The organism is Streptomyces sp. NPDC085596, assembly GCF_044541565.1.
Lineage (GTDB): Bacteria > Actinomycetota > Actinomycetes > Streptomycetales > Streptomycetaceae > Streptomyces.
Window position 1 is genome coordinate 1 of the sequence record NZ_JBITTC010000004.1, and the last position, 110,627, is coordinate 110,627.

Below are 110,627 nucleotides of genomic sequence, written 5' to 3' on the forward strand. Positions count from 1 at the left end.
AAACGCCCGGTTACATATCGAACCCGGAAGCTAAGCCTCACAGCGCCGATGGTACTGCAGGGGGGACCCTGTGGGAGAGTAGGACGCCGCCGAACTCCTTTTACAGCTCCGGCTCTTGGGCATACAGCCCGAGAGCCGGAGCTTTTTTGCGTTGCGGTAAGGTCAGGGTGCATTGTCGGCACTTTTCGTACAGGAGGCTTCCGGGTGGAGGTCCAGGAGACCCGCGTCCAGACGGACCGGGTCCTCACCATCCCCAACATCCTCAGCATGGCTCGGCTTGCCGGTGTCCCTCTGTTCCTGTGGCTGATCCTCAGGCCGGAGTTCGGAGGCCCCAAGAGTGATGGTTGGGCTCTCCTGGTCCTGGCACTGAGCGGAGTCAGCGACTATCTGGACGGCAAGCTCGCCCGGCGCTGGAACCAGGTCAGCAGCCTCGGCCGGCTTCTCGACCCGGCCGCCGACCGACTCTATGTCCTTTCCACGCTTCTCGGCCTCACCTGGCGGGAGATCCTGCCGCTCTGGCTGACCGCCCTGCTGCTCTCCCGTGAACTGGTTCTCCTGGTGATGGTCGGCATCCTCCGCCGGCACGGCTATCCGCCGCCCCAGGTGAACTTCCTCGGCAAGGCGGCCACCTTCAACCTGATGTACGCCTTCCCGTTGCTGCTACTCAGCGACGGTAGCGGCTGGATCGCGTCACTCGGCGCCGTTTTCGGATGGGCGTTCGCCGGATGGGGTACAACCCTGTATTGGTGGGCAGGAGTGCTCTATATGGTCCAGGTCCGCCGTCTGGTGCGCGCGGACGCGTTGGCCGACGGAACTCCGCGATCGTCCACGACGTGACGCTTCGATGGCCCGCGACGTGAAAGTGCGGGACAATCTGGACGGGTGAAGTCGGCTAGACCGTCATCTCTTCGAGGAGGACGCTTCCGACATGAAGGCCGTCGTGATGGCCGGAGGCGAAGGCACACGCCTGCGCCCCATGACCTCTAGCATGCCCAAGCCGCTCCTGCCCGTGGTGAACCGCCCGATCATGGAGCACGTGCTCAGGTTGCTCAAAAAGCATGGGCTCAACGAGACCGTTGTCACCGTGCAGTTCCTGGCGTCGCTCGTCAAGAACTACTTCGGTGACGGCGAAGAGCTCGGCATGGAGCTCACCTATGCCAATGAGGAGAAGCCACTCGGTACCGCCGGAAGCGTCAAGAACGCCGAGGACGCGCTGAAGGACGATGCCTTCCTCGTCATTTCCGGTGATGCGCTGACCGACTTCGACCTCACCGAGCTGATCAACTTCCACAAGGAGAAGGGAGCCCTGGTCACGGTCTGCCTGACCAGGGTCCCCAATCCGCTGGAGTTCGGCATCACCATCGTCGACGAGGAGGGCAAGGTCGAGCGCTTCCTCGAGAAGCCGACCTGGGGCCAGGTCTTCTCCGACACGGTGAACACGGGCATCTACGTGATGGAGCCCGAGGTATTCGACTATGTCGATCCCGATGTCCCCGTCGACTGGTCCGGAGATGTCTTCCCCCAGCTGATGAAGGAAGGCAAGCCCGTCTACGGCTACATCGCCGAGGGCTACTGGGAGGACGTCGGCACCCTCGAGAGCTATGTGAAGGCGCAGGCCGACGTTCTCGAGGGCAAGGTCGACGTCGACATCGACGGATTCGAGATCTCGCCCGGCGTCTGGGTGGCCGAAGGCGCCGAGGTGCACCCCGACGCGGTGCTGCGCGGGCCGCTCTACATCGGTGACTACGCCAAGGTCGAAGCCGGCGCGGAAATACGCGAGCACTCCGTCATCGGCTCCAATGTGGTCGTCAAGAGCGGCGCCTTCCTGCACAAGGCCGTCGTCGCCGACAACGTGTACGTCGGGCAGCAGAGCAATCTCCGCGGGTGTGTGGTCGGCAAGAACACCGACATCATGCGGGCCGCGCGGATCGAGGACGGCGCGGTCATCGGTGACGAGTGCCTGATCGGCGAGGAGTCGATCATCCAGGGCAACGTCCGGGTGTACCCGTTCAAGACCATCGAGGCGGGCGCGTTCGTCAACACCTCCGTCATCTGGGAGTCCAGGGGGCAGGCGCATCTCTTCGGGGCGCGCGGGGTGACCGGCATCCTGAACGTGGAGATCACGCCGGAGCTGGCCGTACGGCTCGCGGGCGCGTACGCCACCACCCTGAAGAAGGGCACCACGGTCACCACGGCCCGTGACCACTCCCGAGGTGCCCGTGCGCTCAAGCGTGCGGTGATCTCGGCGCTCCAGGCCAGCGCGATCGACGTCCGCGACCTGGAGAACGTGCCGCTTCCCGTGGCCCGGCAGCAGACCGCGAGGGGCAGTTCCGGAGGCATCATGATCCGGACCTCGCCGGGTGTGCCGGACTCCGTGGACATCATGTTCTTCGACGCCAAGGGCGCGGACCTCTCCCAGGGCAGCCAGCGCAAGCTGGACCGGGTCTTCGCACGGCAGGAGTACCGGCGGGCGTTCCCCGGCGAGATCGGTGACCTGTACTTCCCCTCCAGCGTCTACGACTCCTACGCCGGTTCGCTGCTGCGCAACGTCGACACGACCGGGATCGCCGAGTCCGGGCTGAAGGTCGTCGTCGACGCCTCCAACGGCAGCGCCGGTCTGGTGCTGCCCAGCCTGCTGGGCAAGCTCGGCGTGGACTCGCTGACCATCAACCCCGGTCTGGACGAGTCCCGGCCCACCGAGACCGCGGAGATGCGGCGCAAGGGATTGGAGCGGCTCGGGGAGATCGTGGCGTCCTCCGGGGCCGCCTTCGGTGTGCGGTTCGACCCGGTCGGCGAGCGGCTGTCGCTCGTGGACGAGAAGGGCAGCATCATCGAGGACGACCGGGCGCTGCTGGTGATGCTCGACCTGGTCGCCGCCGAGCGGCGCAGCGGGCGGGTGGCGCTGCCGGTGACCACGACCCGGATCGCGGAGCAGGTGGCCGCGTACCACGGCACCCAGGTGGAGTGGACGACCACTTCGCCGGACGACCTCACGCGGGTCGGCGGCGAGGAGGAGACCATCTTCGGCGGTGACGGCAAGGGCGGCTTCATCGTCCCCGAGTTCAGCAGCGTCTACGACGGCACGGCGGCGTTCGTGCGGCTGATCGGGCTGGTGGCGCGGACCCAGCTCACGCTGAGCCAGATCGACGCCCGGATTCCCCGGGCCCATGTGCTCAAGCGGGACCTGGCGACGCCGTGGGCGGTCAAGGGCCTGGTCATGCGCAGCGTGGTCGAGGCGGCCGGCGACCGGTCCGTGGACACGACGGACGGTGTGCGGGTCGTGGAGAGCGACGGTCGCTGGGTGATGGTCCTGCCCGACCCGGCCGAGGCGGTCACGCACCTGTGGGCGGAAGGGCCCGACGACGCCTCGGCGCAGGCCCTGCTGGACGAGTGGTCGGCCGTCGTGGAGAGCGCCGGACGCTGACCCGAGGACGGTCCCGACGTGCCGGACAGCGACCCCGCCAGGGGCGCTGTCCGGCACGTGTACGGGGCTCGTTCGGAGGTACCGCGCGCGGCATGCGACGATGTGCGGCATGCCGCAGCAATCCCCCGTTCGGAGCAGCCCCGCGCGGCCCGGGCGTCCGGACGCCTCCATGTCGTTGATCACCAACGTCATGGACCACAGCCTCGACGACGGGTATGCCGAGGCCGCCGCCCGGAAGGAGTCCCTGGGCGAGGGCGGTCTGCCGAAGACCCTCCGCGCCAAACTGGGTCTGGCGGGCGGACTGGTGCTCGCGGCCCTGGTGGTGACGGTCGGCGCTGCTCAGGCGCATGTCGCTGCCCCGGTGGTTGCCAAGGAGCGCCAGGAGCTGATCGACCGCATCGACCGGAAGACCGCCGCCGCGGACAAGCTCGAGAGCGGTGTCGACTCGCTCCGTGAGGAGGTCGGCGCGCGGCAGCGGGCGGCGCTGCGGCAGACCGGGGGCAGCCAGGCGGACCTCATGGGTCTGCTGTCGGGTGCCACCGCGGTGCACGGTCCCGGCGTGAAACTGGTGGTGAACGACGCCAAGGAGTCGAGCACCGGGGGAGACGGCACCAACCCGCGCGAGTCCGCCGGGTTCTCCGACACCGGGCGGGTGCGCGACCGGGACATGCAGCGCGTGGTCAACGGGCTGTGGGCGTCCGGCGCCGAGGCGGTCTCCATCAACGGGCAGCGGCTGACCGCCCTGTCCGCGATCAGGGCCGCGGGTGACGCGATACTGGTCGACAACAGGCCGCTGGTACCGCCGTACACGGTGCTGGCGGTGGGGGACGGGCAAAAACTGAGCACCGAGTTCCAGAACAGCGCCGACGGGCTGTATCTGCACGCGCTCCAGGACAACTTCGGTATCCGCACCGCCATCTCCGCGGAGGGCGATGTCCGGTTGCCCGCCGCGCCGAGTGTGATCGTACGAACAGCACAGCCGAGCGCCGAGCAGGCCGAGAAGACTGAGAAGGGCACATCGTGATCGCCGTACTGGGCCTCATCGTGGGAGTGGTGGCCGGCCTGTTGGTCCGGCCCGAGGTTCCGGCGGTTGTCGAACCGTATCTGCCCATCGCCGTCGTGGCGGCGCTGGACGCCGTGTTCGGCGGTCTGCGGGCGATGCTCGACGGCATCTTCGACGACAAGGTCTTCGTGGTGTCGTTCCTGTCCAACGTGGTCGTGGCCGCGCTGATCGTGTTCCTGGGCGACGAGTTGGGCGTGGGCGCGCAGCTGTCCACGGGCGTCGTCGTGGTCCTGGGCATCCGGATCTTCTCCAACGCCGCGGCGATCCGCCGCCACGTCTTCCGGGCGTGAGCGCGATGAGCGACCAGGACGAGCGGCCGGAGAACGGGCTGCGCAAGGAACTGCCCGCAGAGGTGGCGGCCCCGGCCCCCGAGCCTGAGCCGGCACCCGCGCCCGCGCCCACCCCCGCGCCCGCGCCCGCGCCCGCGTCGGAGCAGACCACACAGCCGCAGCTGACCGGCCGCCAGCGGCTGGCCGACGGTCTGTGGCCGCCCCGGCTGACGCGTGCGCAACTCATCGTGGCGCTGCTGCTGTTCGGGCTCGGCTTCGGGCTGGCCGTGCAGGTGGCGTCCAACAGCGACGGCGACAGCGCGCTGCGCGGGGCACGCCAGGAGGATCTGGTCCGCATCCTCGATGAACTGGACGACCGTACTCAGCGTCTTGAGGACGAGAAGCAGGGACTGGAGAAGCAGCGTCAGGAGTTGCAGAGCAGCTCGGACCAGGCCGCGGAGGCGCGCAGGCAGACCGCCGAGAAGGAGCGCCAACTCGGCATACTCGCGGGCACCGTGGCGGCCACGGGCCCCGGCATCACCATGACCGTCGAGGACCCGAAGGGAGCCGTCGAGTCCGACATGCTGCTCGACGCGATCCAGGAACTGCGCGCGGCCGGTGCCGAGGCGATACAGGTCAATGGGGTGCGCGTGGTGGCGAACACGTACTTGTCGGACTCCGGCGGTAGCGTCGCCGTCGACGGCAACAAGATCAACGCCCCTTATCGTTTCAAGGTCATCGGCAAGCCGCAGGACCTGGAACCGGCGCTGAACATCCCTGGAGGCGTGGTGCAGAGCGTGGAGAAGGAGCAGGCCACGGTGAGTGTCGAGCGCTCGGACAAGATCGTTGTGGACGCCTTGCGGCAAGCGAAGCAGCCTGACTACGCTCGGTCGTCCTCCCGGTGAACCGGCGGTGCATGGTCGGCGTCGGGCGGGGGCATGAGGTTGCGGGGGGTCGCCGCACCGAAGGGGTGGTGCGTGGTGGAAACTGTCGAGTGGATACGGACGTTGTGAAGATGTCCGGATCGGTCGGTGTAGGCATTCAGGGTTCGTCCTGCCCCACGGGCGGGTCTGTTTCGGTCAAGGGGAATCGCCCGTGAAGTTGTTTGGGAAGTTGTTCGGCAAGAGCGCGCGAGAGGGCAACGACAACGCGACGGCCCGTCATCGCGCACAGCCCGACGAGGAAGGGCAGCGTCCGCTGTTCCGGGACCAGGTGGCTGGTCCGGGTGGTGGCACTTCCGGTGGACAGGGCGCGGCGTCCGTTGACCCTGGCCAGGGCGGCGGCATAGGTTTCGGGCAACCGTCGCGGCAGGAGGCTCCGTCCATGTCGGCCCTGGTCTGTACGAGGTGCGGGAACCGCAACGCGGACAACGCCCGCTTCTGCTCCCACTGCGGCGCGCCTCTGCGTGCCGGTGTGGCGCCGGAGCGTCCGTCGGAGACCACGTCCACGATCTCCATCTCGGGCATCGAGGCGTACGACGCGGAGGTCACCGGTCAGACGGCGATGCCGATGCTGTCGCCCGAGGCGCAGGCTGCGGTCGACGCGCTGCCCATCGGCTCGGCGCTGCTGGTGGTGCGCCGGGGTCCGAACTCGGGCAGCCGCTTCCTGCTGGACAGCGACCTGACCACGGCCGGGCGGCACCCGCAGAGCGACATCTTCCTGGACGACGTGACGGTCTCCCGCAGCCATGTGGAGTTCCGCCGCTCGCCCGACGGTTCCTTCACGGTGGCCGACGTGGGCAGCCTCAACGGCACCTACGTCAACCGCGAGCGGATCGACGAGGTGGCGCTGGCCAACGGTGACGAGGTGCAGATCGGCAAGTACCGGCTGGTCTTCTACGCGAGCCGGCAGGGAGTCTGACCCACCCCCGGACGCCCGTCCGGGGGAACCCCAGGGAAGGTCCATGCTTCAAACACCGAGCGGCGGTGCCGGAAGCGGTACCGCCGCCAGGGACAGTGGGCTGATGAGCATCGGCACGGTGCTGAACGTGCTGCGCGACGAGTTCCCCGAAGTCACCATCTCCAAGATCCGCTTCCTGGAGTCGGAGGGGCTCATCGAGCCGCAGCGGACCCCGTCGGGGTACCGCAAGTTCAGCCCCCGTGACATGGAGCGCCTCGGCCATGTCCTGAGGATGCAGCGGGACCACTATCTGCCGCTCAAGGTGATCCGTGAGCATCTGGACGCCATGGAGCGCGGCGACGCGGTCCAGCTGCCCGTGGTCGGCCGCCAGCGCGGCGGTGCCGAGGAGCCGGAGGAGGCCGAGCGGCCCACGGTCGCCCGGATCGGCCGGGACGAGCTGCTGGCGGCGGCCGGCATCGACGAGGGCGACCTGCGCGAGTGGGAGTCGTACGGGCTCCTCACCCCCCTGGCGGACGGGGTCTATGACGCCGAGGCCGTCACCGTGGCCGCGCTGGTGGGCGAACTGGGCGGCTTCGGCATCGAGCCCCGCCATCTGCGGGTGATGAAGGCCGCCGCCGAGCGCGAGGCCGGGCTGGTCGACCAGGTCGTCGCCCCTCTGAAGCGGCACCGCAACCCGCAGACCAGGGTGCTCGCCGAGGCCCGGACCAAGGAGCTGGCGGCGCTCACCATGAAGCTGCACTCGGCACTGGTCAAGGCCGCGCTCGGGGTGCGGGTGCCCTGAGGGGCGGTGTGTCCCGACCGGGCGGACTTGCGCCGGATCGCCCACCTGTTCCCGGCCCGACTACCCAAACGTCCCGGGCACGGCCTAGGGTTGCTGTGTGAACGAGCTCGATGTCGTAGGTGTCCGGGTCGAAATGCCCTCCAACCAACCGATCGTGCTCCTGCGCGAAGTGGGAGGCGACCGCTACCTCCCCATCTGGATCGGGCCGGGGGAGGCGACGGCGATCGCCTTCGCCCAGCAGGGCATGGCTCCCGCGCGCCCGCTGACGCACGACCTGTTCAAGGACGTGCTGGAGGCGGTGGGCCAGGAGCTGACCGAAGTCCGCATCACCGATCTGCGAGAGGGCGTCTTCTACGCGGAGCTGGTGTTCGCCAGCGGAGTCGAGGTGAGCGCGCGGCCGTCCGACGCCATAGCGCTCGCCCTGCGCACCGGCACGCCCATCTACGGCAGTGACGGGGTGCTGGACGACGCGGGCATCGCCATCCCCGACGAGCAGGAGGACGAGGTGGAGAAGTTCCGCGAGTTCCTCGACCAGATCTCGCCCGAGGACTTCGGCACCAGCAGCCAGTGACGCCGGGGGCCGGCCGGGTGGACCGACGGGTCCGCGTCCGGCCGGTTCATGGCACGCCGTGACGTCGTCGCGGGGGCAATTGCCAACGGCCCGTGAGAGCGTCCTACGCCTTTCCGCGAGCGCATTCGGCTAGCCTTTCCCCGCGGTGGGACACGGGAAACCACTCTCAGGGTGATTATCACTCGGCGTGCCGAGTGTGGCGATCGTTGACGCACCCCTGGTGACTGCCTACCGTCGATAAGGCAGGTCAAGGACGGAGGTCGGCGTGAGAATGAGCGGCGACGGTACGGCTGGGGGTGCCCCCGGACACGGTTTCGGGGAGAGCGGTCCGTACCCTCCCCCGAGCGCTCGGTTTCGACCGGGCGGGGGACACCCACAGCTCGGCGGCGTGGCCGATAACGCTCCGCAGCGGCCGACGGTGGTGCCTGACGGTGAAGGGGCGGCGGCCATGATGTCCGAGGAGATCGGCTACCGCGGCCCCACGGCCTGCGCGGCCGCGGGGATCACCTACCGGCAGCTCGACTACTGGGCCCGTACGGGGCTGGTCGAGCCGAGTGTGCGGCCGGCCCACGGCTCGGGCACCCAGCGGTTGTACAGCTTCCGGGACGTGGTCGTCCTGAAGATCGTCAAGCGGTTCCTGGACACGGGTGTCTCGCTCCAGAACATCCGCTCGGCCGTGCAGCACCTCAGGGAGCGCGGGTTCCGCGACCTGGAGCGCATGACCCTGATGAGCGACGGCGCCATGGTCTACGAATGCACCTCTCCGGACGAGGTCCACGCGCTGCTCCAGGGCGGCCAGGGCATCTTCGGGATCGCCGTGGGCGTGGTGTGGCGGGACGTGGAGAGCGCCCTGTCCCAGCTTCACGGCGAGCGCATCGACACCGGTGAGACGCTCATCGGGCACAACCCGGCCGATGAACTGGCGCGGCGGCGCAACCGCGCCGTCTGAGACCGGGCCGCACAGCTTCGCGTCGAGCGCCCCCGCGCGGGGCCGTTGTCAGTGGTGTGGTGCAGCATCGGACATGTGAGAAACGTGCCCACCATCCTCCATCTCGACATGGACGCCTTCTTCGCCTCGGTGGAGCAGGCGTCCAAGCCGAGCCTGCGGGGGAAGGCCGTGGTCGTGGGCGGGATCGGGCCGCGCGGGGTGGTGGCCACCGCGTCGTACGAGGCGCGGGTGTTCGGGGTGCACTCGGCGATGCCCACGGCGCAGGCGCGGCGGCTGGCGCCGAACGCCGCGTATCTCATGCCCCGCTTCGCGCTGTACCGCTCGATCAGTGACCAGGTGATGGCGCTGCTGCGGGAGTTGTCCCCGCTGGTGGAGCCGCTGAGTCTGGACGAGGCGTTCGTGGATCTGGAGGCCGGGGGCACGGCCTCGGACGAGGCGTCGGCGCGGGAGGCCGGGGCGCGGCTGCGCGCCGACATCCTAGCGGTGACGGGGCTGACCGGGTCGGTGGGGCTCGCCGCCTCCAAGATGCTGGCCAAGATCGCCTCGGAGCGGGCCAAACCCGACGGCCTGGAGCTCATCGAACCGGGCACCGAACGGGCCCTGCTGGCACCCATGTCCGTGCGGACCCTGCCCGGCGTGGGACCCGCCACCGGCGACCATCTGCGGCGCGCCGGGATCACCACTGTGCTGGAGCTGTCGGAGGCGGGCGAGGACGAACTGGTCCGGCTGCTCGGCAAGGCCCACGGACACGCGCTGTACGCGATGGCGCTGGCCCGTGACGACCGGCCGGTGGTGGCCGAGCGGGAGGCCAAGTCGGTGTCGGTGGAGGACACCTACGCCGTGGACATCCACGACCGGCTGCGCATCGGCCTGGAGGTCCGCCGGCTGGCCGACCGGTGCGTGCGCCGGCTGCGCGGGGCCGGGCTGTCCGGGCGCACCATCGTGCTCAAGGTCCGGCGGTACGACTTCTCCACCCTGACCCGCTCCGAGACGCTGAGGGGGCCCACGGACGATCCGGCGGTGATCCGGGAGGCGGCCGCGCGGCTGCTGGACTCCGTGGACACCACGGGCGGGGTACGGCTGCTCGGCGTGGGGGTGTCCGGGCTCGCCGACTACACCCAGGAGGACCTGTTCGCCCAGGCGGCGGGGGAGCCGGCCGAGGAGACGCCGGAGGAGAGCGCCCCCGACTTCGGCCCGGAGAGACCCGAGCCCGCCGCGCCGGAGTGGCGGGCGGGCCAGGACGTGCGGCACCCCGAGTACGGGCACGGCTGGGTGCAGGGCAGCGGCCTGGGTCGGGTCACCGTGCGCTTCGAGACCCCGCTCTCCGCGCCGGGGCGGGTACGGACGCTGCGCGCCGACGATCCCGACCTGGCGCCGGCCGACCCGCTGCCGCTGGTGGCGGAGGTGTGCGGGCAGCGGGAGGGGGTGCCCGGCGGCAACGGGGAAACGGGCGGCGGATGAGGGAGGCTCAGGTCTCCTCGGTGCCCGCGACCTTGCCGAAGTCGCGGTCCGGGGTCCGGGAGGAGGGGCCCACGTCGAGACCGTAGTGGTGGTAGAGCTGGAGTTCCTGTTCGGGGGAGAGGTGGCGGCCCACGCCGAAGTCGGGGGCGTCCTTGATGAGGGCGCGTTCGAAGGGGACACGGAGCGCGCCCTCGACCAGTTCGCTGGGCTCCAGCGGGACGAAGGCGTCGCGGGAGAAGAGGCCGGTGCGCACCGCGGCCCACTCCGGGACGCCGGTCGCGTCGTCGAGGTACACCTCGTCTATGGTGCCGATCTTGGTGCCGGCGCGGTCGAACGCCTTGCGGCCGATCAGGCTGCGCGGATCGATGTCGGTCTGCACGATCCCTCTCCCTCCACATGGTCGCAACTCATCCGTAAGCACTACAAAAGAGCAGAATCAGTCGGGCGGCCACTCGAACGCCGCGCTCATGACCCCGCTGGTAGGCTGAACTCGGCTGCTGACCCCGTGCGGGAGAGTCCTCCGAGCAATTCGGAGGCGCCGAAGGAGCAACTCCTCCCCGGAATCTCTCAGGCCCCCGTACCGCACGGACGAGGTCACTCTGGAAAGCAGGGCGGGCGTCCACGGCTCCCGCTCTCACCGACGGTGAAAGCCGGGCTCCGCAGGTCCCCGGTGAAGCTCTCAGGTAAGAGATGACAGAGGGGGAGGCCGGTGGGCACCCGCGCCGTGGTGCCCCTCGCAGGTCGCGTCAGACCAGGAGGCCTCCGCATATGACCGCCCCTCGCATTCCGCTCGCCGAGCTCGAAGCGGGCATCCCCTTCGAGCAGCGCCACATCGGGCCCGACCAGGAGGCGCGGGCCAAGATGCTCGCGCAGGTCGGCTACGGCTCGCTCGACGAGCTGACCGCCGCCGCGGTCCCGGATGTGATCAAGAACGCCGACGCGCTCGACCTGCCGGGCGCCCGCACCGAGGCCGAGGTGATCGCCGAGCTGCGCGGCCTCGCGGACCGCAACCAGGTCCTCGGCTCCATGATCGGCCTGGGCTACCACGGCACCTTCACCCCGCCGGTGATCCTGCGCAACGTCATGGAGAACCCCGCCTGGTACACGGCCTACACGCCCTACCAGCCGGAGATCTCCCAGGGCCGTCTGGAGGCCCTGCTGAACTTCCAGACGATGGTCGCCGACCTCACCGGGCTGCCCACCTCCGGTGCCTCCCTGCTGGACGAGGGCACCGCCGCCGCCGAGGCGATGGCGCTCTCCCGGCGCATGGGCAAGAACAAGAAGGGCCTCTTCCTGGTCGACGCGGACACCCTGCCGCAGACCATCGCCGTCATCGAGACCCGCGCCGAGCCGGCCGGTGTCGAGGTCGTCGTCGCCGACCTGAGCGACGGCATCCCGGCCGACATCGCCGCCCGTGACATCACCGGCGTCCTGCTCCAGTACCCCGGCGCCTCCGGTGCCGTACGCGACCTGAAGCCGGTCATCGGGCAGGCGCACGAGCTGGGCGCCCTCGTCACCGTCGCCGCCGACCTGCTCGCGCTCACCCTGCTCACCTCGCCCGGCGAGCTGGGCGCGGACATCGCCATCGGCACCACCCAGCGCTTCGGCGTGCCCATGGGCTTCGGCGGGCCGCACGCGGGCTACATGGCCGTGCACGAGAAGTTCGCCCGCAGCCTGCCCGGCCGGCTGGTCGGCGTGTCCGTCGACGCCGACGGGCACCGGGCCTACCGTCTCGCGCTCCAGACCCGTGAGCAGCACATCCGCCGCGAGAAGGCCACCAGCAACATCTGCACCGCGCAGGTGCTGCTCGCCGTGATGGCCGGCATGTACGCCGTCTACCACGGCCCCGACGGCCTGCGGACCATCGCCCGCCGCACCCACCGCTACGCCACGATCCTCGCCGAGGGCCTGCGCGCCGGCGGGGTCGAGATCGTGCACGGCGCCTACTTCGACACCCTCACCGCGCGCGTGCCCGGCAAGGCCGCCGAGGTCGTCGCCGCCGCCCGCGAGGGTGGGGTCAACCTGCGCCCGGTCGACGCCGACCACGTCTCCCTGGCCTGCGACGAGACCACCAACCGGGCCCAGCTGGAGGCCGTCTTCGCCGCCTTCGGCGTCGAGGGAGACATCGAGGCGCTCGACCAGGCGGCCGAGGACACGCTGCCCGAGGCGCTGCTGCGCACCGACGACTACCTCACCCACCCGGTCTTCCACGACCACCGGTCCGAGACGGCCATGCTGCGCTACCTGCGCAAGCTGTCCGACCGTGACTACGCGCTCGACCGGGGCATGATCCCGCTCGGCTCCTGCACCATGAAGCTGAACGCGACCACCGAGATGGAGCCGGTCACCTGGCCCGAGTTCGGCGCGCTGCACCCCTTCGCCCCCGCCGAGCAGGCCGAGGGCTATCTGACCCTCATCCGTGAGCTGGAGGACCGGCTCGCCGAGGTCACGGGGTACGACAAGGTCTCCCTCCAGCCCAACGCCGGTTCCCAGGGCGAGCTGGCCGGACTGCTCGCCGTACGCGCCTACCACCGGGCAGGCGGCGACGCGCAGCGCACCGTCTGCCTCATCCCGTCCTCCGCGCACGGCACCAACGCCGCGAGCGCGGTGATGGCCGGGATGAAGGTCGTCGTCGTGAAGACCGCCGGGGACGGCGAGATCGACGTCGATGACCTGCGCGCGAAGATCGAGCAGTACCGCGACGAGCTGTCCGTGCTGATGATCACCTACCCGTCGACGCACGGCGTCTTCGAGGAGCACGTCGCGGACATCTGCGCCCAGGTGCACGACGCGGGCGGCCAGGTCTACGTGGACGGCGCCAACCTCAACGCGCTGGTCGGGCTCGCCAAGCCGGGTCACTTCGGCGGCGACGTCTCCCACCTGAACCTGCACAAGACGTTCTGCATCCCGCACGGTGGCGGCGGCCCCGGTGTCGGCCCGGTCGCGGTCCGCGCCCACCTGGCGCCGTACCTGCCCAACCACCCGATGCAGCCCGAGGCCGGTCCTGAGACGGGCGTCGGCCCGATCTCGGCGGCGCCCTGGGGCAGCGCGGGCATTCTGCCGATCTCCTGGGCGTACGTCCGCCTGATGGGCGGCGAGGGCCTCAAGCGCGCCACCCAGGTGGCCGTGCTCTCCGCCAACTACATCGCCAAGCGCCTGGAGCCGCACTTCCCGGTGCTCTACACCGGCCCCGGCAACCTCGTCGCGCACGAGTGCATCATCGACCTGCGCCCGCTGACCAAGGCGACCGGCGTGAGCGTGGACGACGTGGCCAAGCGCCTGATCGACTACGGCTTCCACGCGCCGACCATGTCCTTCCCGGTGGCCGGCACGCTGATGATCGAGCCGACCGAGTCCGAGGACCTGGGCGAGCTGGACCGGTTCTGCGACGCGATGATCGCCATCCGCGCGGAGATCGAGAAGGTCGCCTCCGGCGCCTGGCCCGCCGAGGACAACCCGCTGCGCGGCGCCCCGCACACCGCGGCAGCCCTCGGCGGCGACTGGACGCACGCGTACAGCCGCGAGGAGGCCGTCTTCCCCGCCGGTGTCTCCGCGGCCGACAAGTACTGGCCGCCGGTGCGCCGTATCGATCAGGCGTTCGGCGACCGCAACCTGGTGTGCTCCTGCCCGCCGCTGGACGCTTACGAGGACTGAGCACGCGAATGAGAGAAGGCCCCCTGTCCGGATCTGGGCGGGGGGCCTTCTCCTGTCCGCTCAGGCCGTGGCCAGCGAGACCTCGGTCGACTTGATCAGCGCCACCACCGAATCGCCCGCCGACAGCTTCAGCTCGGCGGCGGACTCGTGGGTGATGGCCGACGTCACCTCGGCGCCCGGCACCGCGACCTTCACCGTGGCCATGGCGGTGCCCATGGTGATCTCGCTGATGGTGCCGGCGAGCTGGTTGCGGATCGAGATGTGGTCGACGGGCTCGGTGGCGAGGGAGACCTCCGTCGCCTTCACCAGGGCGTGCACGGGGGTGCCCTCGGCCAGCCGGAGTTCCTTGGTGGCCTCCTCGGTGATCGCCGCGGTCAGGTGCTGACCGCCGTCCAGCCGGATCTTGACGGTCGCCATGACCTCGCCGGGGTGGACCGCCGTGACGGTGCCGGGAAGCTGGTTGCGGATGCTCATGCTCATGGGGCCACACCGTAGTGGCTGAGCGGGCTCATGCCGGGTATGCATGGGTCTGCGTCGCCTTGACGGTCGCCCAGACCGGTGCGCCCGTGTGCAGGTCCAGCTCGGCGGCCGCCGCCGTGGTGAGGTCGGCGGCGAGCCGGATCTCCCCGGTCAGGTCCGCGCGGATCTGGTCGCCGTGGGTCTCCAGACCGGCCACCTCGCAGCGCCACAGATTGCGCGCGCTGGCCCCGGTCGGGCGGTCCCGGAACAGGGTGACGGCCACCGGTGGGAACGCGACGAACACCGGCCCCGACAGGTCCTCGGTGGTGGTGATCGACGGCCCGCCGTCCAGCCGTACCGCGTGCCCGTCGGCCTCGCCGCGGTAGAGGTTGAGGCCGACCAGCTGTGCGATGTAGTCGGTGCGCGGGTGGCGGGCGATCTCCGTGGGCGTGCCCTCCTGCACCACCTGGCCGTGCTCGACCACCACCAGCCGGTCCGCGAGCACCATGGCGTCCAGCGGGTCGTGCGTCACCAGCACGGCGACCGCCTCGAACTCGGCCAGATGCCGCCGCAGTTGCGAACGGACCTCCAGGCGGGTACGGGCGTCCAGCGCGGCGAGTGGCTCGTCCAGGAGGAGCAGACGGGGGTGGGTGGCCAGCGCCCTGGCCAGCGCGACCCGCTGGGCCTGACCGCCGGACAGACGGCGGGGCTTGGCGCCGGCGTGGTCGGCCAGGCCCATGCGCTCCAGCCAGGTGGCGGCCTGCGCGCGCGCCTCGGCCTTGCCGACGCCGTGGCAGCGCGGGCCGAAGGCCACGTTGTCCAGCGCGGACAGGTGCGGGAAGAGCAGATAGTCCTGGAAGACCACGCCGACCGGGCGGTTCTCCGGCGGGGTGCGCTCCAGCGCGGTGCCGTCCAGCCGCAGATGCCCGTCCGAGAGCGGGACGAGGCCCGCGAGGGCGCGCAGCGCGGTGGTCTTGCCCGCGCCGTTCGGGCCGAGCAGCGCGACGACGTCACCGGGGGCCGCGCGCAGGCCCACGTCCAGCCGGAAATTGCCCCGGTCGACCACCAGGCGGGCGTCAAGACCCTGTTCGTCCGCCGCCTTCAGCAGGGCGGGGGGCGCGTCGATGTCGGTCATGGGGCGGTCGTCCTCCGTGGGCGCCGGCGTGGTCGGTGTCTTCCATCCTCGCGGCACCGTCACGCCCCCGTCATCCACCGGTCCCGCAGACCCGCCAGCACCGCGATCGACACGGCCAGCAGGATCAGGCTGAGGGCGATGGCGGCTTCCGGGTCGTTCTGCAGGGCGAGGTAGACCGCGAGCGGCATGGTCTGGGTGCGGCCGGGGAAGTTGCCCGCGAAGGTGATCGTGGCCCCGAACTCGCCGAGCGCGCGGGCCCAGGCCAGTACGGCGCCCGCCGCGATGCCGGGGGCGATCAGCGGCAGGGTGACCCGGCGGAACGCGGTGAACCGGGAGGCGCCGAGTGTGGTGGCCGCCTCCTCGTAGCGCGGGTCGGCGGCCCGCAGGGTGCCCTCGACGCTGATGACGAGGAACGGCATCGCGACGAACGCCTCGGCGATGACCACCCCGGCGGTGGTGAACGGCAGGGTGATCCCGAACCAGGCGTCCAGCGACTTGCCGATGATGCCGTTGCGGCCGAGGGCGAGCAGCAGCGCGACACCGCCGACGACCGGCGGCAGCACCAACGGCAGGGTCACCAGGGCCCGCACCAGGCCCCGGCCGGGGAACTCCGTACGGGCCAGCAGCCAGGCCAGCGGCACGCCGAGCACCAGGGCGACGGCGGTGGCGGCGGTGGCGCTGATCAGGGAGAGCTGGAGCGCCTGCCACACCTCGGTGCTGGCCAGCTGGGACGGCAGGCTGCGCCAGGGGGCGCGGACCAGCAGGGCGAGCAGGGGCACCAGCAGGAAGGCCATGGCCAGCAGGCCCGGCACCAGCAGCGGGAGCGGCACGCCACGGCGGGCGGCGCGGACGCGCGGGCGCCGCGGCCCGCCCCCGCTGGGGCCGGCCGCGGCGTCGCGCTGCTTCAGCTCGGTCACGGCTTGAGGAAGCCGGCCTGGGTCAGCACCTTCTGGCCCTCGGCGGACTTGACCAGGGCGATGAACGCCTCGGCGGCGTCGGCGTTGCGCGCGTTCTTCAGCGGGGCGATCGGGTAGTCGTTGATCGCGTCCTTGGACTCGGGGAACTCCACGCCCTCCACCTTGCCACCGGCGGACTTCACATCGGTCTTGTAGACCAGGGACGCGTCGGCCTCCTTCAGCTCCACCTTGTTCAGGGCGGCCTTGACGTCCTGCTCGTAGGAGACCGGGGTGACCTTGACGCCGCTGGCGTCCAGCACCTTCTGCGCGGCCGCGCCGCACGGCACGGTCTTGTCGCACAGGACGACCTTGAGCTTCGGGTCGGTGAGGTCCTTCAGCGAGGACACCTTGTCGGGGTTGCCCGGCTCGGTGGCGATCTCCAGCTGGTTGCGGGCGAAGGTGACCGGAGCCGCCGTGCTGTCCTTCTTGTCGGTGACGATCTTCATCGTCTTGGGGCTGGCGGCGGCGAACACGTCCGCCGGGGCACCGCTGGTGATGCTCGCGGCGAGGGTGTCACTGCCGCCGAAGTTGAAGGCGACCTTGGTGCCGGGGTGCTGCTGCTCGAACTGCTTGCCCAGGGTCGTGAAGCTCTCCTTGAGCGAGGCGGCCGCGAACACGGTGACCGTGCCGGACAGCTTCGGGGAGGCGGAGTCGGAGCTGTCGGCCTTGGCGGGCGTGGACGCGTCGGAGTTGGAGCAGGCGCTGAGTGCCAGCAGGGCGGCGACTCCCACACCGGCCAGCGGCAGCATCCGGCGGGTCCGGCGTACGGAACGGGTCATCACGGGTTTCTACTCCTCGTCTCGGTGGAACAGCGGTCGCGCCCTTCCAAGGGGGCCGGAGATCGGCCACAGGGCCGATGATACTGCCGCATTTGCCAGACGTAAGTCATCTGTCACGTTGCATGAGCTGCGAAGTTGTTATCTGGGGCTGGCATATGCGTTTGTCCGGAGGTGCCCGAGGGGTAGCTATCCATGGGAGGTGGTCGCGGTGACGCTCGCTCAGTTGGCCATGACCGGCGATCTGGCCCGACCTGCTCGGCTTACCGTTCCTGACCTGCTGGAATGGCCCCAGTTCCGGGCGGACGTCAGCTTCGAGTGCGCCACCAGCGGCGTTCAGCGGCACCGGTTCTCCGGGCCGCGGCTGTATCACGTACTGACCGACGCGGGGCCCGGTTTCGACCCGGTGCGCCGCAAGGACCGGCTGAGATTCCTGATTTCCGTGACTGGTACCGACGGGCACCGGGCGGTGCTGAGCTGGGCCGAGATCGACCCCGACTTCGCGGACGCCCCCGTACTGCTGGCGGTCACGATGGACGGGACGCCGCTGGACGCGGCCGGGCCCCAGCTGGTGCTGCCGCAGGACCGCTGCGGGGCCCGGCACATCAGCGGGATCACCGGCATCCGGGTGGACGGGGGCTACCACTTCGGCGTCGCGGCGCCCCTTTCCGCGGACGGCGCGGCGCTCACGGCGAGCTGACGCGGGCGGAACTCCGGCCCGCGTCCTGTGCCGCTCAGAAGCGGTCGATGTGCACGTTCGTGGACTTCACACGAGCGGTGGCCTCCATGCCGACCTCCAGCCCGAGTTCGTCGACCGCCTCACGGGTGAGCAGTGAGACCAGCCGGTGCGGGCCCGCCTGGATCTCCACCTGGGCGGCCACGTCACCGAGCTTGATGGCGGTGACGATGCCGGGGAACGCGTTGCGCACGGAGGTGGAGGAGGTCTCCTCCTCGGCCGCGCCGCCCGTCTGGGCCAGTTCGACGGAGAACGCGGCGAGGTCCTGTCCGGCGATCAGACGCCGTCCGGATTCGTCGCGATGGGTGGCCATCCGCCCGGCGTCGGCCCAGCGGCGGGCGGTGTCGGGGCTCACGCCGAGGAGCCGGGCTGCCTGGCCGATCGTGTAGGACTGCATGCTGGTCACCATAAAACGAGAGGTCGGCGGGCGTGGACCGGGGCGGGCACGAGGTGGGACGCGGGAGCGCCCGGACGGGTCAACCGGTGTGCACCCGGGGGCGGCGGGCCCGGTCCGGCTCCGCCTCGCGCAGCACCTCGCGGGTGACCGGGGCGACCTCGCCCTGGCCGAAGAGGAAGAAGCGCAGGAAGTTGGCGAACGGGCTGCCCTCGGTCCACTCGAAGAAGATGTGCGGGGTACGCCCGGTCAGGTCCCGTACATGCAGCAGCAGTGCGGCGAGGGCGTTGGGGATGGAGGAGGACTCCACGGTCAGCACCCGGTAGCGGTTGTGCAGGACCTCGCCGCGCACGGTCAGACAGGTCTCGAACTCCGAGGGGTCGGCCACCGTGACCTCGACGAAGACGAAGTCCTCCTGCTCGGGCATGTCGTTGTCGGTACGGATCTGCTCGATCTTGTCGCGGTACTCGGCCCGGTCCCGGCTGTCGGGCTCGTTGGCGATGAACCGGATCTTCCGGCTGGCCATGTCCCTGACGAACCGTTCCGCCATCGGGTCCATCGCCACGCTGGTCACGCGCAGCTCGAAGGAGCGGGCCAGGCGGGACAGCAGGGAGACGAGCATGATGCCCGCGATGAAGCAGGCGCCGATCTTCACACCGTCCGGGCGCTCGATGACGTTGGCGACGGTCGTGTACAGGAACACCGCGGAGATGACGCCGAAGCCGATGGTCCAGCCGCGCTGCCCGGCCTTGCGCGCGGCGATGGTCACCGCGATGGCGGCCGAGCTGATCAGCACCAGCACACCGGTGGCGTAGGCGCCGCCCTGCTTGTCCACGTTGGCGTCGAAGAGCCAGGTGACGAGGAAGGCGATCAGGATGAAGACGATGACCATCGGGCGCACCGCGCGTGCCCAGTGCGGGGCCATGCCGTACCGGGGGAGGTAGCGGGGCATCAGATTGAGCAGGCCGGCCATGGCGGAGGCGCCGGCGAACCACAGGATGGCGATGGTCGAGACGTCGTAGACCGTGCCGAAGATGTTGCCCAGGTACTCGTGCGCGAGGAAGGCGAGGGCGCGGCCGTTGGCCGGGCCGCCGGGCTTGAACTCGCTCGCCGGGATGAGCAGCGTGGTGATGAAGCTGGTGGTGATCAGGAAGCAGCTCATGATGACGGCGGCGGTGGTGAGCAGCTTTTTGGTGTCCCGGATGCGGCCCGCCGGGCGCTCCTCGGTGTCGCCCTCGTCGCCCTGGACATGGGGCATCACGGCGACGCCGGTCTCGAAGCCGGACAGGCCGAGGGCGAGCTTCGGGAAGACGATCAGGGCCACGCCGATCATCACGAAGACATTGCCGTGCTCCGTGGTCAGGGCGCTGGTCCAGTCGGTCACCACGTGCTCGGCGGTCAGCACGTGCCACAGGCCGCTGATCACCACGACGACGTTGAGCGCGAGGTAGATGCCGACCAGGGCGACCGCGACGCCCATGGCCTCCAGGAAGCCCTTGAGGAACACCGCGCCGAGCAGTGCCACCAGGATCAGGGTGATCAGCATCTGATGGCCGCCCAGCGTGCTGGTCAGATGCGGGTTCTCCACCAGGTGGGTGGAGGCGTCGGCGGCGGAGAGCGTGATGGTGATCAGGAAGTCGGTGGCCGCGAAGCCCAGCAGGGTCAGGACGAACAGCTTGCCCTTCCAGAAGGACAGCAGCCGCTCCAGCATGGCGATGGAGCCCTGCCCGTGCGGGCTCTCCTGCGCGACCCGCCGGTACACCGGGAGGGCGCCCGCCAGGGTGACGACGACCAGCACGATGGTCGCCAGCGGGGAGAGCAGGCCCGCGGCCAGGGCAGCGATGCCCGGCTGGTAGCCGAGGGTGGAGAAGTAGTCGACGCCCGTCAGGCACATCACCCGCCACCAGCGCTGGCCCCGGTGCGGGGGTTCCGGCTCGGCGTGCGGCCCGGTCAGGCCACCCCGTTTGCCCATGTCGGAGAGCCCCTGAAGCATCCAGGCGCGCAGGCGACTGGGAGGGTGCTCGGTCGTGGCCATCGGCGTGCTCCAGGTGGTGCGGCTCGGCTGCCTGCGGTCATCACGCGGACAGCCGGACCAGCGTATGCGGAGAGTGACGCTTCACCCATGGATTCCGGACCGGGAGGGCGTCAATCCTGCGTTAAGAATGGGCCGACGGGGGCTGCTGACGCACCGAAAAGTGAAGGCCCGGAGCCTGCGTGGACAGGAAGCGCGGTGTGCGGGCGGCGCCGGGGGGAGAGGTGTTCTGGGCTCCGGGAGCGGACACCGAGCGTCATCTCGGACAAGATCCTTCGGGCGTCGTGTGCACCCTGTCCATGCTGCCTCGGGCGGGGGCGCTCCGCAGCCCAGCGCGTGGCGGGTCAGAGGCCGCGGATGTCCATGCGCCAGTGCCAGGCGTTGCGGCGGCGCACGGCCGAGAGGTCGGACTCCAGCGGCGAGGGCGGCACCGCGAGCACCGGGCAGCCGGCGTGGGCGAGGCAGTGCCGGGAGACCCGGCCGGAGAAGGCCCGGCGCAGGCCGCGGCGGCCCGTGCCGACCACCAGCAGGTCGTCCTCGCGGTCCGCGACCGCCAGCAGCGCCCGGCCCGGCGCGCCGCGCACGATCACGGCGTGCAGGGGGATGCCGGGGCCCTCCTCGCCGAAGAGGTCGTCCAGCAGGGAGGTCAGCCGGTGTTCCGCCATCCGCTGCCACTCCTCGGTCAGCGGGTCGGCGACGACGGAGCGCCGGCCGGTCGGATCACCGCCGGGCGGCGTCCAGGCCAGCACCGGCCACAGCTCGGCGGCCAGCCGTCGGGCCAGTGCCGTGGCCCGGCGCAGGACCGTGACGCTGCCCAGGGAACCGCTCACACCGACGACCACCCGCGCGGCCAAGGGGGCGTTGTATCCGGACATCACTTCACGCTCCTCGGGGGACGGACCGCTCGCGCGTCCTTCTTCCATCCCACTCCCGTCCGGCCGATTCGACCAGCCGACGGTTTACCGGCCCCCGCTTTCCGGCACCCCCGCTTTCCGGCACCCCCGCTTTCCGGCACCCCCGCTTTCCGGCACCCCCGCTTTCCGGCCCCGGATGCGAGTCGGGGCCGGTGCGCACCGTGTGTGCGTCCGGCCCCTCGGATCGTCGGGCGGTTTCGGCGGCCCCGCCCTGGGCGCTGCTCAGGCGGCGGTCATCACCTGGGTCGCGGCGAGCGGGCGGTGGGGGGCGATGACCCGGCCGTCGGGCAGCAGCTCACCGGTGTCCTCGAAGAGCAGAACGCCGTTGCACAGCAGACTCCACCCCTGTTCCGGGTGGTGCGCCACGAGTCGGGCCGACTCGCGGTCGGCGGACTCGGCTGGCGGGCAGGTCGGTTGATGCTGGCACATGGGCGGGATCTCTCGCTTTGTCGTGGTCATGTCCGTCCCCCGTGGTGAAACATCGGTCGGAATCCAGTGTTGCCCGCTGGGCGTCGTTCCGCAGGGATTTCGCAGCACCGCTCCTTACTCGTTCATGACGCGTCACCCGCGCGGACGGTTCAATCCAACCCCACTGTCCCTTTGGGTGGTTCGGCGTGACCGGAAAGGGCTAGTCCACTCGGCGGAGTGCCGCCTTATCGCTCGTAGGAGCGGGCAATTACTCGCACGAGCGAAATGTGTGGGGCTCACGGAAATACGCGTGCCCGGGGCAGGAATCAGGCGTACCCGGAAAAAAGGCCGTACCCCGCTTCCGGGCCGGGAAGCGGGGTACGCGGGCGACGGTCAGGCGGGTGAGCCGAGAAGGGGTACGGAAGTCGCACGATGGGTCAGCACGGGCAGCAACTCCGAGACCCGGTGCGGCCGGTGGGCCCGGATGCCGGGCGGTGCCGGGGCGAGCGGCACCAGCAGGTCGGTGGCCGCGGGATGCCCCTCGGCCGGATCGGCCGTGGGGTCGCCGTGCAGCCACAGGGTGAGCATGTACAGCCCCGGCACCGACAGCAGGCGCGGCTGATAGGGCTGGAGCAGGGCCTCGGCCTGCTGGAGCGCCCGCTCGGTGGACGGGATGTAGGGGCCCTCGAAGAAGTGCGAGAAGGCCCAGCCGTCCGGGGTGAGCACGGTGTCGGCCGCGGCGACCGGGCGGTCGCCGGAGCGGATGACGAACCGCCAGCCCGTCAGCCGCGTCGCGGACAGGCCCTCGGGGGTGATGTGGTCCAACACATGCAGGGCGAGCGGGAGTTCAGGGGTGACGGGACCCTGCGCGGCACGCAGGGTGGGGGTGCGCGCCTCGCGGACCGCGGTGGGGGAACCGAGGGCCGTGAGGACGGAGTGCAGTGCGGGCGCGGGCGCGGGGGGCACGTGCAGCGGCATGGTGGGTCGCCTCTCGTTCGACAGGCGCGGCGGCGCGATGAAGGTGGGGCGGACGGCACTGTCAGCTCACAGGTGGAAGGCCGGGGCGGCGGGGGTCCGGCGCGGACGCGACTGCGACTGGGGTCTGCCGGCCGTCACAGGACGGCTGGAACACGGTGAAACGCGTCGGAAACCGGTACCGAGGCACCATCCTTCGGCCCTGTCCGCGAAGTTTATACGACACGTGTTCACCAGTTGTTTCGGCTATCCGATTCCGATAGTCCGAGCAAGGCGATATCCGGTCGTGGATACGTGCTAATCATCCCGATTTCCCGGCCGTGCGGCGGTCCTGACCTCGTCGTACACCGTCAGCGCGGTCGGCCGATTGTCGTCGGCGTTTTTCACGAGGCGATCAGGGCACCCGAAGATGCGTGATGCGGCATGCCTCGTGAATGTGCCGCAGGACACTTCCGTCAGAATAATGGGCGGCGAGGCCGGATGCGGCGTTATCGATCGCTTCCGCTGGGCATCATCCCACCTGATCCGGGACCCCGGCGGCCGGACCCTCGGGCCGCCCATCCGAGGAGGGACACTTCCATGGGGGAGAAGGTCGTGGCAGGGCCGTTCGACCTGTCCGATCGCCAGCGCTACCGCGAAAAGCTCCAGAAGTGCCTGGCGGGACTGGAGCGACTGCTGGCCGAGAAACGGTTCGACCGTCCCAAGAACCTGATGGGGCTGGAGATCGAATTGAATCTCGCCGGCCCCGACGGTATGCCGAAAATGCTGAACGGCCAGGTACTGGAGCGGATCGCCAGCCGCGATTTCCAGACCGAACTGGCCATGTTCAATCTGGAGGTCAACATAGCCCCGCACCGGCTGGGCGACCGGGTATTCGACCGGCTCGCGGAGGAGCTGCGCACCTCCCTCGCCTACGCCGACCGCAAGGCGGGCGAGGTGGACGCCGGCATCGTGATGACCGGCATCCTGCCCACGCTGGGCCGGGACGACCTGGTCTCGTCCAACCTCTCCGAGGTGGACCGCTACGCCCTTCTCAACGACCAGATCGTCGCCGCGCGCGGTGAGGACTTCCGGCTCGACATCGAGGGCGTGGAGCATCTGCGCTGCACCTCCCGCTCCATCGTCCCCGAGGCTGCCTGCACCTCCGTGCAACTGCACCTCCAGGTGACGCCCGACCGGTTCGCCGACGTGTGGAACGCGGCGCAGGCGGCCTCGGCCGCGCAGATCGCGGTCGGCGCCAACTCGCCCTTCCTGTTCGGGCACGAGCTGTGGCGCGAGTCCCGGCCGCCGCTCTTCCTGCAGGCCACCGACACCCGCCCGCCCGAACTCCAGGCCCAGGGAGTCCGGCCGCGCACCTGGTTCGGTGAGCGCTGGATCACCTCCGCCCACGACCTGTTCGAGGAGAACCTGCGCTACTTCCCGCCCCTGCTGCCGATCTGCGACGACGAGGAGCCCCTGGAGGTCCTCGACGCCGGCGGCGTGCCCAAGCTGGCCGAACTCGTCCTGCACAACGGCACGGTGTACCGCTGGAACCGCCCGGTCTACGACATCGCCGACGGCGTGCCCCATCTGCGGGTGGAGAACCGGGTGCTGCCCGCCGGACCCACGATCACCGACGTGATCGCCAACGCCGCCTTCTACTACGGCCTGGTGCGCGCGTTCGCCGAGGAGCCCCGCCCGGTGTGGACCCGGCTGCCCTTCGAGGCCGCCGAGGCCAACTTCGACGCGGCCTGCCGGTACGGCATCGACGCCCGCTTCGTCTGGCCCCGGCGCGGCCGTTACGGCGGCACGGCCGAGGTCGACGCCGTCACCCTGGTCCGCGACGAGCTGCTGCCGCTCGCCGCGGCGGGGCTGGACGCGTGGGGGATCGAGGCCGCCGACCGGGACTTCTACCTCGGTGTCATCGAGGAGCGCTGCCGCAAGCGGGTCAACGGCGCGTCCTGGCAGGCGGCCACCTTCCACCGCGCCCTGGAGAAGGGCCACGGCCGGGAGGAGGCGCTGGCCGCGACGACGCGCCGGTACGCCGAGCTGATGCACGCCGGGGAACCGGTGCACACCTGGCCGGTGGGGCTGCCGGAGCCGGTGCCGCTGGGCTGAGGGGCACCCCTTGGGGGATACGGCCGTACGCGGGTGGACGATTCCGTCCGCGTACGGCCCTGTCGTGCGCGACCCGGTGCGTAGGCCGGCCGCGTCCTTCTGCGATCCTTTGCGGAACACAGGCGCGCGGGGGCAGGTCGAGCCGCCCGGCGCCCGGAACGCGGGTGGAGGCGGAACCGGTGGCCGAGTCCATGGCATGGCAGCAGCCTTCCCGGCGGACGCTGCGGGACGAGACGCTGATCGTGCTGGCGCTCTCGCTCGGGGCGAGCGGGGTGTCCGCGCTCATCAGCTTCATCGGCTCGGTCACCAAGCCCGGCGGGCTCAAGGACCAGGCGGCCACCCTCAACGCCTCCGCCGCGCCCGGCCGTCCCTGGCTCGATCTGGCCTGGCAGCTCTTCGGGATCGCGTCCGCGCTGGTGCCGGTGGCGCTGGTCGCGTATCTGCTGTGCCGGGAGGGCGAGAGCCTCAAGGTGATCGGCTTCGACCGGGGGCGGCCCTGGTCCGACCTGGCGCGGGGCGCGGCCGTCGCGGCCGTGATCGGCAGTACCGGTATCGCCTTCTACCTGGCCGCGCGCGGGCTCGGCTTCAACCTCACGGTGGTGCCCGAGGCACTGCCCGACGTGTGGTGGAAGTACCCGGTGCTGGTGCTGTCGGCGGTGCAGAACGCGGTGCTCGAAGAGGTCATCGTCGTCGGCTATCTGCTGCGCAGGCTGGGCCAGTTGGGCTGGAGTCCGGGGACCGCGCTGGTGGCCAGCGCGGTCCTGCGGGGCTCGTACCACCTCTACCAGGGCATCGGCGGCTTCATCGGCAACATGGTGATGGGCGTGGTGTTCGTCTGGCTGTACCGGCGGTGGGGCCGGGTCGGGCCGCTGGTCGTCGCCCACTCTCTGCTCGACATCGGCGCCTTCGTCGGCTACGCCCTGCTGGCGGGCAAGGTGGGGTGGCTGCCGACGCCGTGAGCGCCGATACGGCCGCTCAGGCGAGGAGTTCGCCGTCGATGACGGTGACCGCGCGGCCCCGGAGCAGGGTGCGCTCGCCGCGCAGGCCGGTGCGGATCACGCCGGTGCGGCGGGACGCCTGGAGGCCCGTGAGGTCGTCCCGGCCCAGGCGCGGGGACCAGTAGGGGGCGAGCGCCGTGTGGGCGCTGCCGGTGACCGGGTCCTCGTCGATGCCGACGTTCGGGAAGAAGCAGCGGGAGACGAAGTCGCAGCCCAGCGTGGGGTCCTCGGCGCGGGCGGTCACGATCACGCCCCGGCTGGAGCAGCCGGTGAGTTCCCGGTGGTCGGGGGTCAGCTCCAGCACGGTCTTCTCGTCGGCCAGTTCCACCAGCAGGTCCCCGACGTCGGGTCCGGTATCGAACGCGGCCACCGGCTCCGCCCCCAGCGCCTCGGCGAGCCCCTCCGGGATCTCGACCTCGGTGAGCGGTGCGGTGGGGAAGTCCAGGGTGATCTCCCCGTCCTCGCCCGGCGTGGCGATGACGACACCGCTGCGGGTGGCGAACCGTACCGGGCCCTCGTGGGCGCCGGTGGTGTAAAGGACGTGCGCGGTGGCGAGCGTGGCGTGCCCGCACATCGCCACCTCGGTGACGGGGGTGAACCAGCGCAGCGCCCAGTCGGCCTCCCCGCCCTCGGGCAGCCGGTGGGCGAAGGCCGTCTCGGAGTGGTTGACCTCGGAGGCCACCTGCTGGAGCCAGTCGTCGTCCGGGAACACGTCGTCCAGGAGCAGGACTCCGGCGGGGTTGCCGGTGAAGGGGAGGTCGGCGAAGGCGTCGACGATTCGGATGCGCATGCGCAGACCCTAGGGGTTCCGGCGACCGGGCGGCCAAGGCCAGTTGGAGACGGGTGGCCTTGGCCGGCGGGGGCTCAGGGAGCCAGCGGCAGTTGGCGCTTGTGTTCGGTGAGGCGGTAGCGGTCGATGATGGTGGTGAGGGCGGGGTCCGCGACCGGCTTGCCCTCGAGGAGGTCGTCGATGTCGTCGTAGGTGACGCCGAGCGCCGTCTCGTCGGCCTTGCCGGGAGCCAGGGTCTCCAGGTCGGCGGTGGGGGTCTTCCAGACCAGCTCGGCGGGGGCGCCCAGGGCCTCGGCCACGGCGCGGACGCGCCGCTTGGTGAGGCCGGTGAGCGGGACGACGTCGGCCGCGCCGTCGCCGAACTTGGTGAAGAAGCCGGAGACCGCCTCCGCCGCGTGGTCGGTGCCGACGACCAGGCCGTCATGGGCGCCGGCCACCGCGTACTGGGCGATCATGCGCTGGCGGGCCTTGATGTTGCCGTGCAGGAAGTCCTGGTGGTGCGCGTCGCGGAAGACGGTGCCGCCGGCCACGACCGCGTCCAGCGCGGCGTCGCTCGCGGGCCGCACGTCGACGGTCAGGGTCCGGTCGGGGCGGATGAACGCAAGCGCCCGCTGGGCGTCGGCCTCGTCGGCCTGGACGCCGTACGGCAGCCGCATCGCGTAGAACGTCGCCTCGTGGCCGGCCGCGCGGGCCCGCTCGACCGCGAGCTGGCACAGCCGGCCCGTCGTGGTCGAGTCCACCCCGCCGCTGATCCCGAGCACCAGCGAGCGCAGGCCGGTGGAGGTCAGCCGCTCGGCGAGGAAGGCGATCCGGCGCTCGATCTCCTGCTCCACGTCGAAGGACTCGGGCACCTGGAGATCCCGGGCGATCTCCTTCTGCTGCGACGTGGCGGCCAGGTCGGTCATGCTCGTTCCTCACACTTCGGCGGCGGCCCTCACCTGCGGGCCGGGTGCCATTCTGGCAAACGCCTGGCAGCCCGGTACGCGACGGGTCACGCGTCCCCTCCGGCCTCCTTCGCCGCGCGCTCCACCCGCGCCCGATGCCCCTCCCACCAGGCCGGGTCGTCCGACGGCATGCTGGTGTCGCCCCGGTCCATGCCGGTGGCGCCGTCCATGAGTTCCCGGACGATGTCGGCGTGCCCGGCGTGCCGGTGGGTGTCGGCCAGGACGCGTACGACGGCGTGGTGCAGGGTCACCTCGTCCCGGCCGCTCGGCCACCACGGCACCCGGCCCACGGTGTCCAGCGGCAGTGCCTCGATCGTCGCGTCCGCGTGGGCCCAGGCGCGGCGGTAGAGCCCCACGATGTCCGCGCGCGACTCCTCGGCGGTGGCCCACATGTCCGCGTTGGTCTCGGCGTCCTCCGCGAGCCAGGGCAAGGGCTCGCCCGACGGCCGCCCGAAGGTGTCCCCGAGGTACCCCAGCTCGACCCCGGCCGCGTGCTTGACCAGCCCGAGGAGGTTGGTGCCGGTCGGGGTGAGGGGCCGGCGGGCGTCGTACTCCGATAGCCCGTCGAGCTTCCACAGCAGGGCTTCACGGGCGGACCGAAGGTAGCGGAGCAGGTCGGCCTTGGGGCCGGGTGCGGTCATGGGGGCGGCCGCCGGAACGTCGGTCCCCATTACAGCGGCACCAGGACGCAGAACTCGTTGTCCTCGGGGTCCGTGAGAACTGTCCAGGAGACGTCGCCCTGGCCGAGGTCGAGGTCGGTGGCGCCGAGGGCGCGGAGCCGGTCCGCCTCGGCCGCCTGGTCGTCGCCGGGGTAGGGGCGGACGTCGAAGTGGACGCGGTTCAGGCCGGTCTTCGCGTCGGGGGTGCGGATGAACTCGAGGTAGGGGCCGACGGCCTTGGCGGAGCGGAGTCGCGCGTGGTCGTCGGTGACCTCGTGCACGGTCCAGTCCATGGCCTCGCCCCAGAAGCGGGCCATGGTGTGCGGGTCCGCGCAGTCGACGACCACCGCGGCGACAGGGCCGGTGTCCCGGTAGATCTCCCGGGGCTCCAGTACGCAGAACTCGTTGCCCTCGGGGTCGGCGAGGACGGTCCAGGGGACGTCGCCCTGGCCCACATCGACGGGCGTGCCGCCCAACTCCTGCAACCGGGCGACCAGTTCCGCCTGGTGGTCCTCGGAGGTGGTCGCGAGGTCGAGGTGTACGCGGTTCTTCACCGTCTTGGGGACCGGGACGGTGAGGACGTCGATGCAGACGGCCTCGGGGGAGGGGTAGGTGATGATCCCTCCGGGTTCGACGTTGGTCTCGTCGGGCCCGTCGCCGGTGACCTCCCAGCCGAGCGCCTCCGCCCAGAACCGGCCGAGCGCGGACTTGTCCCGAGCCTTGATCGAAATCTGTACCAGACGCGTCGTCATGCGGCAGATCGTATGCCCGCGCGGTGCGGGACGGGCAACCACTTTTTTCGCGGCAGGGGCTTGTCGGTGGTGCGTTACCGATATATCGTCGACGTGTCGCGTAAGGAACGCGATCGGATGGGATCGATCGACGACAGGATGGAGTGATCGTGATGCACGGTCATGGATTCGAGCGAGGGCACCGGGGTGCCGGGCCCGGTCCGTACGGCCGGGGTGGATTCGAGGGGGAGCGGGGTGCCTTCGGGCCCTTCGGGCCGGGTGGCCCCGGCTTCGGCGGGCCGGTTTTCGGCGGCCCCGGTTTCGGGGGCGGACCCTGGGGCGGCCGCGGGCGCGGAGGGCCGAGGGGGCGGGCGCGGCGTGGTGATGTGCGGGCCTCGATCCTCGCCCTGCTCAAGGACCGGCCCATGCACGGCTACGAGATGATCCAGGAGATCGCCGAGCGCAGCGGCGGCGCGTGGAAGCCGAGCCCCGGCTCGGTCTACCCGACCCTGCAGCTGCTGGAGGACGAGAGTCTGATCGCCAGCGAGAGCGAGGGTGGCAAGAAGCTGTTCGCCCTCACCGACAGTGGCCGCACCGCCGCCGAGGAGGGCCCGGACGCCCCCTGGGAGGAGGCTTCGCGCGGCGTCGACTGGGAGGCGCTCAGTGAGATCCGCCAGGCCGGGGCCGGTCTGATGGAAGCCTTCGGCCAGGTATGGAAGACCGGTACCAAGGAGCAGCGGGACAAGGCGCTGGCCGTCCTCAACGACGCCCGGAAGAAGCTGTACCTCATCCTCGCCGACGAGGACTGACGAGGACTGAGGATCAGGCGCGCGACGGCGGGACACAGGCCGAGGGCACGCGTCGAATCACCGCCGCGTCGAACAGGTCCCACGCCCGCGGGAAGGGGCCCTCGTCATGGCAGTGCCAGGCGTCCCAGAACAGGTCGGCGGGCAGTGCGTCCGACGGGGCGTACACCCGGTACACGTACTGTTTGCCGTCGACCGCCGGCAGGCCCACCAGCCAGCACAGGCATCCTTCCTCCACTTCGTGTGAGACGTGTGAGGGCGCTGTGTGGTTGCGCCGGGGCGTGCGACGGGCCGGGGTGCCCCCGAGGCGGACGGCCCCGGCCTCATCCGTGAGGAGGAGGCGCCGGGCGCGGGTCTCCACTCTGCGTGGGACGCGCGAATGGTTCCCCTCGCGGATGTGAAGGGGCCGCCGTGGCTGATGAGGTGGGACCGTGGAACCCCGTACAGCCGGCCGGCCCGTCCCTGACGAGGGTGGCGCCGACGCACAGGACGACACCGGTCTCGACGCGACGCTCGCGGCGGTCGTCGCCGGTGCCCGCCGCCGCGCCGTGCGGGACGGCGACCGTCAGATCGACACCGCCCATCTGCTGCACTCGCTCCTCGACGCGGACCCCGAGGCCCGCGCCGCCATCGGCCCCCAACTGGTCCGGCTGCTCGGCTACCTCGTCCAGCGCAGCATCGGTTATGGACTGGGCTGGCAGCGCGGAGCGGAGGGCGGCGGCTCGCCGGGCGCCGTACCGAGACCGGTACGCGGTGACGGCACCTTCGAGGGCCCCGAGCGCTGGTCGCCCCTCGCGGCCGAGGCCATGCGGGACGCCCGGCGTCGCGCCGCCCGCCGGGGCGAACCCCATGCCGCCGGCCTCGATCTGCTCGCCGCCCTGGTGGCCGACCCCCGCGCACGCGCCGTCGAGGTCCTCGAACACGCCGGAATCCCCGCCGGCGGCCTGACCTCCAGGAAGGCGCCCCGCGCCACGGACGGCACGGCTCACTGAAGTGCGCACGCGTCCATCCCCTGAGACAGGTGTCAACGGGGGTGACGCTCATGTCATCGCCTGTCATCATGTGCGCGTGCGTTCGTCCGGAAACAGTGAGAGCGGCCACGGCCGAGGCGCCGGGCTCGGCCTCGCGCTGGCATCGGCCCTGGCCTTCGGCGGGTCGGGAGTCGCGGCCAAGCCCCTGATCGAAGCGGGCCTGGACCCGCTGCACGTCGTCTGGCTACGGGTGACCGGCGCCGCCCTGGTGATGCTGCCCCTGGCCGTACGGCACCGCGCGCTGCTCCGGCAACGTCCCGCGCTGCTCGTCGGGTTCGGGCTGCTCGCGGTCGCCGGAGTGCAGGCGTGCTACTTCGCCGCGATCTCCCGCATCCCGGTCGGCGTGGCCCTGCTGGTGGAGTACCTGGCCCCGGCGCTGGTGCTCGGCTGGGTGCGGTTCGTGCAGCGGCGGCCGGTGACCAGGGCGGCCGCGCTCGGCGTGGTCCTCGCGGCCGGCGGACTCGCCTGCGTGGTCGAGGTGTGGTCCGGGCTGCGCTTCGACGCGCTCGGGCTGCTCCTCGCCCTCGGCGCCGCCTGCTGCCAGGTCGGCTACTTCGTCCTGTCCGACCAGGGCGGCGACGCGGGGGAGCGGGCGCCCGACCCGCTCGGCGTGATCGCGTACGGCCTGCTGGTCGGCGCCGCCGTGCTCACCGTCGTCGCCCGGCCCTGGACCATGGACCGGTCCGTACTGACCGGCACCGCGCACCTCGACGGCACCCCGGTGCCCGCACTCGCGCTGCTCGCCTGGATCGTGCTCGTCGCCACGGTCGTCGCCTACGTCACCGGCGTGCTGTCGGTGCGGCGGCTGTCGCCGCAGGTCGCGGGGGTCGTCGCGTGTCTGGAGGCGGTCATCGCCACCGTGCTGGCCTGGGTGCTGCTCGGCGAGCATCTGTCGCTGCCGCAGGTGGCCGGGGGCGCGGTCGTCCTCGTCGGCGCCTTCATCGCACAGTCCTCGGCGCCCGCCAAGGGGCTTGCGGAACCGGTCGCGGAGGGCGGCGCGGAAAGGGAGCTGTCCGCGCGGGGCACGGCTGCCTAGGCGTCTTGATCCCGCGGGCAGGCGGGATCGCCCTTCCGCCTCCTCCCGGCAGCCCGAGGCGGGTGCTTTCGGTGCCGGGAGGGACGGGGCTGCCCGCGGAGGCGCGGCGGGCCGTCAGGCGCCCGTGGCCGCCTGGGCCTCGGCTTCGGTCGTCAACTCCGCCAGGTAGTCGGGGAGTTCGGTGCCGGGCGCCAGATCGGCGTCGGCGAGCGGGGCCGCGTAGGTCGTGCGTACGGGGACCACTCCGGCCCAGTACGGCAGGGTGAGGTCCTCGGGCTCGTCGTTCACGCCGCCGGTGCGGACCTTGGCCGACACCTCCTCCAGGTCCAGCCGGATCACCGCGGTCGCCGCCAGCTCCTTGCGGTTGGCGGGGCGGGAGTCGGCCGAGCGGCCCGGCACCACCTGGTCCACCACGGCGTCCAGCGCGATCCGCCGCTCCTCGGGGTCGGTGACCTCGTACGCGACGCCGTGCACCACCACCGAGCGGTAGTTGATCGAGTGATGGAAGGCGGACCGGGCCAGCACCAGCCCGTCGACATGCGTGACCGTCAGGCACACCGGGAGCCCCGGATCGGCGGCGCCGGTCATCCGCAGCGGGCGCGAACCCGTGGACCCGTGCACGTACAGCCGCTCACCGACCCGGCCGTAGAGCGTGGGCAGCACCACCGGGGCGCCGTCGCGGACGAAGCCGAGGTGGCAGAGGTAGCCGTCGTCGAGGATCGCGTGCACCGCCTCCCGGTCGTACGACGCCCGCTGCGCGGCCCGTGTGGGCACGGTGCGGTCGGTCGGTGCGTAGTCGGCCTGCGGTGCTGCCTGTCCGGTCCCCTGCATGGCGGTCCCTCCCTGGACTACTGGATTGCACTAGTGCATAATCGAGTTTGTGCTAGGAGAGTATCGGATTCAGGGGCGCGGTGCGGCGGAGATCGCGGCCAGTGTCGAACACGCGGTCGGCTCCGGGGAGCTGCTGCCGGGCCAACCACTGCCGCCCATGCGAGAGTTGGCGGCCCGGCTCGATGTGAATCCCAATACGGTCGCGGCCGCCTACCGCACCCTGCGCGAGCGCGGGGTGATCGAGACCGCCGGCCGCCGGGGCAGCAGGGTCCGCCCCAAGCCCGCCACGACCGGCCGGGACGAGCTGCGCCTCGACGTGCCCGAGGGTGCGCGGGACCTGTCCACCGGCAACCCCGATCCCGCGCTGCTGCCCGCCCTCGCCCCGGCGTTCGCGCATGCGGCCGCCCGCGCCGGCCGCGACCCGGTGCTCTACGGCGACGATCCGGCCGACCCGGATCTCGTCCGCGCCGCCCGCGCCGCACTCGACGCGGACGGTGTCCCGGCCGGGCCGCTCACCCTCACCTCCGGCTCCCTCGACGCCATCGAGCGCGTCCTCGCCGCCCATCTCAGGCCGGGCGACGCGGTCGCGGTGGAGGACCCCGGCTGGGGAAGCGTGCTGGACCTGATCCCCGCGCTCGGGCTGCGCCCCGTCCCCGTCGGCGTGGACGAGGAGGGCCCGCTGCCCGCCGAACTGGACGCCGCCCTGCGCTCCGGAGCCCGCGCCCTGCTCGTCACCACCCGCGCCCAGAACCCCACCGGCGCCTCGGTGAGCGCCTCCCGCGCGCGCAGGCTGCGCGCCGTGCTGCGCGAGCATCCCGGCACCGTACTGATCGAGGACGACCACGGCCACGGCTTCGTCGACCTCCCGGCGCACCCCCTCGCGGGCGCCACCCGGCACTGGGCCTTCATCCGCTCCGTCTCCAAGACCTACGGCCCCGACCTGCGGCTCGCCGTCCTCGCCGGGGACGCCCGCACCGTCGACCTGGTGCGCGGACGGCAGCGGCTCGGCCCCGGCTGGGTGAGCCACCTGCTGCAACGCGCCGTCGCCCGGCTCTGGGCGGAGGAGGCGGTGGGCCCGGAGGTCGCGGCCGCGTACAGCGCGCGCCGGCAGCGGCTGCTCGACGCGCTCGCCGAACGCGGGGTCACCGCCTACGGCCGCAGCGGCATGAACGTCTGGGTGCCGGTGCCCGACGAGACCGGCGCGGTCGCCCGGCTCCTCCAGTCCGGCTGGGCCGTGGCCCCCGGCGCCCGCTTCCGGCTGGACTCACCGCCGGCCGTCCGCATCACCGTCTCCCCCCTGACCGAGGCGGACATCGAACCGCTGGCGGACGCGGTGGCGGCGGCGGTACGCCCGTCCCCGGCGCGGTCCTACGGGTGAGGACGGGTGGGACGGGGCTCAGTTTTGGCCCGTCCCGCGGAGTCCCCCTCGCCGCCCCTGGGTCACGCCCCGCCGTCCTGGCCACGGCGCTGCTCAGGGGGACGCGGCTCCGCACCTGGCCCTGGCCGGCGTCGTCCCGAGCTCTTCGCGCAGGGGGTGTCCCTCGCGCCGGGGCGGACGCGCGCCTCCAGGTGCGACGAGCCCCACCTTCGGCCGGCGGCGCTCCTCGGTGGACGCCGCTCCGTGCCTTGCCTGGGGCAGCGTCGTCCCGAGCTCTTCGCGCAGGGGGCGTCCCGCACGCCGGGTCGGGCGCAGGCTCCGGGCGCGGTGAGCCCTCCCGTCCTTCCCGGCGGCGCTACTCAGCGGACGCGGCTCGGCGCCTGACCTGCGTCAGCGCCGCCCCCACGATGACGATCACCGCGCCCACCGGGGTGGTCCAGCGCAGCGACTCACCGAGGATCGTCACCCCCGCCACGGTGGCGATCACCGGCACGAAGTAGGTGACCATCTGGGCCGTGGTCGGGCCGACCTCGGCGACCAGGCCGTACTGGATGAGCATCGCCACGCCGGTCCCGAGGGCGCCCAGCGCGGCGACCGCCAGCAGCGGGCCGACCGGGAAGCTCGCCGGGAGGGAGGTGAACAGCGGGGTGACGACAGCGAGTTGGACCGTGGCGAGGAGCAGCTGCGCGCCGGTCATCGACAGGTGCGAGTTGCCCGTACCCGCCAGCGTGCGCCGTACGTAGATCCAGCCGACCGGGTAGCTCAGCGAGGCCAGCAGGGCCAGCGCGGTGCCCCTGGCGTCCAGGCCGTTGAAGCCCTGCCAGGCGCCGAGGACCGTCAGCACCCCGAGGAAGCCGAGGCCGAGTCCGGCGACGCGGACCCTGGTCGGCCGGTCCTCGGAGAGGGCGATCACGGAGAACGCCATGCCCCACAGCGGCGAGGTGGCGTTGCAGATGCCGGCCAGGGTGGAGGGGATCGTCAGCTCGGCGAACGCGAAGAGGGAGAAGGGCAGGGCGTTCAGGAAGAACGCGGCGACCGCCAGATGGGCCCAGGTGCGGGCCCCGCGCGGCAGCCGCTCCCGCTTCACGGCCATGGCCGCCGCGAGGACGAGCGTGCCGAAGAACAGGCGGCCCAGGGTGACTTGGAAGGGGGCGTAGGCGCCCGTGCCGACCTTGATCAACAGAAAGCTGAAGCCCCAGATCAAGGACAGCAGGCCGAAGCGCAGCCGCCAGTCGAGAAGACGGGGCGGGCGCCCGGGAGCCGGCGTGGAGGTGGCGGCGGGGGACTGGGTCCGGGAAGGGATGACCGTGCTCATGCCGTCAAAGATGCTGGACGCAACTTCGTAGCACAATCGAGAATTATCGCGCGATACGTTTTAGGATCGCTTACATGTTGAACCTGGAGCGCCTGCGCACCCTGCATGCCTTCGCCCGGCACGGCTCGGTCAGCGCCGCCGCCGAGGCGCTGCACGTGACCACGTCCGCGGTCTCGCAGCAGCTCGGCAAGCTGGAGCGGGAAGCAGGGCAGCGGCTGCTCGCCAAGAACGGTCGCGGGGTGCGGCTCACGGACGCCGGACGGCTGCTGTCCGAGCACGCGGCCCGCATCCTCTCCCAGGTCGAGCTGGCCCAGTCCGATCTGGAGGCACACCGGGGGCAGGTCGCCGGGGACTTGAGGATGTCGGCGTTCCCCACCGCCGCCCGGGGCCTCTTCCCGGCCGCGCTCGCCGCGTTGCGCGCCCGGCACCCCGCCCTGCGGCTGCGCACCTGCGAGCTGGAGCCGGAACTCGGCGTCGCCGGAGTCGCGCGTGGAGACCTGGACCTCGCTGTCGTCCTCGACTGGTACAACAAGCCGATGCCCGTGCCCGACGGCCTGGTCAAGGAACCCCTCCTGGACGACCCGGCCGAGGTCGCCCTCCCCGCCGGGCACCCGCTCGCCGGCCGGGACGAGGTCGACCTCGCGGAGTTCGCCGGGGACGAGTGGATCACCTGGGGCGAGGGCGAGTTCTGCCACGAATGGCTGCTGTTCACCCTGCGCTCCAAGGGCGTCGAACCCATCGTCGGCCATCGCGCGGGCGAGACCCACACCCAGCTCGCGCTGGTCGCCGCCGGGCTCGGGGTGTGCATCGCGCCCCTGCTGGGCCGGGACCCGGTACCGCCCGGCGTCGTCCTGGTCCCGCTCAGGCAGCGGATACGGCGGCACGTCTATGTGCTGTGGCGCGCGGACGCCGACCGCCGCCCCTCCATCCGCGCCGCCGTCGACGCGCTGCGGACGGCGGCCGCGCAGCTCGGCTGAGCTCCCTCAACGGCCGCCGAGTTTGCGGAAGTCCCAGGACACGACCTTGTCCGGGGTCAGCCGGGCCCAGGCGTGCCGGCCGTCGTGCGGCATCTCGTCCATGCCGAAGTTCTTCCGCGCGAACAGCGTCTCCGCCGTGTCCAGTTCGGCGCACAGCTCCCCGGTGCGGGGCACCTCGCCCACGAACTCCACCCGGCCGGACAGCTCGGCCCCGCGCAACTGGTCGTACTCCTCACCCGAGTCGACGACCACCGCCACCCGCACGTCGTTCCGCAGCTGGGTCCAACGCCTGCTGCGCACCACGGAGTAGAGCCACAGCGAGGTGCCGTCCCACACGAACCACAGCGCGCTCACATGCGGGGTGCCGTCCGCCGAGACGGTCGCCACCCGGCAGGTGCGCTGACTGGTCAGGAACTCGTCCAGCTCACCGGGCGTCATCATGATCTTCCGGCCCCGGCGCTGCTGAGTGACGGTCATGCGGCCCCCCTCGCCGGTCAGGCCAGTTTGATCTCGTCGCCGGACACGGTGATCTTCTCCTCGGGCAGCGGGGCCGTCGCGGGCCCCTTCTTCACGCTGCCGTCCGTCACCGAGAAGTGGCTGTTGTGACACGGGCAGACGATCACCCCGTCGGCGACACTGCCCACCGCGCAGCCCTGGTGGGTGCACTTCGAGGAGAACGCCTTGTACGTGCCCGCGCTCGGCTGGGTGACCACCACACCCTTGTCCTTGAAGATCTTGCCGCCGCCCTCCGGGATGTCGGCGGTCTTGGCGAGGGCGTCCCCGGCGGAACCCGAGCCGACCGCGTCCGAACCGCCGTCCTGTGAACCGCAGGCCGCCAGCGCCACGGTGAGCCCGGCCGCTCCCGCCGCCGCGATCACGGTCCGCCGGTCCGGTCCGGCTGTGGGTCGGGGCGATGCGCTGGTCATGGGGGGTTTCCTTCCGCCGGAGTGAGCGTTCTTGATCCGTCCAGGGGTACGGCCCCGTGGCACCTGCCGTTCAGCGACGGCCCCGATCCTCGCCGCCGGGGCATGAGGAGGGCGTAAGAGCCGCCGACGCAACGGAGTTGACGGCGTCGTGGATCAACCTCCGGCGAGCGGCGCCCAGGAGCGCACCCAGGTCAGCAACTCGGGGGTGTGCAGCGCCGGGACCCACAGGTCGGCCCGGTGGGCGTCGTCGCCGTGCGGCCGGGGGCCGACGCCCAGCACCCGCAGCCGGGCGCGCCGGGCCGACTCGACGCCGGTCAGCGAGTCCTCGACCGCCAGCGCCTCCTCCGCGCGTACCCCGCACAGTCGGGCCGCCGTCTCGTAGACGTCCGGCCACGGCTTGGGGCGGACCGTACCGGTGTCGCCGGCCGGGGTCGCCGAGGGCACGACGATGTGGTCGAAGTGGGCGCGCAGCCCTGCCTGTTCGAGGCTCGCCTCCACCACTTCCGAGGGGCAGTTGCTCGCCACCGCCAGGGGGAGCCTGCCGGAGAGCAGTCGTACGAGTTCGACGGCGCCGGGCATCGTCACCGGGTCGTCCGCGACGAGCGCCAGGAAGTGGTGGAGGAGCGCCGCCGTCAGATCGGCGGTCAGTTCCGGCTTGTGCACCGACTCCGCCATGAGCCGCCCGCAGTCGGCGTAGTGCACCCCCTTGGCCTGCTCGGCGAACCCCGGTGGGGTCTGGAGGCCGAAGCCCCGGAAGGCCCGGGCGCGGGCGTCCTGCCAGTGGCGTTCGCTGTCCATCAGGGTGCCGTCGCAGTCGAAGACGACGGCCCTGGGGGACCAGTCGAGCAGATGATGACCCGTGGTGGACACAAGGACCTCCCTGGAACGGGCATTCCCGGCATAGCTCGGGAAACGGAAACATCGTCGCCGCTACGTTATTTGCGCGCACAGAGTGAGGAAATGGCTACATGGAGTTATCGACTGTGGGGGGTTTCGGGGTGTATGCACCCTCAGGGAAGCCGGGTGCCGGAGTGGATACCTGGATCGCCAACGGCTTTGTGTGAAAGCACAGTTGAGGCATATTTACTGGGCAACCGGCGCCACCGCGCCGCGACCGTCGTTCCCTCGGCGAAGTACCGAAACGGTGGCGGAGCGGGCCCTTTACCACTCGCCCGCGTTCATCCTCGAAAGAAAAGCGCAATTACCGCGCGAGTGTGGTTCCGGTAGCCCCCGGCGCACGCGGGCGCACTACATTCTTCGGCGTCAGGAACGTTGAGCGAGGGTGGACGGGACGTTGCAGGAACGGGCCAGGGCAACGCGCCGATCACTCCTGGAGGCGGCCGCCTCCCTCTTCGCCGAGCGGGGGTACGCGGGGACCAGCGTCAACGACATAAGCAGCAGGTCGGGACGGACGAGCGGCTCCGTGTACTTCCACTACGCGAGCAAGGAGGGCATCGCCCTCGCCGTCGTCCAGGATCGTTTCGCCACCTGGCCCGAACTCAACGCCCGGTATACGAACGAGACGGTCCCGCCGATGGACCGGCTCGTCGCGCTGAGCTACGACATCGCCAAAGCCCTGGCCGAGGACCCCGTGACGCGCGGGGGCGCCAGACTGTGGGCCGAGCGCGAGGTCATCAACGCCACGCTCCCCGATCCCTTCGCCCTCTGGACCGCCGCCACCACCCGCCTCCTGGCCCAGGCGCGGGCCACCGGCCAACTGGCCCCGCACATCCGGCCCGCGCCCACCGCCCGCGCCCTGGTGCGCGCCTTCTTCGGCCTCTGCTCCCTGACCGAGGCGCTGGAGGGCAGCGCGACCATCACCGCCCGCCTGGCCGAGTGGTGGCACCTCACCCTGCCGTCCCTCCAGCCGGCGCCCAAGCCCTGAAGCCGGTCAGAGGCGCACCGGAAGCTCCCGCACGCTGTTGCCCACGAAGCTGGCGTGGCGCGGCAAGTCTCCCTCCGGCAAGGCGAGTTCGAGGTCCGGGAAGCGGGTGAACAGCCGCTCCAGCGCGACCGTGGCCTCCAGTCGCGCGAGGGGAGCGCCCAGGCAGTAGTGGGCGCCGTGTCCGAGCGACAGGTTGCGTACGGCGTCGGCGCGGGCCGGGCGCGTGACGTCGAAGCGGCCGGCGTCCGGGCCGTGGGCCGCCTGGTCGCGTCCGGCGGCGGAGTAGCCGGCCAGGACCGGGGTGCCCGCCGGGATGGTGGTGCCGTCGACGGTGAGGTCCCGCACCGGGTAGCGGAACGGGAAGTAGCTCACCGGCGAGTCCCAGCGCAGGGTCTCCTCCACCACGTCGGCCCAGCTCGCGCCGCCCGCACGGACCAGGTCGAGCTGGTCGCGGTGGCCGCACAGGGCCCGCGCGGCGTTGGTGATCAGGTTCAGGGTGGTCTCGTGCCCGGCGATGATCAGCAGCACCAGGGTGCCGATCAGCTCCTCCTGCCCGAGCCGGTCGCCGCCCTCGTCGCGGGCGGCGATGAGGGCGCTGGTCAGGTCGTCGCGGGGGTGCGCGGCCTTGCTCGCCGCTATCTCGCCCAGTACGCCCACGAGTTCGCGGTTCGCGGCCAGTGCCGCTTCGGGGCCGATGTCCGTCGCCACCACCTGGTTGCTGAGCCGGTGCAGACGGTCGCGGAACTGCTCCTCCACGCCCAGGAGTTCACAGATGACGCCCATCGGCAGCGGCAGCGCGAAGTGTCGCCGGAGATCGACGACGCCCTCGGTCGCGGCCAGGCCGTCCAGCAGTGCGTCGGTCAACTCCTCGACGCGCGAACGCAGTCCCTCCACCCGGCGCGGGGTGAAGGCGCGGCTGACCAGGGACCGCAGCCGCCGGTGGTCGGCCCCGTCGGCCGTGGTCATGCCGCGCACGGTGGCGAATGTCAGCAGTGGCCAGCCCGGTTCGATCCGCCCCTCGTGCAGCGCCTTGAAGTGCCGTACGTCCTTGGCGACTTCGGGATGCTGGAGGAACTCCCGCAGCGCTTCGTGCCCCAGGACGGCCATCCCCTCGATCCCGCCCGGCAGTTCGACGGCCGCCACCGCGCCGAGGGCCAGCAGACGGGCGTTGTCGGCGTGCGGGCAGCCCCCGGCTGGGTTCAGACGGTGCGGGGCTCCGGCGGGTGAGGTCTCCACGGTTCTCCTGACGGTCGTACGGGCCGGTCCGGGCGTGCGGGGAGGTGCGTGGCCGATCGTAGGCGCGTGCCGGGCCGTGCGGAGCGGGGTCAGCCGAGGTGGTCGGCGCGGCTGTCGTCGTCCAGTTCGGCGGCGGCGGAATCAGGGGCCCGAGATGGGCTGCCGCAGGCGATATAGCCTGGGCGGATGCTGACCGAAGTCACCGCCACCCGGTTCGTCACGCCCCTGCGTGAGGGCGGCTCGATGCCGGGGCTCGTCGAGACCGACGATCTCGGGCTCCACGTCCTGAAGTTCGCCGGTGCCGGGCAGGGCCGCAAGACCCTCGTCGCGGAGGTCGTCTGCGGGGAGCTCGCCCGGCGTCTCGGCTTCCGGGTGCCCGGGCTGGTGACCGTCCAGCTGGACCCCGTCCTCGGTCTGGGTGAACCCGAACGGCAGGTGCAGGACCTGCTGCGCTCCAGCGGCGGGGCCAACCTCGGCATGGACTTCCTCTCCGGCGCCCTCGGCTACGACCCCCTCGCCTTCCCCGTCGACCCCGAGGAGGCGGGCCGGATCGTCTGGTTCGACGCGCTGGTCAACAACGTCGACCGCTCCTGGCGCAACCCCAACCTCCTGGTGCACCAGGGCGGACTGTGGCTCATCGACCACGGCGCCACCATGATCTGGCACCACAACTGGCCCTCCGTCGACGCCTCCGCCGCGCGGCCCTACGACGCCGCCGACCACACCCTCGCCCGCTTCGCGCCCGACGTCACCGCCGCCGCGGCCGACCTGGCCGACCGGGTCACCGAGGATCTGCTCGCCGAGGTCACCGCCCAGATCCCCGACGCCTGGCTGGCCGACGAGCCCGGCTTCGACACCCCCGACGACCTGCGCCGCGCCTACGCGCGCCCCCTGCTCGCCCGCGCGGGCACCGTCCACGAACGCATCGAGGGCCTCAAGGAGAGCAAGTGAGCGAGCACCACATTCACATGGCCGGAGATGTGGTCCAACGCCACATCATCCGCGCCGGTCAGGGCGGCGACCGCGATGTGTACGAGTACGCCCTGCTGCGGGTCGTACCCCGTGTCGAACGCGGCGAGCGGATCAACGCGGGCGTGATCGTGTACTGCCGCGCCCAGGGTTACGTCGGCGCCCGCACCCACCTGGACGAGGCCCGGCTGCTCGCGCTCGACCCGGAGGCGGACGTCGCCGGGGTGCGCGCCGCGCTCGGTGCCGTGGAGCGTGTCTGCGCGGGCGGGGAGGAGGCCGGGCAGGCGGCCGACGACGACGCCGGGCGGCGTTTCCGCTGGCTGATCGCGCCCCGCTCCACCGTCGTCCGGCCCGGCCCGGTGCACACCGGGCTGACCGCCGACCCGGTGGCCGAGACGGAGCGTCTGCTGGACCTCCTGGTGAGGTAATGGATCACACCGCCCGGTGTCCCGTTGACACCGGGTGCCAGGGCTTCTAGCGTCACGGGTGCTGAAGGTACTAAGCGGTCGCTCACCGCACGGCGGGTCCGGTGCCGGACCTGTCGGGTTCTCTCAAGGGCGAGGAGAAGCAGCAATGTCCACCACTGCACAGCGGGTCGCGGTAGTCACCGGAGGGGCGCGCGGAATCGGCGCCGCCACCGCCGTACGGCTCGCCGCCGAGGGTCACGCCGTCGCCGTGATCGACCTGGACGAGGCCGCCTGCAAGGACACCGTCGAGAAGATCACCTCGGCGGGCGGCAAGGCCGTCGCGGTCGGCGCCGACGTCTCCGACGAGGCGCAGGTCGAGGCCGCCGTCGCGCGGATCGTCGAGGAGCTGGGCGCGCCGACCATCCTGGTCAACAACGCCGGTGTGCTCCGCGACAACCTGCTGTTCAAGATGAGCGTGTCCGACTGGGACACCGTGCTCGGCGTGCACCTGCGCGGCTCGTTCCTGATGACGAAGGCCGTGCAGAAGCACATGGTGGACGCGGGCTTCGGCCGGGTCGTCAACCTGTCCTCGTCCTCCGCGCTCGGCAACCGCGGCCAGGCCAACTACTCGGCCGCCAAGGCGGGTCTCCAGGGCTTCACCAAGACCCTCGCCATCGAGCTGGGCAAGTTCGGCATCACCGCCAACGCCGTTGCCCCGGGCTTCATCGCCACCGAGATGACCAAGGCCACCGCCGACCGCGTGGGCATGGGTTTCGACGACTTCAAGAAGGCCGCCGCCACCCAGATCCCGGTCCAGCGCGTCGGTGAGCCCGAGGACATCGCCAACGCCATCGCCTTCTTCACCGGCGAGGCGGCCGGATTCGTCTCCGGCCAGGTGCTGTACGTCGCCGGCGGACCGCTCGACTAGTCACTCGGGAACCCTGGAGCACCTGGAGCACACGGACATGACTGAACTCCCCGAACTCTCCGGCAAGGCCGCGCTCGTCACGGGCGCCAGCCGGGGCATCGGCTACGGCGTCGCGGAGGCCCTGGTGGCACGCGGCGACCGCGTCGTCATCACCGGCCGCAACGAGGAGGCGCTGAAGGAGGCCGTCGAGCGGCTCGGCGCCGACCGCGTCATCGGCGTCGCCGGCAAGGCCCACGACCTCGCCCACCAGGCCGAGGCCGTCGAACGCGCCATGGAGGCGTTCGGCCGCGTCGACTTCCTGGTCAACAACGCGGGCACCAATCCGGTCTTCGGCCCCATCGCCGACGTCGACCTGGACGTGGCCCGCAAGGTGTTCGAGACCAATGTGATCTCGGCGCTCGGCTTCGCCCAGAAGACCTGGCACGCCTGGCAGCGGGAGAACGGCGGCGCGATCGTCAACATCGCCTCCGTCGCCGGTATCGCGCCCTCGCCGTTCATCGGCGCGTACGGCGTGAGCAAGGCCGCGATGATCAACCTGACCCAGCAGCTGGCGCACGAGTTCGCGCCCAAGGTGCGGGTCAACGCGATCGCCCCGGCGGTGGTGAAGACCAAGTTCGCCGAGGCCCTGTACGAGGGCCGGGAGGAGGAGGCGGCCGCCGCCTACCCGCTCGGCCGGCTCGGCGTCCCCTCCGACATCGGCGGGGCCGCGGCCTTCCTCACCTCCGCGCAGTCCGACTGGGTCACCGGTCAGACGCTCGTCGTGGACGGCGGCATCTTCCTCAACGCCGGGGTGGGCTGACCCCTCCCGGCCCGCGTCGCCACGGGCGCCGTTCCCTTCGGGGGACGGCGCCCGTACGCGTTTCCCGGCGGGGCGGCGCCATGACAACGTAGTCATTGAAATTCGATCAACAACCCATGTTTCAGGGGAGGTTCAGGAGGTCCAGTGCTGCGGTATGGTCTGCCGACCTTGGTACGGCGGATCGAGGAGCGAGCGCGTGTTCAAGCGGAACCGATTCCTGCACAGGGTCGCGGCGGGCGTGTCCCTGACCTCCCTCATCACCCTGTTGCCCGGCTGTGGCCTGCTCTCCGACGGCGGCCCCGACGACAGCAGCCCGATCGTGGTGGGGACGACGAGCGCACCGAGCACCCTGGACCCGGCGGGCGCCTGGGACGGCTCGTGGGAACTGTTCCGCAACGTCTACCAGACGCTCCTGGCCTACCCGAACGGCGCGACCACCCCTCAGCCGGACGCCGCCGAGAGCTGTTCCTTCACCGATTCCACCAGCCGCACCTACCGTTGCCGGCTGCGCGCGGACCTGAAGTTCGCCGACGGCGACGCGCTGGACGCCAAGGCCGTCCAGCACTCCATCGACCGCATCCGCACCATCAACGCCCCGAGCGGCCCGGCCGGACTGCTGGAGGGCCTCGACCGGGTGGAGACCGTCGGCACGCGGGAGATCGTCTTCCACCTCAAGAAGCCCGACGCCACCTTCCCGTTCGTGCTCGCCGCCCCCGCCATGTCCCTCGTCGACCCGCGCGAGTACCCCGCCAACTCGCTGCGCACGGACAAGAACGTGCACGGCTCCGGCCCGTACCGACTTGAGTCCTACGACGAGGGCAAGCAGGCGGTACTCGTCCGCAACGACAGCTACCAGGGCTTCGCCAGGCGCGAGAACCGTGCGGTCACCATCCGCTACTTCCAGGACTCCGGTGCGATGGTCAAGGCGCTCCGCGACAAGCAGATCGACGTCACCTACCGGGGACTGGCCGCCGACGACATCCTCGCCCTCCAGCAGCAGTCCCCGGCCGATCTGCAACTGGTCGACGGCACCGGCACCGACATCAGCTACCTGGTTTTCAACCCCAAGGACCGCTGGGCCGGGAACGCGGCCGTCCGCAGGGCCGTCGCGCAGGTCGTGGACCGGGGCGCGATCGCCCACAAGGTGTACCGGGACACCGTCGAGCCGCTCTACTCGATGGTCCCCAAGGGCCTGACCGGCCACGCCACCTCCTACTTCGACCACTTCGGCGACCCGAGCGCCGGCAAGGCGCGCGCGATACTCACCGGCGCGGGCATCGACCAGCGGGTCCCGCTCACCTTCTGGTACGCCTCCGACCGCTACGGCTCCGAGACCGCGGTGATGTTCCGGGAGCTGAAGCGGCAGCTGGAGGACTCCGGGCTGTTCACGATCACCCTGCGCGCCCGCCCGTGGAAGACCTATGTGACCGGCTATCAGAAGGGGGAGTACCCGGTGTTCGGCCGGGGCTGGTTCCCGGACTACCCCGACGCGGACAATTTCATCGCGCCCTTCGTCGGCACGCACAACGCCCTCGGCACCCCGTATGTGACCAAGAAGATCACCGGTGAGCTGCTGCCCCGCTCGCGGGCGCAGGGGAACCGGGCCGACGTGGTGAAGGACCTGACGGCCGCCCAGCGGATCATGGTGGACGACGCCCGGCTGATCCCGCTGTGGCAGGGCCGCCAGTACGTCGCCGCGAGCGAGGACATCGCCGGCGGCGAGCGGGCCCTCGACCCCTCGACGATCATGATGATGTGGGAGCTGCACCGCAAGACCAGCTGGTGAGCGGCCTGCCGCACGCGTTGTCAGTGGTCGCCTGTAGGTTCTGAAGCCTGGAAGTGACCGCGGATCGTGAGGACGTTGACGTGACCGACATCGCCATGCTGCCCGAGTCCTGGCAGGGCGTTCTGGGCGACGAGCTCCAGCAGCCCTACTTCAAGGAGCTGACCGAGTTCGTCGAGGAGGAGCGGGCGAAACGCCCCGTCTACCCCCCGCGCGAGGAGGTCTTCGCCGCGCTCGCCGCGACGCCGTACGACAAGGTCAAGGTGCTCGTCCTCGGTCAGGACCCGTACCACGGCGAGGGCCAGGGGCATGGCCTGTGCTTCTCGGTGCGGCCCGGGGTGAAGACCCCGCCGTCGCTGCGGAACATCTACAAGGAGATGCGCGAGGAGCTGGACCTGCCCGTCCCGGACAACGGCTATCTGATGCCGTGGGCCGAGCAGGGCGTCCTGCTGCTGAACGCGGTGCTCACCGTGCGCGCCGGCGAGGCCAACTCGCACAAGGGCAAGGGCTGGGAGAAGTTCACGGACGCGGTGATCCGCGCGGTGGCCTCCCGTCCCGACCCGGCGGTCTTCGTGCTGTGGGGCAACTACGCGCAGAAGAAGCTGCCGCTGATCGACGAGACCCGGCATGTGGTGGTCAAGGGCGCGCATCCCTCGCCGCTGTCCGCGAAGAAGTTCTTCGGCTCGCGGCCCTTCACCCAGATCAACGAGGCCGTCGCCGCGCAGGGCCACGAGCCGATCGACTGGCGCATCCCCGACCTGGGCTGACCGGCACCGGCCCGGACCCGCGGCGGCGCCGGTCCGGGCGTGTCACCGTGTCGTCCGGAGCCGCCTGCCCGGTATCGCCGCCGGCTGCGGTTAGCGTCATGGGCGGACGGCCGACGAGCGGCCGGATGACGGGTCCGGAGGGCGCGGTGGCGGAGCGACAGGAGCAGACGGCGCCCGATGCCCTGCTCACCCGGATCGGGCAGATCGTCATGCTGCACCGGGGCGGCGACCGCGAGGAGGCCCGGCGCCGGCTGCTGGAGCTGTGGGCCGAGACGGCGGAGTCCGACGACCCCCTGCACCGCTGCACTCTCGCCCACTACCTGGCCGACACCCAGGACGACCCGGCGGACGAACTCGCCTGGGACCTGAGGGCGTTGTCCGCGGCGGACGAACTGACCGACGGCCGCCCCGGCGCCGACCCCACCACCGTGCGCGGCTTCTACCCCTCCCTGCACCTCAACCTCGCGGCCGACTACCTCAAGCTGGACCGCGCGGACGCCGCCCGCACCCACCTCCGCCGCGCCCGCCGCGCGGCGGACACCCTCCCCGAGGACGGCTACGGCACCGGCGTCCGGGCCGCGATCACCCGCCTGGAACTCCGCCTCCCCGACACCGGCCCCGCGGAGGGGGACGGCTGGGGCCCACCGAGACAACGGCCCGTCAACTAGCCGTACCTCAGCGTCCGTACGCCCGCTCGCAGATCGTCGACTGAGGGCTGTTCTTGGGCCAGCCGCCGTACTTCTTGCCCAGGGCGCACACGTTCGGGACCCCCGGCACCGCGCGGGGCGCGTGCGGGGTGTCGGTGCGCGGCCGCTCCGGGTACGCCCTGCGGGGCGCGGGAACGGCGGGCGTCCGCCTCGGCTCGGGCACCGGCGCGGCCGCCGAGCGGCGCGGAGTCTTTGGACCGGGGGAGGGGCCGGTCCGCTCCAGCGCCTCCCGCCCCGGCCCCTGGTCCAGCCGGGGCAGCGCGCTCCCGTCCGGCCGTGCCTCCGCCGCCCGGGACGGCGAGGCATCCGGTCCCGCAGCGGGCGCCGCCGGCCCGTGCACGGTCATGCACCCGGTGAGAGCCGTGACGGCCACGGTGACCAGAAGCGCTGCGGCAGTCGTAGTTCGATCCACCCGCCCACTCTGCGCGCCCCGCCGTCGGTCCGGCTCCACCGACGGGCCCTCGATGCCCCACACGAGTGATCTCTCGCCCACCCGGAGGGCGTGGCGTGGACGAGGGCTGACGCGTCAGTCGCCGGTCCGGCCGTCGATCCGCTCCCGGACCAGGTCGGTGTGGCCGTTGTGGCGGACGTACTCCTCGATCATGTGGGTGTCGATCCAGCGGACGTCGAACGGTTCTCGCGCCGACTTCCGCAGGCCCTTGGAGAGTCCGTCCGGCCCGAAATCGGCGGCATTGCGCCGCGCCCTCAACAAGGCTGCTGCCGCGCGGCTTCGACGGCATCGCCGACTGGCGCCCGCCGTATGCTTCCGAGGAGGAAAACGCAGGACAGCGGTAGGGAGAGCACACGTGAAGGTCGGCTGCATCGGACTCGGCGACATCGCGCGGAAGGCGTATCTGCCGGTCCTCGGCACACAGCCCGGACTCGACCTCCACCTCCAGACCCGCACCCCCGCCACCCTGGCCCGGGTGGCCGACTCGCTGCACCTGCCCGCCGAGCGGCGGCACGAGACGCTGGACTCGCTGCTCGACGCGGGTCTCGACGCCGCCTTCGTACACGCGCCCACCGCCGTCCACCCGGAGATCGTCACCCGCCTCCTGGAAGCGGGCGTACCCACGTACGTCGACAAGCCCCTCGCCTACGAACTCGCCGACTCCCAGCGGCTGGTGGAGCTGGCCGAGCGCCGGGGCGTCCCCCTCTTCGTCGGCTTCAACCGCCGCTACGCCCCCGCCTACGCACAAGTCCTGGAGCACCCCCGCGAGCTGATCCTGCTCCAGAAGAACCGGGTCGGCCTCCCCGAGGAACCGCGCTCGATGGTCCTGGACGACTTCATCCACGTCGTCGACACCCTGCGCTTCCTGGTCCCCGGCCCGGTCGACGACGTCACGGTGCGGGTCCGTTCCGAGGCGGGGCTGCTCCACCACGTCGTGCTCCAGCTCTCCGGCGACGGCTTCACCGCGCTCGGTGTGATGAACCGGCTCAGCGGCTCCGCCGAGGAGATCCTCGAGGTCTCCGGGCAGGACACCAAGCGTCAGGTGATCAACCTCGCCGAGGTGATCGACCACAAGGGCCAGCCCACCGTGCGCCGCCGGGGCGACTGGGTCCCGGTGTCCCGCCAGCGCGGCATCGAGGGCGCCGTCCTCACCTTCCTCGACGCCGTACGCGCGGGCGAACCGCTCAGCGCACGGGACGCGCTGGCGACCCACGAGCTGTGCGAGCGCGTGGTACGAGCGGCTCAGGACCCGTCCGGCGCGGCCTGAGCGCCCGCACCCCCTCCGCCACACCCAGCACCGCCAGCACCAGCAGCGCGCCGTCCACCGGCCAGTCGCCGTGCCGGACGTACGGGGTGACACCGTGCGCCAGCGGTACGTCGTACACACGGGCGGCGCTCGCGCGCGTGCCGAGCCAGGGTCCTGCGCGCTCGCCGTCCGGGCCGTAGACCGCCGAGACGCCGGTCAGGGTGGCGTGCACCATCGGGCGGCCGGTCTCGGCGGCTCGCAGCGCGGCCAGCGAGGCGTGCTGCTCCGGGGCCCAGCTGCCCTGGAAGGTCGAGGTGGCGGACTGGCCGAGCAGCACGTCCGCGCCGTCCTCGGTGAGACGGCGGCCCATGTCGGGGAACGCGGTCTCGAAGCAGACCAGCGGGCCCATCTTCAGGCCACCGGCGTCCATCACGACCTGTTCCGTGCCCCGGTGCCGGTCCTCGCCCGCCGCCCTGCCGACCGAGGTGGCCCAGCCGAACAGCGCGCGGGCCGGGACGTACTCACCGAACGGGACCAGCCGCATCTTGTCGTACCGGTCGCCGGTGGGGCCGTCCGGGCCGACGAGTACGGAACTCTTGTATATGCCGAGGCGGTCGGCGCGGCGGGCGTCCACGTTCACCAGCACCTCGGCGCCGGTCTGCCGGGACAGCTCGGCGATCCGGCGGGCCAGGTCGGGACGATCGCCCAGGTCGTGGCCGACGCTGCTCTCGCCCCAGACCACCAGGTCCACGTCCCGCCCGGCCAGCTGCCGGGTCAGCGACTCCTCCCGCGCGAACCGCCGCTCGGGGCCGCGCGGACCGTCGTACACCCCCGGCTGCACCACCGCGATCCGCACCCGGCCGTCCATGTCCGCGCGCGGCGCCCAGGTGTACGCGGCGGTCGTCGCGGCGGCGGTGGCGACCAGTGAGACGACGGCGGGGACGCGGGAGGCGCGTACCGAAATCAGCACCGCCAGCGCCACGTTGACGGCCACCACCAGGAAGCTGAGCAGCCACACCCCGCCCACCGAGGCCAGCCGCAGCGCCGGGCCCACCTGCCACTGGGTGGAGCCGAGCATGCCCCAGGGGCCGCCGAGCCCCTGCCAGGAGCGGACCAGCTCCACGGCCAGCCACGCCGAGGGCAGCACCAGCAGGGCGGCCGAGGCACGGCCCGCGGAGGGGGCGCCGCCCAGGAAGCGGCGCGTCAGCCAGCCCCAGGGGGCCCAGAGCGCGCCCAGCAGGGCGGCGATCAGGAAGATGAACACATGCAGGCTCGGCAGCAGCCAGTGGTGCACGGCCAGCATGAACCCGACGCCCCCGCACCAGCCGTCCAGCGCGGCCCGGCGGGCGGTCGGTGCGTCACGGGCCAGGGCGATCCAGGGGATGAGGGCGATGTAGGCGAACCACCACAGCGCGGGCGCCGGGAACGCGAGCACGGGCAGCGCGCCCGCCAGGGCGGCGGCGCCGGAACGGGGCCAGGGGGAGCCCAGCAGCCGGCCGAACATCCTCGTGCTCCTCATCCGGAGTCTCCCTCCCCAGGGCCCACACCCCCAGTGTGCGCGCCCCGCACGATCCGGGACAGGGGCCGTCCGCGATATCGGGTGGCGTGCCGGGCGCGGGGTGGCCGAACCTGATCCCATGATCGACCAACCCACCGTCACCGAACCGAAGTTCCGCATCCGCGCGGCCCACACGCCCACCACGATCACGGTGTACCAGGCGTACCGGCCCGAGATCGGCGCCCCGGCGGCCCGCACCGGCCGCTTCCCCGCCGCCTGGAGCCGGTCCCGGATGACCTGGATCAAGCCGTCCTTCCTCTGGATGATGTACCGCTGTGGCTGGGGCACCAAGGAGGGCCAGGAGACCGTCCTCGCCGTCGACATCACTCGCACCGGCTTCGAATGGGCCATCGAGAACGCCTGCCTCTCGCACCATGTCCCCGAGCTGCACGGCACCCCGGCCGACTTCAAGCGCCGCCTCCGCGAGGCCCCGTCCCGCGTCCAGTGGGACCCCGAGCGGGATCTGCGCCTGAACCCGCTGTCCCATCGCTCCCTCCAGCTCGGCCTCGCGGGCGAGGCGGCCGCGCGGTACGCGGACGAGTGGATCGTGGACATCCGGGATGTGACACCGCTGGCGCGGGAGATCCACGGGGCGGTAGGGGCCGGGCGGCTGGAGGAGGCGGGCGGGCTGCTGCCGGAGGAGCGGCCGTATCCGGTGGGGCAGGGAATGCTGGCCCACCTGGGTGCGTAGATCACCGCGCCGGGGTGTCCGCACTACCCTGGCCGTCATGATTCGCGCTGCGGTCTTCGATGTCGGTGAGTGTCTGGTGGACGAGACGACGGAGTTCGGGGCCTGGGCCGACTGGCTGGGCGTGCCCCGGCACACCTTCTCGGCGGTGTTCGGCGCGGTGGTCGCCCAGGGGCGTGATCACCGCGAGGTCTTCGAGGAGTTCCGGCCCGGCTTCGACCTGGCGGAGGAGCGGGAGAAGCGGGCCGCCGCCGGGATGCCGGAGGGGTTCGGGGAGGCCGACGTGTACGCGGACGTCCGCGACACCCTGGCCACGCTCCGGGCGGACGGCCTCTGGCTCGGCATCGCGGGCAACCAGGACGCACACGCCGCCCGCCTCCTGCGCGAACTCTTCGCCACTGACGTCGACCTGATCGGCACCTCGGCCGACTGGGGCGTCTCCAAGCCCGACCCCGCCTTCTTCGCCCGCCTGACCTCCCTGATCCCGGCCGAACCGGACGAGATGCTCTATGTGGGCGACCGCCTGGACAACGACCTCCGCCCGGCTCGCCGGGCCGGTATGCACACGGCCATGATCCACCGGGGTCCGTGGGCAAGGTCGGCCTGGAACACCAAGGACGCCGAACGCCTCCCCCTGTTCCGCATCGAGAGCCTGCTGGAACTGTCGGGGCTGATCCGGGAGTTCAACAGCGGCAGACACTGACACCCGGCGCCCGGGGAACCGCGGCCGGCCCGCCGGCGTGATCATGGGAATGACGCGGAAACAGGAGGCGGGCCGGGCAATCGCTCAGCTGGTGGTCGTCTGGGTGGCCGGGTGCGCCCTGACAGCCGTGCAGACGCAGGCGGTGCTCGTCGCGCTCTTCGCCGACTGGGCCGCCCCGTTCGCGGCGGTCGCCGTCGGCGTGGTGCTGCTCGCGATCGCCGCGACGGCCGGGCTTGCGTTCAGCATGCGCACGACGGTGCCGCTCATGCGCCGCAAGCGCGGGCTGTGGGCATGGACCGCGGGCGTCTACGTCCTCGGTACGGCCGGCGCGTTCGGCGCCGCCGTGGTGACCTTCGAGATCGACCACTCGGAGAGCGCGCTTCAGTTCTACGCGGCCGGAGGCGCCTGCTACGCGATCGCGGCCGCGCTCTTCCTCCCGGGCGCCCGCGTGAAGCTGGGCGCTCTCGGGGCAGCGGCCGCCCTGGCCGCCGTCGGCGCGTACGCCGTGTGGGCGGCCGCACAGGCCCCCACGCTCGGGGAGTGGATCACCGCCAACGGCGTGGACCGGGCGATGCTAAGGGTCGGCGACCCGCCGCCGGGCTATGCGCTGCGCGTTCTCGGGGCGAGCGAGGACGGATTCGGCGTCGATTACGAACGACCCGCCTCCCCGCTCCTGCACCTCGGCGTGGAACGCGAGGGACACGACACCCGACGCGTGGACGCGCGCGGCTGTCCGGTGCCCTTCGGCGAACCGATCCGCTGCACGGACGACGGTGCGGGACGCCAGTTGGTGACCTATGAGGGCGGCTATGAGCACCAGGAGTTGCGCCTGCGTCGCGACGGTCTCGTCTGCACCGTGAGCATGGACGGCACACACGCCGACCTGCCCGCGGCGCGGCGGCTTCTGTCGACGCTCAGGCCGGCGACCGATACCGAACTCGCCGGCCTGGTGAAGCTGCCGATGCGGCGATGAGCGTCCGCCGGCCCGGTCAGCCCGCCGACTCCGCCGCGTGCGGGCTCAGTACGCCCGCGGTGACCAGGGCGATGATGACGATGCCCAGGGCCACTCGGTAGTAGACGAACGGCATGAAGCTCTTGTTGGAGATCCACTTCATGAACCACGCGATTACCGCGTATCCGGAGAAGAAGGCGATCACCGTGGCGAAAAGGGTGGGACCCCAGGCCACCTCGCTGTTCTCGCCCAGGGAGTGCTTCACCTCGAAGACGCCGGAGGCGAGGACGGCGGGGATGGCGAGGAGGAAGGAGTAACGGGCCGCGTCCTCGCGCTTGTAGCCCATGAACAGGCCGCCGCTGATGGTGGCGCCGGAGCGGGAGACGCCGGGGATGAGGGCACACGCCTGGCAGAGGCCGAAGATCAGGCCGTCCCGGACGCCGAGGTCCTTCAGGGACTTGCGCTGCTTGGCGCTGCGGTGCCGGCCGCCGGACTCGTCGCGGGCTGCCAGCCGGTCGGCGACGCCTATCACCACACCGACCACGATCAGCATGGTCGCCGTGATCCTGAGGTCGCGGAACGGCCCCTCGATCTGGTCCTTCAGTGTCACGCCCAGCACGCCGATCGGGATCGAGCCGACGATCACCAGCCAGCCCATCTGCGCGTCATGGTCGCGCCGCATGGACTTGTCGAACAGCGAGCGGAACCAGGACGAGATGATCCGCCCGATGTCCTTGCGGAAGTAGATGAGGACCGCCGCCTCCGTACCGATCTGCGTGATCGCGGTGAAGGCCGCGCCGGGGTCCTGCCAGCCGGAGAAGGCCGCGGTCAGCCGCAGATGCGCGCTGGAGGAGACGGGCAGGAACTCGGTGAGCCCCTGGACGAGTCCGAGAACGAGGGATTCAAACCAAGACATGGAGGAGAGGCGTCCAAGCGCTGGGGAGCGTAGGGGGATCATGCGACGCAGGGCAGCGTAGCGGGCGCCGTTGGCAAAGCCTTCACAGGGGGTTGGTCATCGAATGGTCATGAACACCGGGGGACCGGGGCCTGTACCAGGGGCGTCCGGGCGGTGTCGTCAACGCGCGCGCAGGTGATGGCGCTTGCGCCAGGCCAGCACCGTACCCGCCAGCGCGGGCAGCCCGATCGCGGCCAGCGCGATGAGGAACGCGGGCGAGGTCGGCGTGGAGGCGCGCGCGCCGGCGACCGCGTACGCGGCCGTGTTCGGGATCGAGCCGATCGCCGTGGCGACCAGGAAGGGCAGCGTGCGCATCCGGGAGACGGCCGCACAGTAGTTGGCCGCCCAGAACGGCACGCCCGGAAACAGCCGGGCCGCCAGCATCGACCGGAACCCGTGCCGGCTGAGCTGCCCGTCGGCCGCCTTCAGCCAGCGCCCGCGCAGCAGCGGACGCAGCGCGTCCTGCCCCAGCGCCCGCCCGAGCCCGAACGCCAGCCCGGCGCCCAGCACCGTGCCCGCCAGCGCCGAGGTCAGCCCCAGCGTGGAGCCGAACAGCGCGCCCGCCGCCAGGTTGAGCAGCGGGCGCGGTACGAACGCCACCGTGCACAGCCCGTACGCCAGCGCGAACACCCCCGCCGCCGCGAACCCGCCGAGCTGCGGCGGCCAGCCGTCGGTGAGCAGGCGCTGCGGGTCGAAGACCAGAACGGCCGTGGCCGCGCCCGCGAGCAGGGTGAGCAGCAGCGCGAGACGCGCGTACGGCGACGGCCACACACGCACGGTAGGACCGGCAGGGGTGACCGGGGTGACGGGGGTGAGGGGCACGGCTGGGGTCGGCCTCAGGGCGACGGCCGGGGGAACGGCCGTGGCGGTGCCCCCAGAGCGGGTGGTGGCATCGGGCATTCGGCGACAGTAGCCGACGCGGGGGTGTGATCGGCGTATGGTCCGCGGCCGTTGACCGGTGGACGGGCGCGGAAAACCGTTCGACGTGGGACGACGTGTCCGCCATGATCTGCGTCATGTTCCGGTACGCCTTCCTCGCAGCATCCGCAGTCGCGGACGCGCCGAAGGCTGCCGTCCTCGTCCTCGTGGCAGCCGTCGACGGCGCCCGAAGCTGACCCTCTCCGGAAAGTCCGGCGGACCCCGCGAGGGGAGGGTCGGCGAGTCCCAGGGGTCCCGTGCTCTCCACGCACCACCAAGACCACGAGGAACAGCCATGCCCAAGACGGCATACGTGCGCACCAAGCCGCACCTGAACATCGGCACCATGGGCCACGTCGACCACGGCAAGACCACCCTGACCGCCGCCATCACCAAGGTGCTCGCCGAGCGCGGCACCGGCACGTTCGTGCCGTTCGACCGCATCGACCGCGCCCCGGAGGAGGCCGCGCGCGGCATCACCATCAACATCGCGCACGTCGAGTACGAGACCGACACCCGGCACTACGCCCACGTCGACATGCCCGGCCACGCCGACTACGTCAAGAACATGATCACCGGCGCCGCCCAGCTCGACGGGGCGATCCTGGTCGTCTCCGCGCTCGACGGGATCATGCCGCAGACCGCCGAACACGTCCTGCTCGCCCGGCAGGTGGGTGTCGACCACATATTGGTCGCGCTGAACAAGGCGGACGCGGGTGACGAGGAGCTGGCCGACCTGGTCGAGCTGGAGGTGCGCGAACTGCTCACCTCCCAGGGGTATCCGGGGGAGGCCGTGCCCGTCGTACGGGTCTCCGGGCTGAAGGCGCTCGCGGGCGACCCGCGCTGGACGGCGTCCGTGGAGGCGCTGCTCGACGCGGTCGACACCTATGTGCCGATGCCCGAGCGGTATCTCGACGCGCCGTTCCTGCTGCCGGTGGAGAACGTCCTCACCATCACCGGTCGCGGCACCGTCGTCACCGGCGCCGTCGAGCGGGGCACGCTGCGCTTGGGCGACCGGGTGGAGGTGCTCGGCGCGGGGGGCGAGAGCGCGGCGAGCGTGGTCACCGGACTGGAGACCTTCGGCAAGCCGATGCCGGAGGCGCAGGCCGGGGACAACGTGGCGATCCTGCTGCGCGGGGTGCCGCGCGACGCGGTCCGGCGCGGGCATGTCGTCGCGGCGCCGGGGAGTGTGGCGCCGAGCCGCCGGTTCTCCGCGCGGGTGTACGTGCTCTCCGGGTCCGAGGGCGGCCGCACCAAGCCGCTGTCCACCGGGTACCGGCCGCAGTTCTACATCCGCACGGCGGACGTGGCCGGCGACATCGACCTGGGCGAGGTGGCGGTCGCCCGGCCCGGGGAGACGATGGAGATGACCGTGGAGCTGGACCGGGAGGTGCCGCTGGAGCCGGGGCTCGGGTTCGCCGTCCGTGAGGGCGGGCGGACCGTGGGCGCGGGTACGGTCACCTCGGTCGGCTGAGCGGTAGGGGGGCGCGGGGCTCGTCTCCGCGCACCCCGTCGGACCGGCGACAATGGCCGGGTGAGCGAACCCATACCCGTGAGCCGGACCGTCGACCACGGCACCGCCAAGCTGATGCCCGACGTCGACCGGGACCGGGCCTGGCTGCTCACCGTCGACGGGGCCCCGCAGTCCTACGTCGACCTGGACGAGCCGGAGCATCTGGAGTTCGAGTACGCCCGGCGGCTCGGCTACGCCCTCGACGCGGCCGCCGAGCCCGGCCGGGCGCTGGACGTGCTGCACCTGGGCGGGGGAGCGCTCACCCTGCCCCGGTACGTCGCCGCGACCCGGCCCGGTTCCCGGCAGGACGTGGTGGAGGCCGACAAGGGCCTCCTCGACCTGGTCACCGAGCACCTGCCGCTGCCGCCCGGCTCGGGCATCACCACCCACGCCGCCGACGCGCGAGCCTGGCTGGAGGCGGCCCCGGACGACAGCGCCGACGTACTGATCGCGGACGTCTTCGGCGGCTCCCGCGTCCCGGCGCACCTCACCTCGCTGGACTACGCCCGCGAGGCGGCACGGGTGCTCCGCCCGGACGGCGTCTACCTGGCCAACCTCGCCGACGGGGCGCCCTTCACCTTCCTCCGTTCCCAACTGGCCAACCTGGCGGCCCTGTTCGGGGAAGTGGCCCTGATCGCGGAGCCAGGAGTCCTGCGCGGCCGCCGCTTCGGCAACGCGGTATTGCTGGCCTCCCACGCTCCCCTGAACACGGCCCCGCTGACCCGCCGCACAGCCGCCGACGCCTTCCCGGCCCGCGTCGAACACGGCCCGGTTCTAGCCAAGTTCATCGGCTCGGCCCGCCCCCTCTCCGACTCCGACGCTGTCCCTTCCCCCGCGCCCCCGGACGGGGCTTTCGGCATCGGCTGAGGCGGCGCTCTTCGTATCCCCGCGCCGCAACCCGCGAATGTCCGGGATCAGCAGGACCAGCGCCGTGGCGACGACGATCAGCGCTGAGCTGCCCCACAGGGCCGGGGTGCGGCCGAAGGCCGACTGGGCCGGGCCCGCCAGGGCTGTGGCCAGGGGGATCAGGGCCACCGAGCCGAACCAGTCGTACGCCGAGACGCGCGAGAGTTTGTCCTCGGGGATCTCCTGGTGCAGGGCGGTCATCCAGGAGACGCCGAAGATCTCCACCGTCGCACCGGCCACGAACATGACCCCGTACAGGACCCCTACGGGTACCGGTACGGCCAGGGCGGCCGAGGGGAGGGCCAGGGGGAAGACGGCGAGGGTGCCGGCGAGCAGCAGCCGGCGGGGCCGGTAGCGGGTCATCAGCAGGGCGCCCGCCGCCGTGCCCGCGCCGAAGGCGCCCAGGGCCAGGCCCCAGGGGCCCGCGCCGCCCAGGCTGTCGCGGGCGACCAGGGGGCCGTAGACCGCGTTGGCCGCGCCGACCACCGCGTTGACCACGGAGAACTGGACGACGATGCCCCACAGCCAGGGCCGCCCGATGAACTCCCGCCAGCCTTCGCGGAGATCGGCCAGCATGCCGGTACCCGGTTCCCGGGGCGGGATGTGGCTGACGTCGAGGAACGCGCGGAGCGCGCCGGCGAGGGCGAAGCAGGCCGCGTCCACCGCGAGCACCCAGCCGGGGCCGATCGCCGCGACCAGGGCGCCGCCGAGCGCCGCCCCGCCGAGCGCCGCGCCCTGGGTGGCCATGCGGAACAGGGCGAAGGCCCGGCCCGCGTGTTCCCCCTGGACCGAGGAGAGCAGCATGCCCTCGGCCGCCGGGCTGAAGAACGCCTGCCCGGTGCCGCCGAGCGCGGTGAGCAGCATCATCTGCCACAGCTGGGGTTCACCCGTGAGGACCAGTACGGCGAACGCGCCCTGGGAGGCGAAGCTGAGGGCGTTGGCCGCGACCATCACCCGGTGCCGGGGCAGCCGGTCGGCGACCGCGCCGCCGATCAGCAGGAACACCACCAGCGGCAGGGTGCGGGCCGCGGCCACCAGGCCCACGTCGCCGCCGTCGCCGCCTGCCTCAAGCACCGCGAACGCGGCCGCTATCAGCGAGCCGTTGGCACCGAGGCTCGTGACGACGGCCGCGGTGGTCAGCAGCGAGTAGTTGCGGCCCGCCCAGGAGGGGCGGGGGGAGGAGTCCGGGATCACCGGCCGACTATGGCCGGGTGACCCCGTGACTGCCAACCCGATTACCGGCCGCTCGTCAGCTCTCCGTGGGGTCGCCGTGCAGCCGCACCGAGGAGAGGATCTTCATGATGGTCGCCGTGTCGACCTCCCCCTTCACGCCCTTGGCGCCGTAGAAGTCGAACGACACGATGTCCTGGGCGGAGTTGCGGAAGGCGAACGAGAGGGCCTTGCCGTCGCTCGCGCACTTGCCCTTCTGCGGGCTGCCCGACGAACGCGCCCACGTGTAGGCGCCCTTGACACCCGAGGAGGTGGTGTAGGATCTGGCCTTCTTGTCGAAGGTGAGGCTCTTCTTGTCCGGCTGGGTGTAGCCGCCGTAGACGTACCACGGCACCCGCATGACCGCGGCCTGCTCGGGGCTCTTCGCGCCGCTCTCGCCACGCGTGCCGGCCACCGCCAGCGACGTGTCCTCCGTGCGGCCGTCCTTGTCGCTGTCGTCCGTGCACCACTTGGACTTGTAGACGGCGGGCGCGGACACCGAGGTGATCAGCTTGTCGTCGTCCGCGTGGTCCTCCATGAAGTAGGAGGTGTCCGTGGACTCGAGCTGCCACTCCTGCGGTACGTCGAAGGCGGTGCCGAACTTCGGGTTGACGACGACCTTCCAGCCCGCGATGACCGGCTTCTCCCCGTCCCCGCCGCGCGGGTTGTCGTCCGGCGCGGACGAAGTGACCGACGGTTCGGGCGTGGGTGACTGGCTGGTCTTCTTCCCGCCCTTGGCCTCGTCGGTGCCGCCGTCCTTGGAGCCGAGGACCAGATACCCCGTCACCCCGGCGGTGACGACGACCGCGAGGGCCGACACGATGGCGACGACCTTGACCCGGTTGTTCCCGCCGCCCGGCTTGTGCGGCGGCTGCGTCGGCGGACCCCACTGGGGCTGCTGCCCGTAGGGGTTCGGCTGCGGGTACTGCTGGTAGCCGGGCTGCTGATATGGATTCGGCTGCTGGTAACCCGGCTGCTGATACGGGTTGTCCTGCGGGTTCTGCGCGCCCCCTGGCGGCTGCTCTCCTGGCCACATGGCCAGAACCCTAATGCGCCACCGGACACGTTTCGGTCACCGTCCCTCGTCAGGGGCGTACCGAAACGGGGGAAACAGAGGGAAGGGCGGGGCTGGTCAGGCTCGCTACCCGTCGGTAACATCACGGTCATGACAGTTGAGAGCGCCTCCATGGGCGACATGCTGGCCGCCGCGGTGCCGATGGTGCGGACCTTGAACCTGGAGTTCATCGAGGTCACTCCGGAGCGCGCGGTGCTCCGGCTGCCGGACCAGTCCGAGTACCACAACCACCTGGGCGGACCGCACGCCGGCGCGATGTTCACGCTGGCCGAGTCCGCGAGCGGGGCCATCGTGCTGACCGCCTTCGGTGACCAGCTCTCGCGGGCGGTGCCGCTCGCGGTGCGCGCCGAGATCGACTACAAGAAGCTCGCCCTCGGCCCGGTGACCGCCACCGCCACGCTGGGCCGCCCGGCCGCCGAGGTCGTCGCGGAACTGGACGCGGGCAGCCGTCCCGAGTTTCCGGTCGCCATCACCATCCAGCGCGAGGACGGCGCCGTCTCCGGCGAGATGACCGTGGTCTGGACCCTGCGGCCGAACGGCTGAGGCCCCAGGGGGACTCTCAGGGGCGCGTCGGCCACTGGCCCGCGCCCCTGGCCGCCGGTCGGGCTCGTCGGCGGGGTGCGCCGACCGGGTAGCCTTCCTGCGGGGTGCCCGCGCGTGGCGCCCCCGCAGGGTGCGACAGCTACTGGGAGGAACCGGCGGTGCACGTCCAGGAATGGCTCGACTCGGTGCCCGCGGTCGCCGTCTATGCCGTGGTGAGCCTGGTGATCGGGCTGGAGAGCCTCGGCATCCCGCTGCCCGGCGAGATCGTCCTCGTCTCGGCCGCGCTCATGTCCTCCCAGCACACCGGCGTCGACCCGTTCGTCCTCGGCGCCTGTGCCACGGCCGGCGCGGTGATCGGCGACTCCATCGGCTACGCGATCGGCCGCAAGGGCGGGCGCCCGCTGCTGAACTGGCTGGGGCGGAAATTCCCGCGCCACTTCAGCGAGGCGCACGTCGCCACCGCCGAGCGCTCCTTCGAGAAGTGGGGCATGTGGGCGGTCTTCTTCGGCCGCTTCATCGCCCTGCTCCGCATCTTCGCCGGTCCCCTCGCGGGCGTGCTCCGCATGCCCTACTGGAAGTTCCTGATCGCCAACGTCCTCGGCGGCATCGTCTGGGCGGGCGGCACCACCGCCGTCGTCTACTACGTCGGCATGGTCGCGGAGGACTGGCTCAAGCGGTTCTCCTGGCTGGGCCTGGTGGCCGCCGTCGTCATCGGCCTCACCTCCTTCCTGCTCATGAAGCGCCGCTCCAGGCGGAACGAGTCCGCGGAGCGGGCCCCCGAGGCCGAGCCGGTCGGCGCCGACCAGCCGTAGGGCCCTACTCGCGTCCCTCCTGCTCGTGCACCGCCCGGTGCGTCTTCGCCAGGTCCGCGTACAGGGTGCCGTTCAGCGTGACGCCCTGCCGCTCCTCCTCCGACAGCTCCCGGCGGACCTTGGCCGGGACACCCGCCACCAGGGAGCCGGGCGGTACGACCATCCCCTGCGGGACCAGGGCCTGGGCGGCCACCAGAGAACCCGCGCCGATCACCGCGCCGTTCAGGACCGTCGCGCCCATGCCGATCAGGCAGTCGTCCTCGACGGTGGCGCCGTGCACGACGGCGTTGTGGCCGACGGAGACGCGTTCGCCGATCGTGACCGGGAAGCCGGGGTCGGCGTGCAGCGTGACGTTGTCCTGGACGTTGGCGTCCGTGCCGACGGTGATCCGCTCGACGTCGCCGCGGACCACCGCGCCGTACCAGACGCTCGCCCCCGCCCGCAGCGTCACATCGCCGATCACCGAGGCGTTCGGGGCGACGAACGCCTCCGGGTCGATCGCCGGTTCCCTGCCGCCGATGCCCACGATCAGGGCCTTGTGTGTCATCCGTGTCCACCGTCTCTCTGCCGGGCGAAATCGAGCGGGACCGCGCCGGGCGGCCTCCCCGCGCACGGTAGGGCATCCAAGGGCCCGCGGGATGGGGTGAAGATCACAGCCGCCCGGCCCCTCCCGGTGAGCGACCGCTGAGTAACGTGGGCGGGTGCCGAAGCGCAAGAACACGTTCTCCTCCTGGCGGCAGGGGCTCGCCCAGCGTGCCGTCCATGCCGTGTGGGGCTGGGCGCAGCGCAGGGGCGCGGTGACCGCTGGGCATCCCGGCCGGTTCCGGTTCGGCGCGATCGGCGAGGGCACCAGGCTCGCCTTCCCGCTCGGCACGGTCTTCGGCGAGCCCTGGATCAGGCTCGGCGACTACTGCATCATCGGCGAGCAGGTCACCCTCACCGCGGGCCTCATGCCCGACCTCGACCTCGGCCCCGAGCCGATCCTGCGCATCGGCGACGGCGTCGTCCTCGGCCGGGGCAGCCATGTCATCGCCGACACCACGGTCACCATCGGCCGCGACTGCTACTTCGGCCCGTACGTCTACGTCACCTCCACCAACCACTCCTACGACGACCCGCACGAGCCCATCGGCCGCCAGTGGCCCCGGATGGAACCCGTGGAGATCGGCCCCGGCTGCTGGATCGGCACCGGCGCGGTGATCCTGCCCGGCGCCCGGATCGGCCGGAACGTGGTGGTCGCGGCCGGCGCGGTGGTACGCGGCACGGTCCCCGACCACGCCGTGGTCGCCGGGGCGCCCGCCCGCGTCGTACGGCGCTGGACGCCCGAGGAGGGCTGGCAGCCGCCGCTGCGCACGCCCGCCCCGGTGCCGCCCCCGACCGGGGTCACCTCCGCGCAGCTGGGCGCGCTGGCCGCCCTGGACGAGGAGCAGGTCGAGCAACTGGCGAAGCTGGACGCGGAGGGCTGAGCGCGCGTGCTGCGTACCGGACCGCGCAGTACAGTGCGGTGCACGGTCGGGTGCGGCACACCGTGGTCCCGTGCACTCGATCCGGTCATTCCTTTTCCGTGACCTCAGGGGCCCCTGAGACCTCTGGGACCCGTGTGGCCCCTGTGACCCCCCGATGGACGTGATGTGGCGGACCTCGACCTGCTGACCCAGTCCCTGGCGCGCAACGTCCGTCGCTGGCGCACCGAGCGCGGCTTCACGCTGGACACACTGGCAGCCCGCGCCGGGGTGAGCCGGGGCATGCTCATCCAGATCGAGCAGGCCCGCACCAACCCCAGCATCGGCACCGTCGTCAAGATCGGCGACGCGCTCGGCATCAGCGTCACCACCCTGCTCGACTACGAACAGGGCCCCAGGGTGCGTGTCGTCCCCGCCGACCAGGCGGTCCGCCTCTGGCACACCGAGGGCGGCAGCTACAGCCGGCTGCTGGCCGGCACCGAGGCGCCCGGCCCGCTGGAGCTGTGGGACTGGAAGCTGATGCCGGGCGAGCACAGCAGCGCCGACCCGCACCCCTCCGGCACGGTCGAACTGGTCCACGTCACCTCCGGCGAACTCACCCTCGAAGTCGACGGGGTACGCCACGCGGTCCCGGCCGGGGCGAGCGCCACCTTCGAGGCCGACACCCCGCACACCTACGGCAACGAGGGTGACGTACCTACGCGGATGGTGATGGCGGTCTCCGTGCCACCCGTGCGCTGAAGGCCCCGCGCGGACTGTTACGGTGCCGACATGCGCGCGCCCATCGGAGACTTCGACAACGCCATCCCCGCCCCCGAGTGCCTGGCCGAGCTGACCGCACCGGTCGCCGACGCGGTACGGAACTGGCAGGGTGCCGTTCCCGCCGAGCAGATCCTGTACGTCGACACCGACCCGGACCTCGCGGACACGGCCGTCTTCGTCGAGCACTACGGCGCGGACCTGCCCGAGCGCAGCGCCAACTGCGTGGTGGTCGCGGGCAAGCGCGGCGGTGAGACCACCCTCGCCGCCTGCCTGGTGCTCTCCCGGACCAAGGTCGACGTCAACGGCACGGTGCGCCGTCAACTCGGCGCCCGCAAGGCTTCGTTCGCCCCGATGGACCTGGCGACCGGTGAGACCGGCATGGAGTACGGCGGCATCACCCCGCTCGGACTCCCCGCCGCCTGGCCGGTGTTGATCGACTCGGCCGTGGTGGACCTCCCCTACGTCCTCGTCGGCAGCGGCCGCAGGCGCGGCAAACTCCTGCTGCCGGGCAAGGCGTTCGCGGAGATCCCCGGCGCGACCGTGATCGAGGGACTGGGCGTGGCGCTCTGACTCACGGCGTGGCCCTCTAACCCAGCCGGGGGATCTCGATCGCCGGGCAGGCGTCCATCACCATCGCAAGGCCCGCCGCCCGCGTCCGCTCGTACGCCGCCTCGTCCACCACGCCGAGCTGGAACCAGACCGCGCGGGCGCCCTTGGCCACCGCCTCGTCGGCGACCGCGCCCGCCAGCTCGCTGTTGACGAACACATCGACCACGTCCACGTCGAAGGGGATGTCGGCGAGGCGGGCGTACCCCGGCTCGCCGGCCACCGGCTCCGCCTTCGGATGCACCGGCACCACCCGCTTGCCGTACCGCCGCAGCACCTCCGCGACCCCGTAGGCCGCCCTGGACCGGTTGTTGGACAGGCCGACCACCGCCCAGGTGTCGCCCGGTCCGGTCAGGATGCTGCGGATCGTCGCCTCGTCGCCGTACACGGCGGCCTCCTCCAAGCGCGGGGAACTGTGCCACCGGGACAACAGCGGTTGCCGCGCGCCGATTCCCCCGCTTGCCCCGCCACGCTGACCGGAATCGGTACAAGGTGCTGCGTCCGGGCGTCCGCGCGCCTACGCTCGCTGCGTGCTGCGCATCCTCGACGCCCGGACCGGTGAGCCCGTCCCCGCCACCCCCGCCCGCCGCGGGCTGACCCGTGTGGAGGTCCACGCGGGCGGCCTCGACCTGACGGCGCTGCGTGTCCTGCTCACCGCCGACCTCCTCGTCCGCGCCCTGGAACTCGGCGGCACCCCCGTCTGGACCATGCTCACCGCACCCCGCGAACAGGCCGAACTCGGCACCGCGGCGGTCGCGTTGAGCATCCGCCCCTTCGAGGACAGCCGGGACGTGGCCTCCGGCCTGGGGGAGGCCCAGGTGGTGCATGTGCGGGCCGCGACGCAGGAGCCCCCCGAGGCCGGAGTGATGGTCGCCGTGGCCCCGGCCGGGTGGGACGGGCCCGAGGAGGACGTACAGCGGCTCCTGGAAGACCCCGGCGCCCTGCGCCTGGCGCTGCTCTCCGTCCCGCGCGGCGAGGCCGTCCGGCTGGACACGGGGGCGCTGGACGGGGCCGCACGGACCGCGGCCGACTGGCGGACCGGGGTCGCCCGGTGGGGCAACCGGCCCTCGCGCCCGGTGCCGGACGACGTCCGGGCCCGGCTACGGGCCGCCTGGGAGGACGACCTCGACCTGCCAGGTGTACTGGCGGTGCTGCGGGACGTGGCGGAGACGCCCGACCTGCCGGACGGCGCCCGCTTCGAGACCTTCCTCTACGCCGACCGGCTGCTCGCCCTCGACCTCGCCGGGGAGCTGGGCAACCCGGTCTGAGGGATCAGCCGACGTGCACCCACGGCCGCCGCTCCGGGTCCGGCTCGGCGCGCCGCAGCACCTCGCGGGTGACCGGCGCCGCCTCGCCGTTGCCGAAGACCAGGAACTGGAGCAGATGGCCGACCGGGTTGCCCTCGGTCCAGTTGAAGTAGACATGCGGCACCTGGCCGGTGCGGTCGCGCAGCGCCAGCAGTACGGCGGCGATGGTGTTGGGCACCGTCGGCCCGTCCGCGCGCAGCCGCCGCACCCCGTGCTTCTCGTCGCCGTGGACCGTGATCTCGCCGGTGAAGTCGGAGGAGTCCTGGACGAACACCTCCAGGAACACCACGGAGGCGCCCTTGGGTAGCCGGGTGTGCTGGCGCTGCTCCCGCTCCTTGGCCCGGTACTCCCGCTTGCTGTGCTCCTCGGGCTCGTTGGCGATCAGCTGGAGCGGGCCGTGCTCGGCCGCCTCGTCGATGATGTGCAGCGCGGCCTCGTCGAACACCACGTCGGTGGCGCGGAGTTCGAAGGCGCGGTGCACCCGCGAGCCGATCGAGGTCAGCAGGATCAGCACGATGAAGATGGACGCGATCTTGATGCCGTCGGGCCGTTCGATGACATTGGCGACCAGGGTGTAGGCGAAGACCGCGGTGATCGTGCCGAAGCCGATCGTGGCCGCCCGGTGCCGGCGCCGGTGCACGGCGACCGTGGAGGCGAAGGCCGCCGACAGCATCAGCACCAGCACGCCGGTCGCGTACGCCCCGCTCTGCGCGTCCACGCTGGCGTGGAACCACAGGGTGATCAGCACCGCCGCCACCAGGAACACCAGCACCAGGGGCCGTACCGCCCGCGCCCACTCCGGGGCCATGCCGTAGCGGGGCAGATAGCGCGGGACCAGGTTGAGCAGCCCGGCCATGGCGGAGGCGCCCGCGAACCACAGGATGGTGATGGTCGACAGGTCGTACACCGTGCCGAAGATCTCGCCCAGGTACTCGTGGGCCAGATAGGCGAGGGCGCGTCCGTTGGCCGGGCCGCCGGTCTTGAAGTCCTTCTCGGGGATCAGGATCGTCGTCGCCAGGCTGGACAGCAGCAGGAGGCAGCTCATGATCAGCGCGGCGGTGGTGAGCAGCTTGCGGGCACCCCGGATACGGCCCGCCGGATTCTCGTACGTGTCCTGCGCGCCGCCCTTGATCTGGGGCATCACCGCCACACCGGTCTCGAAGCCGGACATGCCGAGCGCGAGCTTGGGGAAGACCAGCAGGGCCACGCCGACCATGGCGAGCGGGGAGGAGTGCTCCGTCGTCAGCAGGGTCGTCCAGTCCTCGATCCGCACCGGGTGGGTGAGGACCTCGTAGGCGCAGACCGCGAGCACCACCACATTGAGCGTGAGATAGGTGGCGACCAGGACCACGGCGATCCCGATGGCCTCCTGGAAGCCCTTCAGGAAGACCGCGCCGAGCAGTCCGAGCAGGACCAGGGTGATCCAGACGTTGCCGCCCTCGGTCCAGTGCGGGGCGAACGGGTTCTCCAGCACGTGCGCGGCCGCGTCAGCCGAGGACAGCGTCATGGTGATCATGAAGTCGGTGGCGGCGAACCCCAGCAGCACCAGCACCAGGATCTTCCCCGACCACCAGGACAGCAGCCGCTCCAGCATGGCGATCGAGCCCTCGCCGTGCGGACTCTCGTGCGCGACCCTGCGGTACACCGGGAGCGCGCCGAACAGGGTCAGCGCGATCAGCACCAGGGTCGCCAGCGGGGAGAGGGTGCCGGCCGCGAGGGCGGCGATGCCGGGCTGGTAGCCGAGCGTGGAGAAGTAGTCGACGCCGGTCAGGCACATCACCCGCCACCAGCGGTGTTCCTTCTGGTCGGGGTGCGGGGTGCGGTGCGGTCCCGGATGGCGGGCGGTCCGCTCGCTCAGGCCCTCCAGCAGCCAGCCTCGGCAGCGGGCCCGCACGGAGTCCGAGGCGGGTCCGCCGGGGTCCGCGGGCTGCACGGGGACGCTGGTCATACGGTGCTGCCTCCTCACCCGCGGCCCACCGCGCGGGCCGCCTGATCGCTGAGCGCGTCTGCCCCGCATCCTCCCCCGCACACCGGCGGCGGCAGCGCGCGGCACTCCGCACAGGCATCTCAGGGTGCCGAGAAGTCAGGCGGGTCCGCGAGCCTTGATCACCGCTGAGCCTGCTGATTGGCTGGTCGGCATGACTGATCTCGGACCCGTTGCGTGGCCGCCCGCACCGATCCGGACCGAGAGGCTCGTGCTGCGTGAGCCCGAGGCCCGGGACCGTGCGACGTTCATCGAGCTGCTGGCGTCACCGGATGTGCACACCTACCTCGGTGGGCCCCGCCCGCGTGACGAGCTCGAGCGCGAGTTGCCCGAGGTGCCCGAGCGGTGGCCCGGGAGCTTCGTCGTCGATCTCGGCGGGGCGATGATCGGCCAGATCCTGCTCCGGAGAGCGCCCGCGCATCATCGCCCGGCCGCTGCGGGGAAGACCGATCTCGGCTACCTGTTCCTGCCACGGGCGTGGGGATTCGGGTATGCCGCGGAATCGTGCGCCGCGGCACTCGAGTGGGTCGGAAGCGTCCTTCCCGGTGAGCCGGTGGTGCTCGCCACCCAGACCGCCAACGCCGGCTCGATGCGCCTCGCGGCGAAGCTGGGGTTCACCGAGGTCGAGCGGTTCCGGGCCTGGGACGCCGATCAGTGGCTCGGCCTGCGGGCGCCTGTCGCCCCCTGACGATGTTCGTTCCCTTCGGTCGGCAGTGCGGACAAGGGGGCGGGACCGGTAGCCGAGGTGGCGCCACTGGCGAGATCGGGCAGGACGGTGGCCAGCCCGGCCAGCGCCAGGACGGCCCCGAGCCAGAGCGGAGCGCGCAGCCCCCAGGAGTCGATCACCACGGCGCCGATGGAGGAGCTGAGGATGATGCCGAGGGTGATGAAGGAGGAGTGCACGGTGTTGACCAGGGGGCCTGCGTTGCCGGTGCGCTGTACGCGGGTCACCATGGCCGGGTTCATGGTGACGCCGACCAGGCCGATGCCCATCATGCAGATGACGGCCGCGGCGGGTACGTCGGCGAGGAGGGCGAAGCCGGTCAGGAACAGCGTGTTGAGGACGAGGCCGACGGCGAGGACCGGGACGGTGTGCCCGTCGGCGAACCGGCCGACGACGTTGTTGCCCATGACGGTGGCGGCGCCGTAGGCGACGAGAAGCAGGGGGACGGTGCCGGTGGAGAAGCCGGTGACATCGGTGAGGATCGGGTTGAGGTAGCTGAAGGCGGAGAAGGTGGCGCCGATGATCAGTGTGCTGCTGGACAGCACCAGCCACATCCTGGGCTTCCTGAAGACGCCGACCTCCTGGCGTAAACCGCCGCCGCTCTCCGCGCGCTCGATGCGGGGCACGCCGAACAGGGTGGTCCCGGCCGCGACGACGGTGATCAGCGTGATGGCCCAGAACGCGGCGCGCCACCCGAAACGCTCGCCGACCAGCGTTGAGAAGGGCAGACCGAGCAGGGTGCCGAGCATGAGGCCGTTCAGCACGACGGCGATCGCGCGGCCCCGGATCTCGGGGCGGGTGAGCTGGGCGCACAGCGAGATGCCCACGCCGAAGAACGCCTGGGAGGCGATGCCGGTGGTGATCCGCGCGGCCATCATCGTGCCGTAGCCGGTCGCGGTGGCGGCCAGTACGTTGCCGACGAGGAAGATGACGAACAGCACCATCAGTGCCGTACGTGGGGGGAACCTCATCAGGGCCACGGTCAGGAACGGGCCGCCGACGGCCATGGCCGCCGCGAAGGCGGTGATGAGGTAGCCGATCTGAGGGACGGTCGCGTCCAGTCCTTCGGCCATCTGCGGCATCAGCCCGACGACCACGAACTCACTGGTCACCATGGCGAAGATGCCGAGTGCCAGGACGTATACGGCACGAGGCACGGGTGGGGTCTCCTTCGCGGTCAGTTATGTATTGAACGGTCCAAAACTTGGGCAGGCGTGGACGCGGCCCCCGGCGGCGTACGCCGTCAGCCGGTGAGTGCGTCCATGGCGATCTCGGCGATCGACTCCAGTGCGGCCCGGTCGGCACCGCCCTGACTGGCGACGCGCATGCCGCCGATCGCCGCGTTGACGAAGCGGGCGAGCGCTCCGGCGTCGCGGGGGGAGGTGATGCCGCCCTCCCGCTGTCCCTCCTCGAGCACCGCGCGCAGTGCCGTCAGTCGGTGCTGTGTGTCGCGGTCCAGAATTTCCGCGGCTCGCGGGTCCCGGGCGGCCAGCTCGACCGTGGTGTTCACGGTCAGGCAGCCGAGGCCGCGCCCGCCCATCCGGTGTCCCGTCTCCGTCTCGCCGTCGACGACCATGGCGAACAGGGTGCGCAGCCGGTCGGCGACGCTGTGTCGGGTGTCCTCCAGGACGGCCAGCTGGGCGGTCGTCATGGAGTCGACATAGCGGACGAGTGCGCGCTCGAAGAGGTCGTGCTTGCTCTGGAACGTGTTGTAGATGCTGCTGCGTCCCAGTCCTGTGGCGTCGCACAAGTCCTGTGTGGAGGTGGCCTCGTAGCCCTTCTCCCAGAACGTCCGCATCGCCGCGTCCAGGGCGCCTTCCTCGTCGAACGTCCTCGGTCGGGCCATGGCGCGACCTTAATTGTTTTGGACTGTCCGTTGCAATACTTCTTTCGATGCCTGCTCCTCGTTGCAGGTCGCTCGTTCGGCCCTTGCGGGGACCGGATCGAGCCGTCTGCGCCCTGGAATAGGCTGGCGGGATGCAGGACGAGTACCGCACAGTGGCCCGCGCGGGTGTGCACGAGACCGAGATCAACCGCTCCCGCTTCCTGTGCGCGCTCGCCCCGGCCGCCACCGAGCGGGAGGCCCAGGAGTTCATCGCCGGCATCCGCAAGGAGCACGCCGACGCCACGCACAACTGCTGGGCGTACGTCATCGGCGCCGACGCCTCCACCCAGAAGGCCAGCGACGACGGTGAGCCCGGCGGCACCGCCGGGGTGCCGATGCTCCAGATGCTGCTGCGCCGCGACATGCGGTACGTCGTCGCCGTCGTCACCCGGTACTACGGCGGCGTGAAGCTCGGCGCGGGCGGGCTGATCCGCGCCTACGGCGGCTCGGTCGGCGAGGCGCTGGACGCCGTCGGCACCCGCACCCGGCGCCGCTACCGGCTGGCCACGGTGACCGTCGACCACCAGCGCGCGGGCAAGGTGCAGAACGACCTGCGCGCCACCGGCCGAGAGGTGCGCGACGTTCGCTACGGCGAGGCGGTCGACATCGACATCGCCCTGCCGGACGCCGACGTCGCCACCTTCCGTGGCTGGCTCGCCGACGCCACGGCCGGCTCGGCGGGCTTCGAGCTGGGCGGGGAGGCGTACGGCGACGTCTGATAACCGGGGACGCTCACCGATTTGACGCTAATCGGGCATAACGCTCAAATCCGAAGTGACCGGGGCGCGTTGTCCGACCCTCCCGTTAGTCTCGGGGTCCATGAGACTCCTGCACACCTCCGACTGGCACCTCGGCCGGGCCTTCCACCGGGTGAACATGCTCGGTGCCCAGGCCGGGTTCATCGGCCACCTCGTCGCCACCGTGCGCGAGCGGGCCGTGGACGCCGTCGTGGTGTCGGGAGACGTGTACGACCGCGCGGTGCCCCCACTGGCCGCGGTCGAGCTGTTCGACGACGCCCTGCACCGGCTCGCCGAGCTGGGCGTGCCCACCGTGATGATCTCCGGCAACCACGACTCGGCCCGCCGCCTCGGCGTCGGCGCCGGACTCATCGACCGGGCGGGCATCCACCTGCGCACCGACCCGGCCGCCGTCGGCACCCCGGTCGTCCTCACCGACGCCCATGGCGACGTCGCCTTCTACGGGCTGCCCTACCTCGAACCCGCCCTGGTCAAGGACGAGTTCGCGGTGCCGAAGGCCGGACACGAGGCCGTGCTCGCCGCCGCCATGGACCGTGTCCGCGCCGACCTCGCCGGCCGCGCCCCCGGCACCCGCTCCGTCGTCCTCGCCCACGCCTTCGTCACCGGCGGCGAGGCCAGCGACAGCGAACGGGACATCACCGTCGGCGGAGTGGCCGCCGTACCCGCCGGGATCTTCGACGGCGTCGACTACGTCGCCCTCGGCCATCTGCACGGCTGCCAGAAACTCGGTGAGCGCGTCCGCTACTCCGGCTCCCCGCTCGCCTACTCCTTCTCCGAGGCCGACCACCGCAAGAGCATGTGGCTCGTCGACCTGGACGCCGAGGGCTCCGTCACCGCCGAACGCCTCGACTGCCCGGTCCCGCGTCCGCTGGCCCGCATCCGGGGCACCCTGGAGGAGCTGCTCGCCGACCCCGATCTGAGCCGCCACGAGGACGCCTGGGTCGAGGCCACCCTCACCGACGCGGTCCGCCCCGCCGACCCCATGGCGCGGATCGCCGCCCGCTTCCCGCACACCCTCAGCCTCGTCTTCGCCCCCGACCGCGCCCCGGACGACCCCGCCGTGTCCTACGCCCGGCGCCTCGCGGGGCGCAGCGACCAGCAGATCGCGGAGGACTTCGTCGCCCATGTGCGCGGCGCCGCCCCCGACGAGCGGGAGACCGGCGTGCTGCGCGACGCCTTCGACGCCGTGCGCGCCGACGACGCGGTACGGGAGGTCGCCCGATGAGGCTGCACCGGCTCGACATCACCGCCTTCGGACCCTTCGGCGGCGCTCAGAGCGTCGACTTCGACGCCCTCTCCACCGCCGGACTCTTCCTGCTGCACGGCCCGACCGGCGCCGGGAAGACCTCCGTACTCGACGCCGTCTGCTACGCCCTCTACGGCTCCGTCCCCGGCGCCCGGCAGGGCGGCCAGGGCACCCACCTGCGCAGCGACCACGCCGAACCGGGCACCCGCACCGAGGTCCGGCTCGAACTCACCGTCGCCGGACGCCGGCTGGAGATCACCCGGCAGCCGCCGTGGGAGCGCCCCAAGAAGCGCGGCACCGGCACCACCCTCGACAAGGCCCAGACCTGGCTGCGCGAGTACGACGCCGTGCGCGGCACCTGGAAGGACCTCAGCCGTTCGCACAACGAGATCGGCGAGGAGGTCACCCAGCTCCTCGGCATGAGCCGCGAACAGTTCTGCCAGGTCGTCCTGCTGCCCCAGGGCGACTTCGCCCGCTTCCTGCGCGCCGACGCCGAGGCACGCGGCAAGCTGCTCGGCCGCCTCTTCGACACCCAGCGCTTCGCCGACGTGGAGAAGCGGCTCGCGGAGCGCAGGCGCGCCACCGAGGCACGGGTGCGCGAGGGCGACACCGCCCTGCTCGCCGACGCCCACCGCATGCAGCAGGCGGCCGGTGACGCCATGGAGCTGCCCGGCCTCGCGCCCGGCGATCCGGGGCTCGCCGTCGCCGTCCTCGCGGCAGCGGCCGTCGCCCGCAGCACCGCCCGTGAACGCCTCACCGTGGCCCACTGCGGACACGCCGCCGCCGAGTCGGCCCACGACCGCGCCCAGGAGGAGCTGGCCGGCACCCGCGAAATCGCGCGGCTCCAGCACCGGTTCGCCGAGGCCCAGGGGCGCGCCGCGCGCCTCGCGGAGCGGGCCGGGGAGTACGAGGAGACGCGGGCCCGCATGGAGCGCGGCCGCAAGGCCGAGACCGTGGCACCCGCGCTGGAGCTGCGCGAGGACGCCGAGCGGGCGCACCGGCGGGCCGTCCGGGCCGAGGAGGACGCCCGGCGGGCCCTGCCCGACGATCACGCGGACTTCGGCGCCCCCGGTCTCGCGGCCGCCGCCCGGCGCGCTGCGGAGGAACTCGGCGGCCTCGCCTCCGCCCGCCGCGCCGAGCACCGGCTCACCGGACTGCTGGCCGAGCGCGACGTACTCGACCGGGAGGAGCGCGAGGACGAGCACGCCTTGCGCGAGGCGGATGCCTGGCTCGACGGCTGGGAGCCCGCCCGCGCGGCCCTCCAGACCCGGATCGAGTCCGCCCAGGAGGCCGCCTCCCGCGCGGAGTCCCTCGCCGTCCGGCGCGACCCCGCCCGGCGGCGGCTCGACGCGGCCCGCCGCCGCGACCAACTGACCTCGGACCTCGCGGCCGCCGAACGCCGGGCCCTCGACTCCGGGCAGCGCGCCCAGGACCTGCGCGGACGCTGGCTCGACCTCAAGGAACAGCGCCTGACCGGCATCGCCGCCGAGCTGGCCGCCCACCTCACCGACGGCGCCCCCTGCGCCGTCTGCGGGTCCACCGAGCACCCGGCTCCGGCCCGCAAGGACGCCGGACACGTGGACCGCGAGGCCGAGCAGCACGCCTTCGACGCCCACCAGGAAGCCCAGCGGGAGCACAGCGCGTACGAGCGCCGCACGACCGAGCTGCAAGCCGCCCTGGATGCCGTCACCGCCGAGGTCGGCGACACTCCCGCCGACCGGATCACCGCCGAAGTCGCCGACCTGGAGCGGGAGTTCGAGCAGGCCCGCCGGGATGCCTCCGCCCTGCACGCGGCGCGCGAGGAGCTGCGCCGGGCCGAGGCCGAGCGGGAGCGGCGGCTCCAGGCCCGTCAGCGGTCCGCCGTACGAGCCGCCGCCCGGCTCACCCGGCGCGACACCCTCGACCGCGAACAGGTCACCCTCGAAGCCGAGTTGACCCGAGCGCGCGGAGCCGCCGAGAGCGTCGCCGCCCGCGCCGCCCAGCTGGAGCGGCTGGCGGCCGTGCTCACCGAGGCCGCCGACGCCGCCCGCACGGCCGGGGAAGCGGCCGTACGTCTGAAGGACGCCGACGCCCGCCTTGCCGACGCCGCCTACCGCGCGGGCTTCGACACCCCGGGCGCGGCGGCCGGTGCCCTGCTGGACCCCGCCACCCACCGCGCACTCCAACACCGGTTGGACGAACGGCAGTCGGAGGAAGCCGCCGTACGCGCCGCGCTCGCCGAACCCGAGACGGTGGCGGCTTCCCGGCAGACCCCCGCCGACCTCGCCGCCGCCGGGGAGCGCGCCGCCGAGGCCGGGCGACGGCTGCGGGAAGCCGCCTCCGCCCGCGACGAGGCCGCCCGCCGCACGACCGAGCTGGACCGGCTCTCCGCCCGCGCCGAGGACGGCGCCCGGCGCCTCGCCCCGCTGCGCGAGGAGTACGACCGGGTGGCCCGGCTCGCCGCCCTCGCGGCGGGCACCAGCACGGACAACGAGCGCAGGATGCGCCTGGAGTCGTACGTCCTCGCCGCCCGCCTGGAACAGGTCGCCGCCGCCGCGACGGCACGCCTGCGGCTGATGTCCGCCGGGCGCTACACCCTCGTCCACTCCGACGACCGCAGCGGACGCGGCCGCAGCGGGCTCGGGCTGCATGTCGTGGACGCCTGGACCGGCCGGGAGCGGGACACCGCCACCCTGTCCGGGGGCGAGACCTTCTTCGCCTCGCTCGCCCTGGCCCTCGGCCTCGCCGATGTCGTCACCGACGAGGCGGGCGGGGTCCGGCTCGACACCCTCTTCATCGACGAGGGCTTCGGCAGCCTCGACGACCAGACGCTCGACGAGGTCCTCGACGTGCTGGACTCGCTGCGTGAACGGGACCGCAGCGTCGGCATCGTCAGCCACGTCGGCGACCTGCGCCGCCGCATCCACGCCCAGCTGGAGGTCGTCAAGGACCGGACCGGGTCGTCACTGCGCCGACGCGGTACCTGAGCGGTCAGGGGAGCAGCCCGTCGAAGGCGATGGGCAGATGGCGCGGGCCGCGCAGCACCGCGTTCGGCCGGTACGGCGGTGGGTCCGCCACCAGCCGCGGGTTCTCCAACCGCCGGGCCAGCTCGGCCAGCGCGATCTGCGTCTCCAGCCGGGCCAGCGGCGCGCCGAAGCAGCTGTGGATGCCGCTGCCGAAGCCCAGGTGCTGGAGGTCGTCCCGGTCGGGGTCGAAGCGGTCGGGGTTCTTGAAGCGCTCCGGGTCCCGGTTGCCCGCCGCCAGCATCAGCCAGATCCGGGAGCCCTTGGGGATCGTCACCCCGCGCACCTCGATGTCGGTGATGCAGGTGCGCTGCGGCACGAGCTGCACCGGAGGCTCGTAACGCAGCAGCTCCTCCACGATGTTGACCGCCAGCTCCGGGTCCTCCCGCAGCCGCTGGAGGTACTCGGGGTGGCGCAGCAGGGTCAGCATGCCGTTGGTGATCAGGTTGACGGTGGTCTCATGACCGGCGATCAGCAGCAGTACGGCCGTGCTGAGCACCTCCATCATGGTCATCGCACCGTCCGGCCCCTTCCCGGCGGCCAGGTCGGACAGCATGTCGTCGCGCGGGTCCTTGGTGCGCTCCTCCACCAGCCCGGCCAGATACATGCCGAGCTGGGTCCGCGCCTCCTGTGCCGTCCTCACGAACTCGGGGTCCGCGCCCTGCCGGGTCTCCGGGTCGAGGCTCGCCACCAGCGGGTCCACCCAGGACCGGAACCGGGGCTCGTCCTCGCGGGGCACCCCGAGCAGCCGGCAGATCACCGTCACCGGGAAGGGGTAGGCGAACTGGTCCACGAGGTCGACCTCGGTCTCGCCCGCGAACCCGTCGATCAGCGCGGCGACGATTCCGTGCAGCTCGCCCCGCATGTCGTCGATCCGGCGCGGCTCGTGCGGCGGCCCGAACGCGCTGTTGGCGATGCGCCGCAGCCGGTCGTGCTCCGGCGGGTCCAGCCTGATGAACGACGGCGGCAGCCCGGTGTTCTCCGTCTGCGCCAGCTCGTCCGCGCCCGCCGCGGCCAGATTCGCCGCGTCGGAGCTGATCCGGGGATCGTGCAGCAGGCTCTCGATGTCCCAGTACGAGCTGATGACGTACGGGCCGCCCTCCTCCTCGTGCAGCACCGGCGTGCGGCGCAGCTCGGTGTAGAGCGGGTAGGGGTCGGCGCGGTTGGCGAAGTCGGTGATCCGGGCCACCAGCGGGCGTTGCGTCATGACAGGTCCTTGGAGCATCGGGGGCGGCAGCGGTGCCGGACGGCGGTCAGTGGTGGCCGGGGGTGAAGACCAGACGGCGGTCGGCCGGTGAGTAGCCGCTGAGGGTCACGGTCGGGCCGTGGGTCGGCAGGGACGGGTCGGGGAAGTCCGCCGGGACCGGCTGCCGCCCCTCCGGACGCCGGTCCATCGTGGGGTACTCCACCGGGAACGGCGCGCCCTGCTCGATCTGCCGCTGGCAGTACTCCAGCCAGCGCGCGTTGTCGAAGGTCACGGCGGCCACGATCCGGCCCTTGTACCCGTACACGCCGACGAACCGGCGCTCGGCCGTCGACCCCTGGATGATCATCAGCTCGTCGCCCATGGGCGGCACACCCACCGACTTGATGTTCACCCCGAACTGCGAGGACCAGAAGGCGGGCATCCACATGTGCGGGCGCCGGTCGGAGGCGGGACAGATCATGTTGTGCGCGGCCGTCTCCGCCTGCGCGACGGCGTTGCCCCAGTGCTCGAGCGACAGGAACTGGTAGCCGAACAGCGCGTGCGGGGAGCGGGCCACGTCACCGGCGACGAACACGTCGTCGGTGACGATCCCCCGGAAGTCGAACGCCCGGCAGCCCGCGTCGCTGGCGATGCCGCGCGGCCCGGCCCCGAGCCCCGAGCCGCTGAGCCACTCGGTGTTGCGCAGCGACCCCAGCGAGACCACCACGACGTCCGCCTCGGCCACGCTCTCGTCCGACAGGTGCACCGCCCGCACCCTGCCCATCTGGTCGCCCTCCAGCGCGGTCACGGTGACACGGGTGCGCAGGTCGACGCCGTTCTCCAGCTGGAGTTCCGCGGCGACCGCCCCGATCACCCCGCCGAGCGCGCCCACCAGCGGGGCGCCCGCGCGTTCCGCGACGGTGACCTCCAAGCCCATCTCGCGGCAGGCGGAGGCGACCTCCGACCCGGCGAACCCGGCGCCGATCACCACGACCCGTTTCGCCCCGGCCCGCAGCCGGTCGGTGAGGGCAATCGCGTCGTCGCGGGTGCGCAGCACGAAGACGCCGTCCAGCTCGGCCTCCTCCGGCACCGGCCAGGGCCGGGCGCGCACGCCGGTGGCGATCAGCAGCCGGTCGTACTCCACCTCCTCCCCGTCGGCCAGCAGCACCCGCTTGCCCGTCAGGTCCAGCCCGGCCGCCGGGACGCCGAGCCGCCACTCGGCGTCCAGATGCCGGCGCCGGGGCAGCTCGGTGTGCTCCGGCGACGCCTTGCCCAGCAGCACCGACTTGGACAGCGGGGGCCGGTCGTACGGCTCGTACGGTTCGTCGCCGATCAGGGTGAGGGAACCGGTGAAGCCCTCCTCGCGCAGCGTCTCGGCGCCCCGCAGTCCGGCCAGCGAGGCGCCGACGATCACGATCCGGCCCTCGCGGCGGAGCCAGTCCACGTAGTCAGCGGCCATCGCGCGGCTCCCAGGGGGCACCGGAGAGGACCTGCTCACGCTCGACGGGCGCGCCCTCGTGCAGCCCCTCCACCGTGATCGCCTGCACCGGGCAGGCGGCGGCGGCCCGCGCGACGGCGTCGCGCTCCTCGTCGGCGGGGCGCGGGTCGTAGAGGAGCGCCTCCTCGCCGTGCATGGTGAAGACGTCGGGGGCGAGGAACGCGCACTGGGCGTATCCCTGGCACTTGTTGAGATCGACGACGATCCGCATCGACGCTCCGCCCTTTCCGGTGGCCTGGTCCGGTCGTCCCCCGACCGCAAGCATCCGCGCGCCGGGACGCGGGTCGCGCGCCGGGACACGCCGATCGGGTGAGCCGGTCAGGTCAGGGTCACGCGCCGCCGACGCCCGCTGACCAGCAGGATGTGCACGCTCAGCAGCAGCGACCAGGCGGGGAAGACCAGTTCCGCCCAGGGCACGGTGGAGGAGACGAAGAGCAGCAGCAGCGCGGCCACGGCGCCCACCACCGTCAGCCAGCGCGGCAGCACGCCCATCCGCTTGCCGATCACCGACATGGACGACACGAAGACCGCCGCCATCCGCATCGCGTAGTCCGTCATCAGCGTGTACGCGAAATGACGGCCGAAGTCCCAGGTGGCGAGCGACGGGGTGCTGCCGGCGGGGTGCGACACGGCCAGCACCGCCGACGCCGAGGCGGCCGCGCCGAACAGCATCGCGGTGAAGACCAGCCCGCTGCCCAGCAGCACGGTCGCCAGGAACCGGTCCTCCACGTCGCCCACATGCGCGCGCACCGCGCCCAGGAACCACAGGAAGAAGATGCCGGCGAACGGGATCAGCGCCAGCGCCGTCCGCACCGCGTCCCGCCGCGCGGAGTCCGTGAACCCCTCGGCGCCGACCGCGTCGGCCCCCTCCGGGACACCGAGCCGCATCAGCACGATCGTCGCCGCCAGCAGCAGCGCGAACACCACCCCGGCCAGCCCGGCCGCCCGAGGCGTCTCCAACGCCCGCCGACCCGGCCTGTTGCGCTGCATGAGCGGCCCACCTCCATCGAGCGACGGCCCCCGCACCAGCAAGCAGCCGGTACGGGGGCCACGCCACCCGGGCAGGGCCGTACGGCCGAGTCAGAGCCGGGACAGCTCGTCCAGCAGGTCGTCCAGGCCCAGCGAACCCTGGGACAGCGCCGCCATGTGCCACGCCTTCAGGTCGAAGGAGTCACCGTGCCGCTCCCGCGCCCGCTCCCGGCCCAGCAGCCAGGCCCGCTCGCCCAGCTTGTAGCCGATCGCCTGGCCCGGCATCGTCAGATACCGGGTCAGCTCGCTCACCACGAAGTCCGCCGGACGGCTGCTGTGCGCCCGGAAGAACTCCTCCGCCAGCTCCGGCGTCCACCGCTCACCGGGGTGGAACGGCGAGTCCGCCGGGATCTCCAGACCCAGGTGCATACCGATGTCGATGATCACCCGGACCGCGCGCATCATCTGCGCGTCCAGATAGCCGAGCCGCTCCTCCGCGTCGGTCAGACAGCCCAGCTCGTCCATCAGCCGCTCCGCGTACAGCGCCCAGCCCTCGGCGTTGGCGCTGACCATGCCCACCGTGGCCTGGTAGCGGGACAGGTCCTTGGCGACATGCGCCCACTGCGCCAGCTGGAGGTGATGACCGGGCACGCCCTCGTGGTACCAGGTGGAGACCAGGTCGTACACCGGGAACCGGGTCTCGCCCATCGTCGGCAGCCAGGTCCGGCCCGGCCGGGAGAAGTCCTCCGACGGAGAGGTGTAGTACGGGGCCGCCGCGCCGCCCGGCGGGGCGATACGGGACTCCACCCGCCGTACCCGCTCGGCGAGTTCGAAGTGCGTGCCGTCCAGGTCGGCGATGGCCCGGTCCATCAGGCCCTGGAGCCACTCCCGGACCTCGTCCACGCCCTCGATGTGCCGCCCGTGCCCGTCCAGGTGCGCCAGCGCCACCCAGGGCGTCTCCGCGCCCGGCAGCACCTTCTGTGCCTCCTTCTCCATCTCCGCGAGCAGCCGGTGGAACTCCGACCAGCCGTAGGCGTACGCCTCGTCCAGGTCCAGGTCGGTGCCGTTGAAGTAGCGGGCGCTGCGCGCGTACCGCTCGCGGCCCGCTGTCTCCGGGGAGCCCGCGACGGCCGGGGCGTACACGTCCCGCATCCAGTCGCGCAGCGCCGCCACCGACGCGGTCGCCGCACGCGCCGCCTCGTCCAGCTCGCCGCGCAGCGCCTCCGGGCCGGCGGCCGCGAAGTCCTCGAACCAGCCGCGCCCCTCACCGGTGTCCGCCCACTCGGTGAGCTGCTCGGTGAAGGTGGCCGTCGGCCGGGGCGCCGCGTGCAGGCCGCGCTCCAGACCGAGGGCGAGGGAGGCGCGGTAGCCCTCGTAGGCGGCCGGGACCGCGCGCAGCCGCTCGGCGATCGCCGCCCAGTCCTCCTCCGTGTCCGCCGGGGTCACACTGAAGATGTCCCGCACGGAGTGGCCCGGCGTGTGCATGTTGCCGACCGCGCGCAGATGTTCGTCCGCGTCGTGCATGGCCAGTTCGGCGGTCAGCCGCTCCCGCAGCAGGCGTCCGCAGCGGCGCTCGGCGTCACTGTCCGCGCCGGGCTGCCGCTCGGCCTCGTCCAGCCGGGCGAGCGTCGCCCGCGCCAGGTCGGCCAGCGCGTCCCGGCCGGCGGGGGAGTAGTCGGGCATCCGGCTGGAACTCTCCCGCACACCGAGGTAGGTGCCGGTGACCGGGTCGAGTGCGATGAGGTCGTCCACATAGGCGTCGGCGACCTGACGGGGCAGCAAGCTCTTCGTATCGGACATGGCGTCCATCCTGATACCGGGAGTGCGTCCACGTCACCCGTGCACCGGCCATTTCAGCTCTCGGCTTCAGCCCTCGCCGTGGCCCGGCGGCAGCAGCGGCCCGCACTCCCACTGCTGGAAGATCAACCGGGTCTCCACCCGCGCCACTTCGCGCCGGGAGGTGAACTCGTCCAGCACCAGCCGCTGGAGATCGGCCATGTCGGCGACCGCCACATGCACCAGATAGTCGTCCGGGCCGGTCAGATGGAACACCGTCCGCGCCTCCGGCAACGCCCGCACCCGCTCCACGAACGGCCCCACCAACTCCCGCCGGTGCGGCCTGACCTGCACCGACAGCAACGCCTGCAGACCTCGCCCCAGCTTCGCCGGGTCCAGCCGGAGCTGATGGCCGAGGATCACGCCCGACCGGCGCAGCCGGGCCACCCGGTCCAGACAGGTCGACGGCGCCACCCCCACCCGCGCGGCGAGATCGCGGTACGTGGTCCGGGCGTCGTTCTGCAGCAGTCGGAGCAGATGGAGATCCACCGGGTCCAGTACGACGGAGGCGTCCATCGGCCGAACGTAACACGGCATCCACCGCCGTTGACCCGTCCGGTGTTCACCCTTCGGTCATGGAATCAGCGAGCAACGGCGCCGCCGACACCGTACGCAGGGCACTGGCCACCGAGGCTGTGCACGCCGGACGGGAGGATCTGGCCGCGCAGGGCCTGCACACCCCGCCCATCGACCTGTCCACCACCTACCCCTCCCACGACAGCCGGGAAGAGGCCGCCCGCATCGACGCCTTCGCGGCCGAGGGCATCCTCCCCGAGGGACAGCCCGTCTACGCCCGGCTCGGCAACCCGACCGTGGCCCGCTTCGAGACCGGCCTCGCCCGCCTCGAAGGCACCGAGTCCGCCGTCGCGTTCGCCAGCGGCATGGCCGCACTCAGCGCGGTCCTGCTCGCCCGCTCGGCGGCCGGCCTGCGCCATGTCGTCGCGGTCCGGCCGCTGTACGGATGCAGCGACCACCTCCTGACCGCGGGGCTGCTCGGCACCGAGGTCACCTGGACCGACCCGGCCGGGATCGCGGACGCGCTGCGCCCCGACACCGGGCTTGTGCTGGTCGAGTCCCCGGCCAACCCCACCCTCACCGAGGTCGACATCAGGGCCGTCGCCCACTCCTGCGGGACCGTACCGCTGCTCGTGGACAACACCTTCGCCACGCCCGTGCTGCAGCGCCCCACCGAGCACGGCGCGCGGCTGGTGCTGCACAGCGCCACCAAGTACCTCGGCGGACACGGCGATGTGATGGCGGGCGTGGTGGCCTGTGACGAGGAGTTCGCGGGGCAGCTGCGGCAGGTACGGTTCGCCACCGGCGGGGTGCTGCATCCGCTGGCCGGCTATCTGCTGCTGCGCGGGCTGACCACGCTGCCCGTCCGGGTCCGCGCGGCCTCCGCGACCGCCGCCGAACTGGCCCGCAGGCTCACCGACGACCCGCGCGTGGCCCGTGTCCACTATCCACGGCTGGGCGGCGCCATGGTCGCGTTCGAGACGTACGGCGACCCGCACGAGGTGATCGCCCGCGTCCGGCTGATCACCCCGGCGGTCAGCCTGGGCAGCGTCGACACCCTCATCCAGCATCCGGCGTCCATCAGCCACCGCATCGTGGACAGCGCCGACCGGCACGGCTCCGGGGTGAGCGACCGGCTGCTGCGGCTCTCGGTCGGCCTGGAGGACACCGACGACCTGTGGGCGGACCTCTCCGGCGCTCTGGGGGAGCAGGTACGGGTGCCGGTGCCGCTGCACGAGGCCGTCAACTGAGCTGTTCCCGACGGGAGTTCCCATGACGACGGCCCGGCGGCTGGTCACCGCCGGGCCGTCCGCCTCACCGGTCGGTCAGAGCCGGAGCTGTTCGCCGTCGCTCCGCTTCGGGGCGCCGGAGCGGGCCGTTTCCAGACGGGCGGTGATGACGAGGGTGCCCTCCTCGACCTGGTAGTCCAGGGGCAGCCCGAGGCCGCGCATCGCCGCGACCATCCCGGTGTTGGCGGACCGGGTCACCGCGTACACGCTCGCGCAGCCCGCCTCCGTCGCCATCCGCACCAGCCGCTCCAGCAGTTCGGTGCCGACACCGCGCCGCTGCCAGTCGTCCTCGACCAGCAGGGCGACCTCGGTCTCCTCGCCGTCCCACAGCAGATGGCCGAGGCCCACCAGGCGGCCCGAGGCGGTCTGCGCGGCCAGGGTGCGGCCGAAGCGGGGGCTGAGCAGGTGGTTCAGATACCGGTCGGCGTCGCGCACCGGGCCGTGGTAGCGCAGGTCGAGGGTGCGGTCCGAGCAGCGTTCGTGCATCGCCCTGGCCGCGTCCAGGTCCCCGGTGTCGACCCGGCGCACGGTGATGGCGTTGCCCTCGGGCAGCGTCAGCACGTCACGCGAGCGCGGGATGCGCGGGCCGAGGCGGCTGTCCAGCTCCACCAGCGCCCGCGCCCGCGCGAACTCGGTCGGGGTGAACGGCAGATACGGCCGCTCCACGCTCAGCACGCCACCGCCCGGCGCCCGCAGCCGCAGCACGGTGTCCTCCAGCACCCCTTCGGCCGGCACCGGCTCGCCGCCCGTGCCGACGGGCAGCGAACGGATCGTGCATCGGCCCAGCAACTGACGGAGTGCCAGGGGAAGTTCGGCCGCGTCCAGCGCGGTGCGCGTGGCGAGGCCCAGGATGCGGGTGGGGGCGTCCACCAGGTCATGGGCGTCGGCCCGTTCGATCCAGGTCGAGCCGCCGCCCGACTCCGCGATCACGCGGGTCAGTTCGGCGGCCGCCACGGAGTCCGGCGCCCGCAACAGGAACTCGTCCACCGTGCCGTCGGCCAGCGGATGGGTCTGGAGGCTCAGGATGTCGACCCGGTGCGTGGCCAGCGCCGTGCACAGCGCGGCCAGCGAGCCGGGCTCGTCCCGCACGGTCGTCCGCATCCGCCACAGGGTGCCGGGCGAGGACTGCCCGGCCGAGGGCGCGACTGCGCTCGGCCGGGCGCCGGTATCGCCTGCCTCACCGGTGGGCGGGGCATGCACATGGCGCCGTGCCCACCAGGTGTGGAAGCCGGCCGTCGCGGCCAGCGCGAGCGCCGAGATCAGCAGCAGGGCGGGACCGTCGGGGCCGTGCCCGATCAGGTTCGCCACCGCGTCGGCCACCGCGACGGCCGTGAACAGCGCCGCGAGTTCGACGAGGTCGCGCCGCCAGTGGTGCATGGGCCGCCCGTGCCGGGTCCGGGTCGATGGTCGGTTCGTTCGAGAGATGTCCGCAGTCATGCGGCCACTGTGCAGGAATGGTGTTGCGTGATCACGAACGCTCTGTGACCGATGGGTAAAGCGTGGTTGTGCCCGAGTTCGTCGCGCTTTCCACCACCGTGATCGGCCCGGCGGACGGCCCGTCAAAAGCACAGCTCAACAGAGCAGTTGGCGTGCCGCGCTCCGGGGGATGACGCCGGCGCGCGACACGCCTTCGAGGGTACGGGACGTCAGACCCCGGCCGCCCGGCTGCTGCCGTCGAGGATGACGCGGGCGACGAGCGCCGGGTCGTCGTTCATCGGGACGTGCCCGCAGCCGGGCAGCCGGACCAGCCGGGCGTGCGGGATGATCCGCTTGGCCCGCACACCCTGGCGGCGCAGCAGAATCCGGTCGTGGTCGCCCCAGGCCACGGTGACCGGCACACCCGGCAGGGTGTCGGTGAAGTGCACGGTGTTGCCGGTGCGCAGCGTCGCCTCGAACCCGGTGGCCCCGGCCAGTGCCAGCGTCTCGGCGACCACCGCCTCCGGGGCCCGGCGCGCGGGGCGCCGGTAGATGGTGCTGGTCAGCGCGGTACGGCCGACCGCGCTGCGCGACATTCGCTCCACCACGGGCAGCGGCAGCCGCTGGGCGAGCCCCCGCATGGTGAGCAGCACCCCGAAGGCGTAGCGCCGCTCGGCCTCGGTCCAGAACCCGGCCGGGGCCAGCGCGGTGACGGACCGTACGGACTTCTCCCGGCCCAGCTCCAGTGCGAGCAGTCCGCCCAGTGAGTTGCCGGCCACGTGCGGGCGGTCCAGGTCCAGTGCCTCGAACAGCGCGCCCAGTACGGAGTTGGTCGTCGGCAGGTCGTAGGCGAGGCCGTTCGGCAGGCCCGGCGAGGCGCCGAAGCCGGGCAGGTCCACGGCGATCACCTCGCGCTCGGTCGCCAGGATGTCCACCACCGGGTCCCACGCCTGCCGGTGGTGCCCGATGCCGTGCAGCAGCACCAGCGGATCACCCCGCCCCACCCGCTGGTACGAGACGGTCACATCCTTCGTCCCGGCCGGGGCGGGAACCTTGAAGGAGACGGTGGCGGACATACGAAACTCCCCAATCGCACTGCCGGACTGCTGACGGACGCCGTAGACAGCTTGTCAGCAATTACTACCGGCGGGTAGCCCCTGGTGTGTGTCGCGGAACCCGTGTGCCGTCAGGCCGCGAGCGCCGCCGCGGTCAGGCCGGCGAAGGCTTCCGGCGCGTCCAGCATGATGTTGTGCCCGCAGTCCGCGACCGCCACCACCGACACCCCCGCCTGCCGCAGCCCGTCCTCGCCGGGCAGCGGCCCGTCCGCCTCGGGGTGAAGGAAGGTGCGCGGGACACGCGAGCGCACCAGCAGCTCGCGCATGGTGGGCACGGTGCCCCGGGTGAGCTGTACCGCGCTGCGGTACAGGGCCGTACGGTCGGTCAGGCGCATGGTGGTCCACCAGAACGCCCCGGCCCGGTCCCGGACCTCCTCCCACCCGCCGTCCGTGAACTCCGCCTCGGAGTAGGCCGCGATACCGCTACTGCCGAGGGCGCCCTTCGACGGCTCGATCGGGTCGAGGTTGGCGTCGATCAGCACCAGGCGGGAGACCAGCTCCGGGTGCCGGTCCGCCAGCACCACGGCGACGGAACCACCCATGCTGTGCGCGATCACCTCGGCCCCCGTCACCCCGGCCTCGGTCAGCGCGGCGGCCAGCGTGTCGGCGTGCGACTCGAGGCTGTAGTCGAAGTCCTGCGGCCGGTCGCTCAGACCGTGCCCCAGCAGGTCGACCATCAGCGTGCGGTGCCCGGCCAGCAGCGGATGGGCGGCGGCCTCGGCGAAGTAGGCGGCCGCCGTGGCACCGAGACCGTGCAGATAGACCCGGGGCGCGTCGCTGCCCGGCAGCTCCACCCAGCGGATGCGGTCACCCTCGGCGGTGACGGTGGCGTCGCGGATACTCACGGCAGTTCCCCCTGATCGACGGCGTACGAGCGGACGATCCTAAACCTTTTGCCGCCTCGCCCGGAGCCCGCCCCGCCGGGCTCCGGAACGCGCCAGGAAGGACCGAATTCGTCTGGACACCGGAGGGTGCGCCGGGATGGGATGGGAGCCGTGACGACCGAGACCGCGATCGATGTCTTCGAAGAGAACCGGCCGCTCCTGACGGGCGTCGCCTACCGCATGCTGGGCCGCGTCGCGGACGCCGAGGACGTGGTGCAGGACGCCTGGCTGCGCTGGTCCCGCGCCGACCGCACCGAGGTCCGCGAACCCCGCGCCTACCTGGTCCGCGTCACCACCCGGCTGGCCCTGGACCGGCTCCGCCAGGTCAAGTCGCGCGGCGAGGCGTACGTCGGTCCCTGGCTGCCCGAGCCGTACGCCACCGACTTCGGCGACACCGCCCCCGACACCGCCGACCGGGCCCTGCTCGCCGACTCCGTCTCCCTCGCCGTCCTCGTCGTGCTGGAGTCCCTGTCCCCGCTGGAGCGCGCCGTGTTCGTGCTGCGCGAGGCGTTCGGCTATCCGTACGCGGAGATCGCGGAGCTGCTGGACCGGGGCGAGCCGGCCGTACGGCAGCTCGCCGGGCGGGCCCGCGGACACGTCGAGGAGCGACGGCCGCGATACGACGTCGATCCCGCCCAGCGCCGGAAACTGACCGAGCGCTTCCTCGCCGCGGCCACGGACGGTGACCTCGACGGGCTGATGTCCCTGCTCGCGCCCGACGCCCGCCTGGTCGGCGACAGCGGCGGCAAGGCGAAGGCGCCGGTGCGCGTGCTGTTCACCGCCGACAAGGTGGGGCGCTTCCTGGCCGGTATCGCCCGCAAGAACGTCCTGCCCGAGATGTCGCACCGGTTCATCGAGGTCAACGGCGGTGTCGCGGTGCTCGTCCTGTCCGAGGGCAGGCCGGACACCCTCTTCCAGCTCGGCATCACCGACGGCGCGATCAGCGCCGTCTACATCATCCGCAACCCCGACAAGCTGCGCGTACTCGCCGGGAGCTGACCCTGTCGGCGTGCGAACTCCATGTGAACGCTTGGTCACCCGGCCGCCGGGCGAGTGGGCAGGGATGGGACAATTGGTCTTGACCAAGCATCAGGGCCGTCCTATGGTCGCAAAGAACTGCAACAACCTTTAATAAACAAGGGCGCCAAAACCGCCGGAGCACGGCACTTGCGGAGGACAGGGTGGGGACCACGCAACTGGAAACGGTGCCGGAACCGAAGTACTTGCATCTCAAGACCGTACTCAGCGAGGCACTGGACTCCGAGTTCTCGGTCGGGGAGATCCTGCCGAACGAGCGCGATCTCGCCGCCCGGTTCGGCGTCGCCCGCGCCACGCTCCGGCAGGCGCTGGAGCAACTCGAGCTGGAGGGACGGCTGCAGCGCCGCCGGGGCGTCGGTACGACCGTCGCGCCACCGCGCGTCGGCGTCGCCCTCGGCACCGGGCGGCACACCTGGCCCGGTACCGGTGACGACGCCTGGCAGCCCATGGACTGCGAGCGGGCCGTACCGCCCGCCTCGGTCGCGGCGGCCCTGGACACCGGTGCGGAAGAGGTGCACCTCGTACGCCGGTCCCGGATGTCGCAGGGCCGGCGGGTCGCCACCGAGCTGCTGTACATCCCGGCCGCCTCGGTGCCCGACCTCAGCGCGATCGACGCGCCCTCCGGGCCGGCCCGCGCGCGTGCGGTGCTGCGTGAACTCCAGCGCCTCGAACTCGACGGCCAGGAACGGGCGGTGGAGCTCGGCTCGGCCGGTGCCGAGGATGCGAAGGAACTCGACCGGCTGCCCGGCTCGCCCGTCCTCGTCGTCACCACCCGGTTCAAGGCGCGGGGCCGCACCGCCGCGCTCGGCGTGGCGACCTACCGCGCCGACACCTGCCGCCTCACCTTCGGTGACACCCCGGACGTCGAGATACACCACGACCCCGAACGGCGCGCCTCCTGACCGCACCGCACACACCGCCGCGCCCCGGAATCCCACCGGGGCGCGCGGCGTTGCGGCGTCACGCCCCGACGGCGCTTTCGACCGCGAACAGCTGCCGCTCCACATGGTCCAGCGCCAGCCGCAGCGCGCCCGTGGCCACCACCGCCTCGCCCAGCAGGGACAGCGTCACGGCGGGGGGCCGCAGGCAGTAGCGGGCCAGCTCGCGGCGGAGCGGATCGAGGACCCCGTCCAGGCCGGCCGCCCAGCCGCCGATCACCACCAGCTCCGGATCGAGCGCGAGGACCAGCGCGGCCACGTCGTGCACCAGCCGCTGGATGAACCGTTCCACCGCCGCCCGTGCCGAGCCGTCGCCCTCCCGGGCCAGCGCGAAGACGTGTGTGACCGCCTGCTCGTCCAGCGGCGGCAGCGGTTCGTCCGTGGTGGACAGCAGCGTCTCCGGGGTCGCCTCCCGGCCCAGCAGATGCAGCGCGCCGATCTCCCCGGCCGCCCCGCCGTACCCCCGGTGCAGCCGGCCGCCGATCAGCGAGCCCGCGCCCGGACTCAGCCCGGCCAGCACGAACACCACGTCGCCGGTGTCCTTCGCGGCGCCCTGCCAGTGCTCGGCCACGGCGGCCACGTTGGCGTCGTTCTCCACCAGCACCGGGCACCGGAAGGAGCGGCTGAGCCGTTCGCCCAGCCTCAGGCCGGTCCACTGGGGCAGCGCGGTGCCCAGGCGAACCGTTCCGTCGGCCTCCACGATGCCCGGCGTGCCCACGCCCACGGCGCGCAGCGAGTTCCGCGCGACCCCGGTCCGCCGCAGCAGCTCGGCGACCGTCGCGCGCAGCCGCTCCAGCCGCTCGTCGGCCGGCGCCTTCTCGTCGACCTCCCTGGTCTGCGTGCCCAGCACCCGGCCGTCCAGGTCGGAGACGACCGCGACCACCCGGTGCGCGCCGATCTCCAGCCCCAGCAGATGCCCCGCCTCGGCCCGGAACCGGAACCGGCGCGCGGGCCGCCCCTGACGGCGCGCGGTGCCCGCCTCGGCCGCCCGCTCCACCACAAGCCCCGCCTCGGCCAGACCCTCCACGACACCCTCGACGGTGGGCCGGGACAGCCCGGTGGCCCGGGTGATCTCCGTGAGCGTCGCGCAGTCGGTGTCGCGCAGCGCGCGCAGCACCACCGCGGAATTGATCCTCCGCAGCAGCGAGGGATCACCACCGGTCAACTGCCCCACGGTCCGTCCTCCCAGCTCGCGGGCGTGTGGGGCGGATGGTACTCGGCCCGGTCCGCCCCGGCGAGGGCCGGGCCGCCACGGGACACTCAGCCGGGCGCGACGAACCCCGACTCATAGGCGGCGATCACCGCCTGAGTACGGTCCCGCGCACCCAACTTCGCCAGTACGGCGCTCACATGGGACTTCACCGTCTCCGCCCCGACCACCAGCCGGGCGGCGATCTCCGCGTTGGTCAGCCCGCTCGCCATCAGCCGCAGCACCTCCGCCTCCCGCTCCGTCAGCCGGGCTCCCGCCAGCGGCTCGGCGGGGGCCCGGCCGGGGCCGTACCGAGCGGCCAACTGCCTTACCGACGCGGGGAACAGCAGCGAGTCGCCCGCCGCGACCAGCCGCACCGCGTGCACGATCTCCTCCGGGCGGGACCGCTTCAGCAGGAACCCGTCCGCGCCCGCGCGCAGCGCCTCGTACACGTACTCGTCGTCCTCGAAGGTGGTGATCACCAGGATCTTGGGCGGATCGGGCACCGTGCGCAGTACCGCGCGGGTCGCCTCGATGCCGTCCAGCAGCGGCATCCGGACGTCCATCGCGACCACGTCCGGGCGCAGGGCGCGCACCAACGGGATCACGGCGGCCCCGTCGGCCGCCTCGCCGACCACCTCGATGTCGCTCTGCGCGCCGAGCACGGCCCGCAGGCCGGTGCGGACCAGGGGTTCGTCGTCGACGAGGAGTACGGTGACCGGCATCCGGCCAGCGTAGGGCCTGTCTTCCGGATCTGGCCGGCTCGGGCCGAGGGCGCCCTTCTGGCCGACCCCGGCGAGATCCGGAAGGCAGGCCCTGGATCAGCCCAAGGGAAGCTCGGCACGCACGATCCAGTCGCCCGCCTCCGGTCCCGTACGGGCGCTGCCGCCGAGCAGCGCGGCCCGCTCCCGAATCCCGCGCAGCCCGCTGCCGCCCCGGGCGGCGGAGAGGCTTGCCGTGAGCGGATTGCTTATCTCTAGGGCGAGTTCCCGCCCGCCGACGGTCACTCGTACCCGCACCGGGACGGTGCCCGCGTGCCGCAGGACGTTCGTCAGCGCCTCCTGGAGGATGCGGTAGCCCTCGCGGGACACCGGCCCCGGCAGCGACTCCACCGCGCCCGTCACCTCGAAGTCCACCTTCGCACCCGAGGCCCGCGCCGACTCCAGCAGGCGGCCCGCGTCCGCCAGCGTCGGCCGGGCGCTCACCGGCCGTTCCGCCTCGCGCAGCACCCCGAGTACCCGCTCCAGATCCTCCAGCGCGGCCCGGCCCGTCTCCTCGATGGCGGCCAGCGCCCGCCCGGTGAACTCCGGGTCGCCGGCCGCCCGCGCGGCACCCGCCTGCACCACGGCCACGGTCAGCGCGTGCCCGATCGAGTCGTGCAACTCCCTCGCGATCCGCGTCCGTTCGAGCAACTGCTCGGTCCGCTCCTCCAGCGCGGCCAGCCGCTCGGCCGCCGACGGCCCGAGCAGCCACCGCGCACACCGGGTGATCAGCGCCCCGAACCCGAGCACGGCGCCGTACAGCGCGAGGAGCGGGAGCGGGGACAGCAGGGCGTACGCCCGGTGTGGCGCGAGGCCGTCCAGGAAGGGGACGCCGGAAGGCGGTAGCCCCCAGGCGCACTTCGCCAGCTCGAAGGTGAGGATCGGCAACCACACCGTGGCGAACATGGCCGCCGCGCCGAGCAGCATCCGCAGCTCCAGCCAGAGCAGCGTGCGCCCCCGGTCCCGCCAACTCGCCGCCGGAGCCTCGGAGATGCCGGGCTCCGCCTCGCCGGGCGTCAGCAGCAGCCGCGCCTGCACGCCCTCGCCCCGCCGCACGGCCGCGATCAGCCCGACCGGGACGAGGATCAGCGCGGGCGCCCACGGTGTCCTCGGGTCGATGAACATCCAGAACGCGACGCTCAGCATGGGCACCCACAGATGCAGCAGGCGCGTGTACGTCGTCCCGCGCAGCAGCGGGCGCAGGAAGCGGACCATGCCGTCATCGTCCCAGCCGGCCACCGCCCCCGGCCTCCCCCGCACGGGGGAGCGGGTCCCCGCCCACGGGGGAGGCGCGCGGCCGCCCGCCCGGCGAGGCTCGTGCCATGACCAACATCGAACTCCGCGACCTCACCAAGGAGTACGGCGGCAGACGAGCCGTCGACCGTCTGACCCTCACCGTCCGCCCCGGCCGGGTGACCGGCTTCCTCGGCCCCAACGGCGCGGGCAAGTCCACCACCATGCGCCTCGTCCTCGGCCTCGACCGCCCCACCTCCGGCACCGCCACCCTCGACGGCCACCCCTACGCCGGACTCCGTGACCCGCTGCGCCGGGTGGGCGCCCTGCTGGACGCTCACGCCGCGCACGGCTCCCGCACCGCCCACGACCATCTGCTGGGCCTCGCCGTGAGCAACCGCCTCCCCGCCGCCCGCGTCGGCGAGGTACTGGAGCGGACCGGCCTCGCCTCCGTGGCCCGGCGCCGGGTGCGCACCTTCTCCCTCGGCATGCGCCAGCGGCTCGGCATCGCCGCCGCGCTGCTCGGTGACCCCGAGGTGATCCTGCTCGACGAACCCGCCAACGGCCTCGACCCCGAGGGCATCGTCTGGGTCCGCACCCTGCTGCGCGGGCTCGCCGCAGAAGGCCGTACGGTCCTGGTGTCCAGCCATCTGATGGGCGAGACCGCCGCGTTCGCGGACCACCTCATCGTCCTCGGCCGGGGCCGCCTGCTGGCCGACACCCCGGTACGGGACTTCATCGACGCCCGCGTGCGCCCTCGGGTCCGGGTCCGCACCGCCGACGCCGACGCGCTCGGCGCGCTCCTCGCCCGGCACGGGCACGAGGGCGAGCGGGAGGCGGACGGCACATGGACCGTACGGGACGTGCGCCCGGACGACCTCGGGCGTCTGCTGGCCGAGGCGGGACTGCCCGTGCTCGAACTGGCCGTGCGGGAAGCGAGCCTGGAAGAGGCGTATCTCGATCTGACGGCCGGCGAGGCCGAGTTCACCGCACAGCCGCAGGAGGTCTGACCATGCCGTTCGTCCCCGTACTGCACGCCGAGTGGATCAAGATCCGTACGCTGCGGTCGCTGCTCGGCGCCCTGACCGCGATCCTCCTCGTCACCGTGGCTTTCTCGGCGGTCACCGCCGCCCAGCCGGACCGCTCCGACCCGCTGTACTCGGTGTTCTTCGGCGTCAGCCTCGGTCAGGTCGCGGCCGTGGCCTTCGGCGCGCTGGCGGTGTCCGGTGAGTACCGGGGCGGTGCGCTGCGGCTGACGCTCGCGGCGGTGCCGGACCGGACGCGCTGGTTCGCCGCGAAGGCGGCCGCCGTCGCGCTGCCGGTGCTCGCCGTGGGTCTGCTCACCGGACTGCTGACGCTCGCCGTGGGCAGGGCGGTGCTGGGGGAGTCGGGGCCCACCTGGGCCGAAGGGTTGCGCGGGGCCGTCGGCTGCGCGCTGTACCTGACGCTGATGGCCCTCTTCGCCGCCGGACTCGCGGCCGTGCTGCGCAGCGGTGCCGGCACGCTGGGGCTGCTGATCCCGTTCCTGCTGATCGTGTCCTTCGTCGTCGGAGACCTGGCCTCCGGCGCCGCCGACTTCCTGCCCGACCGGGCGGGCCAACTCGCCCTGCACAGCACCTCCGAGGGCCCGCTCGGCCCCTGGACCGGGCTCGCCGTGACCGCGCTGTGGACGGCGGCGGCACTGGGCGCGGGCGCGTGGGGCGTGCGGCGGCGGGACGCCTGACGCGCCGCCAATTGTCAGTGGCGGCGGCTTTACTGGAACACATGGACGTCGTCGCACGGCATCTGGCCGCCATCGACCGGCTCCGCGCGCGGGACCTCCCGGCGGGCGGGGCCGGGCACCACACCGTGGAACTGGAGACCGGTCACGGGCTGAGATCGGGCGACGCCCGGACGGTGGACGACCTCCACGCCCTCCGCCGGGCGATAGCCCAGCGGCTGGCCGCCCGCTGGGGCGAGACACCGCCCTGGGGTCAGCTCACCCTCCGGCTCAGGCTCGCACGCGGCGAGTCCATACCCGAGCCCTGGGCCACCCTCTGCCTGCGCACCGACGAACTCGACCTGTGGCAGACGGGGGACAGGTGGCTGGCCGTGGGAGTGGCCGACCGGGACGAGGGGGACGAGATGCAGCTCCTCGCCACGGTCACCCGTACAGCGCCGTCCTAGGGGCCGCCTCGCGCAACCGCCCGAACTCCTCCGCCATGCTCGCCACCGTCCAGTGGGCGTTCAGGCCGCTCGGGTTGGGCAGCACCCACACCCGCGTCTCCCCGAACGTCCGCTCCTGCGGGCCCACTTGGGCCTTCCGGTCACCGAAGGCCGCCCGGTACGCGGTCACCCCGACCACGGCCAGCCAACGGGGCGCGTACCGCTCCACCTTGGCGGCCAGCAGCCGCCCGCCCTCGACGTACTCCTCGGGCGACAGCTCGTCCGCGCGGGCCGACGCCCGTGCCACCACGTTGGTGATGCCGAGGCCGTAGGAGAGCAGCTCGCGCTCCTCGGCGGGCTTCAGTTGGCGCGGGGTGAAGCCGGAGCGGTGCAGCACCGGCCAGAAGCGGTTGCCGGGGCGGGCGAAGTGGTGGCCGGTGGCCGCCGACATCAGGCCCGGATTGATGCCGCAGAACAGAACATGGAGACCGTCCGCGAGCACGTCGGAGACGAGACGGTCGCGGGCGGCCTCCAGTTCCGCCTGGGTGAAGGAGGTCAGAGGATCGCTCCGGGGGTGTAACCGGCCGCCTCCGGGCGCTGCTTGGCGATCTCCTCGATACGGCCCACCACCACGCCGACCTGGTCGGCGGCGGCGCCCGTGAAGGACAGCTTGTCCGCCATCAGCGCGGCCAGCTGCTCACGGTCCAGCGGGAGCCGGTCGTCGGCGGCGAGCTTGTCCAGCAGGTCGTTGCGCTCGGCGCCCTGCTCCCGCATGGCGAGCGCGGTGGCCACCGCGTTCTCCTTGATCGCCTCGTGCGCGACCTCGCGGCCCACACCCGCGCGCACCGCGCCCATCAGCACCTTGGTGGTGGCGAGGAACGGCAGATAGCGGTCCAGCTCGCGGGCGACGACGGCCGGGAAGGCGCCGAACTCGTCGAGCACGGTCAGGAACGTCTCCAGCAGGCCGTCCAGCGCGAAGAACGCGTCCGGCAGCGCGACCCGGCGCACCACCGAGCAGGACACGTCGCCCTCGTTCCACTGGTCGCCCGCCAGCTCGCCGGTCATCGAGGCGTAGCCGCGCAGGATCACCATCAGGCCGTTGACGCGCTCGCAGGAGCGGGTGTTCATCTTGTGCGGCATCGCGGACGAGCCGACCTGGCCGGGCTTGAAGCCCTCGGTGACCAGCTCGTGCCCGGCCATCAGCCGGACCGTCTTGGCCAGCGAGGACGGCGCCGCCGCCAGCTGCACCAGCGCGGTGACGACCTCGTAGTCCAGCGAGCGCGGGTAGACCTGGCCGACCGAGGTGAACGCCTGGCCGAAGCCCAGGTGGTGCGCGATGCGCTGCTCCAGCTCGGCCAGCTTGGCGGCGTCCCCGCCCAGCAGGTCCAGCATGTCCTGCGCGGTGCCGACCGGGCCCTTGATGCCGCGCAGCGGGTAGCGGCCCAGCAGCTCGTCCACCCGGCCGTACGCCACCAGCAGCTCGTCGGCGGCGGTGGCGAAGCGCTTGCCCAGGGTGGTGGCCTGCGCGGCCACGTTGTGCGAGCGCCCGGCCATGACCAGCTCGGCGTACTCGCCGGCCAGCCTGCCGAGGCGGGTCAGAACGGCCACCGTGCGGTCGCGGACCAGCTCCAGGGAGAGCCGGATCTGGAGCTGCTCCACGTTCTCGGTCAGGTCGCGCGAGGTCATGCCCTTGTGGACGTGCTCGTGCCCGGCGAGGTCGTTGAACTCCTCGATCCGCGCCTTCACATCGTGCCGGGTGACCTTCTCGCGCTCGGCGATGGAGGCCAGGTCCACGGTGTCCAGGACACGCTCGTAGTCGGCGATCGCCTCGTCCGGCACCTCGATGCCCAGGTCCTTCTGGGCCCGCAGCACGGCGAGCCAGAGCTGCCGCTCCAGCCTCACCTTCTGCTCGGGCGACCAGAGCGTGGCGAGCTCGGTCGAGGCGTACCGTCCGGCGAGGACGTTGGGGATGCGGGGCTTGGCGGGCGCTGAAGTCACGTGTACGAAGCTTACCGTCCGTCCATACAGGCTCATAACCGCCTACGTGATGTAGGAACCTACGGGAACGTGCGGCTTCCATCGTCATGGCGGCCATTCACCATGATGGCGACGGGGCGGCGGGTGGTCGCTGTCGATGATCTCCGCGTCGGTGACCTGCACAGGGGGACCGAGGGGGACCGTCTTGGCACCTGACTGGGCGACATATGTGGCGATGCGCCAGGTTGCGGAACCCGCGGGCTGTCGGTTGCCTCGTGGGTAGAGCGCGAAAGATGCGCCGCGCCGGGTAGGCCGGACACCGTTCCGTTGGAGGATTCGCATGCGTTACAGACACATAGGTGCAGGTATCGGCCTGGCTCTCGGTGCCCTCGGACTACAGATCCCGGTCGCTGCCGCCGGCGAGGACTCGGATGTCCGTATCGACCCGTGGAACGCCGCCCCGGGCTCCACGGTCACGGTCAGTACGAGCGCCTGCGACCCCGACGCGGACTACGGCAAGGGCCGGTCGGAGATGGGCGGGGATTTCCACCTCTTCGAAGGTGACGAGGAGGGGGAGCTCACCGGTGAGTTCCAGATCCCGGAAGGAGCCAGGGCGGGCAGTGACACCGTCACCCTGAAGTGTCCGCCGCTGACCAAGGTCACGGAGACGTACCAGGTCACCGGTCACTCTCCGAAGGGCTCGGTCAACGCCGGATTCGGGCCGGCCGAGGACACCGGCGTGGGGCTCGCCCTGGGCGGCGGGCTGCTGGCCACGGCCGCCGCCGGAGGGCTGGTGCTGATGCGCCGCCGCCCGGACGACATCCGAGCCTGATCGTCGAGCCTGGCGATGGCACCCGGACTCGGGCTGGGACTCGGACGCCGTATCAGGGCTTCCCGTGATCCGTACCTCTGCGCACGGCTCGGTCTGGCCTGCGCCATGGCGGCGGGTGCGGTGCTGCTGATCTCCGGCGTGAGCGACGAGGGCCCGTCCCAGCGCCGGCCGCCGCAGGCGGGCTCGACCGCTGTGGACTCCGGCCGCCTCCCGGGGGCCTCTGCGGACCCCGCCCGCCTTGCGGTCTCCGCGCTGCCTCCCGCGGAGCCGGTCCGGCTGCGGATCGGTGCCATCGGCGTGAACGCGCCGATGGCACGAGTGGGCCTCGACGCGGCCGGGGCACTGCGGACCCCGGCCGCGTCAAGCCCCGGCGTCGCCGGCTGGTACGGCGACGGCACGGCTCCCGGCTCGGCGGGAACTGCCATCGCCACCGGGCATGTGGACACCCCCACCGGCGGTCCCGGCGTCTTCTACGACCTCGGCGACCTGACCGAGGGCGCGACCATCGAGATCAGCCGGGCGGACCGGCGGACAGCGGTGTTCACCGTCCGCGCCGTCGAGCTCCACGACCGGAAGAAGTTCCCCAGCGAGAAGGTCTACGGCAGTACCGGCCGGCCCGAACTCCGGTTGATCACCTGCGGCGGCCGCTACGTCAAGGGCACCGGCTATCAGAGCAACGTCGTGGTCTACGCGACGCTGACCGCGGTGACGTAGGCCGAGCGGCGCTACTCGTGTGTACGGGGCGCGTTCCGGATCTCGGCCGGGTTCCGCGGACCGCCGGGTGCCTCAGGCGGCCGGCCCCTCGTACGGCAGCAGCTCGGGACGCTTCGCCGGGAGGCCGTCGCCGGAGGAGCGGCCGGTGAGGCGGCGGGCTATCCACGGCAGCAGGTACTGGCGGGTGAAGCGGACGTCCTCGACCCGGCGGGCCCGCCAGCCCGGCGGCGGGGTCGCGGCCAGGGGAGTGCGCCACTCCGCGTCCTCGGCGTCGTGGCCGAGCGACTGCCAGACCGCCTCCGCCACCCGGCGGTGCCCCTCGTGCGTGAGGTGCAGCCGGTCCACGTCCCACAGGCGCGGGTCGGCCAGCGACGGCGCGCCGTACAGGTCGACCACCACCGCGTCGTGCTTGGCGGCCAGCTCGTCGACGCAGGTGAACAGCTCCTCCATGCGCGGCCGGAACCGGTCCAGCACCGGGCCCTGGCGGCCGGGGCTGCGCATCAGCACCAGCCGCTCGCAGTTCGGCGCCAGCCGCTCCACGGCCTCGGTCAGCAGGTCCCGTACCCGGACCATGTCGCACTTGGGCCGCAGGGTGTCGTTGAGCCCGCCGACCAGCGTGATCACGTCGGGCCGCATCGCGGCCGCCAGGCCGACCTGCTCGTCGACGATCTGCTGGATCAGCTTCCCGCGCACCGCCAGGTTGGCGTACCGGAAACCGGGGACGCGGGCGGCCATCCGGGCCGCGAGGAGGTCCGCCCAGCCTCGGTAGGAGCCGTCGGGCAGCAGGTCCGACATGCCCTCGGTGAAGGAGTCGCCCACGGCGACGAGGCTGGTGTACGCGGGAGGTGTGAAATTCGTCTGCATGGCGACAGAGATGGTATCCCGGCGCCATACCCACCGGTCGGTGCCCCCGTACCCAGCCTCGGTGCCGCCTCAGGCGGGCTGCCCGAACAGCTCCCGCAGCACGTCCTCCATGGTCACCAGACCGGCCAGCTTCCCGTCCGCGCCGGTCACCGCCGCCACATGCGTACGGCTGCCGCGCATCGCGGTCAGCACGTCGTCCAGCGGGGAGCTCTCCCGTACCCGCGCGATCGGCCGCATGTCGCGCAGCCGGAACGGCACATCGCGCGGCGAGGCGTCCAGCGCGTCCTTCACATGGAGATAGCCCACGATCCGGCGCCCCACGTCGACCACCGGGAACCGGGAGAACCCCGACTCGGCCGACAGCCGCTCCAGCTGCTCCGGGGTGACGCCGACGCCGGCGTAGACCACCCGCTCCAGCGGTACCACCACGTCCCGGACCGGGCGGCTGCCCAGCTCCAGCGCGTCGTGCAGCCGCTCCTGCGCCCGGCCGTCGATCAGGCCCGCCTCGGTGGCGTCCTTGACGATCTCGGCCAGCTCGGTGTCGGTGAACGTCGCGGACACCTCGTCCTTGGCCTCCACCCGCAGCAGCTTCAGCAGCCCGTTGGCGAAGGCGTTGATCGTGAAGATCACCGGGCGCAGGGCGCGGGCCACCGCCACCAGCGGCGGGCCGAGCAGCAGCGCGGTGCGCACCGGTTCGGCCAGCGCGATGTTCTTGGGCACCATCTCGCCCAGCAGCATGTGCAGATAGGTGGCCAGGGTCAGCGCGATCACGAAGGACACCGCGTGCCCGGCGCCCGAGGGCACCCCGGCCGCGTGGAACACCGGCTCCAGCAGATGCGCGATGGCCGGCTCCGCGACCACACCGAGCACCAGCGTGCACAGCGTGATGCCGAGCTGGGCGGCGGCCATCAGCGCCGACACGTGCTCCAGCCCCCACACCACCCGCCGGGCCCGCTTGTCGCCCTCCTGGGCCAGCGGCTCGACCTGTGAGCGGCGCACCGAGATCAGCGCGAACTCGGCGCCCACGAAGAAGGCGTTGACGACGAGGGTCGCCAGGCCGATCAACAGCGGTACGGCGATCATCGCGTCCTCTCCGTCGGTTCGTCGGCGTGCCTGCCGTGCGACGGGTCCGCCGCCGGCGCGTGCAGCAGCACCCGCGCGGCCCGGTGCCCGGAGGCGTCCACCACGTCCAGCCGCCAGCCGCCGGCCTCGACGCTGTCCCCGATCTCCGGGATGCGGCCCAGCTCGGTGGCGACCAGCCCGGCCAGCGTCTCGTACGGACCCTCGGGCACCCGCAGGCCCACCCGCGCCAGCTGGTCGGTGCGGGCCGCGCCGTCCGCCGAGTACAGGGCGCGGCCCTGGTCATCGGTGCCGGCGGGCGCCAGGTCGGGGGTCTCGTGCGGGTCGTGCTCGTCGCGGACCTCGCCGACGACCTCCTCGACGATGTCCTCCAGCGTCGCCACGCCCGCCGTGCCGCCGTACTCGTCTATGACGACGGCCATGGTGCGCTTGCCCGACAGCCGGTCCAGCAGCCGGTCCACGGTCAGTGACTCCGGGACCAGCAGGGGTTCGCGCATGATCTCGGTGACCGGGCGGAGGGGGCGGTCCTCGGCGGGCAGCGCCAGTACGTCCTTGATGTGGGCGACGCCCACGACCGAGTCCAGGTTGCCCTGGTAGACCGGGAAGCGGGACAGACCGGTGGCCCGCGTCGCGTTCGCCACGTCCTCGCAGGTGGCCTTCGTGTCGAGGGCGACGACCTGGACGCGCGGGGTCATCACGTTCTCCGCCGTCAGGTCGGCGAGGTTCAGTGTGCGCACGAACAGCTCGGCGGTGTCCGGCTCCAGCGCGCCCGCCTTCGCGGAGTGCCGGGCGAGCGCCACCAGTTCCTGCGGGCCGCGCGCGGACGCCAGCTCCTCGGCGGGCTCCAGGCCGAAGCGGCGCACCACGCGGTTGGCGGTGTTGTTGAGATGCGTGATGAAGGGGCGGAAGGCCAGGCTGAACCAGCGCTGCGGCGTCCCCACCCGCTTGGCCACCGCCAGCGGCGAGGAGATGGCCCAGTTCTTCGGCACCAGTTCGCCGACCACCATCAGGAACACCGTCGACAGCGCGGTGCCCAGGACCAGCGCGGCCGAGCTCGCCGCGGTGGCGGAGAGACCCATCGCGCGGAACGGCCCCGAGAGCAGCGTGGCGATGGACGGCTCGGCGAGCATGCCGACGACCAGGTTGGTGACGGTGATGCCGAGCTGGGCGCCGGAGAGCTGGAACGTGAGGCTGCGTACGGCCTTCAGCGCGCCGGAGGCACCGCGCTCGCCACGCGCCGCGGCCCGCTCCAGTTCGCCGCGCTCGACCGTGGTCAGCGAGAACTCGGCCGCCACGAAGGCGCCGCAGGCGAGCGACAGCAGGATCGCCACCAGCAGGAGCAGCACTTCGGTCATCGGGTCACCTCCGTCCCAGGATCGGTCAGGACGGGGTGGACCGCGCGATGTCGGTGGCGCGGACTGGGAGGGTCGCCCATGGGTGGACGCTCACAACCTTTCATCGAGTGCCGAGATGCCGCCTCAATGGTAAAGGATCAGCAAAGTGGCCTCGCCGGAGCTCAGCCGGTGAGCGGCTTGACCCAGCGGCGCCACTTCTCCTCCGGCCCATACCCCGCCGCGCTCCTGGCATGATGCGCCGTCTCGTTGCGGACCAGCACCATCGCGTCCACGCGGCGCCCGCCCAGTGCGGCGAACCGGTCCTCGGCGGCCGCCAGCAGTGACCTGGAGATGCCCCGGCGGCGGTGGCCGGGGTGCACCGCGAGCCGGTAGGCGGAGCACCGCCAGCCGTCGAACCCCGCGATGACCGTGCCCACCAGGGCCCCGTCCAGCTCCGCGAGGAGCAGGGCCTTTGGGTCCCGTTCGATGAGCCGGGCCACCCCGGCGTGATCGTCGCTGATGCTCGTGCCCTCGGCCGCATCGCCCCAGAACCGCAGCACGGCGTCGATGTCCTGGGGGGTGGCGTGACGGATGTACGGATCGCTCATGACCCGAGCCAAGCAGAGCGCCCGGCCGACGGGCCAGAGAGTTTCCGGTAGGCGAGACCGGGCGCCCGGAGAGGCGCCCGGCCCATCGCTGTCAGCGGGCCTGGTCCCGCTCCCGGCGCACCGGGGCCTTGCGCCCCTTGACGTTGGCGCCGCGCATCGCGCGCACCACGTCGTCCGCCGCCTCCTCGGGCACCTCCACCAGCGAGAAGCGGTCCGCGATCTCGATCGCCCCGATGTCCCGCCCGCTCAGCCGGGTCTCACCGGCGATGGCGCCGACCAGGTCCTGCGGCCGCACACCCGAACTGCGCCCGGCCCCGACGAACAGCCGAGTCATCCCCGGCGAGGACCGCTGGGGCCGACGCGCGCGCGGCCCCCGGTCGCGGTCACGGCCTCGGTCCCCGCGGTCCCGGTCCCTCGGCGCCAGCTCCGGGATCTCCTCCTCGTCGAACGCCGCGCCGCCCGACTCATGGGCCAGCTTCACCGCCGCCAGCGCCACGTCCATCACGTCGAACTCGTCCCCGAGGGTCTCCACCACCACCCGGAACCGGTCCAGGTCCTCGTCCTGGAGCAGGCTCTCCTGCAGCGCGGCCCGCGTCAGCTCCAGCCGCCTGGCCCGCAGATCCGCGACCGAGGGCACCTTCTCGAGCGGGACCTTCCGGCCGGTCGCCCGCTCGATCGCCTTGAGCATCCGGGACTCCCGAGGCTCCGCCAGCGTGATCGCCACACCCTCGCGCCCCGCGCGCCCGACCCGCCCGATCCGGTGCACATACGACTCCGGCGCGGACGGCACGTCGTAATTGATCACATGCGTCAGGTGCTCGACGTCGATGCCGCGGGCCGCGACATCGGTGGCGACCAGCAGATCCGCCGTACCGCCGCGCAGCCGGCCCATCACCCGGTCCCGCTGCTCCTGGCTCAGCCCGCCGTGCAGCGCCTCGGCGCGGTAGCCGCGGCCGTTCAGGGTCTCGGAGAGCTGGTCGACCTGGTCACGGGTGCGGCAGAACACGATCGCCGCCTCCGGGGACTCCACGTCCAGCAGCCGCCCGAGCGCGGCGGCCTTCTGCGCCCGCCCCACGATGTACGCCGACTCCCGCACGCGCGGCGCCTCGCCGGGCGCGGGGGCCTCCCGCTCGATCCGCACCCGGACCGGGTCGCTGAGGTGCTTGCGTGCCATGGAGTCGATCCGCGCGGGCATCGTCGCCGAGAAGAGCACCGTCTGCCGTTGCTCCGGCACGTTGTCCAGGATCGAGTCGATGTCCTCCGAGAAACCCATGTCCAGCATCTCGTCGGCCTCGTCCAGCACGACCGTGCGCAGGTCGGCCAGGTTCAGGGTGCCGCGCGCGATGTGGTCCAGCGCGCGGCCCGGCGTCGCCACCACCACGTCCACACCGCGCTGGAGCTCGCGCAGCTGCCGGCCGATGGGCTGCCCGCCGTAGACCGGCAGCACGCGTACGCCGAGGTCGGTGCCGTAGCGGTGCACGGCCTCCGAGACCTGGATGGCCAGCTCGCGGGTCGGCACCAGCACCAGGGCGCTGGGCCCCTTGCCCTTGCCGTCGCGGGCGATGCGCTGGATCACCGGCAGCGCGAACGCGGCGGTCTTGCCGGTTCCCGTGGCCGCCTGCCCCAGCAGGTCGTTGCCCGCCAGCAGGGGCGGGATGGCCTCCTGCTGGATCGGCGTGGGCTCCTCGTAGCCGAGCGCGGTCAGCGCCCGCTGGATCTCGGGGGCCAGGTCGAGATCGGCGAACCCGACCTGCCCCTCGCTGGCGTTAGTCGTCATGGCGCATCCCTTTTCCGGCTGGGGGACGCGATACCCGGACCCGGGGTCCAAGGGGTTGGTGGCCGGCCGGGCTCGGCCCGGACGACGCCCGGACCCGGTGTACGAGCCCGAAGTCCGCGCCGGGACGCGCCCCCTTGCAGATCACGCGGTACGGACCATCTATACCGTGCCGTGCCGGACGGAAACCCGCCACCCGACCGGCCCGGGCCGGATCACTCGTGGGCGATCGCGGCCAGCACGTTCATGCGCGAGGCCCGCAGCGCCGGGAGCAGGGCCGCCACCACGCCCACCACCGCCGAGCCGATCACCACGGCGACGATGGTGCCCCAGGGCACCTGGAGCTCCTTCATCCCGCGCAGTGCCAGCACCTGCTGACCGCACACGCCCCACACCAGCCCCAGCGCGAGCCCGAGCACCGCGCCGAACACGGCGATCACCACCGACTCCAGCCGGATCATCCGGCGCAACTGCCGCCTGCTCAGCCCGATCGCCCGCAGCAGCCCGATCTCACGGGTGCGCTCCACCACCGACAGCGCGAGGGTGTTGACCACCCCGAGCACCGCGATGACGATCGCCAGCCCGAGCAGCGCGTACACCAGGTACAGCAGCACCGAGATCTGGTCGTGCACCAGCTTCTTGTAGTCGGCCTGGTCGCGTACCTGGAGCTGCGGATACGGCTTGAGCGCCGACTCCAGGGAGGACCGCAGCCCGGCCGCGTCGGTGCCGGCGGCGGCGTTGACGTAGAGCACCGAGTCCTGGCCGCCGGGCACGTACTTGTCCACCGTGCCGAGGCCCAGGAAGATCCCGCCCTGCGTGCCGAAGCCCTCCGGCGACTCCAGGTTGGTGAGCGCCCCCACCGTCAGCCGCGCCTGGCGTCCGCCGGGGAACTCGACCGGCAGCACGCTGCCGACCCGCGCGCCGTGGTCCCGCGCGAACCCGGCGTCCATCGCCAGCCGCCCGTCGGCCAGCGCGGCCCCGGTGCCGCCGCGGGCGTAGGTGAGGTGCACGACGTCGTCCAGGCGCGGGCCGTAGGCCGCGGCCGTCGTCGGCACCCGCCGGCCGTCCGGCATCCGCACCGCGAGCGGCGTGATCCGCTGCGGTACGACGAGCCCGACGCCCTCGGTGCCGAGCACCGTGCGCCGCACATCGTCGCTGAACGGCGTGAAGTTGGTGCTCTGCACGATGAAGTCGGCCCCGAGAGTGCGGTCGATCTGCCGGTCGAACGAGGCCGACATCGAGGCGCTGGCCACCGACATCCCGCCGACCAGCGCGAGCCCCACCATCAGCGCCGCCGCCGTGGCACCCGTACGCCGCGGATTGCGCAGCGCGTTGCGCTGGCTCATCCGGCCCACCGAACCGAACAGCGCCGGGAACGCGCCGCCCAGTACCCGGATCACCGGCCGCACCAGCAGCGGCCCGGCGATCACCATGGCGATCAGCGTCAGGATCACCCCGAGCGCCAGCAGCGAGGCCGCCGGAGCGGCCTTCGTCGCCGCCACGCAGCCGGCCAGCGCCGCGGCTCCGGCCACGCCCATGACCGCGCCCGCGACGGCCCGGCCGGTCAGCGGCTTGTCGATCCCGGCGATCTCCGCGTCCGACAGCGCCGCCATCGGCGACACCATCGCCGCCCGGCGCGCGGGCAGATACGCGGCGACGAAGGTGACGCCCACCCCGACCACGTACGCCGCGACCGGCGTGCCCCAGCCGATCACCATCTCCGTGGCCTTCAGGTTCATCCCGAACAGGCTCATCAGCCGGATCAGCCCGTACGCCAGCCCGATCCCGGCCGCGAGCCCCAGCGTGGAGCCCACCACCCCGAGCAGCAGCGCCTCCAGCAGCACCGACCGCCGCACCTGCCGCCGGTCCGCGCCCAGCGCCCGCAGCAGGCCCAGCTCACGGGTGCGCTGCGCGATCAGCATCGAGAAGGTGTTGACGATCAGGAAGATGCCGACGAGCACCGCGATCCCGGCGAAGCCCAGCATCACGTACTTGATGACGTCGAGGAACCCGCCGAGGTTCGCCGCCGCCGACTTGGCCTGCTCGGCGGCGGTCTTCAACTCGTAGCCGCCCCTGCCGATCGCGGCGGCGACCCGGTTCTTCAGCTCCGGGTCGGTGACACCCGGCGCCGCCTCCACCGAGATGGCGGTGGCCCGGTCCGCCGAGCCCAGCAGCTGCCGCCCGGCCGTGGCCGGGTCCAGGAAGACCAGCGCCGCGCCGGGGTTGGTGGTCCGGAACGTGGCGATGCCCACGACCCGCACCCGGAACGTCCCCGGCTGCGCCTGCACGGTCAGCGCGTCGCCGATCGTCACGTGCTTCTTGTCCGCGGTGTCCGCGTCGAGCAGCGCCTCGCCCGCGCCGCGCGGCGCGTGACCGGAGGTCAGCTCCACCGGGCTGCGGTCGGTCACGTACCAGGAGGTGGCGATCGTCGGGGCGCCCGTGGTCGGCCCGACGGACCGGTTCCGGCTGTCGATCACCGTGATGTTCTGCACCGACACGTCCGCGTGCGCCGACGCGACGCCGGGGACCTTCACCACCCGGCCCTCGAGGTCCGCGGGCACCGTCTGCACCCCGCCGCCCGGCACCGGGGAGCGCAGGTCCTGCTTCGGGCCGACCGTCACATCCGCCGCGGTGGAGGCGAACAGCCGGTCGAAGGTACGGGTCACCGTGTCGGAGAAGATCAGACTGCCCGAGACGAACGCCACGGACAGCACGACGGCCAGCGCGGAGAGCGCCAGCCGCCCCTTGTGCGCGAGAAAACTTCGCAGAGTCGCCTTGAGCACGGGGTTCAGTCCTCCTGCGCCACGGCGTCGTCGCCGAGCCGGCCCCGGACCACGTCGAACGCCTTCATCCGCTCCAGCACGGCGTCCGCCGTGGGCCGCTCCATCCGGTCCACGATCCTGCCGTCGCCGAGGAAGAGCACCAGATCGGAGTGGGCGGCCGCGCCGGGGTCGTGCGTGACCATGACCACGCTCTGCCCGAGGTCGTCCACCGCGCTGCGCAGGAAGCCCAGCACCTCGAGCCCCGAGCGCGAGTCCAGGTTGCCGGTGGGCTCGTCCGCGAAGATCAGCTCCGGCTGCGAGGCCAGCGCCCGCGCACAGGCGACGCGCTGCTGCTGGCCGCCGGACAGCTGCGCCGGGCGGTGACCGAGGCGGTCGCGCAGACCCAGCCGGTCGATCACCTGGTCCACCCAGCCGGCATCCGGCCGGCTGCCCGCGATGTCCATGGGCAGCGTGATGTTCTCCGCCGCCGTCAGCGTGGGGATCAGGTTGAACGACTGGAAGACGAACCCGATCCGGTCCCGGCGCAGCCTGGTCAGCTCGCCGTCCTTCAGCCCCGTGATCTCGGTGTCCCCGAGCCACACCTGACCGGCCGAGACCGTGTCCAGCCCCGCCAGGCAGTGCATCAGCGTGGACTTGCCCGACCCGGACGGCCCCATCACGGCGGTGAACCGCCCGCGCGCGATGTCCACGTCCACCGAGTCCAGCGCGATCACGGCCGTCTCACCGGTGCCGTACGCCTTGGTCAGCCCACGAGCACGGGCCACCGTCCCCTGGCCCGGCACCGCACCCGGCGCGTCCTGAGCAGCAGATGTGAACAAGATGGTCTCCCCGTCGCCTAGACATCCCGACTCCTCGGCCATGGCCGAGCCTAGTGTGACCCGAACCACACCTGAAACGGTGTTCGGCAATCGGTGGAGCGGTGGATGCAAGAGCGGAGAAATCCATAAGCGGTCGTGGGGTGAGTTGTTTGCGCGACGGCTCCGGCTCGACCGAAGCGCGAGGGCGCGCCGTCAGCCGGTCCTACCCCGCGCCCTCCCGCCCCCGGAACACCTCCGCGCCCCACGTCCCCCAGAGCCGGGGCGCCAGCCAGCCGGGCGCCCGGGTGCGGAAGTCCGTCGGGGGCAGGCTGCCCGTGCCCTGCGGGAGCGCGCCGAGGAGGTCCGCTCCGGCCACCTCCGGCAGGTCGGTCACGTTGCAGCGGGTGGCCAGGTCGGGGGAGGCGGGCCAGGAGCCGATCACCACGCCGGTCAACTCCAGCTCGCGTCGCCTTAGTTCGCGTGCCGTCAGTTCCGTCGCGTTCAGCGTGCCCAGGGCCGCCGGTGCGACCAGGAGGACCGGGGCGTCCAGTAGTGCCGCCGCGTCCGCCAGCGTGCCGCCCTCGGGGTCGAAGCGGACCAGGAGGCCGCCCGCGCCCTCGACCAGGACCAGGTCGTGGTCGGTGGCCAGTTTGGCGGCGGCCTCGGCCACGTCGTGCGGGCGTACCGGAGGGAGGCTGGAGCGGCGGGCGGCCGTGGCGGGGGCCAACGGGTCGGGGTAGCGGGCCAGTTCGCGGGCCGTGACCGGGCCCGCGAGGCGGGCCACCTCGTCGGCGTCGCCGCGTTCGTCCGGGCGTACCCCCGTCTGGGCGGGCTTCAGGACGGCCACCGAGTGGCCGGCCGCGAGGGCGGCGGCCGCCACGGCGGCCGTCACCATCGTCTTGCCGATCTCCGTGCCCGTGCCCGTGATCACCAGTACCGGCATGTCATCCCTCCCGCGCGGCGGCGCACACCGCGCGCGCGATCCGTGCCACGTCCGCGTCGTCCGTGACGTACGGCGGCATCGTGTAGACCAGGTCGCGGAAGGGGCGCAGCCACACGCCCTCCCGCATAGCGGCCCGCGTCGCGGCCGCCATGTCCACCTCGTGGTCGAGCTGGACCACCCCGATGGCGCCCAGGACACGCACGTCCCGGACGCCGGGCAGCTCCGAAGCCCCGGCGAGGCCCTCCCGCAGGCCGGTCTCGATCCGCTTGACCTCGCCCCGCCAGTCCTGCCCGAGCAGCAGCTCGATGGAGGCGCACGCCACGCCGGCGGCCAGCGGGTTGCCCATGAAGGTCGGCCCGTGCGCGAGCACCGGCACCTCGCCGCGCGAGATGCCGTCGGCCACCCGCGCGGTGCACAGGGTCGCCGCCAGCGTCAGATAACCGCCGGTCAGAGCCTTGCCCACGCACATCACATCCGGCGAGACCGCCGCGTGCTCCGCCGCGAACAGCGCGCCCGTACGGCCGAAGCCGGTGGCGATCTCGTCGAACACCAGCAACACGTCATGCGCGTCGCACGCCTCGCGCAGCACCCGCAGATACGCGGGGGAGTGGAACCGCATCCCGCCCGCGCCCTGCACCACCGGCTCCACGATCACGGCGGCCAGTTCGTCCGCGTGCCGCTCGATCACCGACCGCAGATGCTCCGCGTACGCCTCCTCGTAGGCGGCGGGCGGCGCGTCCGCGAAGACCTGGCGGGGCAGCGCGCCGGACCACAGCCCGTGCATGCCGCCCTCCGGGTCGCACACCGACATCGGGTGCCAGGTGTCGCCGTGGTAGCCGCCGCGCCAGGTCAGCAGGCGCCGCTTGCCGGGGCGGCCGAGCGAACGCCAGTACTGGAGGCACATCTTGACGGCCACCTCGACGGACACCGAGCCGGAGTCCGCGAGGAAGACGTGCTCCAGACCCTCGGGCGACATGTCGACAAGGAGCTTCGCCAGCCGTACGGCGGGCTCATGGGTGAGCCCGCCGAACATCACATGGCTCATCCGCCCCAACTGCGCCCGCGCCGCCTCGTCCAGCACCGGGTGGCCGTAGCCGTGGATCGCCGACCACCAGGACGACATCCCGTCGACCAGCTCACCGCCGTCCGCCAGCCGCAGCCGGACCCCGCTCGCAGACTCCACGACGAGCGGCTCGACCCGGCCCGGCATCGGACCGTACGGATGCCACACATGCCGCCGGTCCAGCTCCAGCAGCTCGGCCGTACCCAGGTCAGGCATTGGGCGCGAGGTCCGTCCCGGCACCCCGGCGGCGCACGGCGACCAGATCGGTACGCGGCTCGGCCGTGGCCGGCGCCTCGGCGGTGACCGGCGCCCCGGCCGTACCGCAGACGCCACCCCCGGTGTGCGACCCGCACCCGCCCTCCGCCTCACGTGAACCGCGACCGCCCGCCGCCCGGTGCTCCGGCAGCGTCACCTTGTCCGCGCCCTCCACCTCGAACCCGGCGTCCGCGATCATCTCCAGGTCGGCCTTGCCGGCCTGGCCCTCGCTGGTCAGGTAGTCCCCGAGGAAGATCGAGTTGGCCAGGTGCAGCGCGAGGGGCTGGAGGGAGCGCAGGTGGACCTCGCGGCCGCCCGCGATCCGGACCTCCACGTCCGGGCAGACGAAGCGGACCATCGCCAGGATGCGCAGACAGCGCTGCGGGGTGAGGTTCCACTCCTTGGCCAGCGGGGTGCCCTCGAAGGGGATCAGGAAGTTCACCGGAACGGAGTCCGGGTCCAGCTCGCGCAGCGCGAACACCACGTCCACCAGGTCCTCGTCGCGCTCACCCATGCCCGCGATCAGCCCCGAGCAGGCGGAGAGGCCGGCCGCGTGCGCCTTGTGCACCGTGTCCACCCGGTCGGCGTAGGTGTGGGTGGTGGTGATGTCGCCGTAGGTCGCCTCGGAGGTGTTGAGGTTGTGGTTGTAGGCGTCGGCGCCCGCCGCGCGCAGCCGCTCCGCCTGACCGTCCGACAGCAGGCCGAGGCAGGCGCACACCTCTACGCCCTCGTGCCGGTCCTTGATGGCCTTGATGGTGTCGGAGACCCGGTCCACGTCCCGGTCCGTGGGCCCGCGTCCGGACGCCACCAGGCACACCCGCTTGGCGCCCCCGGCGAGCCCGGCGGCCGCCGCCTCGGACGCCTGGCCGGGCTTCAGCCAGGTGTACTTGAGGATGCCGGCCGTAGAGCCCAGCCGCTGGGAGCAGTAGGAGCAGTCCTCCGGGCACAGGCCCGACTTGAGGTTGACCAGATAGTTGAGTTTCACCCTGCGGCCGAACCAGTGCCGCCGCACCTTGCCGGCCGCGGCCACCACATCGAGCAGGTCGTCGTCGGAGGTGGCGAGCACGGCGAGCGCTTCCTCGCGCGTCGGCGTCTCGCGCCGCAGTCCCTTGTCCACCAGCGTGTTCAGCAGGTCCATGAGGCTTGATCCTGTCCTACCCGACCGCCTGGGGCCAAGGAGACTTCGCACAACGACCGAGGTTCACCGTGTGGGTATTGCCACATCATGGGCGGCTCTCCGCGCCGCTAGTGTCTGTCTGTTGTCTACAAAAGCCCGTGTTGGCGAGAGCCCGGAGGAACCATGGCGTTCGGCTGGATCGACGAGCAGGCCGAGGCGCGCCGCCGCGCCGGACTCCTGCGGACCCTGCGTCCCCGTCCCGCCGACTCACCCCTGCTGGATCTGGCGAGCAACGACTATCTGGGCCTGGCCCGCCACCCGGAGGTCGTCGAGGGCGCGGCCCGGGCCGCCCGGACCTGGGGCGGCGGCGCCACCGGCTCGCGCCTCGTCACCGGCACCACCGAACTGCACGCCCGGCTGGAGGCCGAACTCGCCGAGTTCTGCGGCTTCGAGGCGGCGCTCGTCCTGTCCTCCGGCTACGCCGCCAACCTGGCCGCCGTCACCGCGCTGGGCCCGCACGGCTCGCTGATCGTGTCCGACGCGGGCAACCACGCCTCCCTGATCGACGGCTGCCGGCTGGCGCGCGGCACCACCCAGGTCGTCGGGCACGCCGACCCGGAGGCCGTGGCCAAGGCGCTGGCGACGCACCGGGGCGAGGCGATCGCGGTCTCCGACACGGTGTTCTCCGTCGACGGCGACGCGGCCCCCTTGCGCCAACTGGCCGAAGCCTGCCGGGAACACGGGGCCGGGCTGGTCGTGGACGACGCGCACGGTCTGGGTGTACTGGGGGAGGGCGGCCGGGGCACGGCACACGCGGCCGGGCTCGCGGGAGCGGCCGACGTGGTGGCCACGGCGACGCTGTCCAAGTCGCTGGGCAGCCAGGGCGGGGTGGTACTGGGCCCGGCGCGGGTGATCGGCCATCTGGTCAACACCGCGCGGACGTTCATCTTCGACACCGGTCTCGCCCCCGCCGCCGCGGGGGCGGCGCTCGCCGCGCTGCGCCTGCTCCGGCGCGAACCGGAGCGCACGGCGCGCGCTCGCACGGTCGCCGCCGAACTGCACGCCCGGCTGACCGCCGAGGGCCTGGCGGCGGTACGTCCGGACGCGGCCGTGGTCTCCGTACGGGCACCGTCCCCCGAGGCCGCCGTGCGCTGGGCCGCCGACTGCCGGGCCGGGGGTCTGTCGGTGGGCTGCTTCCGCCCGCCGTCCGTCCCGGACGGCGTCTCCCGGCTGCGACTGACCGCCCGCGCGGACCTGTCCGGGGCACAGATCGAACGGGCCGTAAGGGTCATCACCGCCGTTCGGCCCTGCTGAGGTCGGGAAAAACCCCGTCAAATACGGGCGCGCGTCGCAGAGTTCACCCCGTTGAGCGACAGATGTCCGCGTATCTGGGGGGTTGGTTCCCCGGACCGGCCCCGTGATGGCAGGGTGACCTGCAGGCACCAGAGCGGGACCGTGCCCGAATCCTCCGCCCCGCGTCGCCGTGCGGCGCGTGGGAGGTCGGCGGGCCGCCCGTGGGAAAGGGACGACTTCGCCATGGCAGACCATCTGGAAGCATCCGTCACTCTGCCGAGCGATCCCGCCTCGGTCTCCACGGCCCGGTCCTATGTCGTGGGCACCCTGGCCGGCTGGGGGCTGCCCTCGGACGACGAGGTGACCGACATCGTGCGCCTCATCGTCTCCGAACTCGCCACCAACGCCGTCCAGCACACCCTGGGCCAGTCGCCCACCTTCACCGTGGACATCGTGCTGGCCAGGGACGAGCTGCTGCTCATCGGGGTGACGGACAGCCATCCGCGGCTGCCCAAGAGACTCCCGGCAGCGGTCGCCCAGGACAACGGGCGCGGCATGGCCATCATCCGGTGTCTCACCGTCGAGTGCGGCGGCAAGCTCCGGGTCCGGCCGACCCGCGAGGGCGGCAAGACGGTCTTCGTCGAGCTGCCCTGGAGCGTCCCGAGCCGGCCGCTGACCATCACGGCCCGCCCGGAGCCCTCACCGGCCCGCTGAGCCGCCCTGGGTGCCCCGGGACCGGCCGGGAGGCCAGGGGCGGCCCAGGACGCGTGTACGCCCGTGAGGAGCCGCTCCCGCCACGCCCCCGTGGGTCAGTTGACCCGGCCGTACCAGACGCTCTTGGTCCAGATCTTCTGGAGCCGCACCACGTCCCCGGTCTTCGGCGCGTGCCAGATCTTGCCCTTACCGGCGTAGATGCCGACGTGGTAGACGCTGGAGCCCGAGTGGAAGAACACCAGGTCACCGGCCTTGCGGTGACCCGAGGAAATGTGGTGCGTCTTGTTGTACTGCTGTGCGGCCGTCCGCGGCAGCTTCTTGCCCGCCTTCTTGAACGAGTACAGCGTCAGGCCCGAGCAGTCGAACCTGCCCGGCCCGGTGGC

The 110,627-nt window shown here is 72.3% G+C and carries 110 protein-coding genes, 1 rRNA gene, 1 pseudogene and 1 riboswitch (1 of these 113 running past the window's edge); of the genes and pseudogenes, 54 read left to right on the forward strand and 58 right to left on the reverse strand.

The genetic code is table 11. From position 1 onward, the window contains the following. From rrf to ACIGA3_RS13120, 11 genes are all read left to right on the forward strand, one after another. A 5S ribosomal RNA gene (gene rrf, locus ACIGA3_RS13070) occupies positions 1-95 on the forward strand; the annotation flags it as partial. Between the two features lie 109 nt (positions 96-204). Then, complete coding sequence (locus tag ACIGA3_RS13075) at positions 205-837, forward strand: CDP-alcohol phosphatidyltransferase family protein (RefSeq protein ID WP_399714039.1); 633 nt, start codon at positions 205-207, stop codon at positions 835-837. Positions 838-928: 91 nt separating this feature from the next. Next, complete coding sequence (locus ACIGA3_RS13080; RefSeq protein WP_399714042.1) at positions 929-3,424, forward strand: sugar phosphate nucleotidyltransferase; 2,496 nt, start codon at positions 929-931, stop codon at positions 3,422-3,424. A 100-nt stretch (positions 3,425-3,524) separates the two neighbouring features. Then, positions 3,525-4,448 (forward strand): DUF881 domain-containing protein, encoded by a 924-nt coding sequence (locus tag ACIGA3_RS13085; protein WP_399714044.1) that lies wholly within the window; start codon positions 3,525-3,527, stop codon positions 4,446-4,448. Beyond that, positions 4,445-4,777: a small basic family protein gene (locus ACIGA3_RS13090; RefSeq protein ID WP_031181996.1), complete on the forward strand. Its 333-nt coding sequence runs from the start codon at positions 4,445-4,447 to the stop codon at positions 4,775-4,777. Before ACIGA3_RS13085 ends, ACIGA3_RS13090 begins: the two co-directional genes overlap by 4 nt. A gap of 5 nt (positions 4,778-4,782) precedes the next feature. Further along, positions 4,783-5,661, forward strand: a complete 879-nt coding sequence (locus tag ACIGA3_RS13095) for a DUF881 domain-containing protein (RefSeq protein WP_399714047.1) — start codon at positions 4,783-4,785, stop codon at positions 5,659-5,661. Positions 5,662-5,743: 82 nt separating this feature from the next. Beyond that, positions 5,744-6,616, forward strand: a complete 873-nt coding sequence (locus ACIGA3_RS13100; RefSeq protein WP_399715357.1) for an FHA domain-containing protein — start codon at positions 5,744-5,746, stop codon at positions 6,614-6,616. Between the two features lie 43 nt (positions 6,617-6,659). After that, complete coding sequence (locus ACIGA3_RS13105) at positions 6,660-7,397, forward strand: MerR family transcriptional regulator (RefSeq protein ID WP_399714050.1); 738 nt, start codon at positions 6,660-6,662, stop codon at positions 7,395-7,397. Between the two features lie 97 nt (positions 7,398-7,494). Beyond that, entirely contained in the window at positions 7,495-7,968 is a 474-nt protein-coding gene (locus ACIGA3_RS13110; RefSeq protein WP_004002801.1) for a bifunctional nuclease family protein, read from the forward strand. A 265-nt stretch (positions 7,969-8,233) separates the two neighbouring features. Then, on the forward strand, positions 8,234-8,917 hold the full coding sequence (locus tag ACIGA3_RS13115; RefSeq protein WP_399714052.1) for a MerR family transcriptional regulator: 684 nt from the start codon (positions 8,234-8,236) through the stop codon (positions 8,915-8,917). A 75-nt stretch (positions 8,918-8,992) separates the two neighbouring features. Then, positions 8,993-10,378 carry a DNA polymerase IV gene (locus ACIGA3_RS13120; protein WP_399714055.1) on the forward strand — a complete coding sequence of 462 codons (1,386 nt, stop codon included), beginning with the start codon at positions 8,993-8,995 and terminating at the stop codon, positions 10,376-10,378. Positions 10,379-10,385: 7 nt separating this feature from the next. Here the strand turns inward: ACIGA3_RS13120 and ACIGA3_RS13125 are convergent, their stop codons facing one another. Continuing rightward, positions 10,386-10,757: a PRC-barrel domain-containing protein gene (locus tag ACIGA3_RS13125; RefSeq protein ID WP_399714057.1), complete on the reverse strand. Its 372-nt coding sequence runs from the start codon at positions 10,755-10,757 to the stop codon at positions 10,386-10,388. A gap of 119 nt (positions 10,758-10,876) precedes the next feature. Beyond that, positions 10,877-10,971: riboswitch (glycine riboswitch) on the forward strand. A 175-nt stretch (positions 10,972-11,146) separates the two neighbouring features. Between ACIGA3_RS13125 and gcvP the strand changes: the two genes are divergently transcribed. After that, positions 11,147-14,032 (forward strand): aminomethyl-transferring glycine dehydrogenase, encoded by a 2,886-nt coding sequence (gene gcvP / locus ACIGA3_RS13130; protein WP_399714060.1) that lies wholly within the window; start codon positions 11,147-11,149, stop codon positions 14,030-14,032. A gap of 60 nt (positions 14,033-14,092) precedes the next feature. On the opposite strand, the gene ACIGA3_RS13135 is transcribed toward gcvP, so the two are convergent. Genes ACIGA3_RS13135 through modA form a run of 4 tightly spaced genes read right to left on the reverse strand, consistent with a single transcriptional unit; the run spans position 14,093 to position 17,361 of the window. After that, on the reverse strand, positions 14,093-14,512 hold the full coding sequence (locus ACIGA3_RS13135; RefSeq protein ID WP_399714062.1) for a molybdopterin-binding protein: 420 nt from the start codon (positions 14,510-14,512) through the stop codon (positions 14,093-14,095). A gap of 28 nt (positions 14,513-14,540) precedes the next feature. Continuing rightward, complete coding sequence (locus ACIGA3_RS13140) at positions 14,541-15,626, reverse strand: ABC transporter ATP-binding protein (protein WP_399714065.1); 1,086 nt, start codon at positions 15,624-15,626, stop codon at positions 14,541-14,543. 59 nt (positions 15,627-15,685) lie between these two features. After that, positions 15,686-16,543, reverse strand: a complete 858-nt coding sequence (modB, locus tag ACIGA3_RS13145) for a molybdate ABC transporter permease subunit (protein WP_399714066.1) — start codon at positions 16,541-16,543, stop codon at positions 15,686-15,688. After that, complete coding sequence (modA, locus tag ACIGA3_RS13150; RefSeq protein ID WP_399714069.1) at positions 16,540-17,361, reverse strand: molybdate ABC transporter substrate-binding protein; 822 nt, start codon at positions 17,359-17,361, stop codon at positions 16,540-16,542. Before modA ends, modB begins: the two co-directional genes overlap by 4 nt. 229 nt (positions 17,362-17,590) lie before the next feature. On the opposite strand from modA, the gene ACIGA3_RS13155 reads away from it, so the two are divergent. Beyond that, a complete protein-coding gene (locus ACIGA3_RS13155; protein WP_399715360.1) occupies positions 17,591-18,058 on the forward strand; it encodes a molybdopterin-dependent oxidoreductase in 468 nt (155 codons plus the stop codon). Between the two features lie 34 nt (positions 18,059-18,092). On the opposite strand, the gene ACIGA3_RS13160 is transcribed toward ACIGA3_RS13155, so the two are convergent. The 5 genes from ACIGA3_RS13160 to ACIGA3_RS13180 form a co-directional block, all read right to left on the reverse strand. Further along, on the reverse strand, positions 18,093-18,491 hold the full coding sequence (locus ACIGA3_RS13160; protein WP_399714072.1) for a molybdopterin-binding protein: 399 nt from the start codon (positions 18,489-18,491) through the stop codon (positions 18,093-18,095). 79 nt (positions 18,492-18,570) lie between these two features. Next, positions 18,571-20,523, reverse strand: a complete 1,953-nt coding sequence (locus ACIGA3_RS13165; RefSeq protein WP_399714075.1) for an amino acid transporter — start codon at positions 20,521-20,523, stop codon at positions 18,571-18,573. 341 nt (positions 20,524-20,864) lie between these two features. Next, on the reverse strand, positions 20,865-21,395 hold the full coding sequence (locus ACIGA3_RS13170) for a universal stress protein (protein ID WP_399714077.1): 531 nt from the start codon (positions 21,393-21,395) through the stop codon (positions 20,865-20,867). Between the two features lie 261 nt (positions 21,396-21,656). Then, entirely contained in the window at positions 21,657-21,863 is a 207-nt protein-coding gene (locus tag ACIGA3_RS13175; RefSeq protein WP_161149892.1) for a DUF5999 family protein, read from the reverse strand. A 372-nt stretch (positions 21,864-22,235) separates the two neighbouring features. After that, a complete protein-coding gene (locus tag ACIGA3_RS13180) occupies positions 22,236-22,820 on the reverse strand; it encodes a hypothetical protein (protein ID WP_399714079.1) in 585 nt (194 codons plus the stop codon). 576 nt (positions 22,821-23,396) lie between these two features. Here ACIGA3_RS13180 and ACIGA3_RS13185 point away from each other — a divergent pair. Then, positions 23,397-24,914 (forward strand): glutamate--cysteine ligase, encoded by a 1,518-nt coding sequence (locus ACIGA3_RS13185; RefSeq protein ID WP_399714082.1) that lies wholly within the window; start codon positions 23,397-23,399, stop codon positions 24,912-24,914. 191 nt (positions 24,915-25,105) lie between these two features. Beyond that, on the forward strand, positions 25,106-25,873 hold the full coding sequence (locus tag ACIGA3_RS13190; RefSeq protein ID WP_399715363.1) for a CPBP family intramembrane glutamic endopeptidase: 768 nt from the start codon (positions 25,106-25,108) through the stop codon (positions 25,871-25,873). A 16-nt stretch (positions 25,874-25,889) separates the two neighbouring features. On the opposite strand, the gene ACIGA3_RS13195 is transcribed toward ACIGA3_RS13190, so the two are convergent. The 4 genes from ACIGA3_RS13195 to ACIGA3_RS13210 all read right to left on the reverse strand — a co-directional run bounded on the left by ACIGA3_RS13195 (position 25,890) and on the right by ACIGA3_RS13210 (position 29,057). Further along, positions 25,890-26,702 carry a PhzF family phenazine biosynthesis protein gene (locus ACIGA3_RS13195; RefSeq protein WP_399714084.1) on the reverse strand — a complete coding sequence of 271 codons (813 nt, stop codon included), beginning with the start codon at positions 26,700-26,702 and terminating at the stop codon, positions 25,890-25,892. Positions 26,703-26,776: 74 nt separating this feature from the next. After that, positions 26,777-27,607 (reverse strand): ammonia-dependent NAD(+) synthetase, encoded by an 831-nt coding sequence (gene nadE / locus ACIGA3_RS13200; protein ID WP_399714086.1) that lies wholly within the window; start codon positions 27,605-27,607, stop codon positions 26,777-26,779. 86 nt (positions 27,608-27,693) lie between these two features. Further along, positions 27,694-28,287 (reverse strand): DinB family protein, encoded by a 594-nt coding sequence (locus ACIGA3_RS13205; protein WP_399715366.1) that lies wholly within the window; start codon positions 28,285-28,287, stop codon positions 27,694-27,696. A 29-nt stretch (positions 28,288-28,316) separates the two neighbouring features. Next, the gene (locus tag ACIGA3_RS13210) at positions 28,317-29,057 is read right to left on the reverse strand and encodes a VOC family protein (RefSeq protein ID WP_399714088.1); all 741 of its coding nucleotides are present in this window, start codon (positions 29,055-29,057) and stop codon (positions 28,317-28,319) included. A 152-nt stretch (positions 29,058-29,209) separates the two neighbouring features. On the opposite strand from ACIGA3_RS13210, the gene ACIGA3_RS13215 reads away from it, so the two are divergent. Further along, entirely contained in the window at positions 29,210-29,845 is a 636-nt protein-coding gene (locus ACIGA3_RS13215; protein WP_399714091.1) for a PadR family transcriptional regulator, read from the forward strand. Positions 29,846-29,858: 13 nt separating this feature from the next. Here the strand turns inward: ACIGA3_RS13215 and ACIGA3_RS13220 are convergent, their stop codons facing one another. Then, positions 29,859-30,053, reverse strand: coding sequence for a hypothetical protein (locus ACIGA3_RS13220; RefSeq protein WP_399714093.1), 195 nt, complete (start codon positions 30,051-30,053; stop codon positions 29,859-29,861). 220 nt (positions 30,054-30,273) lie between these two features. Between ACIGA3_RS13220 and ACIGA3_RS13225 the strand changes: the two genes are divergently transcribed. Together ACIGA3_RS13225 and ACIGA3_RS13230 are read left to right on the forward strand one after the other, a co-directional pair. Further along, positions 30,274-30,834, forward strand: a complete 561-nt coding sequence (locus ACIGA3_RS13225) for a Clp protease N-terminal domain-containing protein (RefSeq protein ID WP_399714095.1) — start codon at positions 30,274-30,276, stop codon at positions 30,832-30,834. 70 nt (positions 30,835-30,904) lie between these two features. Beyond that, positions 30,905-31,909 (forward strand): EamA family transporter, encoded by a 1,005-nt coding sequence (locus tag ACIGA3_RS13230; protein ID WP_399714098.1) that lies wholly within the window; start codon positions 30,905-30,907, stop codon positions 31,907-31,909. A 114-nt stretch (positions 31,910-32,023) separates the two neighbouring features. Here ACIGA3_RS13230 and ACIGA3_RS13235 read toward each other — a convergent pair whose 3' ends face one another. Further along, positions 32,024-32,740: a pyridoxamine 5'-phosphate oxidase family protein gene (locus ACIGA3_RS13235; RefSeq protein WP_399714100.1), complete on the reverse strand. Its 717-nt coding sequence runs from the start codon at positions 32,738-32,740 to the stop codon at positions 32,024-32,026. 49 nt (positions 32,741-32,789) lie between these two features. Here ACIGA3_RS13235 and ACIGA3_RS13240 point away from each other — a divergent pair, with 49 nt between their 5' ends. Continuing rightward, on the forward strand, positions 32,790-34,118 hold the full coding sequence (locus tag ACIGA3_RS13240) for an aminotransferase class I/II-fold pyridoxal phosphate-dependent enzyme (RefSeq protein WP_399714103.1): 1,329 nt from the start codon (positions 32,790-32,792) through the stop codon (positions 34,116-34,118). A 355-nt stretch (positions 34,119-34,473) separates the two neighbouring features. Here ACIGA3_RS13240 and ACIGA3_RS13245 read toward each other — a convergent pair whose 3' ends face one another. Further along, entirely contained in the window at positions 34,474-35,433 is a 960-nt protein-coding gene (locus ACIGA3_RS13245; RefSeq protein ID WP_399714104.1) for a DMT family transporter, read from the reverse strand. Between the two features lie 74 nt (positions 35,434-35,507). Between ACIGA3_RS13245 and ACIGA3_RS13250 the strand changes: the two genes are divergently transcribed. After that, positions 35,508-36,410: a LysR family transcriptional regulator gene (locus tag ACIGA3_RS13250; protein ID WP_399714106.1), complete on the forward strand. Its 903-nt coding sequence runs from the start codon at positions 35,508-35,510 to the stop codon at positions 36,408-36,410. 6 nt (positions 36,411-36,416) lie between these two features. On the opposite strand, the gene ACIGA3_RS13255 is transcribed toward ACIGA3_RS13250, so the two are convergent. The 3 genes from ACIGA3_RS13255 to ACIGA3_RS13265 all read right to left on the reverse strand — a co-directional run bounded on the left by ACIGA3_RS13255 (position 36,417) and on the right by ACIGA3_RS13265 (position 38,206). Further along, positions 36,417-36,887, reverse strand: a complete 471-nt coding sequence (locus ACIGA3_RS13255; protein WP_399714109.1) for a pyridoxamine 5'-phosphate oxidase family protein — start codon at positions 36,885-36,887, stop codon at positions 36,417-36,419. A gap of 17 nt (positions 36,888-36,904) precedes the next feature. Next, on the reverse strand, positions 36,905-37,336 hold the full coding sequence (locus ACIGA3_RS13260; protein WP_399714111.1) for a Rieske 2Fe-2S domain-containing protein: 432 nt from the start codon (positions 37,334-37,336) through the stop codon (positions 36,905-36,907). A gap of 153 nt (positions 37,337-37,489) precedes the next feature. Then, positions 37,490-38,206, reverse strand: a complete 717-nt coding sequence (locus ACIGA3_RS13265; protein ID WP_399714113.1) for an HAD family hydrolase — start codon at positions 38,204-38,206, stop codon at positions 37,490-37,492. Between the two features lie 412 nt (positions 38,207-38,618). Here ACIGA3_RS13265 and ACIGA3_RS13270 point away from each other — a divergent pair, with 412 nt between their 5' ends. Continuing rightward, on the forward strand, positions 38,619-39,221 hold the full coding sequence (locus ACIGA3_RS13270; RefSeq protein WP_399714116.1) for a ScbR family autoregulator-binding transcription factor: 603 nt from the start codon (positions 38,619-38,621) through the stop codon (positions 39,219-39,221). Between the two features lie 6 nt (positions 39,222-39,227). On the opposite strand, the gene ACIGA3_RS13275 is transcribed toward ACIGA3_RS13270, so the two are convergent. After that, positions 39,228-40,457 carry a cytochrome P450 gene (locus ACIGA3_RS13275; protein ID WP_399714119.1) on the reverse strand — a complete coding sequence of 410 codons (1,230 nt, stop codon included), beginning with the start codon at positions 40,455-40,457 and terminating at the stop codon, positions 39,228-39,230. Between the two features lie 186 nt (positions 40,458-40,643). Between ACIGA3_RS13275 and ACIGA3_RS13280 the strand changes: the two genes are divergently transcribed. The 7 genes from ACIGA3_RS13280 to ACIGA3_RS13310 all read left to right on the forward strand — a co-directional run bounded on the left by ACIGA3_RS13280 (position 40,644) and on the right by ACIGA3_RS13310 (position 46,778). Further along, entirely contained in the window at positions 40,644-41,408 is a 765-nt protein-coding gene (locus tag ACIGA3_RS13280; RefSeq protein WP_399714122.1) for a HipA family kinase, read from the forward strand. Beyond that, entirely contained in the window at positions 41,405-41,854 is a 450-nt protein-coding gene (locus ACIGA3_RS13285) for a DUF3037 domain-containing protein (RefSeq protein ID WP_399714124.1), read from the forward strand. The genes ACIGA3_RS13280 and ACIGA3_RS13285 overlap by 4 nt, the downstream gene beginning before the upstream one ends. 145 nt (positions 41,855-41,999) lie before the next feature. Then, entirely contained in the window at positions 42,000-42,761 is a 762-nt protein-coding gene (gene fabG / locus ACIGA3_RS13290; RefSeq protein ID WP_399714126.1) for a 3-oxoacyl-ACP reductase FabG, read from the forward strand. Positions 42,762-42,798: 37 nt separating this feature from the next. Further along, a complete protein-coding gene (locus tag ACIGA3_RS13295; RefSeq protein WP_399714128.1) occupies positions 42,799-43,560 on the forward strand; it encodes an SDR family oxidoreductase in 762 nt (253 codons plus the stop codon). 196 nt (positions 43,561-43,756) lie between these two features. Beyond that, positions 43,757-45,346, forward strand: a complete 1,590-nt coding sequence (locus tag ACIGA3_RS13300) for an ABC transporter substrate-binding protein (protein ID WP_399714131.1) — start codon at positions 43,757-43,759, stop codon at positions 45,344-45,346. A gap of 80 nt (positions 45,347-45,426) precedes the next feature. Beyond that, positions 45,427-46,110: a uracil-DNA glycosylase gene (locus ACIGA3_RS13305; protein ID WP_399714134.1), complete on the forward strand. Its 684-nt coding sequence runs from the start codon at positions 45,427-45,429 to the stop codon at positions 46,108-46,110. A 146-nt stretch (positions 46,111-46,256) separates the two neighbouring features. Beyond that, positions 46,257-46,778 carry a hypothetical protein gene (locus ACIGA3_RS13310; protein WP_399714137.1) on the forward strand — a complete coding sequence of 174 codons (522 nt, stop codon included), beginning with the start codon at positions 46,257-46,259 and terminating at the stop codon, positions 46,776-46,778. Between the two features lie 7 nt (positions 46,779-46,785). Here ACIGA3_RS13310 and ACIGA3_RS13315 read toward each other — a convergent pair whose 3' ends face one another. Beyond that, positions 46,786-47,163: a hypothetical protein gene (locus tag ACIGA3_RS13315; protein ID WP_399714139.1), complete on the reverse strand. Its 378-nt coding sequence runs from the start codon at positions 47,161-47,163 to the stop codon at positions 46,786-46,788. 180 nt (positions 47,164-47,343) lie between these two features. Then, positions 47,344-47,520 (reverse strand): annotated as a pseudogene (locus ACIGA3_RS13320) (DUF664 domain-containing protein); the annotation flags it as partial. Between the two features lie 103 nt (positions 47,521-47,623). On the opposite strand from ACIGA3_RS13320, the gene ACIGA3_RS13325 reads away from it, so the two are divergent. Then, positions 47,624-48,535, forward strand: a complete 912-nt coding sequence (locus tag ACIGA3_RS13325) for a Gfo/Idh/MocA family protein (RefSeq protein ID WP_399714142.1) — start codon at positions 47,624-47,626, stop codon at positions 48,533-48,535. On the opposite strand, the gene lnt is transcribed toward ACIGA3_RS13325, so the two are convergent. Next, positions 48,453-50,033 carry an apolipoprotein N-acyltransferase gene (gene lnt, locus ACIGA3_RS13330; protein ID WP_399714145.1) on the reverse strand — a complete coding sequence of 527 codons (1,581 nt, stop codon included), beginning with the start codon at positions 50,031-50,033 and terminating at the stop codon, positions 48,453-48,455. The genes ACIGA3_RS13325 and lnt overlap by 83 nt on opposite strands. Before the next feature lie 118 nt (positions 50,034-50,151). Between lnt and ACIGA3_RS13335 the strand changes: the two genes are divergently transcribed. From ACIGA3_RS13335 to ACIGA3_RS13345, 3 genes are read left to right on the forward strand one after another with little or no spacing between them, the layout of a single operon-like run. Next, positions 50,152-50,763: a DUF4291 domain-containing protein gene (locus ACIGA3_RS13335; protein ID WP_399714147.1), complete on the forward strand. Its 612-nt coding sequence runs from the start codon at positions 50,152-50,154 to the stop codon at positions 50,761-50,763. Positions 50,764-50,800: 37 nt separating this feature from the next. Further along, entirely contained in the window at positions 50,801-51,463 is a 663-nt protein-coding gene (locus tag ACIGA3_RS13340; protein WP_399714150.1) for an HAD family hydrolase, read from the forward strand. A gap of 49 nt (positions 51,464-51,512) precedes the next feature. Continuing rightward, complete coding sequence (locus tag ACIGA3_RS13345; protein ID WP_399714153.1) at positions 51,513-52,436, forward strand: hypothetical protein; 924 nt, start codon at positions 51,513-51,515, stop codon at positions 52,434-52,436. 16 nt (positions 52,437-52,452) lie between these two features. On the opposite strand, the gene ACIGA3_RS13350 is transcribed toward ACIGA3_RS13345, so the two are convergent. Together ACIGA3_RS13350 and ACIGA3_RS13355 are read right to left on the reverse strand one after the other, a co-directional pair. Further along, positions 52,453-53,331 (reverse strand): undecaprenyl-diphosphate phosphatase, encoded by an 879-nt coding sequence (locus ACIGA3_RS13350; RefSeq protein WP_399714156.1) that lies wholly within the window; start codon positions 53,329-53,331, stop codon positions 52,453-52,455. A gap of 159 nt (positions 53,332-53,490) precedes the next feature. Beyond that, a complete protein-coding gene (locus ACIGA3_RS13355; protein ID WP_399714158.1) occupies positions 53,491-54,270 on the reverse strand; it encodes a TVP38/TMEM64 family protein in 780 nt (259 codons plus the stop codon). Positions 54,271-54,583: 313 nt separating this feature from the next. Between ACIGA3_RS13355 and tuf the strand changes: the two genes are divergently transcribed. Then, on the forward strand, positions 54,584-55,762 hold the full coding sequence (gene tuf, locus ACIGA3_RS13360) for an elongation factor Tu (protein WP_399714160.1): 1,179 nt from the start codon (positions 54,584-54,586) through the stop codon (positions 55,760-55,762). Between the two features lie 60 nt (positions 55,763-55,822). Next, positions 55,823-56,668 (forward strand): spermidine synthase, encoded by an 846-nt coding sequence (locus tag ACIGA3_RS13365; RefSeq protein WP_399714162.1) that lies wholly within the window; start codon positions 55,823-55,825, stop codon positions 56,666-56,668. Here ACIGA3_RS13365 and ACIGA3_RS13370 read toward each other — a convergent pair. Beyond that, positions 56,576-57,901 carry an MFS transporter gene (locus tag ACIGA3_RS13370; RefSeq protein WP_399714164.1) on the reverse strand — a complete coding sequence of 442 codons (1,326 nt, stop codon included), beginning with the start codon at positions 57,899-57,901 and terminating at the stop codon, positions 56,576-56,578. The two genes, ACIGA3_RS13365 and ACIGA3_RS13370, sit on opposite strands and share 93 nt — an antisense overlap. A gap of 55 nt (positions 57,902-57,956) precedes the next feature. Continuing rightward, entirely contained in the window at positions 57,957-58,952 is a 996-nt protein-coding gene (locus ACIGA3_RS13375) for a hypothetical protein (protein WP_399714167.1), read from the reverse strand. Positions 58,953-59,081: 129 nt separating this feature from the next. Between ACIGA3_RS13375 and ACIGA3_RS13380 the strand changes: the two genes are divergently transcribed. Then, on the forward strand, positions 59,082-59,534 hold the full coding sequence (locus ACIGA3_RS13380) for a DUF4442 domain-containing protein (RefSeq protein WP_399714169.1): 453 nt from the start codon (positions 59,082-59,084) through the stop codon (positions 59,532-59,534). Between the two features lie 158 nt (positions 59,535-59,692). Beyond that, positions 59,693-60,346, forward strand: coding sequence for a DedA family protein (locus ACIGA3_RS13385; RefSeq protein ID WP_399714172.1), 654 nt, complete (start codon positions 59,693-59,695; stop codon positions 60,344-60,346). 4 nt (positions 60,347-60,350) lie between these two features. Here the strand turns inward: ACIGA3_RS13385 and ACIGA3_RS13390 are convergent, their stop codons facing one another. After that, complete coding sequence (locus ACIGA3_RS13390) at positions 60,351-60,893, reverse strand: gamma carbonic anhydrase family protein (RefSeq protein ID WP_399714174.1); 543 nt, start codon at positions 60,891-60,893, stop codon at positions 60,351-60,353. Between the two features lie 154 nt (positions 60,894-61,047). Here ACIGA3_RS13390 and ACIGA3_RS13395 point away from each other — a divergent pair, with 154 nt between their 5' ends. From ACIGA3_RS13395 to ACIGA3_RS13405, 3 genes are all read left to right on the forward strand, one after another. After that, positions 61,048-61,812, forward strand: coding sequence for an acyltransferase (locus ACIGA3_RS13395; RefSeq protein ID WP_399714177.1), 765 nt, complete (start codon positions 61,048-61,050; stop codon positions 61,810-61,812). A gap of 165 nt (positions 61,813-61,977) precedes the next feature. Beyond that, positions 61,978-62,550: a helix-turn-helix domain-containing protein gene (locus ACIGA3_RS13400; protein WP_399714179.1), complete on the forward strand. Its 573-nt coding sequence runs from the start codon at positions 61,978-61,980 to the stop codon at positions 62,548-62,550. Positions 62,551-62,580: 30 nt separating this feature from the next. Continuing rightward, positions 62,581-63,141, forward strand: coding sequence for a YbaK/EbsC family protein (locus ACIGA3_RS13405; RefSeq protein ID WP_399714182.1), 561 nt, complete (start codon positions 62,581-62,583; stop codon positions 63,139-63,141). 16 nt (positions 63,142-63,157) lie between these two features. On the opposite strand, the gene ACIGA3_RS13410 is transcribed toward ACIGA3_RS13405, so the two are convergent. After that, entirely contained in the window at positions 63,158-63,565 is a 408-nt protein-coding gene (locus tag ACIGA3_RS13410; protein WP_399714184.1) for a CoA-binding protein, read from the reverse strand. 142 nt (positions 63,566-63,707) lie between these two features. Here ACIGA3_RS13410 and ACIGA3_RS13415 point away from each other — a divergent pair, with 142 nt between their 5' ends. Continuing rightward, the gene (locus tag ACIGA3_RS13415; RefSeq protein ID WP_399714186.1) at positions 63,708-64,445 is read left to right on the forward strand and encodes a hypothetical protein; all 738 of its coding nucleotides are present in this window, start codon (positions 63,708-63,710) and stop codon (positions 64,443-64,445) included. 4 nt (positions 64,446-64,449) lie between these two features. On the opposite strand, the gene ACIGA3_RS13420 is transcribed toward ACIGA3_RS13415, so the two are convergent. Next, positions 64,450-66,432, reverse strand: coding sequence for an amino acid transporter (locus tag ACIGA3_RS13420; protein ID WP_399714189.1), 1,983 nt, complete (start codon positions 66,430-66,432; stop codon positions 64,450-64,452). Between the two features lie 190 nt (positions 66,433-66,622). Here ACIGA3_RS13420 and ACIGA3_RS13425 point away from each other — a divergent pair, with 190 nt between their 5' ends. Further along, on the forward strand, positions 66,623-67,156 hold the full coding sequence (locus tag ACIGA3_RS13425) for a GNAT family N-acetyltransferase (protein WP_399714192.1): 534 nt from the start codon (positions 66,623-66,625) through the stop codon (positions 67,154-67,156). Here ACIGA3_RS13425 and ACIGA3_RS13430 read toward each other — a convergent pair. Together ACIGA3_RS13430 and ACIGA3_RS13435 are read right to left on the reverse strand one after the other, a co-directional pair. Continuing rightward, complete coding sequence (locus ACIGA3_RS13430; RefSeq protein ID WP_399714195.1) at positions 67,120-68,349, reverse strand: MFS transporter; 1,230 nt, start codon at positions 68,347-68,349, stop codon at positions 67,120-67,122. The two genes, ACIGA3_RS13425 and ACIGA3_RS13430, sit on opposite strands and share 37 nt — an antisense overlap. Positions 68,350-68,435: 86 nt before the next feature. Next, positions 68,436-69,038, reverse strand: coding sequence for a TetR/AcrR family transcriptional regulator (locus ACIGA3_RS13435; RefSeq protein ID WP_399714197.1), 603 nt, complete (start codon positions 69,036-69,038; stop codon positions 68,436-68,438). 131 nt (positions 69,039-69,169) lie between these two features. Between ACIGA3_RS13435 and ACIGA3_RS13440 the strand changes: the two genes are divergently transcribed. The 3 genes from ACIGA3_RS13440 to ACIGA3_RS13450 all read left to right on the forward strand — a co-directional run bounded on the left by ACIGA3_RS13440 (position 69,170) and on the right by ACIGA3_RS13450 (position 74,047). After that, positions 69,170-69,796 (forward strand): YigZ family protein, encoded by a 627-nt coding sequence (locus tag ACIGA3_RS13440; RefSeq protein WP_399714199.1) that lies wholly within the window; start codon positions 69,170-69,172, stop codon positions 69,794-69,796. A 100-nt stretch (positions 69,797-69,896) separates the two neighbouring features. Further along, complete coding sequence (locus ACIGA3_RS13445) at positions 69,897-71,060, forward strand: exonuclease SbcCD subunit D (protein ID WP_399714201.1); 1,164 nt, start codon at positions 69,897-69,899, stop codon at positions 71,058-71,060. Next, on the forward strand, positions 71,057-74,047 hold the full coding sequence (locus ACIGA3_RS13450) for an AAA family ATPase (protein WP_399714202.1): 2,991 nt from the start codon (positions 71,057-71,059) through the stop codon (positions 74,045-74,047). The genes ACIGA3_RS13445 and ACIGA3_RS13450 overlap by 4 nt, the downstream gene beginning before the upstream one ends. Before the next feature lie 4 nt (positions 74,048-74,051). Here the strand turns inward: ACIGA3_RS13450 and ACIGA3_RS13455 are convergent, their stop codons facing one another. The 6 genes from ACIGA3_RS13455 to ACIGA3_RS13480 form a co-directional block, all read right to left on the reverse strand. After that, positions 74,052-75,290, reverse strand: coding sequence for a cytochrome P450 (locus tag ACIGA3_RS13455; protein ID WP_399714205.1), 1,239 nt, complete (start codon positions 75,288-75,290; stop codon positions 74,052-74,054). A 46-nt stretch (positions 75,291-75,336) separates the two neighbouring features. Then, on the reverse strand, positions 75,337-76,728 hold the full coding sequence (locus ACIGA3_RS13460; RefSeq protein ID WP_399714208.1) for an NAD(P)/FAD-dependent oxidoreductase: 1,392 nt from the start codon (positions 76,726-76,728) through the stop codon (positions 75,337-75,339). Then, positions 76,718-76,978, reverse strand: a complete 261-nt coding sequence (locus ACIGA3_RS13465; RefSeq protein ID WP_399714211.1) for a ferredoxin — start codon at positions 76,976-76,978, stop codon at positions 76,718-76,720. Before ACIGA3_RS13465 ends, ACIGA3_RS13460 begins: the two co-directional genes overlap by 11 nt. A 107-nt stretch (positions 76,979-77,085) precedes the next feature. Next, the gene (locus ACIGA3_RS13470) at positions 77,086-77,757 is read right to left on the reverse strand and encodes a hypothetical protein (RefSeq protein WP_399714213.1); all 672 of its coding nucleotides are present in this window, start codon (positions 77,755-77,757) and stop codon (positions 77,086-77,088) included. 90 nt (positions 77,758-77,847) lie between these two features. Further along, on the reverse strand, positions 77,848-79,536 hold the full coding sequence (locus ACIGA3_RS13475; RefSeq protein ID WP_399714216.1) for a DUF885 domain-containing protein: 1,689 nt from the start codon (positions 79,534-79,536) through the stop codon (positions 77,848-77,850). A gap of 66 nt (positions 79,537-79,602) precedes the next feature. Continuing rightward, on the reverse strand, positions 79,603-80,088 hold the full coding sequence (locus ACIGA3_RS13480) for an Lrp/AsnC family transcriptional regulator (protein WP_399714219.1): 486 nt from the start codon (positions 80,086-80,088) through the stop codon (positions 79,603-79,605). Positions 80,089-80,147: 59 nt separating this feature from the next. Between ACIGA3_RS13480 and ACIGA3_RS13485 the strand changes: the two genes are divergently transcribed. Then, positions 80,148-81,338, forward strand: coding sequence for a trans-sulfuration enzyme family protein (locus ACIGA3_RS13485; protein WP_399714221.1), 1,191 nt, complete (start codon positions 80,148-80,150; stop codon positions 81,336-81,338). Positions 81,339-81,413: 75 nt separating this feature from the next. Here ACIGA3_RS13485 and ACIGA3_RS13490 read toward each other — a convergent pair whose 3' ends face one another. From ACIGA3_RS13490 to ACIGA3_RS13500, 3 genes are all read right to left on the reverse strand, one after another. After that, a complete protein-coding gene (locus ACIGA3_RS13490; protein WP_399714224.1) occupies positions 81,414-82,754 on the reverse strand; it encodes a GNAT family N-acetyltransferase in 1,341 nt (446 codons plus the stop codon). Positions 82,755-83,023: 269 nt separating this feature from the next. Further along, entirely contained in the window at positions 83,024-83,869 is an 846-nt protein-coding gene (locus ACIGA3_RS13495) for an alpha/beta fold hydrolase (protein ID WP_399714226.1), read from the reverse strand. Between the two features lie 110 nt (positions 83,870-83,979). Beyond that, entirely contained in the window at positions 83,980-84,747 is a 768-nt protein-coding gene (locus ACIGA3_RS13500; protein ID WP_399715369.1) for an alpha/beta fold hydrolase, read from the reverse strand. Between the two features lie 156 nt (positions 84,748-84,903). Between ACIGA3_RS13500 and ACIGA3_RS13505 the strand changes: the two genes are divergently transcribed. Together ACIGA3_RS13505 and ACIGA3_RS13510 are read left to right on the forward strand one after the other, a co-directional pair. Then, positions 84,904-85,791 (forward strand): RNA polymerase sigma-70 factor, encoded by an 888-nt coding sequence (locus ACIGA3_RS13505; RefSeq protein ID WP_399714229.1) that lies wholly within the window; start codon positions 84,904-84,906, stop codon positions 85,789-85,791. 182 nt (positions 85,792-85,973) lie between these two features. Continuing rightward, on the forward strand, positions 85,974-86,732 hold the full coding sequence (locus ACIGA3_RS13510; protein WP_399714232.1) for a GntR family transcriptional regulator: 759 nt from the start codon (positions 85,974-85,976) through the stop codon (positions 86,730-86,732). Positions 86,733-86,790: 58 nt separating this feature from the next. Here ACIGA3_RS13510 and ACIGA3_RS13515 read toward each other — a convergent pair whose 3' ends face one another. The 3 genes from ACIGA3_RS13515 to ACIGA3_RS13525 form a co-directional block, all read right to left on the reverse strand. Further along, the gene (locus ACIGA3_RS13515) at positions 86,791-87,942 is read right to left on the reverse strand and encodes an ROK family protein (protein ID WP_399714235.1); all 1,152 of its coding nucleotides are present in this window, start codon (positions 87,940-87,942) and stop codon (positions 86,791-86,793) included. 86 nt (positions 87,943-88,028) lie between these two features. Further along, on the reverse strand, positions 88,029-88,682 hold the full coding sequence (locus ACIGA3_RS13520; RefSeq protein WP_399714238.1) for a response regulator: 654 nt from the start codon (positions 88,680-88,682) through the stop codon (positions 88,029-88,031). A gap of 96 nt (positions 88,683-88,778) precedes the next feature. Beyond that, positions 88,779-89,933: a sensor histidine kinase gene (locus ACIGA3_RS13525; RefSeq protein WP_399715371.1), complete on the reverse strand. Its 1,155-nt coding sequence runs from the start codon at positions 89,931-89,933 to the stop codon at positions 88,779-88,781. A gap of 107 nt (positions 89,934-90,040) precedes the next feature. Between ACIGA3_RS13525 and ACIGA3_RS13530 the strand changes: the two genes are divergently transcribed. The 3 genes from ACIGA3_RS13530 to ACIGA3_RS13540 are packed head-to-tail and all read left to right on the forward strand — an operon-like array spanning position 90,041 to position 92,117. Beyond that, positions 90,041-90,961: an ATP-binding cassette domain-containing protein gene (locus ACIGA3_RS13530; RefSeq protein ID WP_399714240.1), complete on the forward strand. Its 921-nt coding sequence runs from the start codon at positions 90,041-90,043 to the stop codon at positions 90,959-90,961. A gap of 2 nt (positions 90,962-90,963) precedes the next feature. Further along, positions 90,964-91,674, forward strand: coding sequence for an ABC transporter permease (locus ACIGA3_RS13535; protein WP_399714242.1), 711 nt, complete (start codon positions 90,964-90,966; stop codon positions 91,672-91,674). 41 nt (positions 91,675-91,715) lie between these two features. Next, on the forward strand, positions 91,716-92,117 hold the full coding sequence (locus ACIGA3_RS13540) for a hypothetical protein (protein WP_399714244.1): 402 nt from the start codon (positions 91,716-91,718) through the stop codon (positions 92,115-92,117). Here the strand turns inward: ACIGA3_RS13540 and mug are convergent. Beyond that, entirely contained in the window at positions 92,095-92,655 is a 561-nt protein-coding gene (gene mug, locus ACIGA3_RS13545; RefSeq protein ID WP_399715375.1) for a G/U mismatch-specific DNA glycosylase, read from the reverse strand. The genes ACIGA3_RS13540 and mug overlap by 23 nt on opposite strands. Then, positions 92,652-94,094 carry an adenylosuccinate lyase gene (gene purB / locus ACIGA3_RS13550; RefSeq protein WP_399714247.1) on the reverse strand — a complete coding sequence of 481 codons (1,443 nt, stop codon included), beginning with the start codon at positions 94,092-94,094 and terminating at the stop codon, positions 92,652-92,654. Before purB ends, mug begins: the two co-directional genes overlap by 4 nt. Positions 94,095-94,413: 319 nt before the next feature. Here purB and ACIGA3_RS13555 point away from each other — a divergent pair, with 319 nt between their 5' ends. After that, entirely contained in the window at positions 94,414-94,905 is a 492-nt protein-coding gene (locus tag ACIGA3_RS13555) for a sortase (RefSeq protein ID WP_399714248.1), read from the forward strand. Between the two features lie 15 nt (positions 94,906-94,920). Beyond that, on the forward strand, positions 94,921-95,619 hold the full coding sequence (locus ACIGA3_RS13560) for a class F sortase (RefSeq protein WP_399714250.1): 699 nt from the start codon (positions 94,921-94,923) through the stop codon (positions 95,617-95,619). Positions 95,620-95,691: 72 nt separating this feature from the next. Here ACIGA3_RS13560 and ACIGA3_RS13565 read toward each other — a convergent pair whose 3' ends face one another. The 10 genes from ACIGA3_RS13565 to bioB form a co-directional block, all read right to left on the reverse strand. Beyond that, entirely contained in the window at positions 95,692-96,483 is a 792-nt protein-coding gene (locus ACIGA3_RS13565; protein ID WP_399714253.1) for an SGNH/GDSL hydrolase family protein, read from the reverse strand. Positions 96,484-96,552: 69 nt separating this feature from the next. Then, positions 96,553-97,566, reverse strand: a complete 1,014-nt coding sequence (locus ACIGA3_RS13570; protein WP_399714255.1) for a hemolysin family protein — start codon at positions 97,564-97,566, stop codon at positions 96,553-96,555. After that, positions 97,563-98,918, reverse strand: coding sequence for a hemolysin family protein (locus ACIGA3_RS13575; RefSeq protein ID WP_399714256.1), 1,356 nt, complete (start codon positions 98,916-98,918; stop codon positions 97,563-97,565). Before ACIGA3_RS13575 ends, ACIGA3_RS13570 begins: the two co-directional genes overlap by 4 nt. A 161-nt stretch (positions 98,919-99,079) precedes the next feature. Further along, entirely contained in the window at positions 99,080-99,505 is a 426-nt protein-coding gene (locus ACIGA3_RS13580; RefSeq protein ID WP_399714259.1) for a GNAT family N-acetyltransferase, read from the reverse strand. Between the two features lie 91 nt (positions 99,506-99,596). Next, on the reverse strand, positions 99,597-101,282 hold the full coding sequence (locus tag ACIGA3_RS13585) for a DEAD/DEAH box helicase (RefSeq protein WP_399714261.1): 1,686 nt from the start codon (positions 101,280-101,282) through the stop codon (positions 99,597-99,599). A 212-nt stretch (positions 101,283-101,494) separates the two neighbouring features. Then, positions 101,495-104,062, reverse strand: a complete 2,568-nt coding sequence (locus ACIGA3_RS13590) for an ABC transporter permease (protein ID WP_399714264.1) — start codon at positions 104,060-104,062, stop codon at positions 101,495-101,497. A gap of 5 nt (positions 104,063-104,067) precedes the next feature. Continuing rightward, positions 104,068-104,880, reverse strand: a complete 813-nt coding sequence (locus ACIGA3_RS13595; RefSeq protein WP_399714267.1) for an ABC transporter ATP-binding protein — start codon at positions 104,878-104,880, stop codon at positions 104,068-104,070. A 202-nt stretch (positions 104,881-105,082) separates the two neighbouring features. Then, the gene (bioD, locus tag ACIGA3_RS13600) at positions 105,083-105,802 is read right to left on the reverse strand and encodes a dethiobiotin synthase (protein ID WP_399714270.1); all 720 of its coding nucleotides are present in this window, start codon (positions 105,800-105,802) and stop codon (positions 105,083-105,085) included. A gap of 1 nt (position 105,803) precedes the next feature. After that, positions 105,804-107,081 carry an adenosylmethionine--8-amino-7-oxononanoate transaminase gene (locus ACIGA3_RS13605; protein ID WP_399714272.1) on the reverse strand — a complete coding sequence of 426 codons (1,278 nt, stop codon included), beginning with the start codon at positions 107,079-107,081 and terminating at the stop codon, positions 105,804-105,806. Then, positions 107,074-108,258 carry a biotin synthase BioB gene (gene bioB / locus ACIGA3_RS13610; RefSeq protein ID WP_399714275.1) on the reverse strand — a complete coding sequence of 395 codons (1,185 nt, stop codon included), beginning with the start codon at positions 108,256-108,258 and terminating at the stop codon, positions 107,074-107,076. The genes ACIGA3_RS13605 and bioB overlap by 8 nt, the downstream gene beginning before the upstream one ends. A 162-nt stretch (positions 108,259-108,420) precedes the next feature. Here bioB and ACIGA3_RS13615 point away from each other — a divergent pair, with 162 nt between their 5' ends. Both ACIGA3_RS13615 and ACIGA3_RS13620 read left to right on the forward strand, forming a co-directional pair. Continuing rightward, positions 108,421-109,551 (forward strand): 8-amino-7-oxononanoate synthase, encoded by a 1,131-nt coding sequence (locus ACIGA3_RS13615; protein WP_399714278.1) that lies wholly within the window; start codon positions 108,421-108,423, stop codon positions 109,549-109,551. Between the two features lie 222 nt (positions 109,552-109,773). Further along, the gene (locus ACIGA3_RS13620; RefSeq protein ID WP_399714281.1) at positions 109,774-110,244 is read left to right on the forward strand and encodes an ATP-binding protein; all 471 of its coding nucleotides are present in this window, start codon (positions 109,774-109,776) and stop codon (positions 110,242-110,244) included. Between the two features lie 95 nt (positions 110,245-110,339). Here ACIGA3_RS13620 and ACIGA3_RS13625 read toward each other — a convergent pair whose 3' ends face one another. Further along, positions 110,340-110,627 carry the 3' portion of a C40 family peptidase gene (locus ACIGA3_RS13625; protein ID WP_399714284.1) on the reverse strand. 186 nt of this gene lie beyond the right edge of the window, so only the last 288 of its 474 coding nucleotides appear in the window; the start codon falls outside the window, past its right edge — the gene reads right to left on this strand; the stop codon is at positions 110,340-110,342.

Bases quoted from the DNA above. Each gene is read 5' to 3' on its own strand.
- ACIGA3_RS13080 (WP_399714042.1), top strand. From the start codon at position 929: ATGAAGGCCGTCGTGATGGCCGGAGGCGAAGGCACACGCCTGCGCCCC.
- ACIGA3_RS13085 (WP_399714044.1), top strand. From the start codon at position 3,525: ATGTGCGGCATGCCGCAGCAATCCCCCGTTCGGAGCAGCCCCGCGCGG.
- ACIGA3_RS13095 (WP_399714047.1), top strand. From the start codon at position 4,783: ATGAGCGACCAGGACGAGCGGCCGGAGAACGGGCTGCGCAAGGAACTG.
- ACIGA3_RS13105 (WP_399714050.1), top strand. From the start codon at position 6,660: ATGCTTCAAACACCGAGCGGCGGTGCCGGAAGCGGTACCGCCGCCAGG.
- gcvP (WP_399714060.1), top strand. From the start codon at position 11,147: ATGACCGCCCCTCGCATTCCGCTCGCCGAGCTCGAAGCGGGCATCCCC.
- ACIGA3_RS13135 (WP_399714062.1), bottom strand. From the start codon at position 14,512: ATGAGCATGAGCATCCGCAACCAGCTTCCCGGCACCGTCACGGCGGTC.
- ACIGA3_RS13140 (WP_399714065.1), bottom strand. From the start codon at position 15,626: ATGACCGACATCGACGCGCCCCCCGCCCTGCTGAAGGCGGCGGACGAA.
- modA (WP_399714069.1), bottom strand. From the start codon at position 17,361: ATGACCCGTTCCGTACGCCGGACCCGCCGGATGCTGCCGCTGGCCGGT.
- ACIGA3_RS13155 (WP_399715360.1), top strand. From the start codon at position 17,591: ATGACCGGCGATCTGGCCCGACCTGCTCGGCTTACCGTTCCTGACCTG.
- ACIGA3_RS13160 (WP_399714072.1), bottom strand. From the start codon at position 18,491: ATGCAGTCCTACACGATCGGCCAGGCAGCCCGGCTCCTCGGCGTGAGC.
- ACIGA3_RS13165 (WP_399714075.1), bottom strand. From the start codon at position 20,523: ATGGCCACGACCGAGCACCCTCCCAGTCGCCTGCGCGCCTGGATGCTT.
- ACIGA3_RS13170 (WP_399714077.1), bottom strand. From the start codon at position 21,395: ATGTCCGGATACAACGCCCCCTTGGCCGCGCGGGTGGTCGTCGGTGTG.
- ACIGA3_RS13175 (WP_161149892.1), bottom strand. From the start codon at position 21,863: ATGTGCCAGCATCAACCGACCTGCCCGCCAGCCGAGTCCGCCGACCGC.
- ACIGA3_RS13180 (WP_399714079.1), bottom strand. From the start codon at position 22,820: ATGCCGCTGCACGTGCCCCCCGCGCCCGCGCCCGCACTGCACTCCGTC.
- ACIGA3_RS13185 (WP_399714082.1), top strand. From the start codon at position 23,397: ATGGGGGAGAAGGTCGTGGCAGGGCCGTTCGACCTGTCCGATCGCCAG.
- ACIGA3_RS13190 (WP_399715363.1), top strand. From the start codon at position 25,106: ATGGCATGGCAGCAGCCTTCCCGGCGGACGCTGCGGGACGAGACGCTG.
- ACIGA3_RS13195 (WP_399714084.1), bottom strand. From the start codon at position 26,702: ATGCGCATCCGAATCGTCGACGCCTTCGCCGACCTCCCCTTCACCGGC.
- nadE (WP_399714086.1), bottom strand. From the start codon at position 27,607: ATGACCGACCTGGCCGCCACGTCGCAGCAGAAGGAGATCGCCCGGGAT.
- ACIGA3_RS13205 (WP_399715366.1), bottom strand. From the start codon at position 28,287: ATGACCGCACCCGGCCCCAAGGCCGACCTGCTCCGCTACCTTCGGTCC.
- ACIGA3_RS13210 (WP_399714088.1), bottom strand. From the start codon at position 29,057: ATGACGACGCGTCTGGTACAGATTTCGATCAAGGCTCGGGACAAGTCC.
- ACIGA3_RS13215 (WP_399714091.1), top strand. From the start codon at position 29,210: ATGCACGGTCATGGATTCGAGCGAGGGCACCGGGGTGCCGGGCCCGGT.
- ACIGA3_RS13235 (WP_399714100.1), bottom strand. From the start codon at position 32,740: ATGCAGGGGACCGGACAGGCAGCACCGCAGGCCGACTACGCACCGACC.
- ACIGA3_RS13245 (WP_399714104.1), bottom strand. From the start codon at position 35,433: ATGAGCACGGTCATCCCTTCCCGGACCCAGTCCCCCGCCGCCACCTCC.
- ACIGA3_RS13250 (WP_399714106.1), top strand. From the start codon at position 35,508: ATGTTGAACCTGGAGCGCCTGCGCACCCTGCATGCCTTCGCCCGGCAC.
- ACIGA3_RS13255 (WP_399714109.1), bottom strand. From the start codon at position 36,887: ATGACCGTCACTCAGCAGCGCCGGGGCCGGAAGATCATGATGACGCCC.
- ACIGA3_RS13260 (WP_399714111.1), bottom strand. From the start codon at position 37,336: ATGACCAGCGCATCGCCCCGACCCACAGCCGGACCGGACCGGCGGACC.
- ACIGA3_RS13280 (WP_399714122.1), top strand. From the start codon at position 40,644: ATGCTGACCGAAGTCACCGCCACCCGGTTCGTCACGCCCCTGCGTGAG.
- fabG (WP_399714126.1), top strand. From the start codon at position 42,000: ATGTCCACCACTGCACAGCGGGTCGCGGTAGTCACCGGAGGGGCGCGC.
- ACIGA3_RS13295 (WP_399714128.1), top strand. From the start codon at position 42,799: ATGACTGAACTCCCCGAACTCTCCGGCAAGGCCGCGCTCGTCACGGGC.
- ACIGA3_RS13315 (WP_399714139.1), bottom strand. From the start codon at position 47,163: ATGACCGTGCACGGGCCGGCGGCGCCCGCTGCGGGACCGGATGCCTCG.
- lnt (WP_399714145.1), bottom strand. From the start codon at position 50,033: ATGAGGAGCACGAGGATGTTCGGCCGGCTGCTGGGCTCCCCCTGGCCC.
- ACIGA3_RS13335 (WP_399714147.1), top strand. From the start codon at position 50,152: ATGATCGACCAACCCACCGTCACCGAACCGAAGTTCCGCATCCGCGCG.
- ACIGA3_RS13340 (WP_399714150.1), top strand. From the start codon at position 50,801: ATGATTCGCGCTGCGGTCTTCGATGTCGGTGAGTGTCTGGTGGACGAG.
- ACIGA3_RS13345 (WP_399714153.1), top strand. From the start codon at position 51,513: ATGACGCGGAAACAGGAGGCGGGCCGGGCAATCGCTCAGCTGGTGGTC.
- ACIGA3_RS13350 (WP_399714156.1), bottom strand. From the start codon at position 53,331: ATGTCTTGGTTTGAATCCCTCGTTCTCGGACTCGTCCAGGGGCTCACC.
- ACIGA3_RS13355 (WP_399714158.1), bottom strand. From the start codon at position 54,270: ATGCCCGATGCCACCACCCGCTCTGGGGGCACCGCCACGGCCGTTCCC.
- tuf (WP_399714160.1), top strand. From the start codon at position 54,584: ATGCCCAAGACGGCATACGTGCGCACCAAGCCGCACCTGAACATCGGC.
- ACIGA3_RS13375 (WP_399714167.1), bottom strand. From the start codon at position 58,952: ATGTGGCCAGGAGAGCAGCCGCCAGGGGGCGCGCAGAACCCGCAGGAC.
- ACIGA3_RS13380 (WP_399714169.1), top strand. From the start codon at position 59,082: ATGACAGTTGAGAGCGCCTCCATGGGCGACATGCTGGCCGCCGCGGTG.
- ACIGA3_RS13390 (WP_399714174.1), bottom strand. From the start codon at position 60,893: ATGACACACAAGGCCCTGATCGTGGGCATCGGCGGCAGGGAACCGGCG.
- ACIGA3_RS13405 (WP_399714182.1), top strand. From the start codon at position 62,581: ATGCGCGCGCCCATCGGAGACTTCGACAACGCCATCCCCGCCCCCGAG.
- ACIGA3_RS13420 (WP_399714189.1), bottom strand. From the start codon at position 66,432: ATGACCAGCGTCCCCGTGCAGCCCGCGGACCCCGGCGGACCCGCCTCG.
- ACIGA3_RS13425 (WP_399714192.1), top strand. From the start codon at position 66,623: ATGACTGATCTCGGACCCGTTGCGTGGCCGCCCGCACCGATCCGGACC.
- ACIGA3_RS13435 (WP_399714197.1), bottom strand. From the start codon at position 69,038: ATGGCCCGACCGAGGACGTTCGACGAGGAAGGCGCCCTGGACGCGGCG.
- ACIGA3_RS13440 (WP_399714199.1), top strand. From the start codon at position 69,170: ATGCAGGACGAGTACCGCACAGTGGCCCGCGCGGGTGTGCACGAGACC.
- ACIGA3_RS13445 (WP_399714201.1), top strand. From the start codon at position 69,897: ATGAGACTCCTGCACACCTCCGACTGGCACCTCGGCCGGGCCTTCCAC.
- ACIGA3_RS13450 (WP_399714202.1), top strand. From the start codon at position 71,057: ATGAGGCTGCACCGGCTCGACATCACCGCCTTCGGACCCTTCGGCGGC.
- ACIGA3_RS13455 (WP_399714205.1), bottom strand. From the start codon at position 75,290: ATGACGCAACGCCCGCTGGTGGCCCGGATCACCGACTTCGCCAACCGC.
- ACIGA3_RS13460 (WP_399714208.1), bottom strand. From the start codon at position 76,728: ATGGCCGCTGACTACGTGGACTGGCTCCGCCGCGAGGGCCGGATCGTG.
- ACIGA3_RS13465 (WP_399714211.1), bottom strand. From the start codon at position 76,978: ATGCGGATCGTCGTCGATCTCAACAAGTGCCAGGGATACGCCCAGTGC.
- ACIGA3_RS13470 (WP_399714213.1), bottom strand. From the start codon at position 77,757: ATGCAGCGCAACAGGCCGGGTCGGCGGGCGTTGGAGACGCCTCGGGCG.
- ACIGA3_RS13475 (WP_399714216.1), bottom strand. From the start codon at position 79,536: ATGTCCGATACGAAGAGCTTGCTGCCCCGTCAGGTCGCCGACGCCTAT.
- ACIGA3_RS13480 (WP_399714219.1), bottom strand. From the start codon at position 80,088: ATGGACGCCTCCGTCGTACTGGACCCGGTGGATCTCCATCTGCTCCGA.
- ACIGA3_RS13485 (WP_399714221.1), top strand. From the start codon at position 80,148: ATGGAATCAGCGAGCAACGGCGCCGCCGACACCGTACGCAGGGCACTG.
- ACIGA3_RS13490 (WP_399714224.1), bottom strand. From the start codon at position 82,754: ATGCACCACTGGCGGCGCGACCTCGTCGAACTCGCGGCGCTGTTCACG.
- ACIGA3_RS13495 (WP_399714226.1), bottom strand. From the start codon at position 83,869: ATGTCCGCCACCGTCTCCTTCAAGGTTCCCGCCCCGGCCGGGACGAAG.
- ACIGA3_RS13520 (WP_399714238.1), bottom strand. From the start codon at position 88,682: ATGCCGGTCACCGTACTCCTCGTCGACGACGAACCCCTGGTCCGCACC.
- ACIGA3_RS13525 (WP_399715371.1), bottom strand. From the start codon at position 89,933: ATGGTCCGCTTCCTGCGCCCGCTGCTGCGCGGGACGACGTACACGCGC.
- ACIGA3_RS13530 (WP_399714240.1), top strand. From the start codon at position 90,041: ATGACCAACATCGAACTCCGCGACCTCACCAAGGAGTACGGCGGCAGA.
- ACIGA3_RS13535 (WP_399714242.1), top strand. From the start codon at position 90,964: ATGCCGTTCGTCCCCGTACTGCACGCCGAGTGGATCAAGATCCGTACG.
- ACIGA3_RS13540 (WP_399714244.1), top strand. From the start codon at position 91,716: ATGGACGTCGTCGCACGGCATCTGGCCGCCATCGACCGGCTCCGCGCG.
- ACIGA3_RS13555 (WP_399714248.1), top strand. From the start codon at position 94,414: ATGCGTTACAGACACATAGGTGCAGGTATCGGCCTGGCTCTCGGTGCC.
- ACIGA3_RS13560 (WP_399714250.1), top strand. From the start codon at position 94,921: ATGGCACCCGGACTCGGGCTGGGACTCGGACGCCGTATCAGGGCTTCC.
- ACIGA3_RS13565 (WP_399714253.1), bottom strand. From the start codon at position 96,483: ATGCAGACGAATTTCACACCTCCCGCGTACACCAGCCTCGTCGCCGTG.
- ACIGA3_RS13570 (WP_399714255.1), bottom strand. From the start codon at position 97,566: ATGATCGCCGTACCGCTGTTGATCGGCCTGGCGACCCTCGTCGTCAAC.
- ACIGA3_RS13575 (WP_399714256.1), bottom strand. From the start codon at position 98,918: ATGACCGAAGTGCTGCTCCTGCTGGTGGCGATCCTGCTGTCGCTCGCC.
- ACIGA3_RS13580 (WP_399714259.1), bottom strand. From the start codon at position 99,505: ATGAGCGATCCGTACATCCGTCACGCCACCCCCCAGGACATCGACGCC.
- ACIGA3_RS13585 (WP_399714261.1), bottom strand. From the start codon at position 101,282: ATGACGACTAACGCCAGCGAGGGGCAGGTCGGGTTCGCCGATCTCGAC.
- bioD (WP_399714270.1), bottom strand. From the start codon at position 105,802: ATGCCGGTACTGGTGATCACGGGCACGGGCACGGAGATCGGCAAGACG.
- ACIGA3_RS13605 (WP_399714272.1), bottom strand. From the start codon at position 107,081: ATGCCTGACCTGGGTACGGCCGAGCTGCTGGAGCTGGACCGGCGGCAT.
- bioB (WP_399714275.1), bottom strand. From the start codon at position 108,258: ATGGACCTGCTGAACACGCTGGTGGACAAGGGACTGCGGCGCGAGACG.
- ACIGA3_RS13615 (WP_399714278.1), top strand. From the start codon at position 108,421: ATGGCGTTCGGCTGGATCGACGAGCAGGCCGAGGCGCGCCGCCGCGCC.
- ACIGA3_RS13620 (WP_399714281.1), top strand. From the start codon at position 109,774: ATGGCAGACCATCTGGAAGCATCCGTCACTCTGCCGAGCGATCCCGCC.